This window comes from Acinetobacter rongchengensis (assembly GCF_003611475.1).
GTDB classification, from domain to species: Bacteria; Pseudomonadota; Gammaproteobacteria; order Pseudomonadales; family Moraxellaceae; genus Acinetobacter; species Acinetobacter rongchengensis.
Genome location: NZ_RAXT01000008.1, coordinates 1 through 110,618, shown reverse-complemented (window position 1 = coordinate 110,618; position 110,618 = coordinate 1). Strand labels below are relative to the sequence as shown.

At 38.2% G+C, this 110,618-nt stretch carries 96 protein-coding genes and 1 riboswitch; of the genes, 57 read left to right on the top strand and 39 right to left on the bottom strand.

Going from position 1 to position 110,618, the window contains the following annotated elements; translation table 11 throughout:
* Window positions 1-107 precede the first annotated feature (107 nt).
* From pncB to asd, 3 genes are all read left to right on the top strand, one after another.
* Entirely contained in the window at window positions 108-1,316 is a 1,209-nt protein-coding gene (pncB, locus tag D7V20_RS06630) for a nicotinate phosphoribosyltransferase (protein WP_120383524.1), read from the top strand.
* Between the two features lie 109 nt (window positions 1,317-1,425).
* Window positions 1,426-2,274, top strand: coding sequence for a sulfurtransferase (locus tag D7V20_RS06625; protein ID WP_120383523.1), 849 nt, complete (start codon window positions 1,426-1,428; stop codon window positions 2,272-2,274).
* Window positions 2,271-3,122 (top strand): archaetidylserine decarboxylase, encoded by an 852-nt coding sequence (gene asd, locus D7V20_RS06620; RefSeq protein ID WP_120383522.1) that lies wholly within the window; start codon window positions 2,271-2,273, stop codon window positions 3,120-3,122. Before D7V20_RS06625 ends, asd begins: the two co-directional genes overlap by 4 nt.
* A gap of 426 nt (window positions 3,123-3,548) precedes the next feature.
* On the opposite strand, the gene D7V20_RS06615 is transcribed toward asd, so the two are convergent.
* The 4 genes from D7V20_RS06615 to D7V20_RS06600 form a co-directional block, all read right to left on the bottom strand.
* Window positions 3,549-3,968, bottom strand: a complete 420-nt coding sequence (locus D7V20_RS06615; protein WP_120383521.1) for a 3'-5' exonuclease family protein — start codon at window positions 3,966-3,968, stop codon at window positions 3,549-3,551.
* 20 nt (window positions 3,969-3,988) lie between these two features.
* The gene (phoR, locus tag D7V20_RS06610; protein ID WP_120383520.1) at window positions 3,989-5,347 is read right to left on the bottom strand and encodes a phosphate regulon sensor histidine kinase PhoR; all 1,359 of its coding nucleotides are present in this window, start codon (window positions 5,345-5,347) and stop codon (window positions 3,989-3,991) included.
* A 27-nt stretch (window positions 5,348-5,374) separates the two neighbouring features.
* Entirely contained in the window at window positions 5,375-6,085 is a 711-nt protein-coding gene (gene phoB / locus D7V20_RS06605; RefSeq protein ID WP_120383519.1) for a phosphate regulon transcriptional regulator PhoB, read from the bottom strand.
* 243 nt (window positions 6,086-6,328) lie between these two features.
* Window positions 6,329-7,003 carry a TetR/AcrR family transcriptional regulator gene (locus tag D7V20_RS06600; protein ID WP_120383518.1) on the bottom strand — a complete coding sequence of 225 codons (675 nt, stop codon included), beginning with the start codon at window positions 7,001-7,003 and terminating at the stop codon, window positions 6,329-6,331.
* Between the two features lie 210 nt (window positions 7,004-7,213).
* Here D7V20_RS06600 and D7V20_RS06595 point away from each other — a divergent pair, with 210 nt between their 5' ends.
* A complete protein-coding gene (locus tag D7V20_RS06595; protein ID WP_120383517.1) occupies window positions 7,214-8,062 on the top strand; it encodes an SDR family NAD(P)-dependent oxidoreductase in 849 nt (282 codons plus the stop codon).
* A gap of 110 nt (window positions 8,063-8,172) precedes the next feature.
* Here D7V20_RS06595 and D7V20_RS06590 read toward each other — a convergent pair whose 3' ends face one another.
* From D7V20_RS06590 to D7V20_RS06555, 8 genes are all read right to left on the bottom strand, one after another.
* Window positions 8,173-9,540, bottom strand: a complete 1,368-nt coding sequence (locus D7V20_RS06590) for an MATE family efflux transporter (protein ID WP_120383516.1) — start codon at window positions 9,538-9,540, stop codon at window positions 8,173-8,175.
* A gap of 125 nt (window positions 9,541-9,665) precedes the next feature.
* The gene (locus tag D7V20_RS06585; protein WP_120383515.1) at window positions 9,666-10,823 is read right to left on the bottom strand and encodes a methionine aminotransferase; all 1,158 of its coding nucleotides are present in this window, start codon (window positions 10,821-10,823) and stop codon (window positions 9,666-9,668) included.
* Window positions 10,824-10,872: 49 nt separating this feature from the next.
* Entirely contained in the window at window positions 10,873-11,010 is a 138-nt protein-coding gene (locus tag D7V20_RS20100) for a hypothetical protein (protein ID WP_235831604.1), read from the bottom strand.
* Between the two features lie 307 nt (window positions 11,011-11,317).
* The gene (locus tag D7V20_RS06575; protein WP_120383514.1) at window positions 11,318-12,748 is read right to left on the bottom strand and encodes a DUF1254 domain-containing protein; all 1,431 of its coding nucleotides are present in this window, start codon (window positions 12,746-12,748) and stop codon (window positions 11,318-11,320) included.
* A 501-nt stretch (window positions 12,749-13,249) separates the two neighbouring features.
* A complete protein-coding gene (locus tag D7V20_RS06570) occupies window positions 13,250-14,557 on the bottom strand; it encodes a DUF445 domain-containing protein (RefSeq protein WP_120383513.1) in 1,308 nt (435 codons plus the stop codon).
* A 29-nt stretch (window positions 14,558-14,586) separates the two neighbouring features.
* Window positions 14,587-15,147, bottom strand: coding sequence for a CC0125/CC1285 family lipoprotein (locus tag D7V20_RS06565; protein WP_120383512.1), 561 nt, complete (start codon window positions 15,145-15,147; stop codon window positions 14,587-14,589).
* 394 nt (window positions 15,148-15,541) lie between these two features.
* Entirely contained in the window at window positions 15,542-16,225 is a 684-nt protein-coding gene (locus D7V20_RS06560) for an alpha/beta hydrolase (RefSeq protein ID WP_120383511.1), read from the bottom strand.
* A gap of 200 nt (window positions 16,226-16,425) precedes the next feature.
* Window positions 16,426-16,965 carry a DUF924 family protein gene (locus D7V20_RS06555; protein ID WP_120383510.1) on the bottom strand — a complete coding sequence of 180 codons (540 nt, stop codon included), beginning with the start codon at window positions 16,963-16,965 and terminating at the stop codon, window positions 16,426-16,428.
* Window positions 16,966-17,176: 211 nt separating this feature from the next.
* Here D7V20_RS06555 and gshA point away from each other — a divergent pair, with 211 nt between their 5' ends.
* On the top strand, window positions 17,177-18,754 hold the full coding sequence (gshA, locus tag D7V20_RS06550; RefSeq protein ID WP_120383509.1) for a glutamate--cysteine ligase: 1,578 nt from the start codon (window positions 17,177-17,179) through the stop codon (window positions 18,752-18,754).
* A gap of 28 nt (window positions 18,755-18,782) precedes the next feature.
* A complete protein-coding gene (locus tag D7V20_RS06545) occupies window positions 18,783-19,283 on the top strand; it encodes a disulfide bond formation protein B (protein ID WP_120383508.1) in 501 nt (166 codons plus the stop codon).
* 128 nt (window positions 19,284-19,411) lie between these two features.
* Here D7V20_RS06545 and D7V20_RS06540 read toward each other — a convergent pair whose 3' ends face one another.
* Entirely contained in the window at window positions 19,412-20,743 is a 1,332-nt protein-coding gene (locus tag D7V20_RS06540; protein ID WP_120383507.1) for a PGAP1-like alpha/beta domain-containing protein, read from the bottom strand.
* 242 nt (window positions 20,744-20,985) lie between these two features.
* Between D7V20_RS06540 and D7V20_RS06535 the strand changes: the two genes are divergently transcribed.
* The 8 genes from D7V20_RS06535 (at window position 20,986) to urtE (ending at window position 30,848) form a co-directional block, all read left to right on the top strand.
* Complete coding sequence (locus D7V20_RS06535; protein ID WP_120383506.1) at window positions 20,986-21,585, top strand: YqiA/YcfP family alpha/beta fold hydrolase; 600 nt, start codon at window positions 20,986-20,988, stop codon at window positions 21,583-21,585.
* A gap of 1 nt (window position 21,586) precedes the next feature.
* Entirely contained in the window at window positions 21,587-23,467 is a 1,881-nt protein-coding gene (gene parE, locus D7V20_RS06530; protein ID WP_120383505.1) for a DNA topoisomerase IV subunit B, read from the top strand.
* 280 nt (window positions 23,468-23,747) lie between these two features.
* Window positions 23,748-24,926: a hypothetical protein gene (locus D7V20_RS06525; protein WP_120383504.1), complete on the top strand. Its 1,179-nt coding sequence runs from the start codon at window positions 23,748-23,750 to the stop codon at window positions 24,924-24,926.
* Window positions 24,927-25,222: 296 nt separating this feature from the next.
* On the top strand, window positions 25,223-26,494 hold the full coding sequence (gene urtA / locus D7V20_RS06520; RefSeq protein ID WP_407923933.1) for an urea ABC transporter substrate-binding protein: 1,272 nt from the start codon (window positions 25,223-25,225) through the stop codon (window positions 26,492-26,494).
* Between the two features lie 141 nt (window positions 26,495-26,635).
* Window positions 26,636-28,228 (top strand): urea ABC transporter permease subunit UrtB, encoded by a 1,593-nt coding sequence (gene urtB, locus D7V20_RS06515; RefSeq protein WP_407923932.1) that lies wholly within the window; start codon window positions 26,636-26,638, stop codon window positions 28,226-28,228.
* A gap of 4 nt (window positions 28,229-28,232) precedes the next feature.
* On the top strand, window positions 28,233-29,303 hold the full coding sequence (gene urtC / locus D7V20_RS06510; RefSeq protein WP_120383501.1) for an urea ABC transporter permease subunit UrtC: 1,071 nt from the start codon (window positions 28,233-28,235) through the stop codon (window positions 29,301-29,303).
* Complete coding sequence (gene urtD / locus D7V20_RS06505) at window positions 29,303-30,139, top strand: urea ABC transporter ATP-binding protein UrtD (protein WP_120383500.1); 837 nt, start codon at window positions 29,303-29,305, stop codon at window positions 30,137-30,139. Before urtC ends, urtD begins: the two co-directional genes overlap by 1 nt.
* 10 nt (window positions 30,140-30,149) lie before the next feature.
* A complete protein-coding gene (gene urtE, locus D7V20_RS06500; protein ID WP_120383499.1) occupies window positions 30,150-30,848 on the top strand; it encodes an urea ABC transporter ATP-binding subunit UrtE in 699 nt (232 codons plus the stop codon).
* Between the two features lie 326 nt (window positions 30,849-31,174).
* On the opposite strand, the gene D7V20_RS06495 is transcribed toward urtE, so the two are convergent.
* The 3 genes from D7V20_RS06495 to D7V20_RS06485 all read right to left on the bottom strand — a co-directional run bounded on the left by D7V20_RS06495 (window position 31,175) and on the right by D7V20_RS06485 (window position 33,281).
* Window positions 31,175-31,915, bottom strand: a complete 741-nt coding sequence (locus tag D7V20_RS06495) for a hypothetical protein (protein WP_120383528.1) — start codon at window positions 31,913-31,915, stop codon at window positions 31,175-31,177.
* A 29-nt stretch (window positions 31,916-31,944) separates the two neighbouring features.
* The gene (locus D7V20_RS06490; RefSeq protein ID WP_120383498.1) at window positions 31,945-32,448 is read right to left on the bottom strand and encodes a GNAT family N-acetyltransferase; all 504 of its coding nucleotides are present in this window, start codon (window positions 32,446-32,448) and stop codon (window positions 31,945-31,947) included.
* Between the two features lie 110 nt (window positions 32,449-32,558).
* Entirely contained in the window at window positions 32,559-33,281 is a 723-nt protein-coding gene (locus D7V20_RS06485; protein ID WP_120383497.1) for an outer membrane protein OmpK, read from the bottom strand.
* Window positions 33,282-33,814: 533 nt separating this feature from the next.
* On the opposite strand from D7V20_RS06485, the gene D7V20_RS06480 reads away from it, so the two are divergent.
* From D7V20_RS06480 to D7V20_RS06465, 4 genes are all read left to right on the top strand, one after another.
* Window positions 33,815-34,165 carry an HPF/RaiA family ribosome-associated protein gene (locus D7V20_RS06480; protein WP_120383496.1) on the top strand — a complete coding sequence of 117 codons (351 nt, stop codon included), beginning with the start codon at window positions 33,815-33,817 and terminating at the stop codon, window positions 34,163-34,165.
* Window positions 34,166-34,353: 188 nt separating this feature from the next.
* Window positions 34,354-34,896, top strand: a complete 543-nt coding sequence (locus tag D7V20_RS06475) for an ankyrin repeat domain-containing protein (protein ID WP_120383495.1) — start codon at window positions 34,354-34,356, stop codon at window positions 34,894-34,896.
* A 15-nt stretch (window positions 34,897-34,911) separates the two neighbouring features.
* Complete coding sequence (locus tag D7V20_RS06470; protein ID WP_120383494.1) at window positions 34,912-35,679, top strand: transporter; 768 nt, start codon at window positions 34,912-34,914, stop codon at window positions 35,677-35,679.
* A 175-nt stretch (window positions 35,680-35,854) separates the two neighbouring features.
* Window positions 35,855-36,538: a glutathione S-transferase family protein gene (locus tag D7V20_RS06465; protein ID WP_120383493.1), complete on the top strand. Its 684-nt coding sequence runs from the start codon at window positions 35,855-35,857 to the stop codon at window positions 36,536-36,538.
* 28 nt (window positions 36,539-36,566) lie between these two features.
* Here the strand turns inward: D7V20_RS06465 and D7V20_RS20095 are convergent, their stop codons facing one another.
* From D7V20_RS20095 to D7V20_RS06450, 3 genes are all read right to left on the bottom strand, one after another.
* The gene (locus D7V20_RS20095) at window positions 36,567-37,154 is read right to left on the bottom strand and encodes a GGDEF domain-containing protein (protein WP_235831603.1); all 588 of its coding nucleotides are present in this window, start codon (window positions 37,152-37,154) and stop codon (window positions 36,567-36,569) included.
* A 976-nt stretch (window positions 37,155-38,130) separates the two neighbouring features.
* Window positions 38,131-38,733, bottom strand: a complete 603-nt coding sequence (locus tag D7V20_RS06455; protein ID WP_120383491.1) for a GGDEF domain-containing protein — start codon at window positions 38,731-38,733, stop codon at window positions 38,131-38,133.
* Window positions 38,734-39,149: 416 nt separating this feature from the next.
* On the bottom strand, window positions 39,150-40,064 hold the full coding sequence (locus tag D7V20_RS06450) for an alpha/beta hydrolase (protein ID WP_120383490.1): 915 nt from the start codon (window positions 40,062-40,064) through the stop codon (window positions 39,150-39,152).
* A 154-nt stretch (window positions 40,065-40,218) separates the two neighbouring features.
* Here D7V20_RS06450 and D7V20_RS06445 point away from each other — a divergent pair, with 154 nt between their 5' ends.
* Complete coding sequence (locus D7V20_RS06445; RefSeq protein ID WP_010112304.1) at window positions 40,219-40,650, top strand: DUF2147 domain-containing protein; 432 nt, start codon at window positions 40,219-40,221, stop codon at window positions 40,648-40,650.
* A gap of 70 nt (window positions 40,651-40,720) precedes the next feature.
* Here D7V20_RS06445 and D7V20_RS06440 read toward each other — a convergent pair whose 3' ends face one another.
* The gene (locus D7V20_RS06440; RefSeq protein WP_120383489.1) at window positions 40,721-41,068 is read right to left on the bottom strand and encodes a Spx/MgsR family RNA polymerase-binding regulatory protein; all 348 of its coding nucleotides are present in this window, start codon (window positions 41,066-41,068) and stop codon (window positions 40,721-40,723) included.
* A 477-nt stretch (window positions 41,069-41,545) separates the two neighbouring features.
* Window positions 41,546-42,364 carry an exodeoxyribonuclease III gene (locus D7V20_RS06435; protein WP_120383527.1) on the bottom strand — a complete coding sequence of 273 codons (819 nt, stop codon included), beginning with the start codon at window positions 42,362-42,364 and terminating at the stop codon, window positions 41,546-41,548.
* A gap of 41 nt (window positions 42,365-42,405) precedes the next feature.
* On the opposite strand from D7V20_RS06435, the gene pyrE reads away from it, so the two are divergent.
* Window positions 42,406-43,056 carry an orotate phosphoribosyltransferase gene (gene pyrE, locus D7V20_RS06430; protein ID WP_120383488.1) on the top strand — a complete coding sequence of 217 codons (651 nt, stop codon included), beginning with the start codon at window positions 42,406-42,408 and terminating at the stop codon, window positions 43,054-43,056.
* 76 nt (window positions 43,057-43,132) lie between these two features.
* Window positions 43,133-43,663, top strand: a complete 531-nt coding sequence (locus tag D7V20_RS06425) for a hypothetical protein (protein ID WP_120383487.1) — start codon at window positions 43,133-43,135, stop codon at window positions 43,661-43,663.
* An 8-nt stretch (window positions 43,664-43,671) separates the two neighbouring features.
* Here D7V20_RS06425 and D7V20_RS06420 read toward each other — a convergent pair whose 3' ends face one another.
* The 3 genes from D7V20_RS06420 to D7V20_RS06410 form a co-directional block, all read right to left on the bottom strand.
* Window positions 43,672-44,382, bottom strand: a complete 711-nt coding sequence (locus D7V20_RS06420) for a VanW family protein (RefSeq protein WP_120383486.1) — start codon at window positions 44,380-44,382, stop codon at window positions 43,672-43,674.
* A 27-nt stretch (window positions 44,383-44,409) separates the two neighbouring features.
* Window positions 44,410-45,102, bottom strand: coding sequence for a class I SAM-dependent DNA methyltransferase (locus D7V20_RS06415; RefSeq protein WP_120383485.1), 693 nt, complete (start codon window positions 45,100-45,102; stop codon window positions 44,410-44,412).
* A gap of 196 nt (window positions 45,103-45,298) precedes the next feature.
* The gene (locus D7V20_RS06410; RefSeq protein WP_120383484.1) at window positions 45,299-45,511 is read right to left on the bottom strand and encodes a DUF3565 domain-containing protein; all 213 of its coding nucleotides are present in this window, start codon (window positions 45,509-45,511) and stop codon (window positions 45,299-45,301) included.
* Between the two features lie 111 nt (window positions 45,512-45,622).
* Between D7V20_RS06410 and gshB the strand changes: the two genes are divergently transcribed.
* The 8 genes from gshB to lpxC all read left to right on the top strand — a co-directional run bounded on the left by gshB (window position 45,623) and on the right by lpxC (window position 55,013).
* Window positions 45,623-46,567, top strand: coding sequence for a glutathione synthase (gshB, locus tag D7V20_RS06405; RefSeq protein ID WP_120383483.1), 945 nt, complete (start codon window positions 45,623-45,625; stop codon window positions 46,565-46,567).
* Between the two features lie 308 nt (window positions 46,568-46,875).
* The gene (gene murG / locus D7V20_RS06400; protein WP_120383482.1) at window positions 46,876-47,973 is read left to right on the top strand and encodes an undecaprenyldiphospho-muramoylpentapeptide beta-N-acetylglucosaminyltransferase; all 1,098 of its coding nucleotides are present in this window, start codon (window positions 46,876-46,878) and stop codon (window positions 47,971-47,973) included.
* Window positions 47,974-47,986: 13 nt separating this feature from the next.
* A complete protein-coding gene (gene murC, locus D7V20_RS06395) occupies window positions 47,987-49,435 on the top strand; it encodes a UDP-N-acetylmuramate--L-alanine ligase (RefSeq protein WP_120383481.1) in 1,449 nt (482 codons plus the stop codon).
* A gap of 79 nt (window positions 49,436-49,514) precedes the next feature.
* On the top strand, window positions 49,515-50,444 hold the full coding sequence (locus tag D7V20_RS06390; RefSeq protein ID WP_120383480.1) for a D-alanine--D-alanine ligase: 930 nt from the start codon (window positions 49,515-49,517) through the stop codon (window positions 50,442-50,444).
* 4 nt (window positions 50,445-50,448) lie between these two features.
* Window positions 50,449-51,303, top strand: coding sequence for a cell division protein FtsQ/DivIB (locus D7V20_RS06385; RefSeq protein WP_120383479.1), 855 nt, complete (start codon window positions 50,449-50,451; stop codon window positions 51,301-51,303).
* Window positions 51,304-51,368: 65 nt separating this feature from the next.
* Entirely contained in the window at window positions 51,369-52,631 is a 1,263-nt protein-coding gene (ftsA, locus tag D7V20_RS06380; protein WP_120383526.1) for a cell division protein FtsA, read from the top strand.
* 163 nt (window positions 52,632-52,794) lie between these two features.
* Window positions 52,795-53,985 (top strand): cell division protein FtsZ, encoded by a 1,191-nt coding sequence (ftsZ, locus tag D7V20_RS06375; protein ID WP_120383478.1) that lies wholly within the window; start codon window positions 52,795-52,797, stop codon window positions 53,983-53,985.
* A gap of 125 nt (window positions 53,986-54,110) precedes the next feature.
* Window positions 54,111-55,013: a UDP-3-O-acyl-N-acetylglucosamine deacetylase gene (gene lpxC / locus D7V20_RS06370; RefSeq protein ID WP_120383477.1), complete on the top strand. Its 903-nt coding sequence runs from the start codon at window positions 54,111-54,113 to the stop codon at window positions 55,011-55,013.
* A gap of 97 nt (window positions 55,014-55,110) precedes the next feature.
* Here lpxC and D7V20_RS06365 read toward each other — a convergent pair whose 3' ends face one another.
* Complete coding sequence (locus D7V20_RS06365; protein WP_120383476.1) at window positions 55,111-55,560, bottom strand: DUF721 domain-containing protein; 450 nt, start codon at window positions 55,558-55,560, stop codon at window positions 55,111-55,113.
* Between the two features lie 106 nt (window positions 55,561-55,666).
* On the opposite strand from D7V20_RS06365, the gene D7V20_RS06360 reads away from it, so the two are divergent.
* From D7V20_RS06360 to D7V20_RS06350, 3 genes are all read left to right on the top strand, one after another.
* The gene (locus tag D7V20_RS06360) at window positions 55,667-56,368 is read left to right on the top strand and encodes a M23 family metallopeptidase (protein WP_120383475.1); all 702 of its coding nucleotides are present in this window, start codon (window positions 55,667-55,669) and stop codon (window positions 56,366-56,368) included.
* A gap of 275 nt (window positions 56,369-56,643) precedes the next feature.
* Window positions 56,644-59,343, top strand: coding sequence for a pyruvate dehydrogenase (acetyl-transferring), homodimeric type (gene aceE / locus D7V20_RS06355; protein ID WP_120383474.1), 2,700 nt, complete (start codon window positions 56,644-56,646; stop codon window positions 59,341-59,343).
* Between the two features lie 2 nt (window positions 59,344-59,345).
* Complete coding sequence (locus D7V20_RS06350) at window positions 59,346-61,325, top strand: 2-oxo acid dehydrogenase subunit E2 (RefSeq protein ID WP_120383473.1); 1,980 nt, start codon at window positions 59,346-59,348, stop codon at window positions 61,323-61,325.
* A 207-nt stretch (window positions 61,326-61,532) separates the two neighbouring features.
* Here the strand turns inward: D7V20_RS06350 and D7V20_RS06345 are convergent, their stop codons facing one another.
* Window positions 61,533-62,204, bottom strand: a complete 672-nt coding sequence (locus tag D7V20_RS06345) for a methyltransferase type 11 (RefSeq protein ID WP_120383472.1) — start codon at window positions 62,202-62,204, stop codon at window positions 61,533-61,535.
* A gap of 74 nt (window positions 62,205-62,278) precedes the next feature.
* Window positions 62,279-62,435, top strand: a riboswitch (yybP-ykoY riboswitch).
* 87 nt (window positions 62,436-62,522) lie between these two features.
* On the opposite strand from D7V20_RS06345, the gene D7V20_RS06340 reads away from it, so the two are divergent.
* The 7 genes from D7V20_RS06340 (at window position 62,523) to recJ (ending at window position 70,058) form a co-directional block, all read left to right on the top strand.
* Entirely contained in the window at window positions 62,523-63,101 is a 579-nt protein-coding gene (locus D7V20_RS06340; RefSeq protein ID WP_120383471.1) for a TMEM165/GDT1 family protein, read from the top strand.
* Window positions 63,102-63,298: 197 nt separating this feature from the next.
* On the top strand, window positions 63,299-64,096 hold the full coding sequence (locus tag D7V20_RS06335) for an oxygen-binding di-iron domain-containing protein (RefSeq protein ID WP_120383470.1): 798 nt from the start codon (window positions 63,299-63,301) through the stop codon (window positions 64,094-64,096).
* A 122-nt stretch (window positions 64,097-64,218) separates the two neighbouring features.
* Window positions 64,219-64,584, top strand: coding sequence for a YkgJ family cysteine cluster protein (locus D7V20_RS06330; protein ID WP_120383469.1), 366 nt, complete (start codon window positions 64,219-64,221; stop codon window positions 64,582-64,584).
* Between the two features lie 172 nt (window positions 64,585-64,756).
* Window positions 64,757-66,223: an IMP dehydrogenase gene (guaB, locus tag D7V20_RS06325; RefSeq protein ID WP_120383468.1), complete on the top strand. Its 1,467-nt coding sequence runs from the start codon at window positions 64,757-64,759 to the stop codon at window positions 66,221-66,223.
* Between the two features lie 118 nt (window positions 66,224-66,341).
* The gene (glmM, locus tag D7V20_RS06320) at window positions 66,342-67,676 is read left to right on the top strand and encodes a phosphoglucosamine mutase (protein ID WP_120383467.1); all 1,335 of its coding nucleotides are present in this window, start codon (window positions 66,342-66,344) and stop codon (window positions 67,674-67,676) included.
* 21 nt (window positions 67,677-67,697) lie between these two features.
* On the top strand, window positions 67,698-68,354 hold the full coding sequence (pdxH, locus tag D7V20_RS06315) for a pyridoxamine 5'-phosphate oxidase (protein WP_120383466.1): 657 nt from the start codon (window positions 67,698-67,700) through the stop codon (window positions 68,352-68,354).
* The gene (gene recJ / locus D7V20_RS06310) at window positions 68,355-70,058 is read left to right on the top strand and encodes a single-stranded-DNA-specific exonuclease RecJ (protein ID WP_120383465.1); all 1,704 of its coding nucleotides are present in this window, start codon (window positions 68,355-68,357) and stop codon (window positions 70,056-70,058) included.
* A gap of 70 nt (window positions 70,059-70,128) precedes the next feature.
* On the opposite strand, the gene D7V20_RS06305 is transcribed toward recJ, so the two are convergent.
* A complete protein-coding gene (locus D7V20_RS06305; protein WP_120383464.1) occupies window positions 70,129-70,899 on the bottom strand; it encodes a putative porin in 771 nt (256 codons plus the stop codon).
* Window positions 70,900-71,220: 321 nt separating this feature from the next.
* Entirely contained in the window at window positions 71,221-72,078 is an 858-nt protein-coding gene (locus D7V20_RS06300) for a putative porin (protein WP_120383463.1), read from the bottom strand.
* A gap of 185 nt (window positions 72,079-72,263) precedes the next feature.
* On the opposite strand from D7V20_RS06300, the gene prfB reads away from it, so the two are divergent.
* The 5 genes from prfB to D7V20_RS06275 all read left to right on the top strand — a co-directional run bounded on the left by prfB (window position 72,264) and on the right by D7V20_RS06275 (window position 77,507).
* Window positions 72,264-73,359 (top strand): peptide chain release factor 2 gene (gene prfB, locus D7V20_RS06295; protein ID WP_120383462.1). Its coding sequence is split into 2 segments (ribosomal slippage): window positions 72,264-72,335 and window positions 72,337-73,359, totalling 1,095 coding nucleotides; the frame shifts between segments, so codons are not numbered across the junction.
* A gap of 156 nt (window positions 73,360-73,515) precedes the next feature.
* The gene (locus D7V20_RS06290; RefSeq protein ID WP_120383461.1) at window positions 73,516-73,815 is read left to right on the top strand and encodes an ArsR/SmtB family transcription factor; all 300 of its coding nucleotides are present in this window, start codon (window positions 73,516-73,518) and stop codon (window positions 73,813-73,815) included.
* Between the two features lie 37 nt (window positions 73,816-73,852).
* The gene (locus D7V20_RS06285) at window positions 73,853-74,938 is read left to right on the top strand and encodes an alkene reductase (protein WP_120383460.1); all 1,086 of its coding nucleotides are present in this window, start codon (window positions 73,853-73,855) and stop codon (window positions 74,936-74,938) included.
* 292 nt (window positions 74,939-75,230) lie between these two features.
* Window positions 75,231-76,511 carry a 3-deoxy-D-manno-octulosonic acid transferase gene (locus tag D7V20_RS06280; RefSeq protein ID WP_120383459.1) on the top strand — a complete coding sequence of 427 codons (1,281 nt, stop codon included), beginning with the start codon at window positions 75,231-75,233 and terminating at the stop codon, window positions 76,509-76,511.
* A 282-nt stretch (window positions 76,512-76,793) separates the two neighbouring features.
* The gene (locus D7V20_RS06275; protein WP_120383458.1) at window positions 76,794-77,507 is read left to right on the top strand and encodes a 16S rRNA (uracil(1498)-N(3))-methyltransferase; all 714 of its coding nucleotides are present in this window, start codon (window positions 76,794-76,796) and stop codon (window positions 77,505-77,507) included.
* On the opposite strand, the gene D7V20_RS06270 is transcribed toward D7V20_RS06275, so the two are convergent.
* Window positions 77,490-78,461 (bottom strand): mechanosensitive ion channel family protein, encoded by a 972-nt coding sequence (locus tag D7V20_RS06270; RefSeq protein ID WP_120383457.1) that lies wholly within the window; start codon window positions 78,459-78,461, stop codon window positions 77,490-77,492. The two genes, D7V20_RS06275 and D7V20_RS06270, sit on opposite strands and share 18 nt — an antisense overlap.
* Window positions 78,462-78,961: 500 nt before the next feature.
* Between D7V20_RS06270 and acs the strand changes: the two genes are divergently transcribed.
* Window positions 78,962-80,905 (top strand): acetate--CoA ligase, encoded by a 1,944-nt coding sequence (gene acs, locus D7V20_RS06265; protein ID WP_120383456.1) that lies wholly within the window; start codon window positions 78,962-78,964, stop codon window positions 80,903-80,905.
* Window positions 80,906-80,995: 90 nt separating this feature from the next.
* Here acs and D7V20_RS06260 read toward each other — a convergent pair whose 3' ends face one another.
* The 3 genes from D7V20_RS06260 to msuE all read right to left on the bottom strand — a co-directional run bounded on the left by D7V20_RS06260 (window position 80,996) and on the right by msuE (window position 84,212).
* Window positions 80,996-82,033, bottom strand: coding sequence for a S66 family peptidase (locus D7V20_RS06260; protein WP_120383455.1), 1,038 nt, complete (start codon window positions 82,031-82,033; stop codon window positions 80,996-80,998).
* 275 nt (window positions 82,034-82,308) lie between these two features.
* The gene (gene sfnG, locus D7V20_RS06255; RefSeq protein ID WP_120383525.1) at window positions 82,309-83,415 is read right to left on the bottom strand and encodes a dimethylsulfone monooxygenase SfnG; all 1,107 of its coding nucleotides are present in this window, start codon (window positions 83,413-83,415) and stop codon (window positions 82,309-82,311) included.
* A 59-nt stretch (window positions 83,416-83,474) separates the two neighbouring features.
* Window positions 83,475-84,212 (bottom strand): FMN reductase, encoded by a 738-nt coding sequence (gene msuE / locus D7V20_RS06250; protein WP_120383454.1) that lies wholly within the window; start codon window positions 84,210-84,212, stop codon window positions 83,475-83,477.
* Between the two features lie 378 nt (window positions 84,213-84,590).
* On the opposite strand from msuE, the gene D7V20_RS06245 reads away from it, so the two are divergent.
* Window positions 84,591-85,244 (top strand): response regulator, encoded by a 654-nt coding sequence (locus D7V20_RS06245; protein ID WP_120383453.1) that lies wholly within the window; start codon window positions 84,591-84,593, stop codon window positions 85,242-85,244.
* A gap of 81 nt (window positions 85,245-85,325) precedes the next feature.
* On the opposite strand, the gene D7V20_RS06240 is transcribed toward D7V20_RS06245, so the two are convergent.
* Complete coding sequence (locus D7V20_RS06240) at window positions 85,326-86,093, bottom strand: hypothetical protein (RefSeq protein ID WP_120383452.1); 768 nt, start codon at window positions 86,091-86,093, stop codon at window positions 85,326-85,328.
* Window positions 86,094-86,508: 415 nt separating this feature from the next.
* Window positions 86,509-90,000, bottom strand: a complete 3,492-nt coding sequence (locus D7V20_RS06235) for a PAS domain-containing hybrid sensor histidine kinase/response regulator (protein ID WP_120383451.1) — start codon at window positions 89,998-90,000, stop codon at window positions 86,509-86,511.
* Between the two features lie 184 nt (window positions 90,001-90,184).
* Between D7V20_RS06235 and D7V20_RS06230 the strand changes: the two genes are divergently transcribed.
* The 4 genes from D7V20_RS06230 (at window position 90,185) to D7V20_RS06215 (ending at window position 95,297) form a co-directional block, all read left to right on the top strand.
* Window positions 90,185-90,520 carry a DUF485 domain-containing protein gene (locus tag D7V20_RS06230; protein ID WP_120383450.1) on the top strand — a complete coding sequence of 112 codons (336 nt, stop codon included), beginning with the start codon at window positions 90,185-90,187 and terminating at the stop codon, window positions 90,518-90,520.
* Window position 90,521: 1 nt separating this feature from the next.
* A complete protein-coding gene (locus tag D7V20_RS06225; protein ID WP_120383449.1) occupies window positions 90,522-92,237 on the top strand; it encodes a cation acetate symporter in 1,716 nt (571 codons plus the stop codon).
* Window positions 92,238-92,485: 248 nt separating this feature from the next.
* Complete coding sequence (locus tag D7V20_RS06220; protein WP_120383448.1) at window positions 92,486-93,166, top strand: ion channel; 681 nt, start codon at window positions 92,486-92,488, stop codon at window positions 93,164-93,166.
* A 163-nt stretch (window positions 93,167-93,329) separates the two neighbouring features.
* Window positions 93,330-95,297 (top strand): BCCT family transporter, encoded by a 1,968-nt coding sequence (locus D7V20_RS06215; protein ID WP_120383447.1) that lies wholly within the window; start codon window positions 93,330-93,332, stop codon window positions 95,295-95,297.
* A gap of 361 nt (window positions 95,298-95,658) precedes the next feature.
* Here D7V20_RS06215 and omp33-36 read toward each other — a convergent pair whose 3' ends face one another.
* A complete protein-coding gene (gene omp33-36, locus D7V20_RS06210; protein WP_120383446.1) occupies window positions 95,659-96,555 on the bottom strand; it encodes a porin Omp33-36 in 897 nt (298 codons plus the stop codon).
* Window positions 96,556-97,517: 962 nt separating this feature from the next.
* On the opposite strand from omp33-36, the gene blaOXA reads away from it, so the two are divergent.
* From blaOXA to D7V20_RS06195, 3 genes are all read left to right on the top strand, one after another.
* Window positions 97,518-98,288: a class D beta-lactamase gene (gene blaOXA / locus D7V20_RS06205; RefSeq protein WP_407923930.1), complete on the top strand. Its 771-nt coding sequence runs from the start codon at window positions 97,518-97,520 to the stop codon at window positions 98,286-98,288.
* 415 nt (window positions 98,289-98,703) lie between these two features.
* The gene (locus D7V20_RS06200; protein WP_120383444.1) at window positions 98,704-100,416 is read left to right on the top strand and encodes a GGDEF domain-containing protein; all 1,713 of its coding nucleotides are present in this window, start codon (window positions 98,704-98,706) and stop codon (window positions 100,414-100,416) included.
* A 57-nt stretch (window positions 100,417-100,473) separates the two neighbouring features.
* A complete protein-coding gene (locus D7V20_RS06195) occupies window positions 100,474-100,941 on the top strand; it encodes an HIT family protein (protein WP_120383443.1) in 468 nt (155 codons plus the stop codon).
* A gap of 51 nt (window positions 100,942-100,992) precedes the next feature.
* Here the strand turns inward: D7V20_RS06195 and D7V20_RS06190 are convergent, their stop codons facing one another.
* From D7V20_RS06190 to uvrA, 3 genes are all read right to left on the bottom strand, one after another.
* On the bottom strand, window positions 100,993-101,223 hold the full coding sequence (locus D7V20_RS06190) for an antitoxin (RefSeq protein ID WP_120383442.1): 231 nt from the start codon (window positions 101,221-101,223) through the stop codon (window positions 100,993-100,995).
* A gap of 204 nt (window positions 101,224-101,427) precedes the next feature.
* Window positions 101,428-102,270 (bottom strand): AbiJ-NTD4 domain-containing protein, encoded by an 843-nt coding sequence (locus D7V20_RS06185; RefSeq protein ID WP_120383441.1) that lies wholly within the window; start codon window positions 102,268-102,270, stop codon window positions 101,428-101,430.
* A gap of 190 nt (window positions 102,271-102,460) precedes the next feature.
* Entirely contained in the window at window positions 102,461-105,292 is a 2,832-nt protein-coding gene (gene uvrA, locus D7V20_RS06180; RefSeq protein WP_120383440.1) for an excinuclease ABC subunit UvrA, read from the bottom strand.
* Window positions 105,293-106,014: 722 nt separating this feature from the next.
* Between uvrA and D7V20_RS06175 the strand changes: the two genes are divergently transcribed.
* Complete coding sequence (locus tag D7V20_RS06175; protein WP_120383439.1) at window positions 106,015-106,770, top strand: hypothetical protein; 756 nt, start codon at window positions 106,015-106,017, stop codon at window positions 106,768-106,770.
* A gap of 99 nt (window positions 106,771-106,869) precedes the next feature.
* A complete protein-coding gene (locus D7V20_RS06170) occupies window positions 106,870-107,211 on the top strand; it encodes a GlpM family protein (protein ID WP_120383438.1) in 342 nt (113 codons plus the stop codon).
* A 140-nt stretch (window positions 107,212-107,351) separates the two neighbouring features.
* Here D7V20_RS06170 and D7V20_RS06165 read toward each other — a convergent pair whose 3' ends face one another.
* The gene (locus tag D7V20_RS06165) at window positions 107,352-107,984 is read right to left on the bottom strand and encodes an LOG family protein (protein ID WP_120383437.1); all 633 of its coding nucleotides are present in this window, start codon (window positions 107,982-107,984) and stop codon (window positions 107,352-107,354) included.
* A 354-nt stretch (window positions 107,985-108,338) separates the two neighbouring features.
* Here D7V20_RS06165 and D7V20_RS06160 point away from each other — a divergent pair, with 354 nt between their 5' ends.
* A complete protein-coding gene (locus D7V20_RS06160) occupies window positions 108,339-109,928 on the top strand; it encodes a TerC family protein (RefSeq protein WP_120383436.1) in 1,590 nt (529 codons plus the stop codon).
* 386 nt (window positions 109,929-110,314) lie between these two features.
* The coding region (locus D7V20_RS06155) for an HAD hydrolase-like protein (RefSeq protein WP_171407772.1) at window positions 110,315-110,618 on the top strand (304 nt) is incomplete at its 3' end.

Below are 110,618 nucleotides of genomic sequence, written 5' to 3'. Positions count from 1 at the left end.
ATTTTTTTGTTAAAAGGAGAAGAAAAAAGAATAAATGACGTTGGATGTTATGCAACAATGGATTCAGTTATTTATAGTGAATGAAGAACATTCCGAACGGATAGGCTATGCAACCCATAATTCAGTCTTTGCTTGATACCGATTTATATAAATTCACAATGTTACAAGTGGTTTTACACAAGTTTCCCCAAACGCATAGTGTCTACCATTTCAGATGTCGCAATTTAGACGATACAGCATATCCATTGACGGATATTTTGGATGATTTAAATGATCAACTTGATCAACTGTGTACTTTAAAATTTCAAGAAGATGAATTGACCTATTTACGTAGCTTACGTTTTATAAAAAGTGATTTTGTTGATTATTTAGAATTATTCCAACTGAAGCGCCGTTTTATCAAAGCTGGAATAGATGCAGAAGGTCGTTTGGACATTTGGGTTGAAGGACCAATGGTTCAGGCGATGATGTTTGAAATTTTTGTACTGGCAATTGTAAATGAGCTTTATTTTCAACGTATTCGTTCAGATGCTGTGCTGATCGAAGGTGAACGCCGTTTAAAAGCTAAAGTTGCATTATTGAAACAATATGAACAGGACTTAAAACCAAACGATCCACCATTATTGGTCTCAGATTTTGGTACTCGACGTCGTTACAGCCTCGATTGGCAACGTCATGTGATTCAAACTTTCCACCAAGCCGTACCCACAGTTTTCCGTGGCACCAGTAATGTTTTGTTGGCAAAAGAACTCAATATTTACCCAATCGGTACGATGGCACATGAGTTCTTACAAGCTTTTCAAGCACTTGATGTACGTTTGCGTGATTTTCAAAAATCTGCACTAGAGACTTGGGTACAAGAGTATCGTGGCGACTTAGGTATTGCACTAACAGATGTGGTAGGAATGGACGCATTCTTGCGTGATTTTGATTTATATTTCGCCAAACTCTTTGATGGATTGCGCCATGACAGTGGTGATCCGTACGAATGGGGCGATAAGGCTTATCAGCATTATCGTAAACTCAAAATTGATACGAAAACGAAGATGCTTACTTTTAGTGATGGTTTAGATTTAGAGCGTGCTTGGAGCCTGTATCAATACTTTAAAGATCGTTTCCAGGTCAGTTTCGGGATTGGCACCAATTTAACCAATGATATGGGGCAAAAGCCGTTGAATATCGTATTAAAACTGGTGGAATGTAATGGGCAGTCTGTGGCGAAGATTTCTGACAGCCCAGGAAAAACCATGACGGATAATGATACATTCTTGGCTTATTTACGTCAGGTCTTTGAAATTCCTGAACTTGCCGAATAACGGAAAATCCATAGCTGATTTTTTGCTAAAGGAAAGTAAAAAATCAGCATATGGGTAAAAAACACTGTGATAAGATCATTTTATACAGGTCTTAAATTAGAAAAATCGTATGACTGCAACAGACTTTAACTTTGGATTGCTCGTAGAAGCGGAGCAGATTGTGCCTTTTTTAGGGCATGAATCACTCAGAATCGTTGACCTGAGTCGTAGTTCAGTCTACGAACAATTGCATATCCCGCATGCAATACATCTGAAACCTCAGCTTTTGGTGCGTCAGGAAGAGCAAGCTTCGGGGTTGTTGCCTGATGAGGCTGGCTTGAATGCTTTGATCGAATACTTGAATATTTCGCCAAATCATCATGTCGTCGTTTATGACGATGAAGGTGGAGCATGGGCAGGGCGTTTGATTTGGAATTTACATTGTTTGGGTTTTAAAAATGTCAGCTTGTTGAATGGTGGTATTCATGCATGGCTCGGTGCAGGTTATCCTACCTCTTCCGAGGTTGAAGACCTTGCAAAAGTTGAGTCCTTGGTTCAAGTAAATTTAGACAATATCGAACAGTATCGGATTGAATATTCACAGCTATTAGAAAAAGTAAATCAGCAATCTACTCAACTTTGGGATTGCCGTACCGATGATGAATACACAGGTCAGCGTTTAGCAGCTAGACGCGGTGGTCACATTCCAAACGCCATTCATTTTGAATGGAGTAGTGCTATTAATCGTCAAAATCATTTAAAATTACATCCATTAGAGCGCACGCAACAACGTTTAGAACAATTAGGCTTTCAGCTCGATCAACCTGTAGTGGTATATTGTCAGTCACATCATCGCTCAGGGCTGGCTTATATTGTAGGTCGACTATTGGGTTGGAATATTCAAGCCTATGATGGTGCGTGGAGCGAGTGGGGCAATCGCCTCGATAGTCCAATTACTACTGGAGAATCACCTGCGTGAGTCTTACATCGAAGTTAAAAAAACAAATTTTTATTCAAGCGCAAAAAGTTGTTCCGCAGCAACAGCTAAGTCGTGTTGTTGGTAAGGTTGCAGCAAGTGAAAATCTCATTGTAAAAAATATCGCAATTCAAGCATTTAAAGCACAGTATGGGATTGATCTTTCAATCGCTGAGCAAACCGATGCACTTAAATATAAGTCATTTAATGAGTTTTTTACTCGTGCATTAAAAGATGGTGTTCGTGAAATTGATAGCGATCCAAACAGCATTGTTTCTCCAGCAGATGGCGCAATTTCTCAGCTCGGGAAAATTGAAAATGGTGATGTTTTTCAAGCCAAAGGTCAAAGTTTCTCAGTAGAAAAATTGATTGGTGATCCACAATTGGCAGAGCCATTTAAAAATGGTCAATTTGCTACGGTTTATTTATCGCCACGTGATTATCACCGTGTACATACTCCTTTTGCAGGAACGTTAACTGAAACGTTATATATTCCAGGTGAATTATTCTCTGTAAATCAAACGACTGCAGAAAATATACCGGGGTTATTTGCACGTAATGAACGTATGGTGTGCTTGTTTGATACTGAACTGGGTCGTATGGCAGTGGTTTTGGTCGGTGCAATGATCGTTGCGGGAATTGAAACTGTGGCAACGGGTAAAGTCAAACCAACAGGTCGTTTAGAGTTAAATCATCATGATTTAGTATTGGCAAAAGGTGATGAGCTCGGTCGTTTCTATCTGGGTTCAACAGCGGTTGTGTTATTTGAACAAGGTAAGATGAATTGGGATGCACAATTCAAAGCGAATTCGGTTGTCGTTATGGGTGAAGCTTTAGGGCATACGCTTTAATTCATTATTTATTGTTAAAGTATTAATTACTTAAAGCATTCTTCCTTGCGGAGGGTGCTTTTTTTCTAGCTAGAATGAATATTTAAAAAGCCATAGTATTCAAATAATACCAATCTTAAAAATTTACATAATATAAATAAAGTTATGAATTTGCGACGGAGTCTTACACCAAAAGTTATAATTAAGAGATAAGCCTTCGGCTAGACTTACTTTTTTTTCGCAAAAAGTAAGCAAAAGCATTGTCATCCGCTGAACTCGTTCACTACCATCACCTTGACGAATTGATCACAGAAACATTCCATATCAAAAGTAGTCTTGCCTCAAACAATAGCGGATGACGTTTCCGTGTATCCATTAATAATTTGAAGCAAAGAAAAAGCAGAGTTTGATTAAATTACCTTTTTAAGAAGATATATTAAGTAATATTTACTGAATGGTATAAGACAATTTTAAAGCTTGTGCATCGGCCAAGGCGTTGTGCGGTTGTTGCGATGCAACTTTTGCATTGCTTTCTTGCATCCAAAGTTGCATCTTCAAGGGTGGGAGGCTTAAACATCTTCCAGCAGAAACAATTAAGCAACGTGAAAATAGAGCAAAATCTTCTGGCCAATCGGCAATAATTTCAATGGCATCATATAGATTTAAGAATTTTTGTAGTTGCTTCTGAAACGCTTCTAAAGAAATAGGGGTTTGATTTAAAATAGGAATAACATGTTCAACGACCCAAGGAATAGGGTTTTGGCATGCTAAAACTTCATAGAAAGATTGATTATTTTCATCAACCAAAGCCAAAGAAATCAGTTCTCCACCAAAGCCATTAAACTCACAGTCTAAAAATAATCGCATCGATTTATCCTTGAAAATGATTAATCTGCAAAATCAAGACGTTCTTTAGGGAAGACAACTTTAAATGTAGAACCTTGATTTTCTTTGGAATCAATTTCTAAGTAAGCATTGTGTTGCATTAATACATGTTTGACGATGGCAAGTCCTAAACCTGTTCCACCCGTTTGACGGCTACGTGCGCTGTCAACTCGATAAAAACGTTCAGTGAGGCGAGGAATATGTTTTGGGTCAATACCAATCCCTGTATCTTCAACAGTGAAATAGCCATGCTCAGCATCATCATGCCAACCAATGGTCACAGTACCCCCTTTCGGAGTGTACTTGATGGCATTGGTGATTAAGTTACTAAAAGCACTGGCCAGCTCAGCATCTGAACCAATTAAATCGCAATGGCTGTCAATGTCTAAGTTTAAAGTATGCCCATAATCGACATTATAAGCTTGAGCATCATCAAACAATTGATTCATTAAATTTGGCATATCAATAATTTGGTTTTTAGCAATTTGTTTATTGCCTTCAAGTCTTGATAATAATAATAAATCGTTGACCAATGCATTCATGCGACGTGTTTGAGATTGCATTTGTTCAAAAGCACGTTTCCAACGTGGATTTAAATCCTCTTGGTCAGTAAAGGTTTCGATATAACCACTTAAAACGGTCAAAGGTGTTCTTAATTCATGTGAAATATTGTCTACAAAGTCTTTACGCATTTGCTCTAAGTTGTGCATACGTGTGACATCATAGGCAACCACTAAACGACTTTCACTGCCAAAACGAGTCAGTTTGATTTGAACATAATGTTCTTCATAAACCGATGATTTGATTTTTATACCATCGGGTGACTGGTCAATATTATTAAAATATTCAATAAAACTAGGCTGACGAATAATAGTTAAAATGTTGCGACCACGATCTAGGGGTTGAATACCAAGAAGCTTTTCCGCAGCAGGGTTCCACCATTCAATTTGATGTAATTCATCTGTTAATACAACAGCTTCAGCTAATGCAACTAAAGATGATTGTGCTCGATCGATTAAGCCAACCATCTCTGCTTGCACAACACGTTCTTGTCGTTGTGCCCGATACACATTAAACAGTAATGCGCCCCAAATTCCCTCTAAATTGGGTGGTGAATCATAAGGTCGATTCGAAATCCAATCATTCACAAGGTATAAAGAGTGTAATTGAAAGATAAAAAAGACAGCAAAAGCAATGGATATACAAATCCAAAAATACCCGATTCCTAAACCGATAAAGCCCCCAATAACCAATAAAAAAGCGAGTAAGCGTAAATCTTGTTTAGCAAAAGTCCATAAACTGCTGTAACGAAACTTTTGATGTTCGCGAGCGAGATCAGGGACAGGGTAGGGTTCATACATAAAAAATAATTTAACCTTGAAAAAGCGTTAGCCTAGAGCAACATCTGCACGCGTTGAAAAACGATAACCAGTTCCACGTACAGTTTGAACGTAACGGTCAGCACCATAAGGTTCTAGCACTTTACGTAAGCGACGGATATGTACGTCAATGGTACGGTCTTCGATATATACGTTACCCCCCCAAACTTGGTCAAGAAGTTGCGCACGTGTATAAGCACGTTCAGGATGGGTCATAAAAAATGCCAATAATCGGTATTCTGTAGGTCCCATCTCTAAAATATGATTACCAAAGCTGACACGTTGGCTGACAGGATCTAAAACTAATCCATTGGCATCAATGGTTTTTTCACCACTCAATGCATTGGCACGACGTAATACCGCTTTGATACGAGAAACCAATTCACGTGTAGAGAATGGTTTGGTCATGTAGTCATCTGCACCTGCGTCAAGACCTTGTACTTTATGGTCTTCTTCACCACGTGCAGTTAACATGATCACTGGAATTTCTGATAAATTTTCATCGCGTTTTAGACGGCGGCATAAATCTACACCACTGACGCCACCCGGCATCATCCAGTCTAATAAAATTAAAGAAGGTCGTTGATCGACGATCATTTGATGTGCTTGTTTTGCATCTTCAGCTTGTAAACACTGAAAACCTGCCATATCCAATGAGGTATGGATCATCTCTCGAATTGGAAGTTCGTCATCGACGATTAATATATAGTCATCTTTCACAACGCAATATCCTATGTATGAACGGTATACCGTTTTTTATTTATGACAGGCTTATTACAAAGATTAATTATGACAGTATCATTGCAAAAAAGGTATATGCACTCTTTTTTGCAAAAAAATATAAAAAATAATAATAAATTCAATGCATCATTTATAACGAATCAAGTCAAAAAAATTTCAAGATCAAAGCCAAGAGAGCTATTCACCTTCAAGTCATTATATTTTTGACCTTTTTTGATCATGTTATTTTTGTGCAAAAGTATTGATGAGCGCAATAAATACAACTTCACACGCTGTTACGATTTCTTCTAACGATTGTTTAAATCCACCCATCACCCAACGCACAGCAATTTGTGTTACATAACCATTTAAACCTGTTGCAACGAGTGAAATTTCGCGCTCACTGCGGTCAATATGAGGCAACATGAGCATGACAAAGGCATGAATCATACGATCAAAACGGCCCATGGTTTCTTGTATGGTGGCATGATTATGCAGTTCTTGCACCAGCATCGCATCGACATAGATAATCCGAGCAACACGTGGGTCATCCTTGAGCAATGTAAATAAAGCAGTGAGGCCTGAATGGATCATATTTTTAGGTTCAGGTGCTGCTTGCATAACACCTTCCATCACTGTTTTTTGTAATTTCTCGATCAGTTGTAGAAAGATGGTCTGAAAAAGCTCTTCACTCTTTTTAAATGATTCATAAAAATAACGTTCAGTTAGCTTCGCTTCAGTACAAATATCTTTTACGGTCACAGAGAAGAAACCATGGTTTCCATAGGCTTCGATTCCCGCTTCAATTAACTTTTCACGACGTGCAAGCTTCCTTTCACTCAGCGACATGCCTTTAAATTGGCGTTCATTGGCTGTTTTTTTTATTGATTTTTCTTCAATGATTTGCTGCTCAGTCATAGACGTTGATTACTCGTATGATATGTAGATTGTCCTAAGGTGACTTTATTTTAGCAATAAATGCTCTTGAAACCTATCTTAAGGACTTTGTATAAAAAAACATCTGTTAAATGATAATATAATATTTGACAACAATCATTGTCAAAATTATATTGGAGACCTGAGCTACACATCATGACAGTTGTGTGCGGGTTTAAAAAAGGATAGACAATGAAGAATTTTAAAAACAAAGTCGCTGCAATTACGGGTGCAGGCTCTGGCATGGGACAACAGTTGGCTGTTTTATTGGCAAAAGCAGGCTGTCATTTATCAATCAGTGATGTCAATGAAAAAGGTTTAGCAGAGACTGTTGAATTGGTTAAGCCTTATAACGTTCGTGTAACCAGCAAGAAAGTCAACGTTGCCAATGTCGAAGAAGTAAGAGCATGGGCCGCTGAAACTGAACAAAATCATGGTTCTGTAAATATGATTTTTAACAATGCTGGTGTGGCATTGGGTTCTACTGTTGAGGGTGCAACCTATGAAGAACTTGAATGGATTATGAATATTAACTTTTGGGGCGTGGTTTACGGTACCAAAGAATTTCTGCCGTACATTAAAAAAACAGGTGATGGGCACATCATCAACATTTCAAGTTTGTTTGGTTTAACTGCGCAACCTACGCAATCTGCTTATAATGCAACTAAATTTGCGGTACGGGGGTTCACTGAATCTTTACGCCAAGAATTAGACATGGAAAATTGTGGTGTATCAGCACTTTGTGTACATCCAGGGGGTATTCGTACCAATATTGCCAATGATGCACGTATGAGTGACAGCATTCGTTCATTGGGAATGAACCCAGATAAATCTGCAAAAGTATTTAATAAATTATTACGCATGCCTCCAGAAGAAGCTGCTCAGCAAATGCTTGATGCGGTACTGAAAGATAAACGTCGTTTATTGATTGGTAATGATGCGAAGACTTTAGATTTGATTCAACGTATCTTACCGACGGGCTATCAAAAGCTGACAGGTTTTGCGACAAAATTTAGTAAAAAATTAGAACCAAAAGCTTAATTTTAGAAATATTTGAACCTCCCCCACCTTTTTCAAAGATGAGGAGCGTGCTCCGCAAGGGGGGAGGATTTAAATATCAATAGCACAATGATTTATTCAGATTTTTACTTTTAAACTAAAACCTTAATGGTTTTTTTCTTCCATACAAATTGATAATACAGTCCTTGCATCAGACATAGACTAAAAAATGTTAACGCAAGCGCATACCAAATACCTTGTAAGCCAAACCAGTGACTAAATAAATAAGCACAAGGGATTTCAATAATCACAATGGCCAAGATATTGAGAATCAAAGGAACATTGACCGTACCACTGGCTCGCATGATCGATGCAAAAATTGCACTTGCCCCGAAAAATAAAATTGACCACAGTACGATAAATAATAATTGCTGCCCGAGTTCAATCACGGCTGGGTCTGTAATAAACAACGCCATTAAATATTTTGAAGCTAAGTAAGCCAAAATCACCAATCCACCTGTAATGGCAATATTGCTGAATAAAGCAGTTTTGGTCACTTTGGCGAGAAGTTCAGATTTTCCTGCGCCTATCGCTTGAGCAGCAAAAATAGACGCTGCAATCGCAATAGAAAGCGCAGGAAATTGAATATAATTCAGAACTTGATTCACTGCACCATAAGCCGCAGTTGCATGTGCGCCATATTGATTGACCAAACCAATAACCACCAGTCCTGCAACTGAATTGGTGACCATTTGGATTCCTGTCGGAATACCTAGTCTTAAAATAATTCGACTTAATTCAGGGTGATGATGAATATGACCGATCAAATTGGCATCAAGTTTAAGCACATGATTTTTCTTATTTAAATAAATATAAAGAAAAATTAAAACCCCCATAAAACCTAAAATACTGGCGATAGCGGGAGCAACAATCCCCATTTTTGGAAAACCGAAATATCCACCGATTAAAATAGGTGTGGTGATGACACCGATGATAATGGTTAAGCCTGATGCAATAAGCGGCGTGGTGCTGTCACCGACGCCACGCAAAATAGACGTATAAGTGATGTAAATGAACAAGAACGGGCTACCGAGTAACATCCATCTTACATAAGGTAAGGATAGATGCATGATTTTTGGATCTATTCCTAAAAGTAATAAAATCTGCTTTGAGAAAAATACGCCGACAAGGGCAATGATTGTTCCGCCAATCAACGTCATAAATAATAATGAGCCCACAATGGTGCGGACTTTTTCAACATTTTTTGCCCCCCAAGCTTGCCCGACCAATACGGTTGCACCTGAAGATAAACCAATCACAAATGCCAACAGCAAAAACAAGATTGGAAAAAAGACGGAAATAGCTGCAATTGCATTTACCCCCAGCATTTGCCCGACAAAAATTGTATTCACAGTACCCGATAGGTTTTGCAAGATATTGGTGACAATCAGTGGGCCTAGAAAGATTAAAAATGCTTTCCAAAACTGTGGGTGATCAATCAAACTTTGACGTGCTGGCATTTATATTTCTATTGTCCAATTTTTACATTTATTGCTTTTACGACAGTAGCATAGATCTTAGAAAAAGCCTGAGTATTTGAGTAACTTAAACGGGTTATTTTTGCAAGGATCACGGTTTAGGATCGTTATTCAATTTGATTTAAAATTTTACAAGCTTGCAGCAAAGTTTGTTCTGTTTTGGCAAAACAAAAACGAATTAAGCGTAAATTCTCAGGAGCTTGTTGATAGAAAACAGAAACAGGGATAGCCACAATTTTATGTTCTTCAGCCAAAAAATTACACATTTCAACATCATTTAAATCCGGGCGAATAAGGCTGTAATCTACATTTTGAAAGAATGTCCCTTGTGATGGAATAAAACGAAACTTTGAATGTTGAATTCCTGAAATAAACAAATCTCGTTTGTTTTGATAGAACTCAGATAAGCCTGCGATATGTTCAGGATGTTGCTGCATATAGGTGGCTAAAGCCATTTGCACAGGGGTGACACCACAAAAGTTGGCGAATTGGTACACCTGTCGAAAGACGCTCATAAGTGCAGGCGAAGCAATACAATAACCTGTTTTCCAGCCTGTGACATGAAAGGTTTTACCAAAAGAACCCACCACGAAACTACGATCTCTTAATTCTGGAAAGGATAGGGCTGAATAATGTTGTTTGTCGTCATAGATGAGGTGTTCATACACTTCATCGGACAAAACAACAATATTTTTATCTTGAATCAGTTCAATCAAATTGAGCCAATCTTGTTTTGACCAAATAGCACCTGTTGGATTATGCGGTGTATTGACAATGACCATACGGGTTTGATCCGTGATTGCAGATCTGACTTGATTCCAGTCGACACAAAACTCAGGTGCATTTAGTGGGATGTGAATCGCCTTTGCTCCAACCAATTGCACACTCGGCGCATAGCTGTCATAACTTGGGTCGAAAATAATCACTTCATCTCCTGCATGTAGCATTGCTTGTATTGCTGAAAAAATAGCAATAGTCGCACCTGCAGTGATGGTGATTTCGGTGATCGGGTCTAGTTTTAATTGATCTCGGTTTAAAAAAAGCTGTGCCAATTGTTCTCTTAACGGAACGAAGCCATCTCCAGCTGCATATTGATTATAGCCCGCTAAAGTCGCTTCGCTTAAAGCTTGCAGTAAATCAGGTGGAGCGGGAAAGTCTGGAAAACCCTGTGATAAATTTAATGCGTTTAAGCGTTGTGCCATCGCAGTCATAGTACTGAAAATAGTGACGCCTTGTGCAGGAAGTTTAGAGTGGATTTCGATCATGACCAGACGGATTATTTGAATAGATTAGACGCAGTTTAGCAGGTCATTTTTAACAGCAAAATAGGCGGCGGGAGTTGGTTGTAAAATGCGTTGGATCTTCCATGGCTGCAATGGTTTCAGGATTGGTTTGCCAAATCTCAAAAGGTAAAGTCTTTTCCTTAGCGACTTGGGAGAATAATAAATGGATTGCATCTGATACTGTTCAGCAGATTGTTGCGAGAACTTCTGTTGCTTAATATTTGCGTCAATGTGAGTGGCAATGAATGCATTGATTGCGTGTTTTTTAATTCATTTTATTGGCTGAACGTAACAGATCTACTCAATAAAATGCCGACTTATTTAAAGTCGGCATTTTATGTTTGTTATAACTGTTTAATTCTATAAATATATGATATTTAAATTAATATTTAATGTTAATCATATAATCGACATCAGTTAAATCACTAAAAATGCCCTTAAATATTAAGAGCATTTTAAAACTCAAAGTTATGAACTTATTTTTCTACTTTTTTCAGATCTGGAATCATCCAGTCACCTTTGCTTACTTTCTCTTGTGGAACATACATACGTAAGATGTAGAAGAAAGGTCCTTCTTTTGGTGTAGGCAACCAATTTGATACTTTATCTGCTGCCGGTTTTTCACTTTGGAAGTATAAATCTAGGCTACCGTCTTTATTGTATTTTAAACCTTCAGAACGATTTCCTAAGGTATAACGTTCAATTTCATTATGGAAAGGAAGACGTTGAGGAAGATTATACATCGTTACAGACCAAAAGCCTTCTTTATGGATTGGCGGTAAATTATCTGCATCAAAGTGAAGAACATATTGATCACCAGGCTTCGCATCGACCATGCTACGACCCTGATACATTGCTTCAGCAGGAGAATTACCGAAGATACCCACGCCAACGCCTGCATCACGATTGAGATAATTACGATTGAGCTCCTCTTCAGTACCCAATAAACCAATACTAGAAGATGCATTATTAACGGCTTGTTGAACTTGTGCTACACCTGCTTGTATTCCAGCCTGAATCTCTTTTTGATCTGCTTCAGAGAATTTAGAAAGATCAAATTTCTTACCCGATTCTAAACCAATCTTTTTAAAGCGTTCGAGCATTGCCAAGTCGCTTGGATTGTCTAAATGAATGTAAGGCATAATACGAGCGTAAACGTCTAATGTTTCAATCGAATAAAGCGCTTTCATTTTATCCGCTGGGATAAAAGGCGTCATATCCGATTTGCCTGCACTCGTTGCTGTAGCAGGTTGCTGGACAAATTTATTATATGGCGTAGTAATGATTTGATCTTGAATGGCATTGACCTTTTTGACATCTGCATCATCACCGACCAAAATACGACCTTGTAAGTAAACAAAATCAGTTTTTGAATGTACTACACGATCAAATTTGGTTTCGTCAATTTTCCCTTTATAGCTTGGACCGACATAAAGAATATTACCACCTTTGGATCCCGCTGTACGTGTACCATAGAAGTCAAGGTTATAATGGTCTAATGAGATTGATTGCATCACATAGTAGCGAGACTCTGGTGTAATTTTTGGAATACTGACCACCATTGGTTCACCACGCAAATCCAGCCAGTTACGACTATAGAGAATATCAATTGCAGGTGTAATCATTTGATCTTCAGGGGTATTACGAACTCTATAGTGACGGAACTTATTAAATTCACCGATATAGTTTGTTGATTTTTGATTAAAAACTTCATCACTTAAATACCAGTAAGCATACACAGGGCTGTAAGCATAGATATAAGCTTCTGTCGCAATTTCTTTTAAAGACTCTGTTTTTGTTTCAGTCTGTTTTGTTGCAGTTGTGGATTCTTTTTTGCTACACCCAGTGACGGCTGCGACAAAAAAGAGTAAAAACGAAAAATATAATATGACGCGCTTTATACTCATAAGAAGCTCCAATTTAGTTCTTAGATTAAACACTTAGTGTCAAGTTACTTGACATATAATGACTATAATTAATTGGTATTTATTAAGAGTATAGAATTAATTTTTTAAATAACAAGCTACATTTATAAATCAAAAAATGATCAATCAGTGATTTATTTTTAAAGTAAAATTTTTCTGAAATTTCACGCATAATTGAATGATCAGATCTATTGATATTTAAAAGTTTGTAAGCATTTCTTTTTATTGATTAACAGGGTTTGGTTGGGACATTGTTATCATTTGATGCAACAGAATGCCTCCATTCAGTGTTTAAAAACAAATTAAAAGCCTTAAGGTTTTAAGTGAAAGACACAGAAATAGAGGTAAATGCCGAGAACTAAGATTGAATAGAATTGCTAAAGTTTATAACTTTCAGTGGGTTAAGCCATAACTTATGAAAGAACGTATTCCTTATAGCTTCATCTATATTCATAAGTTAGGATGGGTTGAGCGGATTTAGATTCAAATCACAAAATCAATCACAGCACGAATCACACCCAGTGTTAGACCAATAAAAGCACCGACCACTACGCCATTTACACGAATCATGTGTAAATCACCGCCGACTTCATTCTCAATCTTGGCAATCATTTCAGTTGAATCCCACTCATGGATCCGCTGACTGATAAAACGAATGATTTTTTCACTGTATTGATCACTCAAATTGACCGCAATACCACTAATACGCTCATTCAATAAATCACGAACAGATTGATTTTGAATTAAGTTTTCACCAACTTGTTGGATTGCAACACGTAGGTTCATGGCAATGCCTGAATCTGCTTTCATCAAGTCTGACTTGATCGCATCGCATAGGATAACCACTGCACCTGTGATGAAGTTCAACACAGACGGGCTGTCTAAAAGTGCATTCTTGGTTTCATTTAAACGAATACTGGTTGTACTCTGATTATCAGAGAGTTGAACCATCACTTGGTGAGCCGCTTCTTCAATTTTTTGACGGATTGGATGTTCCTGATCAGCCAACATAGATTCAACTTTTTCAATCACAGAGTCAATGGTACGTTGCTCAACATCAATGCCAATCCAGCTTGCACCTTTGGCGAGACGAGAAACGCCAAGCTCTTTAAATAAGGTTTGAGTGAGTTCACGGGTTTTGTCTGGATGGGTCATCATCCATTCATGTGCTAAATCTAAGCCACGCTGCAATACGTCTTGGTGGAAATCATTTTCCAAAACTGCACGTAACATTTCACTGGCGAGATTGTTGATTCTCGTATTACGAACCCATTGCACACTGTTGCTTTGAATAAAACGTCCAATTTGCTCTTGTCCGACGAATTCAAATATTTTAGGTACAGTTTGTTGAATGACATCTACCACTTGACGGTTATTTTGTGGATTGGCAAGCCATTGACCTACAGCTAAACTGAGATCAGTTCTTTTTAAACTGGTTTCTACAACTTGTGGAGACAGAAAATTTTCCTGAACAAACTTCCCCATGGATTCAGCAATACGTGCTTTATTTCGAGGAATGATTTCTGTGTGATCACGTAAAAATTTGGGAATAGGAATTTTCCCAAAAGGGTTGCGGAATAGAACAGTAATTGCATACCAGTCAGCTAGGCCACCGACTACACCCGCCTCTGCACCGAGCATGAGGATATGAATGAACCATGCATATTCAGGCATTAGCTTGGCTGTGATGATGAGAATGATCCAAGCAACCACAGCAACAATTAAAGCAATCGTTGCAAAACGTTTACTGCGGTCTAAACTTGGGATTACGTGCTGTTCTATTTCGCCCATTCATATGCCTAAAAATGATTCTAAAATAACTATTGAGTTGATGTTACCGCAACAGGTTGGGGTTGAAGTACTTGTCCTGTCGGGCTAACACCGTATTTTTGTCCTAAAGATTGTAAAATCAGACGAGCGTCAAAGGCATCGCTAGGGGCTGATTTTTTATCTTTATAACATTCAATACTATAGGCTACTTGAATAGGATCAACAGTGACCACTTGTGGAATATCATAAAACGGGTCGTAGAATCCGCCTAAACGTCTATATCCATAACCATAAGGTGGATACATTGGGGTTGGATAAACCACGGCTTTACGTGGTGGTTGATTGCGATTACTTGGATCATCAAGAACTTTAAAAAATTGGAATCCATTCAATACTGCTGTTTGTGCAGATTTGAGTAGGGTAATTTCTTCGGCGGTTCCAAAACTCATATCATTTTTAGCACGAAAGCTCACACGATAACTGTGATCATTGAGTGGCACAGTTGAGTATTGTCCAAGCTGATCAAAGGTTTTGGGCTTGCTTGGTGAGATTGCACACCCCGTCATTGTGAGTACTGCCACCATAGTCAGACCGATGAGTGTTTTTTTCATATGTTGCTCCTTTCCACTCTTGTGCAGATGGACCAGTAATTTAATCTTCTATATTGCTTTAAAATGAGGGATTTATAGTGAATTTCAAGAAGATTTTTGTTAATTCATTCTATTGTAAAAGTAAAAAGATTTGGAACAGGTTGAGTTTAAATTGAGCAGAGATTTTCTTGGTATTGTATTGAAAAAAGTCAGTTGCTGAGAAGTATGAAGGGCAGCATAATCACAAAACTGATAGATAAAAATAAAATATTGTTTCAAGTGTTTTAATACAAAACTGGGAGCTTATTCCACTCCCAGTTTTGCGACATCTTTAATGATCAAACCAACAAGGATCAGACCAACTTTTTATTGACGCATATAGTTTGGAAGTCAATATGTAAATGGTCAGTCATAATTATAGCGATGATGCTGCCTGAAGAATAAAGTCAGCAATTTCTTTTGGTCTAGACGCAAGAGAAGCATGACTTGCATCAAGTTCAATGATTTCTTTTGCATTTAATCGTGCAGACATTTTGCGTTGATTTTCAGGAGCAATCATACGATCTTGAGTTGAAACTTGATACCAAGAAGGTTTGGTTTTCCACGCTGGTGTGGTGATGTTGTCACCAAAAGTGCTAGCAAGCGGTGCTTTTTGTGCAACAGCGAGTGCTATAGCTTCATCAGCGCCTAAATCTTGACAGAAACTTTCATGATATTTGTCTGCAACAACCCATAAGTAACCATCGCTGTCTGGTGCAAGATTCGCAGCCGCTTCAGGCAAATGTTGTTGAGTAATCATGCCTGGGCTTTCACCAGTATCTGGTGCAAATGCAGCGATATATACTAAGCCAACAACTTTATCGTTATTCCCCGCTTCTGTAATCACAGCACCGCCATATGAGTGACCCACCAATAACACAGAACCTTCGATTTGATTAATCATTTTATTGGTTCGTTCTACATCATCCGCTAGAGATGTTAAAGGAACCTCAACTGCTTTAACTTGATAATTTTGCTTAACTAATTGAGGGATCACATGTTGCCAGTGAAGGGAATTACCCCAGAATCCGTGAACGAGTACAATTGTAGGCTGTGCCATATTTCTTCTGTCCTTGTTGATATTGTTCACAAAGCATATCTAAGCAATTTGGGCTGATATATTATATTTTTGTAAATTCACATGAATAATCTACTTATAATAAATAGACAATTCATGTGATTGATATTTTTTAAGTTTTTATGATCAGATTTTTATCATAAGGATTAAAATTAAGACATTGAATATAAAATATTCATGGCTTAAAAATGACTATTTGGCTGTTTTAAAAATTCAATTTCTTCAGCTGTGGATTCACGTCCTAAAATAGTATTGCGATGAGGATATCGTCCAAAACGGTCGATAATCGCTTTGTGCTTTTTCTCAAAATCTAAGTTAATTGGATTAGCCAGTGCTTCAAATAAGATGAGAGCTTGCTCATGAATGAGTTTAGACTCGCTATGCATAAATGGCATATATAAAAAAGAGCGCTGCTCTGGACTGAGCTCTTGATCCAGTCCCAAAGCTACAGCCTCTTGCGCCAAAGCAAGTGCTAACGGATCTTGTGTAAAAGAAGCGATTTGATCCCGATAAATATTACGAGAAAACTGATCTAAAACAATAATTTCAGCCAGTCGACCTGCTGCATTTTCACGCCATGACCAAAGCTCACATTGACGTGCTTGTTCAAGGATCTTTGTAAATTGCTGATGTAATTTTTGATCAAAAGCATCACTTTTAGCAAACCAAAAGGGCTGAGTTTCAGGGTTGAACCAAAAATCGAGAATAGTTTGATAATTCATAATGTTTACAATTGATTAGTAAGATTTTTTCTATCAAAACACAAATTTAAAATATCTTGTAGCATGTATTTGTGATAAAAAATTACTGAAATAAGACGAATTATCAGCTCAAAAGTATTCTAGATATACATGTATATCGATAATTCACGTTATACTGCGCGCACCAAAAATATTTTATTTTAAAAAGTTCTTTAAGATAAGCGAGTAAGTAATGAGTCAACCCGAAGTGATTTCCCAATCTATTTTACCAAGTTGGGTGGATTCTACCTTATTCAAGGGGATGTTGCGTGGCATTGAGCGTGAAAGCTTGCGTATGCAAAGTAATGGCTTTTTATCCCAAGCAGATCATCCGCGTAGTTTAGGTTCAGCTTTAACGCATCCGCATATTACAACGGATTATTCTGAAGCGTTGATGGAATTTATTACACCACCTAAAGAGAGTATTCCAGAGGCGTTAAATTTTCTGACGGATATTCATGCTGTGGTACATGGTCATTTAGAAAATGATGAAAAATTATGGCCGTTATCAATGCCATGCATGTTAGATGATCAAGAAGAGAATATTCGTTTAGCACAATATGGCAGCTCTAATATCGGTAAATTCAAAACCTTATACCGTCATGGTTTAGGTATTCGTTATGGTCGTCGTATGCAGACCATTTCGGGTGTGCATTATAATGTGTCATTTCCAGATCATTTATTTGAACAATTACAGCAACATGAAACAGATGAAGCATTAAAAAAATTAAGTTTACAAGACTATCGTAGTCATCGTTATTTAGGATTGGTTCGTAATTTTATTCGTTTAACCCCATTGGTCATGTATTTGGTCGGTTCAAGTCCATCTGTTTGTAAATGTTTTATGACTGGGCGTGAACATCAGTTATTACCTTTGATCAAAGGAACGTTATTTTTACCTTATGCAACTGCATTGCGTATGGGGCGTTTTGGCTATCAAAATTCTGCACAAAAACAACTTGGTATTCACTATAACAACTTAGAAGGTTATGTTGCTGAGCTGCAAAAAGCAGTCAATACCCCTTATGCTCAGTTTAGCCGTTTGGGCCTAAATGATGAAAATGCTGAACCGATTCAAATCAATGATCATGTATTACAAATCGAAAATGAATACTACAGTCTCGTTCGCCCTAAGCAAGTACCGCAAGCAGGTGAAACACCATCTCAAGCTTTGGCAAATCGTGGTATTGGTTATGTGGAATTACGTGCAGTTGACGTGAATCCATATAGTGCAATTGGGATTAATGAAGACACTGCGGGTTTCTTGGAAGTTTTAGCGTTGTATTGTTTACTCAAAGACAGTCCTGAGCTTTTAGATGCTGAACAAGACGTGATTGAGCTGAATCAGGCTGAAGTGGTGAATCGTGGTCGTGCGCCAAATGCGAAAATTCAACAAGCAGGGCAGGAATATCCATTAAATGAATGGATTCAACAACATGTCACAGCGATGCAACCCTTGGCTGAGATTTTAAATCAAAGCTATGCAACGGATTTGTACAGTAAAGCATTACTTGAAATGCAAAAGCGTATTGATAATGTAGATGAAACGCTTTCTGCGCAAGTCATTGAAGATACCACGCAACAAGGTGGAACATGGAACTTTGGTAGTTTTATGGCAAACCAACATCTTGATTTTTACGAACAACATGTATTAAGTGCTGAGACTTTAGCGTATTTTGAGCAACTTGCGCAGACTTCACTGCAAAACCAACAGCAACTTGAGCAAGAAAAAGAAATCAGTTTTGATGAATATCTTGCTAAGTTTAGATAATCAAAGATAAAAATTTAGAGGAAATTCCATGCAATGGCGTAGTTATCGCTTCGTGAGTGGTTTTTTGTTTTTAGCAAGTGTAATTGGGATGGCATTTGCGTTGTATCTAGAGCATGTTCAGGGGCTTGAACCTTGTCCGTTATGTATTTTCCAACGGATTGGTTTAATTGGTCTAGGGACAATTTCACTGATTGCTTTTTTACACAGCCCTAAAAGTAATGCCTTTAAACGAATTTATGCATTTTTAGGATTGGTTGCAATTAGCTGGTCAGTTGGTGTGGCTGCACGTCATGTATGGTTGCAAAATCTACCTAAAGACCAAGTGCCAAGTTGTGGGCCGGGTTTAGATTACTGGGTTGATACCTTGCCTTTAAAAGCAGTATTTGAAAATGTTTTAAAAGGTTCTGGCGAATGTGCCATGGTCGATTGGACGTTCTTGGGACAGTCACTCCCTGTATGGTCATGTCTTTTCTTTGCTGTATTGGCATTGATTAGCCTTTGGCAATTATTTAGAAAATATCCAAAATAATCTGTTGTTTGTCCCGTCGAAAAAAAAGCCAGTATTCACTGGCTTTTTCTTATTCAGAATGTATCTAGTTTTGGACATGATCTGTATCAAAAACGCAAAACGGAACATGAAATCAGTTTTTAAAACGATTAAGTCTCTACAATACCTTGCATACTTTCTAATTTAATCAAATATTTTCGAATCTGTTCTTCCGCAATTTCATCATGGTGCGGATAGAACCACTTTGCAATTTGTTCAGCAACATCAGGATGATACTGAATATCAAAATGATTCAGGCCATAAAAAACAGCTTTATGTGATTCAGGTAATTTCAGTTGAAAGCGTGGATTTGGGTGTTCACCTAAAGCACTTTTTACACTCACCAAGTAATCACCAATCACTTTTAAAGTGCGATTCTTACGATTTTCAAATTCTAATGTGCCTGCAATTAAGAAGGTATTGATATGTGACGGTAAGGGTGCAGGTTTACGATTATCATCGACCAAACCAATGCGTGCATTATTATGTTCCCAATCGTCATCACGGACACTACCAAACCGCAAATCTAAAATTCCGTTGCTGCGAATATTCACCACATGACTGATAATTTTAACAATTGGGAAGTTACCAATTTTATCTTGGATTGCAAAGCCAAAACGTTCTAATACTGCGCCATGATGGGGTGAGCCGATACAGACCAGATTTTCCACCATATGGAACCATTGTTGCATATTCTGTTTGCCGTAGAACAATGCGCTACGACAAACCAAGCCACCCATACTGTGACCAATCAAATCGATACTGGTAATACGTGGGTTACGTTTAACTAAATCTTCTAACAGATTAGACAAAGAACGCCCATTGGCAGAGATTCTTCGTCCTGTGTTGTAATTAAAATACAACATGGTGTTGTTATCACGTTGCGCTAATAATTTTTCACCAATACCGCCATTACCACGATTGGTCCAATCTAAATGATTCATACACAAACCATGCGTAAAAATCACGACACGACCTGCTAAATCTCCTTGTTGTAACGCACCATAATGGTCATATAAAACAGGAGAAAGTGCTAATGGATTATGGGTCGCCAATAAATAATCACCCAGCACACCATTTAAAGCACTCACTAAAAATGTCATATGTGCTGTTAACTGTTTTTCGTGTAGGTTTGGGAAGCGTTCAATGGTCTTTCTTAGAATGGGTGCTAATAGGTGACTACCATAGTTTTGTAATGCGTTATAACCCAATTTATATAATTTATCGACCATGGGGCGTGATTGAAATCGCTTGGCTTTTTGCTTACTTAGACCAAAAATACTCAACAACATTTCACGTTGAATCGATAGGATAAAATCTTGAACAACACCACTTAAAGGCGTACTCACAAGTTGAGCTAAGCCTTCTAATACGTCTGCCTGACTAGGAGGAGAACGATCCCACTTACAGTATGTTTCGTGTAAAGGGGTTAAACTTGGCATTGTTATTTTCCTCATCCTGATTGATCATTTGTCAAAGCTTTATTTTTCGACAAGATCAATGTATAAATTCCTAGTCAATCGGCTTATGCTGTTCGTCCTGAACAATGTTTAAAATACTCTTGATTGTATTTAAGTTTTAATTTTTTTGTCTGACAATATGCAGTCATATACAAATTAAAACAAAATGTGACTTGTAACGCATAAATATAAATCAATTTTGACTTTAATCGCAATTTATCTATATGAATATTATTTATTTACATGGTTTTAAAAGTAGCGCTTTATCAATAAAAGGGCAATTACTAAATGACTATTGCCATTGTCATTCATCGCATCATGTTTATTTACCCGATTTAAATATGCAACCGCAACATGTTTTAGATAAAATTTCAAAATTAATTGAACAACTTGATGACGTTGCATTGGTTGGAAGTAGCCTCGGTGGCTTTTATGCGACACAGTTGGTCGCAAAGTATGGTATTCCCGCTGTTTTAATTAATCCTGCTGTGCGACCATGGCAGCTATTTCGAGATTTATTTGGAATTGAGCAAATTCCATATCAAGTCACTGAACAATGGACTTTAGATGATGCACAACTTGATCACTTAGAACATATAGCAGTACCGTTTGTGCAAGATGCAGACAAAATACTGGTATTACTCCAACAAGGTGATGAAGTTTTGGATTATCGTGAAGCGGAACAGTATTATAGTACCGCTCCACATACATCGTTGCTCATGACAGAAATGCATGGTAACCATGCCATGGAAGATTTTGCAGATAAAATACCGATGATTTTGGAGTTTTTATCCTACTCCGTAGCATATAAGGAAAAACATTAACGTGTCTCAATATACGGCTCAATCACTTGAAGTTTTATCGGGTTTAGATCCTGTTCGTCGGCGTCCAGGAATGTATACCGATACCACTCGCCCAAACCATTTGGCGCAAGAAGTTATTGATAATGCAGTCGATGAGGCACTTGCAGGACATGCCAATAAAATTACAGTCACGGTTTATAAAGATGGATCATTGTCTGTAGAAGATAATGGGCGTGGTATGCCAGTCGATATTCACCCTGAATATGGGCAAAGTGGTATCGAAATTATCCTGACCAAACTGCATGCAGGTGGTAAATTCAGTACAGATAACTACCAATTTTCAGGTGGTTTGCATGGTGTCGGGATTTCTGTGGTCAACGCATTATCGGATCGGGTAGAAGTTGAAGTTCAACGTCAGGGCAATCTGTATAAGATGGCGTTTGAACGTGGTGAACCCCTTGCACCTTTAGAGGTTTTAGAAGGTAAAGCACCAAAACGTGCCTCAGGAACAACCGTACGTTTTTGGCCAGAAGCTAAATATTTTGATTCACCTAAGTTTGCGCTTAAAGCATTAAAACATAACTTAAAAGCCAAGGCTGTTCTTGCTGCGGGCTTACAGATTAATTATATCGATCAAATTAATGATGAAAAAATAGAATGGCAGTTTGAAAATGGTCTAGTGGACTATTTGATGGATGAATTGGAAGATCGAGAAATTATTCCAGATCCTGCTTTTGTTGCAAGTGGTGATGCTGAACGTGCCAGTGCCGAATTTGCAATTTGTTGGAATGCAGAAGGCGGTGAGCAGATCCAAGAAAGTTATGTCAACTTGATTCCAACTGCGCAAGGTGGTACGCATGTGAACGGCTTACGTTCAGGTGTAACAGATGCATTGCGTGAGTTCTGCGAATTACGTAACTTGTTGCCACGTAATATGAAATTATCTGCAGAAGATGTTTGGGATGGTGTTAATTATATTCTGTCTCTTAAATTCCAAGAACCGCAGTTTTCAGGACAAACCAAAGAGCGTCTTTCTAGCCGAGAAGCGGCCAATATTGTATTAAATATTGCCAAAGATGCGTTTGCATTATGGTTGAACCAAAATTCTGATGTGGCCATGCAACTGGCTGAATTGGCGATTGCGAAAGCAGGGCGCCGTTTAAAAGCAGCCAAAAAAGTTGAACGTAAGAAAATCGTTTCGGGGCCTGCGCTACCGGGTAAATTAGCAGACTGTGTAGGGCATTCGCTTGATGAGTCTGAATTATTTATTGTCGAGGGTGATTCAGCGGGGGGATCTGCTAAACAGGCACGAGATAAAAATTTCCAAGCGATCATGCCGATTCGTGGGAAAATTCTCAATACTTGGGAAGTCTCTTCTGACGAAGTGCTTGCTTCACAAGAGGTTCATGATATTGCGATTGCGATTGGTGTAGACCCTGGCAGTGATGATCTGTCAGAGTTACGTTATGGCAAAGTATGTATTCTTGCCGATGCCGATTCGGATGGTCTACACATTGCAACCTTGCTATGTGCCTTGTTCGTTAAGCATTTCACAAACTTGGTCGAAGCAGGGCATTTATATGTTGCAATGCCACCTTTGTTCCGTATTGATGATGCTAAAGATGTGTATTACGCACTGGATGAAGATGAGTTAGAAGCTATCTTAAAGAAAGTCAAAAGTAAAAATCCGCAAATCACACGATTTAAAGGCTTGGGTGAGATGAATGCAAGCCAATTGCGTGAAACGACGATGGATCCAAATACCCGCCGTTTAGTTCAACTCGATTTGGATGATAGTCATTTTACAGCAGGGCTGTTGGATAAATTACTTGCCAAGAAACGTTCAGCTGACCGTAAACATTGGTTGGAGCAGAAAGGTAATTTGGCGGATTTAGCCGTTTAAATTTGAAAGATGAATCAAAGCTCGCAGATCGCGGGCTTTTTTTATGGTGCAGTCCTTGCAAATATTTTAAAAGTTTATTAACTTAATCATTAAGGTCGCCTACCGTACTTACGCATGAGTAGAAAAGGGATTTCTAAATTCAGTTTAAAATTTAAACTGTATAAAATTTTAATTTTCTTAAGTATCAATCCGTTTGGTTCTTAGTATTTAAACATGCGTTGCTAAAAGTCTAATGACACCAAAATCATTGTTATGATTAGGATTGAAAGATGAGAAAATTATGTCTATTCAAACATTCGCATATCAATTAGCGCAAAAGATTCAGAAAGAACATGGTATTAAAATCAGTCGTTCACATATCTATGAGTTGATTGCTTTAAATCAAGGTTATCGGTCTTATAATTCTTTTGTTGCTCAAAACCTTTTACTCGATTGTGAATATGATGTATCAGAAGAGTATCATGAGCATGAGTTATTAAATTTACTGACATTAGATATTTTAAAAAACCCACCAAAAACAGATTATGCAAATTATGATGATGACGCAATTCATTGGGATAATTATGAAAGCCGTGAACTATTGGAAAAAATAAAAATATTTATAGAAAGAGTTCAATTATTATTAAAACAAAAAATTTCTGAAGAAATGTATTTTCATATTGCAAAATTAGTAGTAAGAGAACTGTTGAGTCTGAATCTAAGTTATTTAAATTTCTCGTATTTTAGACAGAGAATTGCTTTTTTAAGCTTTCAAAATGGTTTAATTGATCCTGATTCATTGGATGATGAAATTTATAGTTTTGAAAATGCGGATAGCTCTAGTACGACTAGTTTTATAGATATAGAAGAAAACTTAGAGCAAATAGAGGATTACGCTAAAGAGCGCAATAATTTGGATGCTTATGCTGTTCTGGCAAGTTATTATCGCTATTTAGCAAATCAAATAGCTCCATATGGACGACAAGGTTCAACATTTGGAAGTACATGGGATAACCAAAAACAAAAATATGTTAAATCCCAAAAAACGACTGATAATATTAAGCAATATGAAGAATTAATAAAGCTTGCAAACTTTTATGAAGAGTTTATCAAGTTTGCCCCAGCAAATATTGCAGAGATTGATATGGATGCTGATGGAGAGACTGTCTATAAACAATTTCTTTATCTATGTAATCGTGGTGATTTAGATGCGATTGAAACTTTTCTATATCAGAAAATATTTAAAAATAGTGGAGAAGCTTGGGTTTATATTTATTTGGCACAATTATTAAATACAGATTTTACCAAAGATGATTTCAGAGCTTATAATGCCTATACAGGAGAAGAATATGATGATTATGGGCCTATGGAAATAGCAGGAAGGGAAGCAATCCAATATGCTATTCATCTAGAGCAATTGAATGACGAAAAAGATCAATTAGCTCGCAAAATTGCCCAAGATTTGTTCGAAAAAATTTAATTTGAGAATCCAATATTAAATCAAAGCTCGCAGATCGCGGGCTTTTTTATGGGCTGAACAAAATAGCTGAATCAAACAATAAAGGTGCAAAGCTTTGCTTACAAATGCACCAAATTATGACGAGTGAAGTTCTATTTTGTATGCAACGTTGTATACAAGATATGCGCTAAAATTAAATTAATGTGTGAAAATTAATATAAAACAATTATTTAAATCGTTGGCATGGAAATTGAATAACAAAGATATAAATAAGCACGCCTTGAAAGGTTCGGAGAAAAAAGATGTTCCAAAATAATATGATTTCAAAAGCACTACTTGCGACAACAATAATGGGAAGCATTGTATTAACTGCTTGTTCAAAACCTGCTGATAAAACGGAGTCTAAGCCAACCAATGAAACACAAGCGCCTGCTGCGAGTGGCGATACCATTAAAGTGGGTATTTTGCACTCGCTGTCAGGGACCATGGCGATTTCAGAAACATCATTGAAAGACACCGCATTGATGGCAATTAACGAGATTAATGCCAAGGGTGGTGTGATGGGTAAAAAGTTAGAGCCTGTGGTGGTCGACCCTGCGTCAGATTGGCCGTTATTTGCTGAAAAAACGCGTCAGCTGATTACCCAAGATAAAGTTGCAGTGATTTTTGGATGTTGGACATCTGTATCTCGTAAATCTGTACTGCCCGTGGTTGAAGAGTTGAATGGTCTGCTGTTTTATCCAGTGCAGTATGAAGGGCAAGAACAGTCTAAAAATATTTTCTACACAGGTGCAGCACCTAACCAACAAGCGATTCCTGCTGTGGAATATCTTATGAGTGATGAAGGAGGCAAGGCACAACGTTTTGTATTACTGGGTACGGACTATGTCTACCCTCGAACCACCAATAAAATTCTGCGTGCTTTCCTAAAGTCTAAAGGGATTGCCGATGCAGATATCATGGAAGAATATACGCCGTTTGGTCATAGCAATTATCAAACCATAGTCGGCAATATCAAAAAATTCTCAGCTGGGAAAAAAACAGCAGTTATTTCAACAATTAATGGGGATTCAAACGTACCTTTCTATCGTGAGCTAGGTAATCAAGGTATTAAAGCTTCAGACATTCCTGTCATGGCTTTCTCAGTTGGTGAAGAAGAATTACGCGGTATTGATACCAAACCTTTAGTTGGGCATTTAGCGTCATGGAATTATTTCATGTCTGTGAAAAATCCAGTCAATGCTGAATTCGTCAATAAAATGAAGCAGTATGCTGTGGAATACAAACTGCCAAATGCCAATAAAATGGTGACCAATGACCCAATGGAAGCAACCTATGTGGGGATCAATATGTGGAAGCAAGCCGTAGAAAAAGCGGGCAGCACAGATGTTGATAAAGTCCGTGAAGCAATGGCAGGTCAAACATTTAAAGCACCATCGGGTTATACCTTGACTATGGATGCGACCAATCATCACTTACATAAGCCAGTCATGATTGGACAAATTCGAGGTGATGGTCAATTTGATGTGGTTTACAAATCTCCACAACCGATCAAGGCTGAGCCTTGGAGCCCTTACATCCCTAAATAATAAATAAACATTGCAAAGCCTGCTCTACGCAACAGGCTTTGCAGTGGCTTTCAGCAAATTTAAACAAAAAAGGGGGCGTTACAGATGTTTCTTAAACTGAATTTTGCGGCACTTGTCTTGATCATATTCCAAACATTTTTCATGCAACAGATTTTTGCTGAATCTCCTCGTACAAATCAGCAATTGCCTGAGCAAACGGCAGTATCGGTCAATCTCAATGATGATGCGATTCAACAATTTGTACGAGCAGATTTTGCACAACGCCGAGTCATGTTAAATCAGTGGCCAGCCAGTATTGAAGAACTCGATAAACTGGTTGCTTATGTCGAAAATGATGAGTTGTATACAGATAGTTCGGGCAATACCTACATTATGAAAGGGGGGGATAAGCTATTTAATTACCCTCAAAATCAAAATATTACTGATTGGCCCGCGGATCTGAATCAGGTCACTTTAGTCAATACACTTCGTAAGGCATTGAATTTTGGACAGGCGAAAATAAAACTACAATCAGAGGATGCATCGCAACGTTTGGCTGCAATTGATATCTTAGAAAATAACTTAGATGAATTGGATATCAAAGTCGTCAATCAACTTTATCTTGATGAAAAAAATAATAAAGTAAAAGCCAGATTAGCGCAGTTAAAGGCACGTATTGATTTTAACAGCCCCGATGTATTAACAAAAATTCAAGCAGTTAAAATTTTGAAAGAATCAAATCGCCCAGATGTTTTAGCAATTGTGGATCAAGAATTACAACAACCCCATTTGAATTCAGAACTAAAAGTCGCTTTGGTCGATGCCAAAAGCAGTATTAAAACACGCCTACAAGCCAGTGAATGGGCAGGGCATGTATTTTCAGGGTTAAGTACAGCCAGTATCTTATTGCTCGCAGCATTGGGTTTAGCCATTACTTATGGGCTGCTTGGTGTGATTAACATGGCACATGGTGAGTTAATTATGATTGGCGCTTATGCCACCTATGTTGTGCAAGGTTTCTTTAAAACGCATTTGAGTGGGTATGTTGATTGGTATTTGATTGTTGCAATTCCTGTTGCATTTTTAGTGAGTGCTTTGATTGGCATGTTGATCGAACGGACTGTGATTCGTCCTTTATATGGTCGTCAATTGGAAACTTTATTGGCAACTTTTGGTGTCAGTCTAATTTTGATGCAATTGGTTCGGATGATTTTCGGTGCACAAAATGTTGAGGTTTCTAATATCTCGTGGCTTTCAGGTGGCATTTCAATTACGCCAAGCTTGATGTTGCCTTATAACCGTATTGCCATCATCGTCTTTACTGTAGCTGTGCTTTCACTGCTTATTTATCTGCTCAATAAAACTCGTTTTGGATTATTCGTTCGAGCGGTAACACAAAATCGTCAAATGGCACGGGCTGTTGGTATTCGTTCTGCACGCATCGACATGATGGCCTTTGGTTTGGGTTCAGGACTTGCGGGTTTAGCTGGTTGTGCTTTGGCTCAAGTGGGCAATGTCGGGCCTGATTTAGGACAGAATTATATTATCGATGCATTCCTTGTCGTGGTTGTTGGTGGCGTAGGTCAAGTATGGGGTGCAGTACTTGCTGCATTAGGTCTAGGGGTAAGTGGAACCATTCTTGAAATTGGAATGGGTGCGGTACTGGCTAAAATTATTCTCTTGGTTCTTGTGATTTTGTTTATTCAAAAACGTCCACAAGGTTTATTTGCCGTCAAAGGTCGTTTTGTGGAGTAAGCCAATGAAAATCACCTCATTACTTTCAGATAAACCCTATAGCGCCATGGCGATAGCCGTCTGTTTCGCTGTGATGTTGCTCTTGCCTTGGTTTCATCTTTTACCACAGGATTCTGCGTTACATCTTTCAGCGTATTGGGTAACCTTGATTGGGAAAATCATGTGTTTAGCTTTGGTTGCCTTGGCTTTAGATTTGGTTTGGGGCTATGCAGGCATCCTCAGTTTAGGGCATGGCTTATATTTTGCCTTGGGAGGGTATGCCTTTGGTATGTATTTAATGCGTGAGTCAGCAGGTGACCAATTACCCGATTTTATGCGGTTTTTAAGCTGGACTGAATTACCTTGGTATTGGGTTGGAACTGAGCACTTTGTTTGGGCTTTGGCACTGGTCGTTTTAGTACCAGGTGTGATCGCTTTTATTTTTGGATTCTTTGCATTTCGTTCCAAAATTAAAGGAGTCTATTTTTCTATTATCACGCAAGCCATGACCTTTGCTGCAGCTTTATTGTTCTTCCGTAATGAAACTGGTTTTGGTGGGAACAATGGCTTTACTGGTTTTAAAACGATTTTAGGCTTAGACATAACCTCAGCTTCTATGCGAGCAACATTGTGTTTTCTAACGGCACTCGCCTTATTACTTTGCTTTATGGGTTTACGGAGTTTAATGAATCGACCTTATGGACGAGTATTGGGAGCAATTCGTGACAGTGAAAATCGGTTGCAATATCTCGGTTATCGTACGCTGTGGTACAAGTTATCTGCATGGGTTTTATCGGCTGTTATCGCGGGTATTGCAGGCGCACTTTATGTACCACAAGCAGGGATTATCAATCCAAGTGAAATGAATCCTGTAAATTCAATTGAAATGGCAGTTTGGGTGGCGGCAGGTGGACGTGGTACTTTGATTGGCCCAATCCTAGGTGCAGGTTTAATCAATGCTGTTAAAACTTACTTTACGGTGGCTTATCCAGAAGCATGGTTATTGATCCTTGGTGCATTGTTTATTGTCGTAACTATTTTCCTTCCTAAAGGTGTGATCGGATTATTTGAGCGTTTTAAAAAGGAGGATCACTAATGTCAGCACTACTTTCAGATTTGGGTTTGAATGCTCCACATGGTGGGCAAATTGGTGAAGGTTATGGTCGACCAAAAGCAGAGGGTGCTGATTTCAGTCATGGTATTGCGCTGTATTTAGAGAAAGTCAGTGTTTGGTTTGATTCCTTTCGTGCATTAAATGATTTGTCTCTTTATATCGAAGAAGGTGAATTACGCTGCATCATTGGTCCCAATGGTGCAGGAAAAACTACGTTGATGGATGTGATCACGGGTAAAACACGGCCTACACAAGGTACCGCTTTTTTTGGACAAAATTATGATTTAGCCAAAATGAGTACAGAACAAATTGCAGAAGCAGGGATCGGCCGTAAATTTCAAAAACCGACGGTATTTGAAAATTTTACAGTGATGGAAAATTTGTTACTGGCTGCGCCAAAAGATAAAACGGTAAAAAAGAGCTTTTTCAGCAAACTTGCACCTGATGCACAATTGGCGTTGGATGAGTCCTTAGAACAAATCCGTTTACAGGAGTTTGTTCAAAAACCAGCAGGCTTATTGTCACATGGTCAAAAGCAATGGCTTGAAATAGGCATGCTGTTGATGCAACGTCCAAAGTTGATTTTATTGGATGAACCTGTTGCGGGCATGACGGATGCAGAAACAGAGCGTACAGCTGAATTGTGCTTAGAATTGAAAAAGAACCACACTTTGATCGTAGTGGAACACGATATGAGTTTTATCGACAGCATTAGTGAAAAAGTCACCGTGCTTGCACAAGGTGCAATTCTTGCCGAAGGCACACTGGCAGAAGTCCAAGCTAATGAAGATGTGATTGAAAAATATTTAGGCCGTTAAGGGGAACAGCATGTTAGAAGTTAAAGACGTCAATCAGTTTTATGGTGGCAGTCACATTCTACGTGATGTGACTTTGCAAGCGCCGATTGGGGAATGTTCTGTGATTTTAGGGCGAAATGGGGTCGGTAAGACCACTTTATTAAAATGTTTAATGGGGATTTTACCGATTAAATCAGGGCAAATTTTATTAGATGGCAAAGACATTTCCAAAATGAGCCCTGAACAACGCGTACGTGCGGGTTTGGCCTATGTACCACAAGGCCGTGATATTTTTTCAACATTGACGGTTGAGGAAAATATTTTGATTGGTATGGCAAAATTTTCAGGTGCAAAAACCCGAAAAGTACCTGAGCATTTATACCAAATCTTTCCTGTATTAGACGAAATGAAATATCGCCGTGGTGGTGACCTATCAGGCGGTCAGCAACAGCAATTGGCAATTGCACGTGCCTTAGCATCAGAGCCTAAAGTATTGATTTTAGATGAACCGACTGAGGGTATTCAGCCTTCTATTATTAAAGATATTGGTCGGGTAATTCGTAAATTGGCAGACCGTGGTGAAATGGCAATCGTCTTGGTTGAGCAATTTTATGATTTTGCAGAAGAACTAGCAGACAATTATACCGTCATGGCACGTGGCCAAGTCGTTGCTCAAGGATTAGGGATAGAAATGCCTGAGCAGGGGATTCGAGATTTAGTGGCGATTTGATTTTCAGCTTGAGTCCTTACTAACTTTCTTTTACAAAAGGGAAGGGGTTTTTAATAATATTCTGTAAAGCAAATTAATAGTTTGAATTGCCTCAATGATAATGAAAATTTTAAAACAATTTGCGTAGGCGTTTGTTACTTTGAAAGATGAGGAGGTATTGCTCCGTAAGGTAACCCAATCCTGTTGAACAAAGGGGATATTATCGCCCTTGCCCAACGGCGGCATCCATACAGCCTACCACGATAGTCATATCGTGGTAGGGTTAATAGATCAAAAAACAGTAGTGGCTTGATTTATATTAATAATATTGATTGGTCCCAATTCGATTATCGATTTTCCACTTTTTGATAGATACCATTTGCAGAAACATTGTGTCCAAAATATCCACAATCGGATAAGTTTTGCTTTTGATTGACGGAGACAAAATTTCCAACTTGAGCATTAAAACCAAAAGCTAAATCAATCGCACATTCTTGGGTTCTTGCTTTGTTATGATTGAGTGGCATGGTGGTTTCAAATTGACCTAGGTTAGGGCCATATATCAGACTACGAATGCCCATATAAACACCATTAAATTCAATGTTATATTTTTGATTATGCTTTTTTACGCTAATGTAGTTCCATGCGCCATAACCTGCATAATTGACGTATTCGCCTGATAAATCGGTTTGCTTTTTAGGTGTAGCTAATTGTTTTAAATTAAATTGACTGATTTCTGATTGAGTATTAATTTGAAACCAAGCCCTAGCCCATAAGGGTTTCGCTAATTTGGCATAAGTTAAACCAACATTATTATTGGCGATATCGACGTCTTTTTCTGAAATTTGAATACCACTTTCATCCTTTAGGCTTAAGCAAAATGCTGACCATGAGGCTTGATTTTGAAAAGGCTCTAAAGCCTTTTTATAATTTTTTTGCTGATAAAATTTTTGACCAGATTGACGGTATTGTTTGATTTTAGCACAGCCTTGTTGTAATTCTTGTTCATATGAAAATTCTGCATGGCTATGAGACGCCAGTAAAATGCCTGTTGCGAAAAATATTGTTTTGAGTAATGTTTGATTCATTTTGATCATCTCGAATTTTGTATCAGTATTTAATCAAAATTCAGTTGCATCAAGACCAAATCACGCCATTGTCCAAATTTTTGTCCGACTTGTGGCATATAGCCTGTTTGTTTAAAGCCGAGTTGGGTATGGAGATAAATTGAACCTGTGTTTTCATAGTCAATTGCTGCAACCATCACATGAATATGATGTTGTTTAGCATATTCAATCAGTTGAAGCATGAGGGCTTTACCTAAACCCTGTCGAGCAAACTTTGGATCTATATAAACAGAATGTTCGACAGTTTGTTTATAACCATTGATTTGTCTAAAACTAGAATAGTCTGCAAAGCCAGCAATAGCTTGGCTTGAAAGCTCTTCAGCGACCAAGATTGGAAATTGTTGCTGGGTTAAATCTACAAACCATTGTTGATAGTCTTCCAGTGTTTTGAGTTGACTATTCCATGTCGCCAAACCTGTTGATATTTCATGGTTGTAAATCTGCATAATATGTTCTAAATCGGATATTTGGGCAGGTCTTATTCTGAAATTCATGAAAGTAATCAAGTGAGAGTTTGAATGATTATTTTAAAAAGAATTATGTTTTGGAGCAATAAAAAAGCAAGGCAGAAGCCTTGCTTTTAAATGGGTGATGTCAATATCGTTTAGAAGTGATATTTAACTAGAGCACTGACGTTGTTCTCATCTTTATTTGGAACGCCGTATTTGTTATGCCATACAGAATGCTCAATACCTAAATAAAACTTAGTGCTTGGAGAAATGTGTTTACCAGCATTCCATTTCCATTGCGTTGTCCAGTTAAGCTCGCTTTTATGTGCAACTTCATCTTTTTCAGCAGTAGACCAATCAAGGAAACCATCTACAAGGAATTCTTCTGAAGCCAATTTAAATGGAATGCCATAAACAAACGTCATTTGATAATCGTCTTCTTGAATGTCGTTGTTTGCACGGTAGAAATTCAATTGCGCATATTGGAAATATGGAATTGCTAAATCAACACCAACACCATAAAGGTAGTTGTTCATGTCATCACCACCTTCCCAAGTGGTTGCAATCAGCACATCTTTAATTGGGCCCAATTCAAGTTTCTTACCTGAAACAGCACCTAAGCTTAGGCGTGGTGAAACTTCAAAGTAAGTATCTGATTGACCGTCACTATTGGTGCGGTCAGCAAATGCAAAGAAATCACCATATTGAAGCTTTGCAGCATATTCAAAAGTAATTGTTGATTGTTTCTCATCTGGTGTTAATTCATAGTTTTCACCATAAAGCCCAGTAATACTAAAATCTTGCCAAACTGGTGTAGCTTGAGCCAAAGTTGCAGTAGAAGCGATTGCGCAGATAGCAGCAATTTGTGTCAGTTTCATGAAAATCTCCCCCCCAAGAAAGCGCTTCAAGGATACAGATTCTTAAATAAAAATAAAGTGAAAATAAGATGAAAGATAAATAAATATGTAAAAATTGAGATAGAGAAACTTTCTCATTTAGAATTTCTAAGGAAAAATTTATTTTAAGTACGAATCAAAGCCAACAACAGGGGAGTGACCCATCGATTCTCGGTTAATTTTATAGGCAATATTATAGTGAAAATTAAATTAAAAAAATATATAAAAATCATAAAATTATATAACAAAGTAACAACTTGTCATTTTTCATATTGTTTTCATAAAAAATTCAAAAATACGCTTGCATATTTTTCAATATGGCCTGATATTGAATGTATAAGAACACGAATCTGCAGATAAAAAGGTGTTCATTTATTCAATTGAGGAGTGACAAGTTCCAATTCATTGAAGATGACCAGCTGTGTAAACAGCAAGCTTTAAACATGCGCAAAATTGAAACTTATTGATCATTTTGTGCAATAAATAAGATTCAGATAATGTGAGGATAATATTTTATGAACATTGAAATCCGTACAGATAAAAATATACAAAATAGTGAACGTTTGATTACATATGTGAGAGAAGAGTTAAATCAGGAATTTCAACGTCATAGTGAACGTATTACTCAGTTTTCGGTTCATTTAAGTGATGAAAATGGGGACAAAGGTGGTGATGATGATATCCGCTGTATGGTTGAAGCAAAAGCAGCCGGATTAAAGCCTGTGGTTGTTACGCATAAAGCAAAAAATATTGATTTGGCCTTACATGGCGCAATAGAGCGAGTAAAACGTAGTTTAGAACATGTATTTGAGAAAAAAGAGAATCCTCGAGGTGGTCAACCTGAAATTGTTGACGAGGAAGTTTAAGAAAAGAGCCCTGCGGGGCTTTTTTTATGTATATAGATTTTAGTCAGCGGTTACAAAAGGGTTTAACTTTGTCAGAAAATAACAATAAATGCCGTTTTGATCAAAAAATGAGGGGCAATTAATTTTTTCCAGTAATTTTGAAAATATTCGTCATAATGGGTAGATATGAATATAATAGAGTGATCAATATGTTATCAGCACAGCAACAAGTTTTTGTTCAGGCTTTGGAAGATTTAGATATTGCTCAAGTTCGACGTTTACTTGCAGATGGATTTGACCCAAACTTTATAGAGCCTGAAAAAGGTCCAGCAGTTTCGATTTGGTCTGATGGACTATTTAAATGGTGGGAAAAAGTTTGTGATGCTTATGAAGCAGGACAACCGCTTAGTGCTGAACAAAAAGTACAAGATTTGCAGCCACATTTGGAAATTTTAGATGAATTAATCAAAGCCAAAGCAAATTTTTATTTGTGGGATGCTGAAGAGTGTTACGGCCCTTTATGGGATGCGGCAAGTGCAGCTTGTACACCAGCCATTCAAAAGCTATTAGACTATAAAGTTGACCCAAATACCAAAGATGAAGAAGGAAAAACTATCTTATCTTCGATTAGTGATCTATTCTTTGATTGTGAATTTGATCAAATAGATTGGTCACAGGCTTTACCTGAAGAGAAAGAATCTTTAGAGTTACTACGTAGTCGCGGTGCGAAGATGTCTAAAGAATTAGCATAAATTTTGAGTCAGATTATGGCAATTTTAAAAACAGCAACTCTAGTCCTTGTTTCAAGCCTAAGTGTTAGTGCAATGGCTGCTGAGTTTTCCTTTGATCGTCCTGGAGAGGGCTTTGGTACAGGGATTACACCTGTAGGGCACTTAGCATGGGAACAAGGTCTACCAAGTGCAACTTATACTGAAACCACGATTGATGGTGCAAAGGCAAAAACAGTAACACTGAATGGTGATATGTTATTGCGTACAGGTTTGACGCCAAGTATGGAATTGCAATTGGGTTGGCAAGGTCCAGCTTGGACACAAACCAAGTACAAAGGCGATAAAGAAGATAACTCTGGTTTGGGTGATGTTTCTATCGGTATTAAAAAAGCCATTGATTTAAATGATGATAAATTGTCTATGGCAATCTTGGCTCAAGCGGTGATTGCAACGGGCAACGAAGGTTTCACAGCAGAAGATGATATCTATAGCATTGGAACAGCTTTGGATTATAAATATAACGATTTAGTGAATACTGGAATCGTAATGAACTATGCTGTGCAAGATGGTGATTGGTCTGTTACTGCTATTCCTACAGTGGGTTATAAAATTGCTGGTAATCTGTCCGGTTTTTCAGAGTTTGTTTACCATAAAGCTGAGAGTCAGGACTATGAATATGGTCTATCGTCTGGCTTGATCTATGCTTTAAATGATCGTACTCAGTTTGATGGTAGCATTGGCGTCGATTTGAGTGGCGAAGATCGCAGCTATAAAGCGGGCTTTGGTGTTTCATTTTTATTCTAAATCAATATAGTCATAAAAACTGAAGTCACAATACGCAAAAGGGTAGTCTAGCTACCCTTTTTTATTGCTAAAGGGATTCATTTTTCATCGAAAATAGGGGGATAAAAACGATTTAATAGGTCTAATATTGTTATTCTATGATAAAAATTGAGAAGAAATAAAAGGAGTTTATCTGATGTTAGACTTATTTATTGGCAATAAAAATTACTCAACGTGGTCTATGCGTCCTTGGCTCGTTTTAAAACATTTTGATATTCAATTCAAAGAACATTTGATTGCGTTTGATGATTTTCAGCCAGATAGTCTTTTTAAAAAAACGATATTAACAATCAATCCGACGGGAAAAGTTCCAGCGCTAAGAGATGGCGAGCTTTTAATTTGGGATTCTTTGGCAATTTGTGAATATTTAGCAGAAAAGTATCCCGAAAAACAACTATGGCCCAAGGATACAAAGCAAAGAGCACGTGCACGATGTATGAGTGCTGAAATGCATAGCAGTTTTACGGCGTTACGTAGCACATGTGGTATGAATCTTGATGCAGATTTAGCAGAAGTAGGGGCTAAGCTTTGGTCTGAAAATTCGCAACTGCAGCAAGATGTGAAACGGATTGAAACCTTATGGGCTGAACGACCGAGCCAAAATGGTTTTTTGTGTGGTGATGAGTTTAGTATCGTTGATGCTTTCTTCGCTCCCGTGGTCATGCGTTTTATTGGCTATGGCATTCCTGTATCAGCTGTGAATCAACACTATATACACAGCATATTGAACCTAGTTGCAGTGCAACAATGGATTGCAGAAGCGAAAGCAGAACATGTTTTTGTCGAATGTGAAGAACCATATCGAACTCAAAAAGCTTAAGTGCTCGTATAACAATGCGTTTACTCGATTAATGAAGATCTGTAAACGATTGAACTTGGTTTCTTCCGAGTTGTTTTGCATGATATAAAGCTTGATCGGCGAGATGAATAACTTTGTTTATATGGATTCCATATATAGAAATAGCGACACCAAAACTCGCAGTACATCGGATATTTTTATGTTCAACTGTTTCTAAAATTTCATTTTGAATGATTAAACGACAACGCTCGGCAATCTCATGTGCAACTGCCAATGATGTGTCAGGTAAAGCGATAATAAATTCTTCGCCTCCATATCGAGCAACAATATCCGTATGTCGTGTTTGAGAACACAGCAGACTTGCGACACGTTGTAGTACCTCATCTCCGAAATGATGACCATATTGATCGTTGATCATTTTAAAGTGATCGATATCCATGAGGATAATTGCATAACGGGATTGATTTTTTTGAATAGTATCCAGCGTTTCATTAAAAAAACGGCGATTATACAAATTGGTTAAGGGGTCTGTTTGGCTTAAATTCTTGATAAATGATTCTTGGTTACGCCATTGTGAAAGTAAAACCTCACATAAAATAAAACAGGTGATGAATATCGGCATAATGAAAAGAAACATACTCGAAATCCAGAAGAAATTGCGATCTGGATTATGATTTAACAAGTTCTGACTGAATAAGGGGGCATATGGAATGAGTTTATTGTATGTACAATATATAAGTGAAAAGTACACAAAAAGTGCTACAGTAAGCTGAAAATAAAAGGTTTTTCGATTGAATAAAATAAGCCCTAAACCTGAGATACAAACAAATGCAAAGATGGTTGCAGGGCTGTAAATACCGATTAAGAAACCGTCAAAGAGCATTACATTTACAAAAATGGCAATAACAATATGCGGTAAAACAGTTTCTGCCCATCGTTTTTTTTGGAAAAAATAGCACAAAATAATCAAGACAAACACGAGGCTAGCTGTGCAAATATTGAAATAAATTTGTGATTTGAGTAGAGAGAAGTTAACCCATTGCCAAAGCGTTGGATTTAAGAAAATGAATGATTTCCATCCAATCCATATAAAATGCACGCCTAAGGTTAGTATCAGAATCAGTATACATTTATGAACGTTGCTCCAATTCATAATGATGTTTGAATTAAATTGCTTTTGTAGCTTTGTGAGGAATTTATTCTTTTTTGTGCTGAAGAAGCTCATTTCTCTTTAATCCATTTAAAATTTGGAAAAGCGATAAAAAAATTTATTTTGAATTGATTAAGTAAATTTAATTATGGTGGTAGAAATATTATACAGATTGCTTCGACTCTGTATATAAAAGAAAGATTAATGACAATCGCGATAAAGGGTACGTGTTGTATTGCTTTTTGATAGAGCTATTTAATTCATTGTAAATCAAATAAAAAAGGCTAAATTAATTTCGATTCAAACGATCGGTGTATCATTTTTATAATTATAGATTTATTCAATATTTAACATAATTCTGTGCTGATTATTTGACATTGATTTTTTAAACTTATTTCAGAACATGACAGTACCCTAAAATAAGCCATTCAAATCTAAACTTATTTTAGGGCAATACTACGTATTATGATAATAGGTGAGTATTGGAATAAAAGCTAACCCCATTGGTTTTTGCAAGATATAAAGCTTGATCAGCCTGCTGAAGAACGTTATCGCTAATGGAGTCTTTTTCTGAAACAGATACACCACAACTGGCTTTCAATGAAACATTTTTGCGGTTTGCTTTTAGTGCATTTTTATTGATTAATTTGGTGAGTCGATCAGCAATACCAATCGCTTGATCCTGCGTTACATCACCAAGAATAATAATGAATTCAGACTCACTATAACGACCGACCAAATCTGTATCACGGATATGATGTGTTAATTGCTGCGCCGTTGAAAGCAAAGCTTTATCGGCAATCTTTTGGTTAAATTTTTCTTTTACTTGCTTCAAATTATCAATACTTAATAGAATAATACCAAAATTTGCCTCAGGTTGTGGATGTAACTCTTTGAGATAGTTATTAATCGCAAATTGATTGTATATACCCGTAACTGAATCTATTTCTAGGTGATTATCGAGTTGACTCTTACCCATTAATTTAGAAATAAACGACGTTTTCAATACTTGATTGAATAAAGAGTGAATCTTACGGCGTCTCTTTGAATAAACTTTATTTCGCATCTTTTTTCCACCCGGACACTCGATTTTTATTGTGTTACTTTATAAATGTAGCAATTAATTGGGTGGGTTTCAAATTAAAATTTTTGTAAAATATTGATAGATATATTCATTATAGTAAAAACTGTGATGAATTTTTCAATAAAAGTGGATAATTAATAGGTGCTGGTAAAACTAAATAATAGATTTAAAATATAATCATAATAGAAATAATTGATTATATTTAAATATGAATTCTTAAATATTTGATTGTAAATATAATTTCAATAAAAAATAAATCTATTGTTAAAATAAAATGACAGCTAACTATTTTGTTTAAGTTTTAATATATAAATGAATACTGATAGGGCGATATATAAATATATGATTTATATATCACAATTTTTGATTAAATATTATAACGAGGAGTTACTCAGTTATTAATCACGATCAAGGTGATGGGCAAATTCGGCAATATCTGCAAGTGAGCGTTTTGCTTCATCAAACCAAGGGCTAAACATTTGGAAGTTGTGCCACATACCCGTGTAAAGTTTATAAATTACTTTAACATGTGCAGCTTTGGCTTTTTCTTCAAAACGTTGTGCATCTGATAAAAGAATTTCTTTCGAACCAATTTGGACTAAAGTCGGTGGAAGTCCTTCAAAATCACCAAAAATAGGCGATAGTGGAGCTAAAGAGCGATCTAAATGTTTGGGAACATAGTGTTCAATGCCTATTTCAAGCGCTTCCATTGATAACAATGCATCATGTTTTTGATTATAACGCATTGATTCACCTGTCAGTGTCAAATCTAAAAAAGGTGACATTAAAATCAAACCGCTTGGAAGTTGTTGTTTATTTTCTTCTTTTATTCTTAAAACTAACGCCAATGCTAAATTTGCACCACATGAATCACCTGAAATAATAATGTCTTTAGGTAAAACACCCTGATCTAAAAGTTGTTGATAAACATCATAAATAGCATCTCCTGCTTCAGGAAAAGGGTTTTCTGGTGCAAGTGGATAGTCTAAATGTAAGACTTGCATTTGAGTTCTAGCTGCAACCTCAGATAAAAAAGCACGATGAGTATTTAAAGAGCCCACAAAAAAAGCGCCACCGTGGATATGTAAAATCATTTGTGTAGAGTGTGCTTGAGGTTTGATTTCTTCAGCACGAACGCCTGCGATCCGTAAATTCCGAATATGAACATCTTTGCGTTGTGGGAAAATACGAGAAAGTTGTTCTATGCTAAAACGCATGGTGCTTGGTGAAAGATTAAATCGGCTTGGATATTTGAAGCTCGCTTTCAGAATCGATTCTGTAAAATATTGTTTCAAGGCAGGATTAATCTTCATGTTTCTTCCATTTTTTTGAAATTTGATCATTATTTTTGTGGATTTACCAACAATTTTTACAAGGGTACACTATATAGTCACAGACAAAAATTGCTAATTGGCTGTGAGTTTTTAATACTATATAGTGTCATAAATGACTAGGGAAAACAAAACAATGAAAAAAATTGCTCTTGCACTAGGATTACTATCTGCAACAGTTTTTGCAAATGCTGCAGATCCATTAAATGGAACTGTGTGGAAAACAATTGACGATACAACGAAACAGCCTAAAGCAGTGGTGAAATTCACAGAACAGAAAAATGGAACGCTGAACGCAACCATTCAAAATGTATTAACTCCTGGCGAAGAAAACGCTTGTGTTAAATGTGAAGGGCCTTATCACAATAAGTCTTTAAAAGGCGTCACGATTGTGACTGGCTTGAAGAACGTTGGTGGTAAAAACTATGATAATGGTTCTATTCTAGATCCAAAAAATGGTAAGACTTATAAATTAAAAGCTGAGCTTGCTGGTAATCAGTTGAAATTACGTGGTTATATTGGTATTGCTGCGCTTGGTCGTAACCAAACTTGGGTTCGTGCCAACTAATTGCCTTGCGTTTAAACAAAAACCCGATCACGTGATCGGGTTTTTGTTTTTAAATGGATTATTTTATGAGTTATTTTAAAGCTTTGATTTTGTCTTCATCAAAACCTACTACAAATTGCCCCGCTTGATCGATCACTGGGCGTTTAATTAAGCTGCTGTGTGTGGTCAACGCTTTAATCAATTCTTCTTGGCTTGAAAGGGCAAGCTGCTGTTCTTGTTCGCTGAGTTTTTTCCAAGTTGTTCCTTTTTTATTTAAAAGAATATCTTGCGGAATCTGTTTTAACCAAACTTTGATTGTTTCAGCATCAATCCCTTGTTTTTTATAGTCATGAAACTCATAACTCAAACCCAGTTCAGTCAGTAGATCAAAAGCCTTTTTCATAGAGTTGCAGTTTTTGATTCCATAAATTTTAAGCATGTTTAAACCTAAGCATTTAATTATCTGATTTGACTGAAAGGATAGCAAAATTGCCAATGAAAAATGTATATGTTTGAGTAGTATATTTTAAGCAATCTAGCTTTTGTCATAAAGCTTTCATATTTTGAGTTTAAATTTGAAATAAATACACTAGAAGAAATAACTCAAGATATTGGAAATGAGTTTTTTAGAAAGGATAATTTAAAAAAGAGAAAGCCCGCATCAAATCATCCTGATTATGCGGGTCTCAGTACAACGTCCAATGTCACATCCTTGGAAAACAAATATAAAAATATTTATTTCCTTTCATCCTACGGCGTCCTATCCTTTTGCTGTCATCCTGACAATGTCCCTGTGCCGTGAAGCTATAATGCTCTTATTTGCATGAAGAGAATATAAGATAACACGACAAGTTTTGTGAGATTTTGACGCACATTGAGTTTACACTTGTAAACTCAATGTGCAGTTTTTTAATATTTATATCGTATAATCAATGATTACAGGAGCATGATCGCTATACCATTCATCTTTATACACCCATGCATTTACCGTACGCACTTTCCAATCAGGTGAACAAGCTTGGTAATCAATACGCCAACCCACATTTTTAGCGCGTGCTTGTCCACGATTTGACCACCAAGAATATAATTCAGCTTCTTTACGGACTTCACGGAATGTGTCGACATAACCTAAATCATCATAAATATGGTCTAACCATGCGCGTTCATGGGGTAAACAACCTGAAGACTTTTGATTGCCTGACCAGTTTTTGATATCGATGCGTTTATGCACAATGTTGTAGTCACCACAGACGATGATAGATTTATCTTCATCACGCCATTGTTTTAAAATTTTTGTATATTCTTCTAAAAAGTGATCTTTACGCGCTTGGGCTTCATCACCAGATGAACCCGAAGGCAAATACAAAGAGCAAATATATACAGGCTTGTTTAAACCTAGATCAAATTCAGCCGTAATAAAACGACCTTGTGAGTCTGCAAGTTCAAAACCTAAACCATTTTGCACAGATTTAAAAGGTAAGCGACTATAAATCGCAGTGCCTGCATAACCTGATTTTTCAGCAGGGAACAAATGGGTAAACCAACCTTCGGGTTTAAATTTGTCTGTCCATTGCTCATGGGTAATGCGACTTTCTTGGATGCAGATGACGTCTGCATCTGATTTTTCCATCCATTCAAGCAGTCCTTTAGTCACGGATGAACGCAGGCCGTTTACGTTGATTGAGACGACTCTTAAAATTTTTTGATCACTTGGATAGCTACTCTTTGGTATCATGTGCATTCATAACCTCAATGTATGAATTTTTGGAGCACCTCATGTCAACGCCAGCTCAGTTTAACCCGCAAGCTTTTATCGAACTCGCATTATCACGAGGTGTGCTTAAATTTGGTGAGTTTACTTTAAAATCAGGTCGTGTGAGTCCTTATTTTTTTAATGCAGGTTTACTTAACGATGGTGAAGCATTATCGCTTTTAGCTCAAGGTTATGCAGATAAACTCACACAATGTAACAATGTGGACGTGATTTTTGGTCCTGCGTATAAAGGGATTCCTTTTGTTGCAGCAACGGCTGTAGCATTGTCACAAGTACATGGTGTGAGTGTGCCTTGGGGCTTCAACCGTAAAGAAGCCAAAGATCATGGTGAAGGCGGTGTATTGGTCGGTGCTTCAGTTGAAGGCAAGAAAGTTTGGATCATTGATGATGTAATTACTGCGGGAACGGCCATTCGTGAAGTGGTGACTATTCTTAAAAATGCAGGCGCAACAATTGCAGGTGTATTGGTGGCTTTAGATCGTCAAGAAAAAGGTCAAAGTCAGTATTCAGCTATTCAAGAAGTTCAAAAAGAATTAGAAATTCCTGTGCATGCATTGATTACCATGAAAGATCTGATGAATTATTTAGATGCAAAAAATGAGCAAGAAGCACTAGCAAAAATGGAAGCTTACCGTGTGAAATATGGTGTATAAATTATAAAATTAGATAAAATAAGGAGCATATGCTCCTTATTTTTATGGCTCATTTAAGCATGGATATCGACCTTCAATGTTAATTTTAGTGATCATTATCGCTGTGATTGCCCTTGGTATCGTTTTTGCCAAGCATGTCGATCAACAGCGTTGGCAACGCTATCAATTTGAACGAGATATGTATTTTCGTCAGTATCCATTTCAATGGAAAGGTTTGGAACAATTTGAATTGGTTTTAAACATGAATACCCATGCACAAAAAAAATTGATCAATGAACTGATGTTAAGAGCATCTGAAACAGGGTATTTAAGAAAAGCACGTGTACAACGTGAGCCTGAATGTGTAAATCAGCAATATTCAATTAAAGTGATGATCCAAGATTTAACCATTGGATATTTAGAAAAAAGATATGCAGAACTATTGGGTGGCAATTTACGAAAAACGGATTTTGAAACAGGACGTCCGATCGAATTAAATGCTGAAATTATTGTTTTTGAAAAAGATGATATTGATTTAGGTTGTCGAGTCAGACTCGACTTACCACGTGATCCACGCACTGTGGATCGATATATCATTGAAAATAATAAACCAAATAAAGCCAAATAAGCTCAATATTATTCTAAATCGCTCGGCAATTGATATTTGTCCTTTGAGATATGTTTATGATCAGCATAGCTATTTACCGTTCGATAATGTTCGGCATCCTCAATCACAAAATCCAGTAAATAAGTTCGTGTCGGGCGTTTTGTCGAGAACAGCGCAAGTAATTGATTATTCTGTCTTAATATTTTAATTTGGATCGGAAACTCTAAAGTATTTTGAAACTGCAAATCTTTATAGCCATAAACAACACTCGCATCACTGCCTAATGGTGTAAATCGTTCATGTTCCTGATAAATATCAATAGAATGAGCATGTCTTTCGATAATCCTTAAACCTGTTTTTAATGCATTGATATAAAGCAAACAAGAAATTTGACAGATTCCACCACCAATGTCTTCTGTTAATTTGCCTTGAATTAAATTCCGTCCGACTTTATATCCATTTTTCTGTGTCGGTGCTTTCACAACATGCCAAAAAGAAAAGGTTTGATTGGGTTCAATCACTAAGCCATGCAGTGCTTGAATGGTTAAATCTATGTTATGGGCTTTATTGTCAAAATAACGATTTATCTTAATCTCTTGCTGTGTTGAAATTTGATATTGAGTTTGCCAAATTCGGTCATGTTGTAGAGCAAAATTGTGCTTAGAAAATAAATGTTCACGACAATATCTACGAATCAATTGGTAAAGTAATTTCCATGATTTAGGTAAATAGCGTTTCATATGCTTTCCTTTACAATTTTTATTGGCTTACTGTTTTTTTTCTAAAACGACGACTAAATAAGAAGCATATTCTTTAAAAAATGAACGACAAATAAAATTATCCAAACGTCTAAATATTGGACGTAATAGCTTGGGGATGCGATGAATTGGAAAAAATAAAAAGCCCTGACTTGCACGAATTTTCCATTGAGGAGTAATCATTTTTTCTATATCCGACAAGGTCATTTGGTTGGCTGCATGCCAATCTTTCTGCTGATGTTTTACTGTTTTTCGGCGTGTAGCAGATGGGAAATCAAAAATAAGTTTGCCGCCAAGTTTAAGTTTTAGGTGTGCTTGATCGAGAAAGTTTTGTGTGGTTTCAAGATCTTGATGCATGATGACGTGGAAACTATAAATCACGTCTAAGATATCATTTTCAATCGGAATATCAGTCAAACTTCCTTCTAAAAGTATTTTATGGGGATATTTTTGTGCAGCTATTTTCAACATTTCAGGACTGAAATCTACACCATAATCTGCGTGATCAAGTAAGCGACCTGTTCCACAACCGAGATCCATACATTTTGAGGCAGGGATATCTTTTAATACTTGAGAAAGGAATTTTCTTTCTTGTTGGTCTAAGTATTGTCCATAACTATTGTTAAAGCGGTTGTCATCGTAGTTTTGAGCGAGTTGGTTGTAATAGCTTTTAATCTCAGATTGATGATTTGAATTCGGCATAAAATCACTCATTTACTACTTAACTTCAGTTGTTTATTTTGTATAAAACGGTCATATGGTTTTTGCCAATACTTACAATATTGAAATCTTAGGTTTTTTAGATAAAGTACAATATATTTATTCTACAGTAGAAAATTCATTCTGTAGTTAATGTTTTGAGACTGGATGGTCGACCTTATTTTATATTTAAGCTACTTCATGTCTTATCATCTAAACTTTCTTCAAAACAATCACATGTCTTACAGTTCAACACCATTCCCAACTTTTCTTTGCGCCCTTGTTCAGTAAGTACCCACGGACGGTTCTGCCAAGGTGGTGTGTGACGGACATGTTGCGTATGGCCACATGCCAAATCAGCAACCCAATGTTGTTCATCATCCAAATGAAAGCCAATAATGATTTGTTGCATATCGGTATAACTTCTTCACAATAATTGCAAATAGTTTAGCGAAATTTAGAAAAAGAAAACCAGAATCTCCGCTATACTGCATACAATCCAAAATTTTATAAGAGCATCAATATGCGCGTACTTGTTGTGATGGATCCCATCGAAAATGTAAACCTTAAAAAAGATTCTACTATGGCGATGCTTTGGGCAGCTTCACGCCGTGGACATGAGCTAGGCTATGCATTGCAACAAGACTTATATATCGATCAAGGCAAAGCTTTTGGTTTGATTTCACCGTTAAAAGTATTTGAAGACTACAATCATTATTATGAGCTGGGTGAAAAAACCAAAGCGTCGCTCGCAGATTATGATGTGATCTTGATGCGTAAAGACCCGCCTTTCGATATGAATTTTGTCTATACCACTTATATTTTAGAACAAGCAGAACGTGAAGGTTCATGGATTATTAACAAACCACAAAGCCTACGTGACTGTAATGAAAAGCTTTTCGCAACACAATTTCCAGAATTACAAGTGCCAACACTGGTCACTTCACAACAAAGCCTGATTCGTGAGTTTTTGAAAGAACATGGCGATGTGATTGTGAAGCCTTTGGATGGTATGGGGGGAATGGGTATTTTCCGACTGTATCAAGATGGTGTAAATATTGGTTCAACCATTGAAATCTTAACTGAAAATGGTACGCAACCAATTATGGCACAGCGCTATATTCCTGAAATTGTGGATGGCGATAAACGTATTTTAATGGTCAATGGTGAACCTGTTGCTTATTGTTTAGCACGTATTCCTCAAAATGGTGAAGTTCGTGGTAATTTGGCGGCTGGTGGTCTAGGTGAAGCGCGTCCATTGACTGAGAATGATAAAGCGATTGCAGCAAAAGTTGGCCCATTCTTAAAAGAAAAGGGTTTGGTCTTTGTTGGTTTAGATGTAATTGGAAATTATGTCACTGAAATTAATGTGACCAGTCCGACCTGTATCCGTGAGATTGATGCACAGTTTGGTACGTCTATTGCAGATGATTTATTTGATGTTTTGGAAGCAGGAAAACCTGCTTGATTGAAATTTGAGAGGTTATTTAATACGTTGGAAATTATAAATTTCAATTAAAACAAGACCACGCCATTGCAAGGCGTGGTCTTGTTATCAAGGTGTTAAATGAGTAAGAAATATAAAAAATAACGAATAGTTAAACAATTTTTAGCAGATTAATGATAAAAGTAGTTTAAACTCTCAAAACAGTAGAAAAAAACAATGAAACGCTTGGTGAAAAAAAGTAAATAAACTTTTCCCCTATAGCTGTTTGTGATTACAATTGGTTTTTTAAATATTCGTTAACATTTATTTTTGAATTGAAGAATTAGACCGTGACCAAACCTCAACAAAGCACACCAAAACACGTCATGATGATGGCAGCAGGAACAGGTGGACATGTATTCCCAGCGCTTGCAGTTGCAAAAGAATTGCAACAACAAGGCTGTCAAGTGTCTTGGTTGGCAACACCAACGGGTATGGAAAATCGATTATTACAACAACACGATATCCCAATTTACCAAATTGATATTCAAGGTGTTCGCGGTAACGGTATTATTCGAAAGCTAGGTGCGCCGTTTAAAATTTTAAAAGCGACTTTTAGCGCAATGCGTTATATGAAACAACTCAAAGTCGATGCTGTTGCAGGCTTTGGTGGCTATGTTGCAGGACCAGGTGGCTTAGCTGCACGCTTATTGGGTATTCCCGTGATTATCCATGAGCAAAATGCCGTGGCTGGGTTTACCAATACACAACTTTCTCGCGTAGCAAAAATTGTGTGCGAAGCCTTTCCAAATACATTTCCTACAAGTGAAAAAATTGTGACGACGGGTAATCCTGTACGCGCAGAAATTACGGCAATTTATAATCCATCTTTTCGTTATAAAGAACGTGAAAATGTAGCAGAACCTTTGCATATACTTATCGTTGGTGGTTCTTTGGGTGCACAAGCGCTGAATGAGTGTGTGCCACAAGCTTTAAAACAGCTCAATGTACCATTGAAAGTGTTTCATCAGTGTGGGCAAAACAAGCAAGAAACAACCCAAGCTTTATATAGTGATGCACCTGAAACTTTACAGGTTGAAGTGCAGCCATTTATTGAAAATATGGCACAAGCTTATAGCAATGCAGATTTAATTATTTGCCGTGCAGGTGCGTTAACCGTCACTGAAGTGGCAACAGCAGGTGTAGCTGCGATTTTTGTTCCCTTGCCAAGCGCTGTGGACGATCATCAGACTGCCAATGCAAAATTTCTAGAGAAAACAGGCGCAGCGAAAATTTGTCCGCAAAGTAGCATGACGCCAGAGTCGTTAAAAGATTTATTAACCCCATTAATGAACCGTCAATTACTGATGGAAATGGCGGTAAAAGCTCGTCAACAAGCTCAACCAGACGCAACAGAGCGCGTGGTTGGTTTAATTCAAGATTTGTAAGTTAGAGTTGATTATGTCTCCAACAAGCCCAGCTGATAAAGCAAAAAGCCTGATTAAAATTCCTGAAATGCGTCGTATTAAACATATCCATTTTGTGGGTATCGGTGGCGCAGGGATGTGTGGTATCGCAGAAGTGTTGAAAAACCAAGGCTATAAAGTTTCGGGTTCAGACATTAAAGCATCTAAAACAACCGCAAAACTTGAAGAAAACGGGATTCGAGTATTTATCGGTCATGCCGCTGAAAATATTAAAGATGCAAACGTTTTAGTTGTTTCAACAGCGATTGACCCTGAAAACTTGGAAGTCAAAGCGGCGATTGAAAACCGTATTCCTGTGGTACGCCGTGCTGAAATGCTCGGTGAGCTTATGCGCTACCGTCATGGGATCGCTGTTGCGGGTACACATGGGAAAACCACTACAACAAGTTTAGTGACTTGTATGTTGGCAGAAGAAAATATGGATCCAACTTACGTAATTGGTGGGTTGTTGAACCGTACGGGTGTGAATGCTGCATTGGGTGCGAGTCGTTTTATTGTTGCAGAAGCGGATGAGTCTGATGCTTCATTCTTATACTTAGAGCCTATGGCTGCCATTGTGACCAATATTGATGCAGATCATATGGATACCTATGGCGGTAGTTTTGATGTTTTGAAAGATACTTTTGTTAAATTCTTACAGAAAATGCCGTTTTATGGTTTGGCGGTCGTTTGTGGTGATGATGCAAATATTCGTGAAATCATGCCACGTATTGGTCGTCCATTGGTGACTTACGGATTTAATGAAGATAACGATATTCGTGCTGTAGATATTGACCAAACAGGTATGCAATCAAGCTTTACCGTATTGCGTAAAGGTCGTGAACCACTACGTTTAACGATTAACCTGCCAGGTCTACATAATATTTTAAATGCATTGGCTGCAATTGGTATCGCGACAGATGAGGGTGTATCTGATGCTGCAATTGCACGTGCATTGGAAAGCTTTAGTGGTGTTGGACGCCGTTTCCAAGTTCAAGGTGAGTTTGAACTGGGGGAAGGTAATGTCAAGTTGGTAGATGATTATGGTCATCATCCAAAAGAAGTGGAAGCGACAATTAAAGCAGCACGTGCCAGCCACCCTGATCGCCGTTTGGTAATGCTGTTCCAACCGCATCGTTATAGCCGTACACGTGATTGTTTTGATGATTTTGTAGATGTGTTGTCACAAGTTGATCAATTATTATTGTTAGAGGTTTATGCTGCAGGTGAGAAACCGATTGTTGGAGCAGATAGCCGTTCATTAGCACGTAGTATTCGCTTGCGTGGAGAAGTTGAACCGATTTTGATTGATCCTGTAGAAGGTAATTTGCAGCACGTGATACAAAAAGTGTTACAAGCAAATGACTTGTTATTAACACAAGGTGCGGGTAACGTTGGAGCGATTTCGCTAGAATTAGCGCAGAACCAACTTTATTTAAAATAATGAATTCGGTTGAGCGCATAAATCATGAGCTTAATCTCGTAATTTGAATTGACTAACTTATAAGTTTAAGGATTTAAACGTGTCAAATGCTTCTAAATTCGGCAAAGTAGCGGTATTGCTTGGTGGTAAATCTGCTGAGCGTGAGGTGTCATTAGATAGTGGTAAAGCTGTACTAGAAGCATTATTACGTTCGGGGGTGAATGCTGAAGGCTTCGATCCGAAAGAGCGTAGTGTGACAGAACTTGTAAACTACGATCGTGCATTTATTGTTTTGCATGGCCGTGGTGGTGAAGATGGTCAAATTCAAGGCACATTGGAATGGATGAATGTGCCTTATACAGGTACGGGTGTGCAAGGTTCTGCGATTGGTATGGACAAAGTTAAAACCAAGCAAATTTGGCAAGGTTCTGATTTACCAACAGCACCGTATCGTATTATTAGTAAAGATTCAGATTTAACAGAAGTGATCGACAGTCTTGGTTTGCCTTTGATTATTAAACCTGTACACGAAGGCTCAAGTGTCGGTATGAGTAAGGTTGAAAAGGCTGAAGATCTTGTTGCAGCGATTGATAAAGCGACTGTGCATGATGCCGTTGTGATGGCTGAAAAATGGATTACAGGTCGTGAATATACGATTTCATTCCTCAATGGTCAGCCCTTACCTGTCATTCGTTTACAACCACCTGCAGATGTTGCTTTCTATGACTATGAAGCAAAATATAACCGTAATGACGTGGAATATGGTATTCCATGTGGTTTGAGTGAGTCTGAAGAGAAACGTCTACAAGCATTGTGTTTGCGTGCTTTTCAGGCTGTAGGTGCAAGTGGTTGGGGGCGTATCGATGCAATGCTTGATGAGCAAGGTCAATTTTGGCTATTGGAAGTGAACACTGTTCCGGGTATGACCAGTCATTCCCTCGTGCCAAAAGCAGCGAAAGCCGTGGGTTATAGCTTTGATGAATTGTGTGTTGCTATTCTAGAGCAAACTTTAACGGAACAAGCACACTAAGTTTATGGCTCAACTTCCTGCTTCAATGCGCCGTAAACGTGCTGCGATTACATCGATTCATGATAAACCTCCTACACGTAAGGATAAGCTTCTGAACGTGGGGAGTTGGTTGCTCATGTTGGTTGCTGTTGTTGTATTACTTGCAGGAATATATGGATTTTATAAAGTTGTTACCGATGCAAGAGTTGCAACCTTAGAAGTAGTTGGAACAAATTCAACGGCAGAAACCCAATTGATGTCACAACATTTAGCACCTGTTGTGAAGGCGAATTATTTTACTTCGGATTTAGAGCAAATTCGAGATAAAGCACTTGAAGTATCATGGGTGGACCGTGTTGTGGTATCACGGGCATGGCCAAATGGAATTCGAGTACGTGTTATGCCACGTCATGCGATTGCTCGTTGGGGAACAGGGCGATTATTAAGTGATGCTGGAGATGTCTATACAGAAGCGACGGCGAAAAATCATTCAAATTTGCCATTGCTCCACGGACCGCTCAGCCAATCCAAAGTCATGATGCGTCGCTATAATGAAATTAATCAATTATTTCACCCAGTTAATATACGTTTAAAAGAGTTATATCTCACTGAACGAATGACTTGGTTTATGCAGTTTGATTCAGGTCTACGTGTTATTGTCGATCAAGATCAGACGATGAGTAAGCTTCAACGCTTAAGTCATTTAGCACAAACAGACCTCAAGCCGATTTGGTCAAATATTTCTGCAATTGATTTGCGTTACCGAAATGGTTTAGCAATTCAGTGGAGAAATTCAGTTTCACCAAAAATTGTGAATGGTCAATTTGTTGTAACGAGTAATGACATAGGCGTTGCAGGTGGGATGACTGCGAAGCCATAATAGTGGGCTTGGAAAAAGAGGCATTAAGCCAAAACATAAACAATCAAGATAATGGTAGTGATGTGATGAATGAAGCTGTTCCCTCAGTTGTTGCAATTGACATTGGGACACATAAAGTTTCAGTACTGATTGGAAAAGTACATGCCCCTGATCATATTCAGGTTATTGGCATGGCTAGTGCGCGCAATAAGGGAATGAATAAAGGCAAAATTGTTAGCCTTGATAAAGTGACAAATGCAATTAAACAAGCCGTTCAAGAAGCTGAAGATATGGCAGAATGTCGTATACATTCGGCATGGGTTTCGATTCCGAGTACTGAATTACAAAGCCATTATGCAATCGGTCGTACTCCAATTTCGAATGCTGAACATACGATTACGACAACGGAAGTGGTTCGTGCTTTAGAGCTTGCCAAGGCCAGTCATATGACTGCCGACCATTATTTAGCAAGTGCTGTACCATTGGGTTTTGAGCTAGATGATTCACCTGAATGGGTACAGAATCCAATTAATTTGTCTGCAAACAGTATGACTGCGCATTATCAATTGATGATGATGCCAATTAGCACGATGCAGAACTTAGACCGTGCTATGAAAGGCGCCAATATTTCTGTAGAAAAAATGGTGGTGTCATGTCTAGCGACGGCTGAAGCAAGTCTGTTGAAAGATGAAAAAGAGTATGGTGTTTGCCTGGTTGATATTGGTGCAGGTACAACCAATATTGCTGTATATATAGAAGGACATCTTGTTCTCGCGCATACGATTCAGCGTGGCGGTGAAAATGTAACACGAGATATTGCATCTGTGCTGCAAACCACCACAGAGGAAGCGGAGCGCATTAAGCTTTTGCATGGTTGTGTCGATATTCATCAAGTTAAACCTGATCATATGATTCAGTTTGAGGCAATTGACGGCCCACAAACCATTAGTCGTATTGAGCTATCTGAAATTATTATTGCACGCCATGAAGAAATTTTAACGATGGTACGTCACGAGTTAGAGCAACGTGGTGCATTACAAAGTTTGTATCATGGTGTTGTATTGACTGGTGATGTTTGTCAAATTGAAGGTATGGTGACCTTGGCTCGTCGTATACTTGGTGTTTCTGCACATTTAGGCAATCCACCGCTGCAAGTTGTTGCCGATGATCAGCACTTACCATCATTACGTCGTTCGATGTATGCTACAGCAGCAGGATTATTATTATTCAGTCAAAGCGATATGCAAGAGGCTGTTGAAGAACCAGAAGTTGCAGGCCGTCGATCATTTGCTGATCGAGTTGTAAGTGGTTGGAATGCCTTAAATAACAAATTAAAGGGTATTTTTTAGGTGTAATTCTTTGGGGAATATTGTTAGGAAGTTGTAAGCTAGCCGTTCTACGCTTGACAAGCTCCGCAATGAACAGCATCCTAAAAGCAATTTTTATTATTGAAGATCAAGGCAGTATACGGGCTTAAAGTGACTGCCAAATATATTAGGAAATTTATAGGTCATGGCTTCATTTGAATTTTTAGACGATGAACAAACCGATAACAACGGTCAAGCCCGTTTTACAGTGTTTGGTGTTGGTGGTGGTGGTGGTAATGCCGTACAACACATGGTGCAATCTGATATCAAAGGTGTGAAATTTGTTTGTGCAAATACGGATAAGCAAGCGCTTGATCGTATGAATGCACCCTTCAAAATGCAATTGGGTGAGCAAAGTACGCGCGGTTTGGGTGCGGGTGCAAATCCAGATGTAGGTCAAATTGCTGCTGAAGAAAGTCGTGAGCAAATTCGTCAACACCTTGAAGGTGCGGATATGGTATTTGTAACCGCGGGTATGGGCGGTGGTACAGGTACGGGTGCTGCGCCCGTTGTTGCTGAAATTGCTCAAGAAATGGGTATTCTTACCGTTGGTGTGGTAACAACACCATTTAACTTTGAAGGTCGTCGTCGTCAACGTTCGGCTGAAAAAGGCATTGAAGCTTTAGAACAACATGTAGATTCTTTAATTATCATTCCAAATCAGCGTTTGCTCAGTGTTTACGGTGACATCTCTATGCAAGATGCTTACCGTAAAGCCGATGATGTATTATTGAACGCAGTACGAAGCATTTTTGATTTAGTGGTACGTCCAGGTCACATTAACCTTGACTTCGCAGATTTAAAAACGGCAATGAGTACACGTGGCTATGCCATGATGGGTGAAGGCAAAAGCAGTGGCCCTGATCGTGCTGAAGAAGCTGCACGTTTGGCGATTCGTAGCCCTCTATTGGACAATGTCAACATTATGAATGCCAAAGGGGTGTTAATTAACATCACTGGTGGTGCAGATGTCACTTTACGTGAAACAGAAGTGATTACAGATGTTGTGAACCAAATTGTTGACCTTGAAGAAGGTGAAGTATTCTTTGGTACAGTATTTGACCCAGATGCACGTGATGAAATTCGTGTGACTGTGATTGCAACAGGTTTAACACGTAATGCAACAGATGCAAATGATGCTAAACGTAGAACGCATGTGAGCAATACAAGTGCGCATTTCCAACAAGCTGCACAAAATACTGTTGTCGATGAGGATGATATTCCTGCGATCAATAAGCGCCAAGAAGGTATAACTCCAGCTGCTGCACCAAGCACTGGCGCACGTTCTACGCCAATGAGTATTCAAGATTATTTGAAAAATCAACAACGTAAATAACTGATAATTCTTAAAAAGAAGAAATATCATCAAAAAAGGTAGTGAGATTCATTACCTTTTTTGTTTTTTATCAATGGCTAAATGTGCTAACGTATAGCAGATTTAAGAATGAAGACCTAACCAGCATGTTGAAACAACGTACCCTGAAGCGAGTCGTTAAAGCGAGTGGCATCGGACTACATAGCGGACAAAAAGTCATGATTAACTTTTTACCGCATGTGGCGGATGGGGGTATTGTTTTTCGTCGTATAGATTTAAATCCACCTGTGGATATTCCAGCGGATGCGATGCTAATCCAAGAAGCATTCATGTGTTCAAATTTGGTCAATCAAGAAACCAAAGTCGGAACCATTGAGCATGTGACCAGTGCGATTGCTGGTTTGGGGATTGATAACCTCATTATAGAAGTGTCTGCCTCAGAAATCCCGATCATGGATGGCAGTGCAGGGCCGTTTATTTACTTACTCATGCAAGGTGAGTTGGTTGAACAGGATGCACCGAAGAAATTTATTCGTATTTTAAAGCCTGTTGAAGCGTTGATTGACGATAAACGTGCAGTTTTTTCACCACATGATGGGTTTCAAATTAATTTCACCATTGATTTTGATCATCCTGCATTTGCTAAAGAATACCAGTCTGCAACCATTGATTTTTCTACAGAAACTTTTGTTTATGAAGTTAGTGGTGCGCGTACCTTTGGTTTTATGAAGGATTTAGATTATCTCAAAGCCAATAATTTAGCCTTAGGTGCAAGTTTAGATAATGCCGTGGGTTTGGATGATACAGGTGTGGTGAATGAGGAAGGACTCCGCTTTGCCGATGAGTTTGTACGGCATAAAATTTTAGATGCAGTAGGTGACTTATATTTATTAGGACACCAAATTATTGCAAAATTTGATGGTTACAAATCTGGCCATGCACTGAATAATCAACTTTTACGCAATGTGAAAAATGATCCAAGTAGCTACGAAATTGTAACATTTGATGACGAGAAATTGTGTCCGATTCATTTTGTGAATGTGATATAAGTCATTGTCTTTTAGGAGCTATGTTATATTGTAACAAATAAAAATGTGATGAAACGCTTATTTTTATGGGGCTTAATTATAAATACAGCTATTTTGTTTACTTTTTATTGCTTGCCAAACGTAGTAAAGCTTGGCTAAGCTTAGGGTCGGTCACAAAACTAGCAGCATTTTGTAACATTTCAGAGGTTGCTGGTTCGATGCTTTTTGCAGTTTTATTGGATTGTTGGTTTTTTCCGATATTATTGTTTGGAGTACGTAAACGCAGTTGTAATTTCTGTAAGTCACGTAACTCGTTTATTTGTGATAATTGAGAAATATACTGTTTTTGAAGATAACCGAGTTGACTAATCATGGCTTGATTTTCACCGGTAATGGTCAAAATACCGTATTGATAACAGACAACTTGCCATACTTCAGGTTGAGGTAAGAGCGGTTGAATTAATTTAGTAAGTTTTTGCCATTCGGTTACTTGCTTTGTAAGAAACGATAAGTTTCCTGTTTTTATGTGCTGTCTTGTTGGTTGAAAGACGTTTTTTGGTTCAGACATACATTGTTCCTACATGACCATGTCTTATCTTAAGCGCTCATTTCGGTTGATATCAAGGATGAGATCACACAAGAAACTTGATTAAGAGCAGTTTAAGAGGTTTTTTATGCATACGCGACGTATTTTATTAGCTTTTACTTTGGCAGCCTCTGCTGCTTCGGTTGCATTCGCAGATTTGGTACAAGTTGATTCAAGTTATTCTCAAACACCTGATCGTTTAGAACAATTATCAAAAACATTATCTCAAGGTTCTTATAGCCATCCAGATGATCTTGATCTTCCTGCAAGTGCAAAAGTAAATATTACTTTGCGTAGTCAGGACAAGCCAATTGAACTGAATAATGCAACGATTGCTAAGAAATACGGTTCGAGCACGGCTTCAACCAATCGCTATTCAGCAAATTCTCCATATTCGTGGTTAGTGACGCATCCGCTTCCAGATATGAAGCGTGTAAGCTCTGATTTTGGTGGTCGTACTATGGGTGGTCGTGCAGAACACCATTCAGGTTTAGATCTTTCAGCGCCGAGCGGTACGCCTATTTATGCAACTGGCCCTGGTATTGTTACCAAATCAGGTTGGGGCACAGGTTATGGTCAATATGTTGAAATTAACCACGGGAATGGTTATATCACACGTTATGCGCATGCTTCACGTTTAATTGCACGTGTGGGTGATCAAGTGAAAGCAGGTGAGCATATTGCCAATGTAGGTTGTACGGGTCGTTGTACGGGTCCTCATTTACACTATGAAGTTGTAAAAGATGGTCAGCGTAAAAATCCAAGTTCGTACTTGGCAATGTTGCCTTAAGTCCTTATTCGGCATTTGAGTGTAGATAGCACTAAATCTAAAACATCTGTCGCAATGAATTGGATTGAGTATTTACATTATCATCAAATAAAATTCTGTTTGTATAAAAAACCGCCTAAATTGGCGGTTTTTTGTTGTTTCATGTAACGTTTGGTCAATGACTATTTAGTTGCTAAATAATAGTGACAATCCACATTCAGCTGTAACGATAACTTAACAAGCCTAAAACATGATACATATAACATATAGAAAACAGTTCATGGAGTAAGTGGCAAATGGCGTATTATGGTGATAGCGACGCTCAAGAAACCAAAGAGTGGCAAGATGCCTTTGATTCAGTGTTACAGCACATGGGAACTGAGCGTGCTGCTTTTTTATTAGAAAAACTATATCAACAAGCAATCTCAAAACATGTTCCTATTCAGCGTTTAAATACACCTTACTTAAATACGATTACGGTTGAAGAATCTCCTGCGATGCCAGGCGATCAAGATATGGAACGTCGTATTCGTGCATTGATTCGTTGGAATGCTCTAGCAATGGTGCTCCGTGCCAATAAAACAGGTGATGATTTAGGTGGTCACTTGGCAAGTTTTGCATCTTCGGCAACGTTATATGATGTTGGTTTCAACCATTTCTTCCGTGCCAATAGTGATAACTTTGGCGGTGATATGATTTATTACCAAGGACATTGTGCGCCTGGTATTTATGCACGTTCGTATTTGGAAGGGCGTTTAACTGAAGATCAACTTAACAATTTTCGTCGTGAAGTCGGTGGTCAAGGGCTTTCGAGCTACCCGCATCCTTATTTGATGCCTGATTATTGGCAGTTCCCAACAGTATCGATGGGTCTTGGTCCGATTATGTCTATTTATCAAGCGCATATTCAAAAGTACCTGACCAATCGTGGCTTAATCAAAGATGAAAATCGCAAAATTTGGGCTTATCTCGGTGATGGTGAGATGGATGAGCCAGAAAGTTTAGGTGCGATTTCTCTTGCAGGTCGTGAAAAGTTAGACAATCTGATTTGGGTTGTGAACTGTAACTTGCAACGTTTAGATGGTCCAGTGCGTGGTAATGGTAAAATTATCCAAGAGCTTGAATCATTGTTCCGTGGTGCAGGTTGGCGTGTGATTAAAGTGGTATGGGGACGTCATTGGGATCCATTATTGGACAAAGACACCTCTGGCGCTTTGAAAGCGCGTATGGATGAAGCATTAGATGGTGATTTCCAGCGTTATCAAGTGAAAGGTGGTGCATATACACGTGAGCACTTCTTTGGCAAATATCCTGAAGCTGAAGAGTTAGTCAAAACGTTAAGTGATGAAGATATTGATAACTTGAACCGTGGTGGTCACGATCCATACAAAGTTTATGCTGCTTATGCTGCTGCAATGACCAGTAATGGTCAGCCTACAGTGATCTTGGCGAAAACAGTAAAAGGCTACGGTTTATCAGATGAAATTGAAGCGGTAAATAAGACACACCAAATCAAAAAAATGCATTTGGAGTCGTTAAAGTATTTCCGTAATCGTTTTAACCTTCCATTCACCGATGATGAGTTGGAAGAACTTCCTTTTTATCGCCCAAGTGAAAATTCACCTGAATTAAAATATTTAAAAGCACGTCGTGAAGCATTAGGTGGTTATTTACCTGCTCGCCGTAAAGACAGCGTGGCTTTAGAAATTCCAGAATTATCAATTTTTGATAGCGTTCTCAAAGGCAGTGGTGGTAAAGAACAATCTACCACGATGGTGATGGTACGTTTAATCGCTGCTTTACTCAAAGATAAAGCTATTAAAGACCGTGTTGTACCCATTGTTCCTGATGAAGCTCGAACTTTTGGTTTAGAAGGTATGTTCCGTCAGTTGGGTATTTATGCTGCGCATGGACAGAACTATACTCCTGAAGACCAAGAACAGTTGATGAACTATCGTGAAGCAAAAGATGGTCATATGCTGAATGAAGGGATCAATGAAGCAGGTGCGATGAGTGCTTGGGCTGCATTGGGTACCAGTTATTCAACCAATAACTTGCCAATGATTCCGATGTATATGTATTACTCTATGTTCGGTTTCCAACGTATTGGTGATCTTGCATGGGCTGCAGGTGATGCTCAAGCTCAAGGTTTCTTGTTCGGTGCAACAGCAGGCCGTACGACACTGAATGGTGAAGGTCTACAACATCAGGATGGCCATTCTCATATTTTAGCCAATACCATTCCAAACTGTATCTCTTATGATCCTTGTTTTGGTTATGAGTTAGCGGTGATCATTCATGATGGTTTAGAGCGTATGTATGTGAACCAAGAGCGTGTGTTCTATTACTTGACGTTAATGAATGAAAACTATGATCAACCTGCTTTACCTCAAGATGCGATTGAGGGGATTAAGCGTGGTATGTATCTATTTGAAAAAGATGATAAAGCGACTGTTCAGTTGCTTGGTTCTGGTGTGATTTTGCGTGAAGTGATTAAAGCTGCACAGATTTTACGTGATGAATACCAAATCCACGCAAATGTTTGGAGTGTAACAAGCTTCAATGAGTTGGCTCGTGATGGTATGGCGGTTGAAGAATTTAATCGTTTACACCCATTGGAAGATGGTAAAGAGTCTTGGGTATCTCAGCAATTACGCGATACCAATGGTATTGTGGTTTCTGCAACAGATCATATGCGCGCTTATAGTGAACAGATCCGTGCTTATCTCCCAGACAACCGTCCTTATGTGACTTTGGGTACAGATGGTTATGGTCGTTCAGATACTCGTGCAAACTTACGTAGCTATTTTGGTGTGGATGCTGCGCATATCGTTGTCGCAACATTGAAAAAGTTAGCAGACGAAGGCGAAGTGGATGCACGTTTGGTGAAAGATGCGATCTCTACATTTGAACTTGATGTTGATCGCCCTGTCGCGTGGTTACCACAAGCTCATCCAACGACACAAGAAGTTGCGGCTTATACTGAGGAGAAATAATCATGCAAATTAAGACTCCTGATATTGGTGTAGATAAAGCCACGGTTGCAGAAATTTTAGTGAAAGTTGGCGATACGATTGCAGTCGATGACAGTATCGTTTTACTTGAGTCGGATAAAGCCTCTGTTGAAGTGCCAAGCACTTCAGCAGGCGTGGTCAAAAGTATTGCAGTTTCAGAAGGTGATGAGGTTTCAGAAGGTGCAGTGTTGATTGAAGTTGAGTCGGCGGATGCATCTGCTTCTGCTCAACCCGATGTAAAAGCTGAACCTGTTGCTGAGGCTAAACCACAAGCAAAACCTGAAGTTCAAACTACAGTTACAGCCTCTGCGCCAGCGACTTCGAGTTCAACTCAAATTGTCGATGTTAAAGTTCCAGATATTGGCGTTGAAAAAGCTTTAGTGGGTGAAATCTTAGTTAAAGTTGGCGATGAAATTGCAGTGGATGACAGCATCGTTGTGGTTGAGTCAGATAAAGCAACGGTAGAAGTTCCAAGTGTCGTTGCAGGTACAGTTGAAAGTGTTGTCGTGAAAGAAGGCGATAGCGTTCAAGAAGGTGTGGTTTTAATTACGGTTAAAACTGCAGGTTCTGTAACGACAGCTCCATCGGCACCAACGACGACCTCTAATCCTGTAGCGGCAGCTGAACCAGCAAGAACTGCACCAGCGCCACAAGCAACTCAGTCTGGTCCAGTTGAAATTGCTGTACCTGATTTAGGTGTGGACAAGGCCAATGTTTCTGAGATCTTAGTCAGCGTGGGTGATCGTGTTGAAAAAGATCAAAGCTTAGTTGTTGTTGAGTCTGATAAAGCTTCTGTAGAAGTACCAAGTACAGTGTCAGGTACAATCAAAGCGATTCATGTTGGTGAAAATCAAGAAGTGAAACAAGGCATGCCATTGGTCACGATTGATGGCATTGCTGATGTACAGCCTTCTGAACAAGCCCAAGAGAAAGCAGCTGCGCAACCTGTTAAAGCTGAGTCAAAACCTGTAGCTCAGGCTGAAACCGTTGTTGAGCCAAAAGCTCATGTTGCAGATTCATCAGACAAGTTAAGCAAAGAACAGCAAGCTGAAAATGCCAAAGTTTATGCAGGTCCTGCTGTGCGTAAACTTGCACGTGAGCTTGGTGTTTTACTTGCACAGGTTGAATCTTCTGGACCACACCAACGTATAATTAAAGAAGATGTGTTTGCTTATGTGAAAGCACGTTTAACGGCACCGCAAAAAACTGCGCCAGTTGTTGCAGCGGCAGTTGCGTCAGGTTTACCTGCATTACCAGACTTCAGTGCATTTGGTGGTGGTGAAATTGCGGCGATGACACGCTTACAGCAAGTGTCTGTTCCACAGTTGTCTTTAAATAACTTTATTCCACAAGTGACTCAGTTTGATCTTGCGGACATTACAGAACTAGAAGCTTGGCGTGGTGAGTTAAAAGGTAAGTTTAAGCAAGAAGGTATTAGCTTAACGATCCTTGCTTTTATTGCCAAAGCAGTTGCGTTTTTGTTGAAAGAAGAACCGTATTTTGCAGGTCATTTGGCGGATGATCAAAAAGGTGTTTTGTTGCGTAATGAAATCCATATGGGAATTGCAGTTGCGACACCAGATGGACTCACGGTTCCTGTATTGCGTAATCCAGACCAAAAATCAATTAAGCAAATTGCCATTGAACTGGGTGAATTAAGTAAAAAAGCACGTGATAAGAAACTTTCTCCGAAAGACTTACAAGGTGCAAACTTTACCATTACCAGTTTAGGTTCAATTGGTGGTACGGCATTTACACCGTTGGTGAATTGGCCTCAAGTGGCAATTTTAGGTATTTCACCAGCAACGATGCAACCTGTTTGGAATGGTTCAGGTTTTGATCCTAAGCTCATGTTGCCATTGTCATTGTCTTATGATCATCGAGTGATTAATGGTGCGGATGCGGCTCGCTTCACCAATAAACTGACAAAACTTTTAGCAGATATTCGTAATATTTTGCTTTAAGTGATTCGCTAGAACTAATGACCTCGCTTCGGGGTAATGTTGATCAGTTAAGTTTTTTAAATTCTCAATAGTTCCCCTCTTTTCCTTGCGCCATATATGGCTCAGGGTTAGGGGGGGATTATTAAATGAGAAATTTAAATTACTCTTAACCGACTGGCATTATTGCTTTGGCGAGGTTTTTTTATTGCTTATTTTTTAGAAATGACTTCATAAAAAATCTTCTAAGGCCTTAGTTTTATTATATAAGGCTAAAGCTGAATCTGGATTCAAATTCCAAATTTGTGGTGGATGGCGTGTAGGATAAACAGTTTGCCATTGTGTTGTTTTGAGTTGTTCAAATGCTTTAAAACTTTTTAAAAATAAAGCCCAAAGATGTGCGTAATCTAGGTTTGGATGAGTGTTTGATTGAGCATAACCATGGGTTTTCCCATGAAGAGATTTAAAATCAAAGCCAATTAAAACAATATTCTTTGGTTGAAATAGATGTGCAATAGATAAGGCTTGTAGGCCACAATTATTTCCATAGACATGGTTGCTTGATCTAAAAAGTTGATCTTGATTGGCGTGATGAATAAATTGCATATGTGTGACCATTTCAGGATAAGCTCGGGTATTTCCTAAACCGCATCCTGTTATAAAATGCCCCTTGAACTGTATTTCTAATGATGATTGATATTTTTCCCACCAACTGTAATCGCTATGATGGGTAATTTGTGCATTTGGAAATAGTTCAAAAGCTTGGTTGCAACAGATAATCAAATGTTTAGACGTATCTAATCCGCTTAAATCTAGGGTTTTTATAGACGGTCCACCACCAATAATGAAAATTGTATTTATAAACTTATGGTGTTGAATATATTGATGAAAGTTTTGGTTCATAGACACATAGTTATAAAGTTAGAATGATTTTTTTGATAAAAAGGTGAAAAAAGTTTCAATGCATTGTAAACTAGAAGCACTTCATTGGGGAGTAGCCGCTATTTACAATCTTTGGATAAGTGAATAGGTGATGGTCAACATAATTGTTCAACAGAACATGGCCATCATAGCAAAGAACCAATTTAGCTGATTTACTTAGTCAGTTATTTTTTGTTGGCAAGACCTTTGATTTATCACTCCACATCGGATAGGTGACTATCCATAAGGCTAGCGGGAGGGGTAAGTCATCGGTAAATATTGCTAGCCAGAGACTAAGATATGTTAAATGCTTTCCTCATCTCTTTAGTGGTTGTTGCCTTATCTGAAATGGGCGACAAAACCCAACTTCTCGCATTGCTTCTAGCTGCAAAATTTAGAAAACCTATTCCAATTCTCTTCGCAATTTTATTAGCAACCTTAGTCAATCATGGTGTATCTGCCATATTAGGGCAATGGATCACTACTGTTCTCAGCCCTACCGTTCTATTATGGATCGTTTCGCTCGGCTTTATTGCAATGGCAGGTTGGATGTTGATTCCAGATGAGTTAGATGACGAGTCTGAAAGTATCAATAAGTGGCAGAAATATGGTGTATTTGGGGCAACCTTTGTGTTGTTCTTTCTTGCTGAAATTGGAGATAAGACGCAAATTGCTACCGTTGCTTTAGCAGCTCGATTTGACAGTGTTGGTTGGGTCACTGTAGGTACGACATTGGGTATTATGCTTGTGAATGCACCTGCGGTATTTATTGGTAATAAATTGGCAGATAAATTACCCATCTCACTGATTCACAAAATTGGCGCAGCGATTTTCTTTTTGATCGGTGTTGCGGCATTGGTGCAACATTATTTTCTATAAAACCAGTCTCAATTTTGACTTTTAGTGAACCCAACGTATTGTTGGGTTTTTTATTAATGAGTGAAAAATTTATTTAAAAATCACGAAAATAATTACTAAACTTCGGTTGTATATTTATTGTCAGTTTGGATAAAACCTTATATCTTGTATGGGAATAATTAAAGATTTATTTTAAAAGATTTTTTTGGGGTTTTGTTATGGCTTTAGATCGTACCACGTCACAAGTATTGTTTGATAATGGGACACATAAATGCATCAGTTTTACCAGTTTAGTTAAAGGGGAAGGCGTACAAGCCAATCAATTTTTAATTCTCAATAATGAACGTGCAGCAGTTTTAGATCCAGGAGGAGATTTAACCTATGTACCATTGACGATGGAATTGAATAAATACACGCGACTACAAAACTTAGATTATGTGATGGCGTCGCATCAAGATCCTGACATTATCACGTCTATGCCGCGTTGGTTGGTATATACAGATGCAAAAGTTGTTGCCTCAAAATTATGGGCACGTTTTTTACCGCATTTAAACTCCGCTTTTATGAGTGATCGTATGAAAGGGGGATGGCTAGAGCGATTAATTGAATTGCCTGACCAAGGCGGGGTGATTCCGTTAGGCGAAACACGGATTATTGTGGTTCCTGCTCATTTTTTACATTCAGTGGGTAATTTCCAATTCTACGATCCAATTTCAAAGATCTTATTTTCAGGTGATATGGGGGCATCGATTGTGGATGATGCTTCTACACCGATTGAGAATTTTGCTTTGCATATTCCAACAATGCGTGGTTTTCATCAGCGTTATATGTGTAGCAATCGCATTATTCGCTTATGGGTCAAAATGGTTCGCCAAATGGATATTGATATGATCGTGCCACAGCATGGTAAACCATTTGTGGGTAAAGAGATGATTCATCAGTTTTTGGATTGGATTGAAAATTTACAATGTGGCGTCGATTTGATGGATGAATCCGTGTTCACTTGTCCTGAATAAACGCAATAAAATGTTGCTTTAAATTCGACATATTTTTTAATTGTACTCGACTAAAATCTACTGCAAATCTCCTCTATTTAGTTAAAATGGAGGAGGCTTTTGACTTCGAGAATTTTAAAAAAATGTTGTCTCAAATTTCTGCACAGGATGCGTGCTTAACCTGTGGTGCATGTTGCGCTTTTTTTCGAGTTTCCTTTTATTGGGCTGAAGGTGAAGTCATGCCTTCTGACTATGTAGAACCCTTAACCGCAGTTTATTCTTGTATGAAAGGCACCAATCAGCAACAACCGCGTTGTATTGCATTAGACGGGATTGTTGGGCAACAGGTTAGTTGCAGTATGTATGAATCACGCAGTTCATCATGCAAAGAGGTACAAGCAGGTGATAGCCAATGCGCAAAGGCACGACATGCACATGGACTGATTCCTTTGATCGATGTAGACATAATACAGCCCAGTAATAATGAGAATTTTGATCAAGTTTGCTAATCCATGGTTTGATTTTAAAAACGATAAATTGAGTATTAAAAGGCGGAGGGGAGCTTTCGCTTTTTAGTTTTTATAACTTTGTATAATGATTTACGATTATTTCTACAATAAAAATGAAATTTACCTCTAAATTTGTTTATAATAGCGCACGGAAATTACCAGTGAGACTGTTATGTTGACCATCGTTCAAGAAGCGCTAACCTTCGATGATGTCTTATTACTCCCTGCCTACTCTACTATTCTCCCAAAAGATGTCTCTTTAAAGACACGCCTGACTCGTGGCATAAATTTGAATATCCCAATGGTTTCAGCAGCAATGGATACTGTGACAGAGTCACGTATGGCAATTGCGATGGCACAAAATGGTGGTATTGGTATTCTTCATAAAAACATGGATATTTCTGCGCAAGCTGCGGAAGTTCGCCGTGTGAAAAAATTTGAAGCAGGTATGGTGAAAGATCCAATTACCGTGACGCCTGAAACAACGATTCGTGAATTGATCGCAATCACGCAAGCCAACAACATCAGTGGCGTGCCAGTTGTGAAAGACGGTAAAGTTGTTGGGATCGTGACAGGTCGTGATACACGTTTTGTAACCAACTTGGAACAACCTGTAAGCAATATCATGACTGGACAAGATCGTCTTGTAACAGTGCATGAAAATGAATCTAAAGAACATATTCAAGCATTATTGCAAAAACACCGTATTGAAAAAGTACTGGTGGTTGATGATCAAAATGCTTTAAAAGGTTTGATTACGGTTACTGATTTCCGTAAAGCAGAATCTTATCCAAACAGCTGTAAAGATGATTTAGGTCGTTTACGTGTTGGTGCCGCTGTAGGGACTGGCGCAGAAACACCGAGTCGTGTTGAAGCATTGGTTGAAGCTGGTGTCGATGCGATTGTTGTAGATACAGCACATGGTCACTCAGCAGGTGTGATTGAGCGTGTACGTTGGGTGAAAGCCAACTATCCACAAGTTCAAGTGATTGGCGGTAATATTGCAACTGGTGATGCAGCTTTAGCATTATTGGATGCTGGTGCAGATGCAGTAAAAGTGGGTATTGGCCCAGGTTCAATCTGTACAACACGTATCGTTGCAGGTATTGGTATGCCTCAGATTTCTGCGATTGACAGTGTTGCGAATGCATTAAAAGACCAAATCCCGTTAATCGCAGATGGTGGTATCCGCTTCTCTGGTGATATGGCCAAGGCGATTGGTGCAGGTGCAAGCACGATTATGGTGGGTTCACTCATGGCGGGTACAGAAGAAGCGCCAGGCGAAGTTGAATTTTTCCAAGGCCGTTACTACAAAGCATATCGTGGTATGGGTTCATTGGGTGCGATGGCGGGTGCAACAGGTTCTGCAGATCGTTATTTCCAAGACTCTAAAGCGGGTGCTGAGAAACTCGTTCCAGAGGGAATTGAAGGTCGTGTCCCTTACAAAGGCCCAATGGGCAATATCGTACATCAGATGATGGGCGGCTTACGTTCATCCATGGGTTATACGGGTTCTGCGACGATTGAAGATTTACGTCAAAACGCAAAATTTGTAAAAATCACTGCTGCAGGTATGCAAGAGTCGCATGTGCATGATGTAACGATTACAAAAGAAGCGCCGAACTATCGTGTAGGCTAATCTTTAGTAATTTTTTTATTGAAAAAAGCCGTCAATTTATGACGGCTTTTTTATTTTGGTGTAAAGTGATGCAATTGAAAAATTGATTGTTATACAACACATAATAAATGGGTAAAAAATGAGTTATTTTGGAACAGATGGTATTCGTGGACAATTTGGACAGCTCCCAATTACCCCTGAATTTGCACTTAAATTAGGCTTTGCTGCAGGAAAAGTATTAAAACAAATTAGCCCAAAATCTAAGCCGATTGTGGTTTTGGGTAAAGATACGCGACTATCGGGATATATCTTAGAAGCAGCTTTACAAGCAGGCTTAAATGCCGCGGGTGTCTATGTACATCTGTTAGGACCTTTGCCTACACCTGCAATCGCACATTTAACTCGTGCATTGCATGCCAACTTGGGTATTGTGATTTCAGCATCGCACAACCCATATTTTGATAATGGTATTAAATTCTTTTCAGATGAGGGAAAAAAACTACCTGATTTAATTCAAGAAGCGATTAATAAAGAACTTGAAAAAGAAATCGTGATTGAAGATAACGCAAACTTAGGTAAGAGTGTACGTGTTAAAGATGCCAATGGTCGTTATATCGAATTCTGTAAATCGACATTCCCATACCATTATAATTTACGTCATTTAAAAATTGTGGTGGATTGTGCGAATGGTGCAGCGTATAGCGTAGGACCTGCCGTATTCCGTGAATTGGGGGCAAAAGTCATCGCACTTTACAATGAGCCCGATGGTTTAAATATCAATAAAGATTGTGGTTCGACTCATCCTGAATGCTTACAAAAAGCCGTGGTTGAACATCAAGCTGACCTTGGTATTGCTTTTGATGGCGATGCTGACCGTGTGGTTTTGGTTGACCGTTATGGTAAGTTGGTCGATGGTGATCATATTCTTTATATTCTTGCGACTCAGGCAAGCGCTAAGCCAACAGGAATTGTGGGCACAGTGATGAGTAATATGGCGCTTGAATTGGCACTGGAAAAGGCGGGTGTGCCTTTTGTACGTGCCAATGTAGGCGATCGTTATGTGCTTCAGAATTTGGAAGAAAATAATTGGGCAGTGGGTGGTGAGCCATCTGGGCATATCTTGACTTTAGACAAGAGCACGACAGGTGATGCGATTATTGCAGCATTACAAGTGTTGACCGTAATGGTTGAGCAAAATAAGTCTTTAGATGAATTGGTTGCAGATTTTAAAGTTTTTCCAAATGTATTGGTCAATGTTCGACTTGAACAGATGATTGACCCATTTGCAATTCCTGCGTTGGTGAGTGAATTTAATCAGGTTGAAGAAAAACTCAAAGGTCGTGGTCGTATCCTGATTCGTAAATCAGGTACAGAGCCAGTGATTCGTGTTATGGTTGAAGGTGATAATCTGCAAGAAGTCACTGGATTCGCAAATCATTTAGCAGATTCTGTACGCCAGCATGCCAATGCTTAGTCTTTAAAAAAGGTAAGGTTTATGAACGATGTGATTAAAGATTTGAGTGAGTTAAGACTGACTTATCAAAAGGGTGAACTGCATGAGGAACAGGTGGATGCACAGCCACATGAGCAATTTCTCAATTGGTTCAATCTGGCTTTAGAAGCAAAGTTACATGAACCTTATGCCATGTCATTGGCGACAGCAAATGCACAAGGTCGTCCGCATGTACGCACGGTTCTATTACGTGGAGCAACAGAAGCAGGTTATGATTTTTATACCAATTATGACAGCCAAAAGGGTTTAGATTTAGCTGAAAACCCTTATGCCGAATTATTGTTCTATTGGCCTGAGCTTGAGCGTCAAATCCGTGTTGCTGGACATGTAGTGAAAATTTCTGATGAAGAATCAATAGATTATTATCATAAACGACCGCGTGACAGCCAAATTGCGGCACATATCAGTACACCACAAAGTGGCGTAATTGAAAGCCGTGAGTTGTTGCAACAACGCTTTCAAGCACTGCATGATCAAGTGGATGAGCAGCAAGAATTAGCTAAGCCTGAGTTTTGGGGTGGCTATCGTTTAGAACCAGATTACTATGAGTTTTGGCAAGGACGTCCAAATCGCTTACATGACCGTTTGAGTTATGAACGTGTTGACCATGTGTGGAAACTGCAACGCCTGATGCCATAAATGCAAAATATTCAAATCAAACAAAGACCATTTCTAACACGCCCTGAACAGTTTCAGGGCGTGTCTCCCTTTATTGCTGAAATTTTGGCACGTCGTGGTGTGCAATCTGAGCAAGAGCTTGATTTAAAATTAAAATATTTACTTGCACCAAAAATGAAAGGTTTGGATCAAGCCATCCAAATCATTGACCAAGCGATTGATGAACATAAAAAAATCGTCATTGTTGGGGATTATGATGCAGATGGTGCAACCAGTACTTCACTGATGATTTTGGCGCTGCGAGAGATGGGTGCCAATGTACACTATTTAGTACCCGATCGTTTTAAGTATGGTTATGGCTTAACTCTCAAAATTGCAGATTTAGCCTTTGAGCGTTATCAACCAGATTTACTGATTACTGTGGATAATGGTATTTCCAGCCATGCAGGTGTTGAGCAAGCTCAAGCGCATGGCATACAAGTGATTATTACTGATCATCATTTAACCACTAAAGAAACGCCCAAAGCCGAAGCTGTAGTCAACCCAAATCAATTAGGTTGTACATTTCCAAGTAAAGCTTTGGCAGGTGTTGGGGTTGCTTTTTATGTACTGGCAAACTTAAGTAGCCATCGTGGTAAATTAGGGAAATTGACTGCAAAAATGCCACAGTATTTAGATTTGGTGGCATTAGGAACCTATGCCGATGTTGCGAGTCTAGATTATAACAATCGGATTTTGGTTGATGCGGGAGTGAAACGTATTCAGCAGAACCAATGCCGTGCAGGGATTAGTGCATTATTGGACATAGCAGGGCGTGATCCAGCAGAACTGAAAGCTTCTGATTTAGGTTTTGTATTAGGCCCTCGGATCAATGCTGCTGGGCGTATGGAAACCATGGATATTGGAATCGAATGTCTTTTGGCGGCAGATATGCAAACGGCTTATGCGCTGGCTCGACAGTTGAATGATTTGAATCTAGAGCGTCGTCAAGTTGAATCTCAAATGAAACAAGAGGCATTGCTTGCACTTGAGGGATTGCAACTTGATCAGGACAATTTGCCTGCTGCATTGGTGATGTTTGAAGAACATTGGCATCAAGGCGTGATTGGGATTGTCGCAGGACGATTAAAGGAACAGTTTCACCGTCCAAGTATTATCTTTGCAGCAGACAAAGACGGTATTCATATCAAAGGTTCAGCGCGTTCAATCGATGGGATTCATATTCGAGACAGTATTGAAAAAGTTGCTGAGCAGTATCCGCATTTGGTTAGTCATTTTGGTGGGCATGCAGCTGCAGCAGGTTTAACCATTCAAAAACAACATTTTGAGGAATTTAAACAGATATTTACTCAACTGATTGCACAATCGGAAGATGAATTGTTTCAAGCCACTTTATGGACAGATGGTGAATTACCGAGTCAGGCATTTCAAATTCAAACGGTTGATACTATTGAAGCTTTAGGACCGTGGGGACAAAAATTTCCTTCGCCTGTGTTTGAAGGGCAATTTCAAATCTTGGATTATCGTTGGCTAAAAGAGGTACATCTCAAATTAAAATTGGCTTTGGAGAATGGTCAATCTGTGGATGCGATTGCTTTTAATGCATTGAATAAATTTAATTTTGATCCTATGCAAAAGACTGTTCGTATTGTTTATGAGTTAGATAAAAATCAGTTTAATGGTAATGTGAGTTTGCAATTAAGGATGCTGCATTTAGAGCATTAACAATGAATGATAAATAACGAAATTGAATAAAAAACCGCTCAGATTGAGCGGTTTTTTAGAACTTTGTGAATTAGAAGCGATAACCAGCACGTACACCATAAGTGTTGTAGTCATCACCGAAACCAACACGACCTTCAAGGCTGACTTGTTGATTGAAGAATTTCTTCGCAGAAATACCAAATTCATCACGTTCAGTTAAATCGTTGTTATAGTAATCTGCACCAACACTTAAAGTTTTATCTAAATACAAGTCTGTACGTACTTTGTATTCATCTAAATCACCGAAAGCGCCATAAGCTTCAAAGTTGGCATCGTATTGACCGACTTTGGTTACATATTTGGCACGTACTGTTGGGTCTGCGCCATCATCACCATCTTTTTCATCATAACCTGTGACACCTAAAGCAAGTAATAAGCCTGGCGCCGGTAAATAACCGACTTCTGCGCCGTATGTTGTAACTTTAGCATCGACAGAGGTGTTATCCACTTCGAGCTCGTTACGGGCTACACGACCACTCACGTAAAAATCACTGTTAGGGATATAGTATTCAAGACCTGCACCATATTGTGTATCTTTGATGCCATCGTTATCTGCATATTCCACATTGGCTTTTACATTACTGGCACGATCAAGGAAAGCGGCTTCATTCAGTGGTGAATTACGAATTTGAACAGGGTTAAAGTAATAAGTGCCATCTACACCGAAATTATGGGTTGCGTCATAATCGTCCCAATCAGCATAGGTATAAGAACCGCCCACTTCTGCTTGATAGGCATGTGCTGCAGTACCTGTCATTGCGATAGTAGATAGAAGTGCTGATGCAATTGCTAACTTTTTCATGGATTCTTCCCCCATTTGGATTTGGAAATGATTAGGCTAAAAAGTTTTTTAAATCTTTTGTTACATCTTGAGTCTAGTTTGAATAAAAAACTCGTCAACATTAGCAACGTAACAGAATTGTAATTATTAGAGGTTTATGTAATTTTTTATAATTAACTTGTTGATAAATATTAAAAATAATCTATGTTTAATTTTATTAAAACTGTGTAGATAGTGTGGAGAATGATAGTAGTTAAGTGAATAATAAATATATTTTGTAATAAAAAAGGTATTTTTAAGAAAATACCTTTTTAGAAGTTATGCTATTTAAGTGTCAAAAAATTAGAAACGTAATGTTCCATTGACATTAAATGCTTGTACATCGTCGCCAAAACCAACAGCACCACCGACTGCAAACATGTCGTTTAAGAAATATTTGCTACGAATTGAAAAATAATCGATATCGTCATCGCCATTGTCTTCAAAGTTATAAGCCGCACCCAAGCTAAAAGCTTTATTGAAATAGTAATCTCCGCCTACAGTGATATTATCTTCATCACCAAATGCACCATCAGCTTCGAGATTGATATATTGGTCAGCATTACCCACTGGGAAGACGTATTTCGCTTTCAGTGCAACAGCATTATCTTCATCGTCTTCATCATCGCCGTTATAACCGTCTACACCAGCAGCAATCAATAAATTGCTCATCGGCATGTAGCCGACTAAAGCACGATAATTGGTACGATCATATTCATCTTTATTGTAGTCAGAGCCATAAGAGAATTGCTCTTTCTGTTGATATTTTTCATGATTCATTCCAATGTCAGCATTGAAATAGAATTGCTGATAAAAATATTCTACACCGACGACAAAATTATGATTTTGAAACTCATCTTTTTGAGTTCCGGTCAATCCCGTTTGGTCTGTGATGCTGTAACGATCACTTTTAAGCTGTGTGTAATCGTATGCCCCATAAACATTGCTGGCATGGTTTAAAAAAGCCCCTTCATTTAAAGGCCCTTTACTGGATGGTACGGGCTCGAAATAAAATGTACCGAGTAAATTAAGTCGGTTGTCAGAATCGGTATAGTCATCATCGTGATTTGTATAAGTATAGCCTGCATCAATTTGTGCAATGTAGGCAAAACTAGAACTGGTCATTGCTGTTAAAAGCAAGGCAAGAAAAGAACGTTTCATAGAATCCTCTTGGAAGGGTTGTTGTTGTCTATTGTTTAATATTTTTTCTAAATAATGTGCTATTGTTCACAAAAAATACAGTTCGGTCAAATGTTTTGTTAAATAAAAATGCAATATCTCAACTTTTTCTGCACTGTGGTAGAATATTGCCGAATTAAAAGACGTCAAATGTGAGATTAAAACTCGTGGAAATTAATCCTTATTTAAACCAGCTAAAAGACTTAAATGACCGTGGTCTAACACTACGGGGGTATCTTTGACTACGATCTGAAGAAAGAGCGTTTAGAAGAGGTTCTCCGCGAGTTAGAAGACCCTGCCATTTGGAATGACCAAAGTCGTGCACAGGCAATGGCAAAAGAAAAGGGCGAGCTTGAAAATGTGATCAATGTTTTAGAAGGCTTAGCCAATCAACTTGAAGATGCCAAAGCAATGCTTGATTTGGCAGTTGAAGCTGATGATGAAAGTTTGCTCGCAGATGTACAAGCTGAACTTGATTCAAGTGAAGAAGAATTAGCAAAACTTGAATTCCGTCGTATGTTTAGTAACCCGATGGATCCCAACCCATGCTATGTCGAAATTCAAGCCGGTTCAGGTGGTACAGAAGCACAAGATTGGGCTTCAATGTTGCTGCGTATGTATATGCGCTGGATTGAACGTCATGGTTTCAAAGCTGAATTGATGGAAGAGTCAGATGGTGATGTCGCAGGCATTAAATCTGCGACCATTCGTGTAGAAGGTGAGTATGCTTATGGTTGGTTACGTACAGAATCAGGTGTACATCGCCTTGTTCGTAAGTCACCATTTGACTCAGGTAACCGCCGTCATACCTCTTTCTCTGCTGTATTTGTTTCACCAGAAGTAGATGACAACATTGAAATTGATATCAATCCTGCGGATGTACGTACCGATACTTATCGTGCATCTGGTGCAGGTGGTCAGCACATCAACAAAACCGATTCAGCAGTGCGTTTAACGCATGCACCAACAGGTATTGTGGTGGCTTGTCAGAACCAGCGTTCACAACATGCGAACCGTGACCATGCTTGGAAGCAGTTACGTGCAAAACTCTATGAATTAGAAATGCAAAAACGTAATGATGCGGCCAAAGCACTTGAAGACAGTAAGTCTGATATTGGTTGGGGCAGTCAAATTCGCTCATATGTTTTGGATGACTCTCGCATCAAAGACTTACGTACCAGTGTAGAAAGTTCAAATACAGGTGCTGTATTGGACGGTGACTTAGATAAGTTTATTGAAGCAAGCTTAAAACAAGGCCTATAAGCCTTAAGTTTGTAAATTAAATACTGAACAAAAGCAAAGCTTTAACAGTAAATTGTATTAATATCTAAAATATTCGATATAATAATCGAAAAAATACGATATAGTAATATTCAAGATGCTGAACAGAGCTTTGCACTTTTATTGAATGTGTCTAAGATGGATATTGATTTAATTTTTAAAGCATTGGCAAATCCGACTCGACGACAAATACTAGAGTGGCTGAAAAATCCACAACAGTTTTTATCGGAAGAGCAATGCGGTGGCTTTAATCGTGGTGTCTGTGCAGGGAATATCGAAAAACTCGGTAATGTCTCTCAGTCAACGATGTCTAATCATTTATCTGTATTACAACAGGCAGGTTTAATTCAGGCAGAAAAATATGGTCAATGGTCATATTTTTCTCGCAATGAAGCTTTAATTCAGCAATATATTGATTATCTAAAAAACTCGCTTTGATTCCTTAAATCATGGAAAAGCAAGTGATGAGGCAAATATGGCTGAACTCAATTCTCCCTTGGTACTTGGTGATTTAAAACTTAAAAATCGTGTAGTGATGGCGCCTTTAACACGTAGTCGTGCAACCGACGATCGTGTTCCAACAGCAATGATGGCTGAATACTATGCGCAACGTGCCAGTGCAGGTTTAATTATTTCTGAAGCGACTGTGGTTTCTGAAGAAGCCAATGGTTATTTAAATACACCGGGACTGTTTAGCGATGCACAAGTTGAGGGGTGGAAAGACGTCACTCAAGCAGTGCATGAAAAACAAGGCTTAATCGTCGCACAGTTATGGCATGTCGGTCGTGTTTCACACCCTGATTTACTTGGCGGAGAAACCCCTGTTTCTGCAAGTGCTGTTCAACAAGCTGGTCATGTGAGTTTACTTCGTCCTAAACGTGAATATGTGGTACCTCGCCCATTAGAAATCACTGAAATTCATCAGATTACTCAACAGTTTAAACAAGCTGCGATTAACGCTAAATTGGCGGGATTTGATGGTGTAGAACTGCATGCTGCCAATGGTTATTTAATCGATCAATTCTTACAAAGTTCAACCAATCAGCGTGAAGATAAGTATGGTGGTTCAGTTGAAAACCGTGCACGTTTTCTGCTTGAAGTGGTTGATGCATTGATCGAAGTTTGGGGTGCAGGGCGCGTTGGTGTCCATTTGGCACCACGTGGTGATGAGCATGATATGGGTGATGCTGATCCACGTGAAACCTTTGGTTATGTTTTGGAAGAATTAGGTAAACGTAAAATTGCTTTCTTCTTTACCCGTGAATATTTAGCAGATGACAGCATTAGTGACTATATGAAAGCTCGCTCTGGTGGTGTACCTTATATTGCCAATATGCGTTTAAGCCGTGAAGAGGCGATTAATCTATTGGCTACGGGTCATGCAGATGCAGTGTCTTTTGGTAAGGCTTATATTGCCAATCCTGATTTGTTTGAGCGTTTAGTTGCTGATGCACCTTTAAATGAATTGGTGTTTGAAAATATGATCGGTTCGCAGACAGCGGAAGGCTATATCGATTATCCAACTTTGGCGGAAACATCTGAAAGTGAGCTATCTGCTTAATATTTAATATTCCATTTTACTGTTTTGATTGAATATTTTTCTGTGATGTAAAAGCTGTATTTGTTTAAGAATGAATACAGCTTTATTTTTTGATGGACTGATTTTAAAAGTATTGCGAAGCAATCAGATGAGAACGGCTAGATATCGATATGGGTTGAATTATTAAGAAACAGTGTGGTTGTTTTGAGTACGGCAAAAATCATTCAATATGATTTATTCACAACATTATTCATTAACAACTGAATACAGCTCTGTTATATTTGCCGATTGAATTCATTTTGGGGCATTTTGTTTGGCTACTCCTTTTTGGTATAACGCAGCGCTTGCAATCGTCAAACCTTTGTATAAATGGCGGATAAAAAAACGTGCGCAGAATATGCAGCAATATCAACAAGAATGCCTAGAACGCTTTGGCCCATTTCAAACACCTAAGAATATACAAACCATTTGGTTCCATTGTGTTTCTTTTGGTGAAACCAATGCAGCACAGCCGCTGATTGAGCATTATTTAAAATTAGGTCATCGTGTTCTCGTTACCAATACCACCAAGACTGGGCAAGCACGTTCCAAATCCCTCTTTCTCAAAGCACCTTATGAGGCATTGTTTCAAGCGGTCTATTTACCTGCGGATCAGCATGATTTAATTGCAGATTTTTATCAAAAATATCAACCTAAGTTGTTGATATTGGTTGAAACTGAGCTTTGGCCAAATTTAATAGATCAAGCCAAAAAACTCAATGTGCCATGTCTTTTGGTCAATGCACGTCTTTCAGAGAAATCAGCCAAAGGTTATGCAAAAGTACCAAGTTTGACACGTCCAATGTTGCAAAATTTAGATCGGTTATTGGCACAAGATTTAGCGACGCAACAACGTTTTATCGACCTTGGGATTGAAGGTAATCGTACAGAAGTGGTGGGTAGTATTAAGTTTGATATTGCTGCACCTGAGCAATTTATTCAAACTGCTGAACAGTTAAAACAAGCTTGGCATTTAAGTTCACGTAAAATTATCACCATTGCCAGTACTCATTCTCCAGAAGAAGAAAAGTTATTAACTAGCTTAAAGCCTTATTTAGATCAGCATCCAGATAGGCTCTGTATTGTTGTCCCTCGTCACCCTGAACGCTTTGATGAAGTATTTCATGTTGCACAAAGTTTGAATTTAAATACTCAAAGACGTAGTTTAAACCAATCGATTCAATCAGATACTCAAGTTTATTTGGCAGATAGTATGGGGGAAATGTGGCTTTGGTATGCGCTTAGCCAAGCCTGTTTTGTCGGTGGTTCATTAAATGAACCGGGTGGCGGGCATAATATTTTAGAACCGATGGTTTTAGATGTGCCAACCATTATTGGCCCAAATTATTTTAATTTCCAAGTCATTGTTGATGAGTTTTTACAAGCGGATGCTGTAAAGGTTGGATCAACCGCAGATGAGGTTGCTGAGTTATTGGTGCGTTGTTTGCAAGATGCAACTTTTGCACAGCAGTTGAGTCAGCATGCAATTGAAGTTTTGAATCGCAATAAGGGTTCTGTGCAGAAGCATATCGCTGTGATTGATGGGTATTTATAATTTCGTATGTGATTTTATAAGATTAAATATAAAGCAATGATAAATTTAATTGATTAACACAGCCACAATTTATATTGAAGTGTTTTAAGTTATTTGTGTAGGCAATGTCTTACTTTTCAGAGATGAAAAGTAACAAAAATCCTTTGTTGGACAAAGGGGATATCCTTATCGTCCTTGTCCAACGGCGACATCCATGTCGCCTAACGCGATAGCACGTTCATCAAAATTTCTAACTTCATTCGCCTATTTATTGTACATAAAACAGGAATATAAAATTTTCTTATGAATATTGTCTTGCTCGATTCACGTCAAACCTTATCCGAAATTTGGACGATTAGTGCCAAAAGACCAATCGAGCATTTAAAAACCCATGTTGATATTCAAGTGGGCGATACACTTAGAGTCGGTATTCGTGATGGAAAACGTTATCTCACCGAAATTATTAGCATTACAGAAAACTCTATCCAAATCAAACCGATTCAAGAAGAGCTTGTTCCTAAAAAGCTACCTGTAACCTTAGTGGTGGCATTGCCTCGCCCCAAGGTTTTACGTCGTTTAGTGATGGATGCTATAACTTTGGGTGTGGATAAGTTAATTCTTATCCACAGTTATCGAGTCGATAAAAGTTATTGGCAAACGCCTTTTTTGCAACAGCTTGATCATTATGTCACTTTAGGTTTAGAGCAGGCAGGCGATACAATCGCGCCTAAAATTGAGCTGTATAAACGCTTTAAACCGTTTACCGAAGACATTCTTCCAGCTTTAATTACAGCACAATCGCCAGCTTATGTAGCGCACCCTTATGTTGAACAAAAAATGCCTTCTGCGATTGATCATCCGTGTACGATTATGATTGGACCAGAAGGCGGCTTTATTCCTTATGAGGTTGATTTACTTATTAAAAACGGCTGCCAAGCTGTGAGCTTAGGCAACCGTATTATTCGTACTGAAACCGTGATTCCTTATGTGCTTGGACGGTTATTTAGCGCGGGCTGATTCTTCTTCAGCACTTTCACCACGATAAATTTTAACTTCTTGTACAGGATAAGGAATTGACACATTATTTTCAGCAAATGAATGCACAACCATCTCTTGAATTTTGCTGATTGACGCAGACGTTGAAGTTTCAGTGGTATTGACCCACCATTGCACTTTTAAATTCACTGAGAAATCGGCTAAAGCAGTGACATTCACGCTAAAACCCGGTTGGCTGAGAATGCTACTATCTTTATCGAGTAGTTCTAAAATAATATTTTTCGCTTTTTGCACATCATCTTCATAGCCTATGCCGACGATAAACTCACAACGACGACGTTGATAAGCAGTATTGACAGTCACTGCGCTGGTATAAACCGTTGCATTTGGAATCACTATACGACGGCCATCAGGTGAGCGTAGGAATGTTGCTCGAATTTGAATGTCTTCAACCGTGCCTTCCATATTATTGACAATGATGTCATCGCCAATTTTGAAGGGTTCGCCTAGAAGAATCAGCACACCTGAAAGCATATTTTGGAAAATATCTTTGAATGCAAAACCGATAGCGACGGAGCCAATCCCTAAAGCACTCATCAACTGACCTGGCGTAAAACCAGGGATCGCGATAACCATTGCAATCAGAAAACCAAAAAAGATAATAAAACTACTGCCGACACGGTTTAACACCAAAACCAAATTTTGACGAGTATATGAGCGGTTTTCTAATGTTTTACGGATAAAGAATTTAAATACTTTAGACAATAACCAAAAGATCAGCAATACAACCAGAGCAATGCAGAAATAAGGAACACGTTCCCAAAACCCATCCATAATTTTGTCGATGGTGGTATAAGCATCGTTATATTTTGCAGTATGTTCAATGACTGTTTTGGCAGTTTTCTCACCTGCAGTATGGAGCAACTGAGTCGTATCTTGAGCGACTTCACTTAGTTTATTTGCTTCTTCAGCCACAGCAATATCCAATGAAATGATTTGCGTATTTTGCCTGAAATTTTAAAGAAGTTAAGCTTTGTTTACAGATTTTCTTAGTCTAGATATAAAATGATAAAACTCGCCTATCTAATCTCCAGTAGGATCTAGATAAGATGGATAAATCAAAATAAAAAAATTATAAATAGAGGGACTTACAAGAATATTGGCAATTCTTAAGTTTGTGTGGTGCGCTAAGCCAGTTTGAAGCATTCAGTAAGAAAATGTTTTTTTCTGAAAAAAGTCATAGGCACTTTCTTGTAGTCATTATAAGATCAAAAAAACGGCATAAATATTGAAAAATCGGATGTTTTTGCAAATGACTCAATAGATTATGACAGCAAAAGTGAACTTTGCGTCTACGACCAAAGCACAATTGTGATACAAAATGCGCTATCGTAATACTGCGTACATGCAAGTAATAAAATCAATAACGTAGGCATATATCTCGTGATGAGATAGCAAATCAAGGAAGTAGAACTATGAATGAAATTTATCCAGTTCCTGAACAATTTGTAAAAACAGCAAGGACCAATGAACAAGAGTACTTTGAGCGTTACCAACAGTCAGTCGATGATCCAGATGCGTTTTGGGCGGAAGCTGCACAAAAGTTGGAGTGGATTAAACCATTCACTCAAGTCAAAAATACAAACTATGACAAAGACAACTTTAAAATAGAATGGTTCGCAGATGGTGAGCTCAATGTCAGTGCCAACTGTTTAGATCGTCATTTAAAAGAACATCCACTCAAACCTGCAATTATTTGGGAAGGTGATCATCCATCACGACACAAGATCATTTCATTTGAAGAATTACATGATGAAGTTTGCCGTTTTGCCAATGTTTTGAAAAAGAATGGAATTGGAAAAGGTGATCGCGTTATTTTGTATATGCCAATGATTCCAGAAGCAGCAATCGCAATGTTGGCATGTACACGTATAGGCGCTGTGCATTGTGTGGTTTTTGGGGGATTTTCACCAGATTCTTTGGCAAGCAGAATAGATGACAGCCAAGCGAAGTTGGTGATTACTGCGGATCAGGGGATGCGTGGTGGAAAAACCATTCCACTCAAAGAAAATGTGGATGCGGCTTTGGCACTTGATGGAACCTCTTCTGTTGAGAAAATGATTGTAGTACACCGTACAGGGTATCCAATTACGATGAAAGATGGTCGTGATTTGTGGTACCACATGGAAATCATGACGGTGACTGACATTTGTCCACCTGAAGCGATGAATGCGGAAGATCCATTATTCATTCTCTATACATCAGGCTCTACAGGTAAGCCAAAAGGGGTTTTACATACCACAGGCGGTTATTTGACTTATGTCAATACAACATTCCGAGAAGTATTTGATATTAAACAAAATGATGTGTTCTGGTGTACGGCAGATGTCGGTTGGATCACAGGACATTCCTATGTTCTGTATGGGCCATTATCAAATGGTACAACAACGGTGATGTCTGAAGGTATTCCGCAGTATCCAACATGGGCACGTACAGGGCATATTGTTGATAAACATAATGTGACTATTCTCTATACTGCACCAACAGCAATTCGCGCGATGATGCGAGAAGGTGATGCTTTTGTGCGAGAAAGTGACCGCAGTAGTTTGCGTTTATTGGGTTCAGTGGGTGAGCCGATTAACCCTGAAGCGTGGAATTGGTACTATACCGTGGTGGGTGAAAGTCGTTGTCCAATTGTAGATACATGGTGGCAAACGGAAACTGGCGGTATTCTTATTTCCCCATTGCCAGGTGCAACACCTTTGAAACCGGGTTCGGCAACCCGTCCATTCTTTGGTATTCAGCCTGCTTTAGTCGATGCTGATGGTAAAGAGTTGGACGGTGTTGCAGAAGGAAATCTAATTATTAAAGATTCTTGGCCGGGGCAAATGCGTACCATTTGGGGAGATCCTGAGCGGTTTATTGAAGCTTATTTTTCGACTTATCCGGGAACGTATTTTACAGGTGATGGTGCACGACGAGATAAAGATGGATATTACTGGATTACAGGACGTGTAGATGATGTTCTGAATGTTTCAGGGCACCGTTTAGGTACGGCTGAGATTGAAAGTGCTTTGGTCGCCCATGAGAAAGTTGCTGAATCTGCTGTGGTCGGTATGCCGCATGAGATTAAAGGACAAGGTATCGCTGCTTATGTCACTTTACAAGCGGGTGAGGCTGAAACTGAAGAGTTGCGTAAGGAATTAGTCGCTTGGGTGCGTAAAGTACTCGGTCCTGTTGCTACACCTGATGCAATCTATTGGGCACCTGCTTTACCGAAAACCCGTTCAGGGAAAATCATGCGTCGTATTTTAAGAAAGATTGCGGCAGCTGAATTGGACAGCTTAGGCGATACGTCTACATTGGCAGATCCAAGTGTGGTAGATCAACTGATTGCTGAAGTTAAAGCAAATAGCTAAGCCAATGCATTGAATGATCGAGTTAAAACCCAATCAAATTTGATTGGGTTTTGCATAAGTGAAAAACAGTTGGTTTTTTGTGCATAAAGTTTATAAATATTGCGAAATCGTACTGCCATTTTCATTAAAGAAAACATGTGCAAGAGCGCCATTCACTAAGGATAATTGTGGAGCAACATGGCCGATATCCACATCATACAAAATAGGTATAGCGAGATCACTTAACACTGAATGAATAGCATCAAAAGCGTTTTGTTGAGTCGAATGAGCAACTTGTTGTTCCATATTTCTGCCTATAAGTAGGCCAGAAATGTGATTAAACCAGCCATGCATTTTCAGACTGAGTAGGGCTCTGGTAAGTTCACAAGGTTTTAATTCTGAACTTTCAAAATACAGAATGACGCCATCTTTTGCATGCTGTTGATAAAATTGGGGAAGATTGGCAAATTGGGTTCCAGCCAGTCTTGAAATCGTTTCTAAACATCCACCAATTAAACGACCTTTAAAATCTATAGCAGTGCTTTTACCATCTAGACGTTTCCATTGTGTAGGTTCTGTGAGATTCAAACCTGCTTTTGGATTAGCGATCCAATCACTGTGATCTTTTTGATAAAACGATGAAGATTGTTGGGTGATCACCATTTCTCTATCGCTGGTTAGGACTTCCCATATTTTCTGCGTCATTGGATCTAGTAGTTCAGCAGCAAGTTCCATTAAGTTTGGCCCATGTAAAGTCGCCCAACCTGAAAGGGTTGTTATGGGGACATGTAAAGTACTGAGGTCAGAAAATCCTGAAAACCATTTTGGTTCAAGTTTGGCGAGTTCAGCAAAGTTAATGAGTGTTAGTAATTCCATGGCCAATTCACCACCCCATGGTGGCAAAATGGCTTTGATCTCTGGATTGGTCAGAAAGTTTTTTAATTCTTCTGCACGTAATATTTTATCGGCACTTTTATTTTTATATACCGTACGCAAGCAATGTCCTTCGATAACTCGGAAGCCTCTTGCTTCAAGCATTTTGATGACAAGATCTAAACGAGGGTGTAATGAGGGTGGAACACCCGTGGATGGTGCTGTGATCGCAATTAAATCACCTGCAACTAACTTGGAAGGGAAACGTATATGCATATTTTCTTTTCAACCTTTTTCATTTTAATGTTTTCAAGCAGTTCTTCATCAAGAACGATTAGAAAGGATTGATCGAGTAGCTCCGAGTAATCAATACAATAAAAATTAGAAAGTTAAGCGCTCTATTCTAAGTTTAAGATAAACCAAAGAAAGATGTAAAAACCAGCAGTTTAATTATGTTGAAATCTTCAAAAAAAAAATCCCTCAAGCCGAGTCTAGAGGGAAAGTTCCAAAGCATTTTAATTATTTATTGTTGTTTTGGTTGATGTCATAGATTAAGCAGATTTAGCGGTTATTGGGTTCTGCTGAGCCGCTTCTAATTCACGGACCAAAGGCAATACTTTTTCACCAAAATATTCAACTTCTTCAATAAAATGTAAAAAACCTGAAAGGATTAAATCTACACCGACATTTTTTAATTCAACAATACGTTCAGCGATTTGTAAGGGAGTGCCAATCAAATTGGTTTTAAAGCCATCGTTATATTGCACCAAGTCTTCAAATGTCGATTTTGCCCAGTTGCCTTCACCTTCTTTAGATGCGGCGCCTGCTTCACGTGTTGCATCACCAAAAGCATTGACCGCTTCTACATTTGCACCATCAATAATGGCTTGTAACACCTGTTGGGCTTCTTGTTCTGTATCACGGGCGATAATGAATGCATTGACACCAATTTTTACAGTATGACCATTGGCTGTGGCTTTCTCACGGATGTCATCGATCTGTTTTTTGAGTTCATCAGGCGTATTGCCATTGGTGAAGTACCAGTCCGAAACACGAGAGGCCATATCTCGTGCGGCACGAGAGCTACCACCCTGAAATATCTCAATATGTGGTTTTTGAATAGGTTTTGGTTTTAAGGTGTAATCTTTAAATTGATAATATTTTCCATCAAAGCTGTAATTGTCTGTTGTCCAAATCCCTTTTAAGGTGCGAATAAATTCTTCTGAACGGACATATCGTTCATCGTGCTCAGGCCACGGCTCACCAATGGCATCAAATTCACCACGAAACCAACCACTGACCACGTTAATTGCAACTCGACCCTGAGTTAAATAGTCAATCGTCGCCAATTGCTTCGCAGCCAGTGCAGGTTTCCACGGACCAGGCAGGATTGCAGCGATGACTTTTAATTTTTCAGTCTTTGCCAAAAGTGCATGACTAAAACTCACCGATTCATGCTGATTTTCAGCACCATAACCCGCTGTAAAACGGATTTGAGTGAGTGCATATTCAAAACCATTATTTTCGGCAGTTTGTGCTAAACGCATATTATAGTCATAGCTCCAATCTGTACGTTGTTCGACATGACTCACGACTAAACCACCGCTGACATTGGGAACCCAATATGCAAATTTAATTGCTTCATCGTTTTCTGTTATTTGATATTGCGACATACTCAAATCCTCTATTTTTATTCTGAATTTATGACCAGTTGCCACTAGGCAACCTGAGACTGTGGCGTTTTGACTTTGCCATGTAAGCGACTTTCAGCAGCATCTAAGCTAGGTACCGCTGCAGAAGGAAGGACTTCATCTTGTTCAATCTGTTTGTTAATACCTAAGTTTTGATTGGCTTGTTCAGTTTTGGCTTTTACAACTTCAGCACGAAGTCCTTTAGCAGGTGCCCATTCTAAAATGGGTAAAGCACGTGCAACAGCTAAAGTAATACGGTCTTGAATATGTTCACTTTTAATGGTGTATTCAGGCGTGAAGTCACGATCGGTTGCATAAACGCCAATCGGTAAAGTCTGTGCTTGGAAGAAGCTAAATAACGGACGCAATTGATGCTCTAGAACCAAGGCATGGCGGTCACTACCACCAGAAGCCGCAAGCAGTACAGGAACATCAACCAAGGCTGTTTGTTCAACAAAGTCAAAGAAATGCTTAAATAGTCCTGTAAATGAAGCACGATACACAGGTGTGCCTACGATGAGGGCATCTGCCGCCTCAACTGCAGCTAAATCGTCTTGCACACGTTGTGGAAGTTGATTGCGGTAAATTGCTCCTCCCAAAAGCTGTCCAATTTCACTGAATTTAATAAAATGCACATGGATTGGCGTGGCTTGACCAAGCTCATCAATAATCGCTTGAACCAGACTTTCTGTTTTGGATGGATGATTTAAACCGCCTGAAACAGCAACGATATTCAATGGTTTTTGTTGTGTGAAAATAGACATATTGGCAACCTAATCAAGTTAATCTCGGAATACCATTTATTAATCTACATTCAAGGATATGCTGTAAAATAAGCAAAAACAGATTGGTTATCAGTTTTTTATATAAATCAAAATGAGATGAAATAATGGGGATATAAATGTTTTAAGTATTTGAAGCTAAAATATATTATTAAATTAAATAAGTAATTCATTTTTATATCTTTATTTTATATTAAAAAATGATATTTAAATCTTAAATTGAATAAAAAACTTAAAAAGTTTATGGAATTTTAATTAAAGCAAACAAAATATTCTAAAAATCGTTAATATTAACGTATCCTAAATAGCAATAGTGCGGTTAGAATGAAAGAACTGTGCTAGAGATCTCTCGCTTCGCTTATGAATATTTTAATCGTTGATGATCATCCACTGTTTCGCCATGCATTAATTCAGGCGGTTCGTTATAGTTTGCCACAGGCTCAAATTAGTGAAACTGCGGCTGTAAATGAATTTTATGAACGCTTGGAAAATGGTCCAGAACCAGACCTCGTCTTATTGGATTTAAATCTGCCAGGTGCATCAGGTTTTTCTGCATTGGTACATGTTCGTGCGCAATATCCTTCGCTGCCCATTATTGTGGTTTCAGCGCATGAAGATGCGTCGATTATTCAGCGTGCGATTGCACATGGTGCAATGGGCTATATCCCTAAATCAGCACATCCAAGTCATATTGGTGAAGCGATTCGTCAAGTTTTAGATGGTGATATTTGGTTACCACCGAATTTGCCGACTGCCAATATGAATTTTGATCCACGTGCTGCGGATGAAACGGCTTTGGCAGAACGTATTCAATCACTGACACCACAACAATTCCGTGTATTGATGATGGTTGCAGAAGGTTTGCTCAATAAACAGATTGCATACGAGTTAGAAGTTTCCGAAGCGACCATCAAAGCACATGTGACGGCAATTTTCCGTAAACTTGGCGTACAAAATCGTACTCAAGCGGTATTGGCGATCAATGCCTTAAATATTGAAGAAAAGAAAGTTTAATTTTTAAATCTAAAAATTCAGTGACATAAAAGACCGCCATCAAAATGGCGGTCTTTTTTTCTAGTACGCTTTTATTGAGTGTTAAGCCAAACAATCTTGTTTAGACACAAGATCAGGGCAACCCAATGGGTTTAATGCACATTTTAAGTCATCAATTTGGTCTTGGGTGACATAACCTTTTGATTTTAAATAATCTGCAACACGGTCATCACGCAAACTTAAAAAAGCTGCATCATATACGCCTAAATCTACAAATAAAGCTGCAGTTTCTAAGCTGTTGAAACGATCTAGGAACACATCATTGCCATACATCAAAAAGATATGATCATAGTCTGCTTGCGGATTTACTCCTAAACGATGTGCCAAGGTTGTTGGTGATGTTTTAATGAAGAGTAAGTCAGATAGTTCATCAAACTGTGTCATGTCTAGTGTGTCTTGACCAGATTTTACTTTACCTAACCATGCTTTAAACACCAGTACAGCCCCACCACGCAGCAACATACTCCACATTTGATGACGGACTTCGTTGTTTAAGCAATCACACTCATCTTCTAAGCGTTGTACAAATTTTTCTTCTTGTTGTGCTAACTTGTCAAAAAGCCCTAAACCTTGTGGATGAAATGCAGCTGGTGCAAAGACATCAAATTTTAATTCATCAAACACTTGCAGTGCCAAAGGAACAGCACTTTGATAAATGGTATTTAAAGCTTGTAGTTGAGCATCTTGTAATTTGGTTTGTTTGAAAATATCTTGCCAATCGATCATAGGGAGCATTGCATTTGCACCATATTGGCGATGGAATTGTTGAGTTTGATGAATGCCATGTGGAACAGATTCTGAAATATTCATGATTTAAATCCTATTAAAAATTGATGACGCATCAACATTGCATCCCTGCACATCAAAGCGTGGTTTTATGTTGTTTCAATTCTTGAATTATTTAAGATGCAATATGAATACGACTAAAGTTGTATGCGTGGTAAAATAGATATTTTTATTTATATAAATCAATTAATTGTAAATTTGTAACCAAGTATACAAGTGTATAGTTACTATTTTGATCTTCTTTGCCATAGAAAACCGACTTTTGAAATTTTTAGTCAATCATTTTCTTAAATTCAGAGTGCTTTTTGAATACTTTTGCATAGTGTAGGAAAAAAATTGCTATTTCACTTAAAAAAAACCTCCATAAAAAGTTTTTATAGAGGTTGTAAATGTTTCAAAACATTATATAAATTTGTATCTGCTAAAAATTTACTCGGATTTACTTAGAAATTTTTAAACCTGATAACCAAGCACGTAATGATGCAGGTTTAAGTGGTTTTTTCAGCAGAACAATATTGAGCTCTTTTACACGTTGCGGCAATTCAGGATCTGAGTCAGCAGTAATCAGTGCCATAGGTACATTTTCCTGACGATGATTGATCATAAAGTCTAAACCTGCTTTTCCATCATTTAAGTGCTGATCAACCAGCCACACTTGAATATTTTCTTGCTGAATAATTTCAAAGGCTTGCTCAGGTTCAGTGGCTTTAAAGACCTGATAGCCCCATTTCGTGAGCAGTGTTGCCATGCCTTCTAAAATGGTTTCATCATTGTCCAAACACAAAATTTTATAAGCTTTGGTTTTGAGCGGTACAGCTTGTACAGGTGTACTTACGATTTTAGGTGCTTCAACGATAGGCACTTCAATCATGAAGCAGGAACCTTTACCCAGTTCAGAATAAACATGAACAGGATAATCCAATAAGCTGGTCATGCGTTGAACAATCGCCAAGCCAAGCCCCAAACCTTGTTCACCCCAAGGCGAGGTATGCCCACAACGTTCAAACTCTTGAAACAGTTTAATCCGTTGCTCTTCGGCAATTCCTGGTCCAGTATCCCACACGCCTATACGGATGTGGTCTGGACGAGTTGCATGACGCAAAACTCCGACAATAACGCGACCACGTGCAGTATAGCGTAAGGCATTGCTAACAAAGTTTTGAATAATACGACGAATCCATTGTGGATCTGTATCGATCCAAAATTGAGCATCATGCACATGCAATTGGATATCTCGTTGTGCTGCAATTGATTTAAATTGTAATTCCAAATCACTCAATAAGTCGTGTAAAGGATACGCTTGGCGCTTTGGTTGGATTGAACCGCCTTCTAAACGCGCAATATCCAATAGTGCAGAAAGCATACTCTCTGCACCATATAGTGCACGATCAAGTTGTTGTAGTGTTTTACGATCTTCATCTGATTGAACACTTTGTTCCAAGGCTGTACTGAATAAACGTGCAGCATGCATAGGCTGTAATAAATCGTGACTTGCCGCAGCAATAAAGCGGCTTTTCGACATATTGGCTTTGTCTGCCTGTTCACGTGCCAGTTGCTGTTCAGTCAAGGCATTAGCAAGCTGTTGAGTACGATCCGACACTCGTGCTTCAAGGATGGCTTCATTTTCACGGAATGCCGTAATATCTGCAAAAGTCGTAACAAAACCACCACCTTCAATGGGGTTGCCGCGCATTTGAATCACTCGACCGTCTTTACGAATACGCTCAAACTCGTGCGCGCTACCCACTTTCATCCAGTGAATCCGTTTACGCACATGTTCTTCAACAGAACCTGGACCACATTCACCACGTTCAGCGTTATAACGAATTAAGTCTGCGATTGGACAACCGACATAAACTAAGTCTTTAGGATAATCAAAAAGTTTTAGATATTGATTATTCCATGCAACCAAACACATATTTTCATCAACCACGCTGACCCCCTGAGTCATGTGGTCAATCATGGTCATAATCAGGTTTTGGTTAAAACGTTGCCATTGTGACGCTTGGTCGAGAATATTAGCGACTTGTCCTAAAGCCAAACCGTTATTGACCATTGCCGTGGTGAGTAAGGTCCGTGCAGAGGCTGCACCAATAGTTCCAGCCAAATATTGTTCTGTAAATCGCCACCACATGCCATTGGCACTGCTATTTTCATTCATCACCACATTGTTCATGGTGCAAAATTGTCGAAATGCATGGGTGGTTGGCCCTTCACCTGTAATGCGTTTTGCCAGTGCAATCAGATCGCCTACTTTGAGTTTGGCTACATCATGGTGTAAATAATTAATATCTGTCGATGTACTTTGTGCAGGTAAAGGCTTTGTTTCATAGTAGAAGAAACTTTCAGCTTGGATTTGTTCCGCGATACTTGGTCGGTAAATCCGAGAAACCCAAATATAAAGCATGATATTTAAACCTAATGCCCATATCACGCCATGAGTGAGTGGTGCAAAAGATTCAAAACCTAATAAGGCTTCGGGTCTGAGCCATTCAATTCCAAGTGGGCCATACATCAAAAATTCATGGGAGAATTGACCATATTCGAGAGGTAAACTGCGTAAAATAGTGGGCAGTAACAGCGTGTAGGTCCAAACAATATAACCGACCACTAAACCTGCATAGACCCCCTGACGACTACCACCACGCCAATATAAACCTCCTATTAAGGCAGGTGAAAATTGTGCAACAGCACTAAATGCTAACAAACCAAAAGTCGATAACTGGTCGATATCATTAAAGAAATGGAAGAATAAAAAGCCCAGTAACATGACGGCTAAGATACACACTCGACGTGTAAATTTCAGCACCTGAGGTAAACGTTTATCGTGCCGAGATAACAGTCTAAATTTCCATAGAGCAGGCATGATCAAGTCATTACTGAGCATGATCGATAACGCAACTGATGAAACCAGTAACATCCCTGTTGAAGCTGAAAAACCGCCAAGAAAGGCGAGAAGGGACAGCCAATTTTGGTTATAACTGATCGGTAATGATAAAACTGCAACATCTGGAATGGTTAAATATTTGGGTGCAGCATGCAAAGCCCAACTGGCAATGGGAATAATGGCGATAATGGTTAAAATCAAATAGGCTGCAAACCAACGTCGTGCGCCACGAATATGTTTTTCATCGCGTAACTCAACCACTGCGACATGGAACTGTCGTGGTAAACAAATAATGGCAAGTGCGGCCAAAAGTGTTTGAATCCAAAAAGTATCAGGTACACCGAACAATTGAACTTCATGGAATGTTTTTTGTACATCGTGTGAAATTTGAATAATATTTTTAGGATGATCAAAAATAAAGAAAAATGCGACACAGAGTAAGGCAAATAATTTCACAAAAGATTCAAATGCCACAGCGAGCATCAAACCGCCATGTTGCTCAGTATTGGCAATTTGTCGTGTGCCAAAGATCATCGCTAAAATGGCGAGAACAGCAGTTAATGCCAGCACACCATTGGTTGTGGTCGATAGTACTTGAGTGTTGTGATCAAGCATGACCGTTGCACTCAGTGCAATGGCACGGAGTTGCAAGGCAAGATAGGGAATGATGGCAACAACAGCAAGGATGGTCACTAAAGAGGCTAGTGTTCCGCTTTTACCATAGCGAGCAGCAACAAAGTCGGCAATTGATGAAATTGCATGATGCTGACGCACTCGTCCTAAACGTCGCCAAATATCATAGCCAAGCCAAACGAATAATAAGGGGCCTAAATAAATCGGAAGAAAAATAATTCCTTCACGGACTGCGGCACCAGTTGCTCCATAAAATGTCCAAGATGAGCAATAAACCCCTAATGTTAGACTAAAGAGAAGCATTCTTCCGCGTGTACCTAATCGACTTGCATGCTTTTCCCCAAAGAAGGCGCAAACGAAGAGAATTAAGATGTAAAGGGCCAAAACCCCTATAATTAACCAACTATTCATAAGAACGAGCGTATAAAGATCTGGCTCTATCATAACGCATCAAGTAACTGACTCATTCATTTTGATCAAAATTTAACGACCAAAGTCTAAGTTACGAGAACCCTACAACATTGTTACTTTTAGCCTTGTAAAAAATGATTAAAAAAGCAACCAGCGTTCTGGTCGCTTATCAAGGAGAATGGTTATGGATGAGAGACAGGTAGATGCGATTCTACGCAATCCAAAATTCAAAGAAATGGTTGCTAAGAAAAGTAAATTAAGCTGGACACTAACTGCAATAATGTTGTTTGTTTATGTTGGATTTATGCTTTTAGTTGGCTATAACAAAGAATTTTTATTAACAACAGTTTCTGCAGGTGGTGTGACCACTTGGGGGATTCCTTTAGGTTTAGGGATTATTGTTCTTTCTTTCGTGTTATGTGGTGTGTATTCATACATAGCTAACAATACATTGGATCAATTGACAGAAGATGCAATGGCAGAAGTCGAAGCGATCGCACATGAAAAAGGACTGCACTAAGATGAAATGGAACTCTTTAAAAACTAAAGCAGCTCTAGCGTCTACTGCGCTGCTATCTACACTTGCTCAAGCAGGGCCAGATTTAGGTGCGGCAGAGCAACAAGCAACCAACTGGCATGCGATTATCATGTTTGCCATCTTTGTTGGTTTAACATTATTTATCACCAAGTGGGCAGCAAAACAAACCACGAGTACTCAGGACTTTTATACTGCTGGTGGTGGTATTTCAGGTTTCCAAAATGGTTTAGCGATTGCGGGTGACTATATGTCAGCAGCATCGTTCCTCGGTATTTCTGCAATGGTGTTTAGCTCAGGCTTCGATGGCTTGCTTTATTCACTTGGTTTCATGGTTGGTTGGCCAATCGTATTATTCTTGGTTGCTGAACGTTTACGTAACTTAGGTAAATATAACTTATCAGACGTGGTTTCATTCCGCTTGGAAGAAAAACCAGTACGTACACTTGCAGCAATCAGTTCACTGGTTGTGGTTGCTTTCTATCTGATTGCACAGATGGTTGGTGCAGGTCAGTTAATCAAATTATTATTTGGTTTGAACTATAACATCGCCGTTGTGATTGTCGGCCTTCTAATGATGGCTTACGTTATGTTTGGTGGTATGTTAGCGACCACTTGGGTACAGATCATCAAAGCAGTGATGTTGCTTTCAGGTGCGACATTCATGGCGTTCATGGTGATGCATTCAGTTGGCTATAGCTTCTCTGAAATGTTCAAGCAGTCTATTGATGTTTTTGCCAAAGTACATGAGATTAGCGTTGAAGAAGCAAGTCATATCATGGGCCCAGGTAAATTAGCTGCCAATCCATTAGATGCATTATCTTTAGGTCTTGCGTTGATGTTCGGTACAGCAGGTTTACCACATATTCTTATGCGTTTCTTCACAGTAAAAGATGCGAAAGAAGCACGTAAATCAGTGGTTGTTGCAACAGGTTTCATCGGTTACTTCTACTTATTAACCTTCATTATTGGTTTCGGTGCGATCCTTTTCGTATCAAACAACCCACAATTTATCGATGTTGCTAAAATGGCAGTGACTGGCAAGTTAGAACTTGTTGGTGGTAATAACATGGCTGCAGTTCACTTGTCTGATGCTGTTGGCGGTGATTTGTTCATGGGCTTCATTTCTGCAGTTGCATTCGCGACAATTCTTGCGGTTGTTGCAGGTTTGACATTGTCAGGTGCTTCAGCAATTTCGCATGACTTGTATGCAAACGTATTTAAGAAAGGTCAAACGACGCCTGAATCTGAATTACGTATGTCTAAGATTGCAACTTTAGGTTTAGCTATTTTTGCAATGATCTTGGGTATCTTGTTCGAAAAGCAAAACGTTGCATTCATGGTTGGTTTAGCGTTCTCTGTTGCTGCATGTGCAAACTTCCCAGTCCTTGTACTTTCAATGTTCTGGAAAGGTTTAACGACTCGTGGTGCAGTGATTGGTGGTCTAGTTGGTCTATTAACAGCAGTCACTTTAATTATCTTATCAAAAGCCGTTTGGGTAGATACATTAAAAATCTCTGATACACCAGTTAACCCGTTCAATGGTCCTGCGATCTTCGCTATGCCACTTGCATTCCTTTGCTGCTGGTTCTTCTCTGTGACTGATAAATCAGCACGTGCTGAAGCTGAGCGCAAAGCATTTGATGCACAATATGTTCGTTCACAAACAGGTATTGGTATCTCTGGTGCTTCAGATCACTAATTGAAATATCACAATATCAACCCCTAAAAGCACCTCTTCGGAGGTGTTTTTTTATGCATGTAGGTTAGTCATAAGTGTTGAATGGAAAGGCGTTGAGAAATTTATTCGGGTATTTATTATAGATGCTCGTGTATGAGCATCGACTAAGTTATTCATTATTTTGATCACCAACCATATTTAAAATGATTCATGTCGCTTGCCAAATGTGTTAGCTTCTTAAACGATAAAAACAAACAGAATCTAGAAATATGCGTTCAGTGATCGAATTTTGGAAAGGCTTTAAATTACTACCCTCAGCATGGCTACTGCTGGTGCAATTGTTTATCTTAATCTTATCTGTCTATATCAACGACAGTATAAGCTATCAAATTTTCACATGGTTATTGGGGGTCTTGGCCTTATTAATTATTGCCAAAGTGATTCGCCAAACCCCAACATATACGGTGTTAGGTTTAACCTTTGTGACAGGTGCTTTTTTATTATCTTTTTTAATGTTAATTGGATTTCATTCAATTACGTTACAGGTCTTTACGCACTGCTTTGAAGCGGCAGCTTATTTTTGTGCAGCTTATGGTTTGATCCGTTATATGTTTGCAGATCGTTATCTAACCAAAGATGAGCTGTTTGCTGCGGGTGCCGTTTTTACATTAATTTCATGGGGATTTGCTTTTCTATACAGCATTTGCCAATTACTTGTTCCGCAAAGCTTCCAAAATCCCAATCATGTTGCTGATTATCAAACATGGTTAGATCTTCTATTCCTAAGTTTCAGTTTGCAATCTGCAACAGGGTTGTCAGATTTAATGCCTGTTGCACCTGCGGCACGAGTGATTGCGATGCTACAAATGTTTTGTGGTGTAATGTATTTTGCGTTGATTGTCTCGCGACTAGTCGCATTGCAATATATAAAAATTCGACCTAAAGAATAGTGTTGCAATCTTGTTACACTTACTAAACTGCTGAAAATTGTCATCTAAATTATAATAGACCCGAACCCAATTGTTGTTCTACAGGGTTCGTCTTTTTTCACTTTTGTGAATGCCTTTTCGACTTTAACAAGTCTGTCCGTTGAATATAAAAACTGGGGGAAATATGCCTTCCAAAAAAACAACTTGGTTTGCGAATGCCAATCCAAATGTTTTCTTAAGTACTGTTGGAATTATTGCACTTTTTCTAGCAATTGTTATTTTTGCGCCGAATGCGTTTGAGCTGATCACTCAGCAAATGAACCAGTGGATTACCACATCATTTAGTTGGTTTTATGTATTATCAGTCGCTGTGTTTCTGATTGTCTTGGTTGTGATCGCTTTATCTGATATGGGTAAGATCAAACTTGGTCCTGATCATAGTCAACCTGAATATAGTAATGCGTCATGGTTTGCGATGCTCTTTACCGCGGGTATGGGAATCGGGTTAATGTTTTTCGGGGTGGCTGAACCCGTTATGCATTATGTAAATCCGCCTACAGGTGATCCACAAACCATTCAATCTGCTCAACAAGCGATGCGGATTACCTTTTTTCACTGGGGGCTGCATGCTTGGGCAATTTATGCCATCGTCGGTTTGACTTTGGCTTATTTTACGTTTCGTTATCACTTACCACTCAAAGTTCGTTCGGGCTTATACCCAATTATTGGTCAACGCATTTATGGCCCTATTGGCGATGCTGTTGATACCTTTGCCACGATTGGTACGGTTTTCGGTGTGGCCACGACTTTAGGCTTTGGTGTAACTCAAATTAATTCAGGCTTAAATTATTTATTTGGCTGGGAAAATAGTATTTCTAGTCAAATTTTATTGATTATTTTTGTCAGTATTTTAGCATCGTTATCGGTTTTTCTAGGTTTAGATAAAGGCATTAAACGCCTTTCTGAGCTCAACTTGATATTGGCATTGTTACTATTGGGTTTTGTATTCTTAGCCAGTTCAAGTATTTATATTCTGCAAGCCACCATTCAAAGTGCTGGGCAATATATTTCCAATCTTTTCACAATGACCTTTAATTTATATGCCTATCAATCAAATGGTTGGATTGGTGGTTGGACGATCATGTATTGGGCATGGTGGATTTCTTGGTCACCATTTGTGGGTATGTTTATCGCTCGAGTTTCTAAAGGGCGTACGATTCGTGAGTTTATTGTTGGTGTGTTACTTATTCCTACAGGTTTTACCCTGATTTGGATGGGTTTCATGGGCAATGCCGCATTATTCAGTATCCTTGAACAAGGGCAAGTCGGGCTAATCGACGCAGTACAAAAAGATTCATCAGTTGCATTATTTGAGTTTTTAACTCATTTACCATTTGCAACTATTTCCAGCCTGATTGCGACAGTTTTGGTGATTCTATTTTTTGTCACATCTGCTGACTCTGGTGCTTTGGTTGCAGATTATTTAACCGCTAAAACTGAACACTCACCGATATGGCAACGTTTGTTTTGGACAGCATTAATGGCTGTATTATCCATCATTCTTTTGATGGTCGGTGGTTTGGGCGCACTGCAATCCGCTACGATGATGAGTGCTTTACCATTTACACTGATCATGTTGTTATTGTGTTGGGGATTACTCAAAGCTTTACGCTTAGATGTGACCAAAATGCAGGCTTTGCAAGAAGCAAGGATCACACCGCGAGCTGTGCAAAATCCACGCAGTTGGCAACAGCGTTTAGGCTTGATCATGCATTACCCACATAGTTTGGTCGAAGTGCAGCACTATATTCAACATGATGTGATTCAAGCTTTTGAAAGTGTACGTTTTGAATTTAAACGCCGTAATTTGAATGTCCTCATTAACCCTGTAGAAGATGGTGTTCAATTGAGTGTAGATCACCATGATGAGTTTAATTTTATTTACAAAGTGATTGCCCGAAAAACGGTGGCACCTAGTTTTATGATAAATGAGCAACATCAAGTGAGTGATGATTTTTATCAAGCAGAAGTCTTTTTAAAAGAGGGTGGGCAGAATTACGATGTCATGGAGTGGACACAGGAAGACTTACTACAGGATATTATCGATCAATACGAACGTCATTTATATTTCTTAAATATCGTGAGAAATTAAATTCATTTTATAGAATATTCAATCTTCAAAAGTACAGTATCTCTTCTTTGCTTTTGGTGATTGAATAATTTGAGGCGCTCTATCCATCTGCAAGCGATGCATTCTTTCTAATTAATGATTTCATTTCAGCAGTCAGGTCAAGAAATAAGATTGATTAAATACGGGAATATTTTTTTTAAATATATTTTAAATGTTCATGTATGAAATGTATTTTTTGAGATGAGCATAAAAAAAGCCCCAACTGAATTCAGTTGGGGCTTTTTTATCAATCTATTGTAAATATAAAACTATTGATGATCTCAATCGAGTTTTATAGTGTTCAAAAAGATTGATAACAAATTTTTCTTCAATTTCTAATCGCTTAGAAACGGAATTTAGCATTTACGCCAACAGTTTGCGTATCGCCAGCAAAATCAACAGCTTCGCCTTTATTTGCTTGGTAGTTCGCATTTACATAGCTTGCGCCTACAGCAATTGCAGGTGTGATGAAGTAGTTTACATTTGCACCCCAAGCTGAATCAGGTGTACCTTCGTAGCTAGAAGCAGCATAAGAAGCACCAACGCTTAGTTTAGGATTTAAATACAAATCTGTTTTCAATTGGTATGCAGTAGCATCACCATAGATAATGCCAGATTCAAAACCAACAGCCATGTTTGTACCATCGATACCACCAACGTATTTAGTACGTGCAGTGATCGCATCTTGGTCTTCGCCAATCGTTACAGCTTCAGCAGTTGCTTTAGCAACGCCGTTACCCATAACGTTGAATGCATCAATAGCAGCTTGGTCAGCAGCACTTGTATAACCAACAGCAACTAAGAAGTTGTTTGTTGCTAAAGCACCAACTTCTAATGCATAACGATCGCCTTGATCATCAGAAGCATTGTCGTTCTTGCTGTCAAGGATAGTATGGCTATAAGAAGCACTAGCGTATACAGGTACGTATGGTGTAGGAAGGTAAGCTTCTGCTTTTGCACCGTAGTTATGTGCAATAACGTCGATACCATTTGAACCTAATTCACCGTAGTTATACGCTAAAGATAGGTTAGATGCTTGGTTTAAGAACGCCGCTTCAGCCAATGGACCTTTTGAAGAGTCAACATCTTTGAAGTAGAAAGTACCTTGAAGACCACCAGTAAAGTCTTTGTCATTTACAGTCGTATCGATGTACTCTGATTGACCTTGAACTTCGAATTGGTATGCTTGAGCGCCGGTCATGGCTAATAATAGAGCAGTGGCTAAACCGAGTTTTTTCATAATCTTTTCCAAGAGGATAAATTGGTGAAACACACGGCATTGTATTGTAACAAAATATTAAGTCAATGATGTTTAAGGACATTGAAGACTTGAGAAATACTCAGAAAAATTGTGGTTGAAAAATAGGCATTCGAATCATTTAAAGTCAACCCATAAAAAAATGAATCATAACAACTAAATAAAATCGTTCTAAAATACATTTTGTTAAAAAATGATGACAAAAAATAAAATTTTAAGATTGGTTTTATTGTTGTTTTTGTGTTTATTAATTGGTATTAACAATTGAGGCTGTTATTTAATGATCATTATTTATGATGCTTTCGCCTATTTTAGGCACAATAAGTGAGTTATTCTATATAAAAATACAAAAATGATAATTAAATCTAAATAATATAAAATCTCGATAATTCATTCGGTATTTATTTGTTTAATCATCTTTACAATGTTAGATATATTTCACATAATTGATCAAGAAAGTTCACTGGTTTAAAAGAATTTTCTCCCAGTTTTAAAGTTTATATGCTCAACTTTCCCCAAAGTTGAGTTTTTTTTGTCTAAAAATTGATACTTAATAGATAAATAAAAGCAAAATAATCATTTTGAATGTCATGTTTTGAATATATTTAGAATTTTTATGATGCTAATAATTGTATGATTTTTATCATAAAAAAATCCCAAATTTTATTCAAATTTGGGATTTTTCGCCAAAACCTGAGGAAGATTTAGCTATTTTTGCTGATAAATAAAACTAAATCGCCCTAATTGAGTGCATTTTGCATCATAATGATGCAAAAGTAAATGTGGAATGATATACAATTTAAAAAAATACAAAATATCGAATTAATATTTGAGAGTAAGATAAGAATATAAGTCCTTATTCATCAGAGTAACTTACTGTAATGAAACCTAGAATTCAGCTATATATCTGCACGCTACTAACGAGCCTGATGTTTTCAGGTTGTATGTATGATTCAAAATCTAGTCATGTAAGTCCTCTCTCTGATCGGCAACAACAAATTCCTTTATTATTTAATCAAGCTCATACTCAAGCAGTCTTTGTCACTTATGATGGTTCGCAATTAAAAAGCTATGGCAATGATTTAAACAGAGCAAAAACCCAATATATTCCAGCATCGACATTTAAAATGCTGAATGCGCTGATTGGTTTGCAGTATCAAAAAGCAACTCATACAGAAGTTTTTAAATGGCAGGGTGAAAAGCGTTTATTCCCGACATGGGAAAAAGATATGACTTTGGCAGAGGCGATGCAAGCTTCGGCAGTTCCCGTATATCAAGAGCTTGCAAGGCGTATTGGCTTGGATTTGATGCAGAAAGAAGTTAAAAGACTGCATTTTGGCAATGCTCAAATCGGGGCACAAGTCGACAACTTTTGGCTTGTTGGGCCATTAAAGATTACACCTGAGCAAGAAGCACGATTTGCTTACCAATTGGCGATGAAACAATTGGCTTTTGATCCAGTCGTACAACAACAAGTCAAACAGATGTTGTATATCGAAAGCCGTGGTGACACCAAACTCTATGCCAAAAGTGGTTGGGGGATGGACGTTGAACCGCAAGTGGGTTGGTATACAGGTTGGGTGGAACAGCCTAATGGAACAGTGACTGCTTTTGCTTTAAATATGCAAATGCATTCAGGCGATGATCCTGCTCAAAGAAAACAACTGACATTAGATATATTGGATAAATTAGGATTGTTCTATTATCTAAGATAGATTTAAAATTAAAAAAATGCCCAGTTTATTGGGGGTTAACTGGGCATAAAAAGGTGTGTATTTTCAAATAGTGATATTTCGTTTGTATCTCTATTTGTTTTTCCATTCTATGTACATTCTACTTATATGTAAAATGTTAATTTCTTATATTTGTTATCTGAAAAAACGATTCTAATTTGAAACACTAAATAAGTGGATGAAAGCAGGCTTTTTTTTTAAGTTTAGTGTGAAAATTTAGAAAAAATATTATGGTTTGAATGTATATTTTTCATTCAATTGTTGGTTGGGTCATCAAGTGAATAGTCATTCTTTTTAATTTTAAAAATTTTAGTCAACATCTGTCTAAATATCTTGTAAGATTAAGGTGATAAGTTTTTTGTTGATCAAAAATACAGCTTCCAATGGAACCGTGAAGATGGAGCAGAAATTACGTTCAGAACAGATTAGCGCACGCCTGCTCATTTTCATGTTCGTTATTATTTTGTCTGTGTTATTAATTGCTATTCCTCAAATTGTTCAAAGTTATCAAGAATACGTGAAATTACATCGATCATTGGTCGATATTCAGAATTTGCGTATATTTGCCGAAACATCGAATAAAATATCTCGTGAAAGGGCACCTTCTAATAAAGCCATGGCAAGTAGTAGGGAAGAATTGCCAATCCGAATCAAAGAATTAAAAGAGTATCGTGAGGGGGTGAATAAGCAGATAGATTTAACTGTGCACACTTTGCAGCAAGCAGGTTTTCCTGCATTGGCAAAACAAGTTGATGTGCAACTCAGAAATGATTTAAATTTTGCACGTAAACAGGTGGATAGCTATATTGCCACACCAAAAGATGCACGTAAATCCATAGTCATGGATCACGCTATTCGTGATATGTTCCATGCTTGGGATGGTTGTAGAGCTATATTGCAACAACTCATTATTGACTCAAAACAAAAAAATAGTGAAGTGACGGACTATGCTTCTATTGTCCTGATTTTAGCGGATTTGCGAGACCAAGCTGGTCGGGTAGCGTCTAATATTATGGCGCCTTTGAGCTTTGCAGAACCTATTCCAGAGTTTAATAAAATTCGTTCATTACAAACACAGGAACAAGTGAAATATTTATGGCGATTAATGGATACCATACAGCCAGAATCATTGAAAACAACAAAATATCTTGAATTACATGAACAAGTAAAACTTCGTTTTATTGATCAAGCACTTCCGATCGTCAATCAACTCATACTACAAAGTGAAAATAAGCAAGCTTATTCATTAAATGCCAATCAAGTTACTGATGCAATGGTGGATAAATTTACTTCAATTATCGATTTACAAGCTTATTTACTGGAAATGCATAGTTTAGAAGCTCAGCGACAAATGCAGTCAGCACAACACCAGTTCTTTCTTATTTTGCTTATTTCTATTTTATTGCTCACTGTCGCATTTTTTACCATGCTGTATACACGGAGAAAATTATTTGAGCCTTTAATTCAGGCTCAACATATGATTGAAGAATTATTTCAAATCTATGAGCGTGATCAAGCTGATATTGTCGTTTCGCAAAATAAAGAAGCATATAATTTAACCGATGCGATTGATAAGTTAAAAGAAATGTTGAGACAAAGAGATATTCTTGAGTTTCAGTTAAAAAATATTGCCAATACAGACAGTTTAAGTGGTGTTTCTAATCGTTTGGGATTAGAAGCTTATCTCAAAAATGCACAAGCCAAGCCCAATCAGTTTCAAAAACTCAGTTTAATTATTGTCGATATTGATAATTTTAAGCGTGTGAATGATCAATTTGGACATATTTTAGGTGATTTGGTTATTGTTGAAATTGCGCAATGTTTAAAGGCTAATATTTCTCAAACAGATTTAATTGTGCGTTTTGGTGGTGATGAGTTCTTAATTTTAATTGCTAATTCTGAACGCAATTGGATTTTACAAATTGCAGAAAGCATTTTGGCCGATGTTTCTCGGTTACAGATTGCTTTGCCTGCATCATCTGAAAAATTAAAAGTTTCTGTCAGCATTGGGGTGGCGACAGGAGCTGAGAATTGGGAAGCTTTGTTTAGTCGCGCTGATGCTTCTTTATTCAAAGCAAAAACGCAGGGTAGAAATAAAGTTGTCGGATGACAGCTAATTTATATGGTTTGAGTAATTAGAATTTTTTCTATTGGTATAGGATAAAAAATGAGTGAGTCTTGTATATTTTGCAAAATTATAAAAAATGAATTGCCACACCATCTGATTGATAGTAATGATAATTTTATGGCATTCCTCACCATATTTCCCAATACTTTAGGCGCAACTGTGGTGATTCCGAAACAGCATTATTCAAGTTATGCATTTGATTTGGACGATGATGTATTGAGCGATTTGGTTTTGTATTCAAAGAAAGTTGCCAAAAAATTAGATAGCTTTTTTGACGATGTTGGGCGCACTGCGATGGTGTTTGAAGGTTTTGGTGTAGATCATGTGCATGCCAAATTATTTCCCATGCATGGTACTAAACAAGTACATGAAAATTGGCAAGCTGTGAACTCGAATGTTGATAAATATTTTGAGCAGTACGAGGGTTATATTTCTTCGCATGATTTTCAGCGAGCGGATGATGAAGCGTTGGCGAAGTTGGCTGAAAGGATTAGAGAGGCTGAATAATTTGGTTTCAACTGAGAAATTTGTATTTGTTTTTTAAGGGCTGTACTTAAATTATTTGAAATCCTCACGGACTTGTTCACCTTGATCAGCTCGTTCAAGTTGAAATCCAGTTTCAAACTCATTCACTGCTTCTAACATAATGTCCCAAGGATTTTCGATAGGCATTAGTAACACACCACGGCCAAAACTTTTAATCGCGACTTCAATGTCATTAAAACGAAAAGCTTTAGGCAATCTAATAACTTGTTTTTGACTTGTTTGAAAAATTTTAGTGATTTTCATTTCTACTCTCTTATTTTAGTGTAGATCACCATATTATTAAATAATTTTTAAAATGCAATTTGTTGTAAAGGTGGGGGAGGCATTTTTTAGATGTTGATGATTTATTGAATGGAACTCTTAGTAACCGATGTTACGTCTTTAAAATGATAAGAGTAACTGAATAATTTTAGGTTAATAAGGAGTAAGTCGTTTTACCCCTAAGTATTATTTTGTTTTCTCAATCAAATAATTAATGAAATTGGTACATGCTACTAACATGAATTTGGCATCGATATAACTTAAATTAGATTCTTCGAGCATAGCATGGCGGATACCATCAGCATCTGATGTATAACCATAAAGTTGACTTAAACTTTTCTTTAGAGCTTCATGTAATCCATATTTATTTTCAATGATTTTTAAAGCTTGACCTAACGTAGTTTTCTCATCTTGAGTTACGATTTTGCAAATGGATTCAACAGCACTAATCGATTCTTTAATTGAGTTTCGATAGTCAGGATTTTGACGATCTGACATCAATTTTAATGATTGATTTAGATGTTGTTGTACGCCTGAATATGGATTTGTATTTTGTAAAGCTTCCTCAATGGATTTTATTTCTTGCTCTGAAGTGATTTCTGTGACTTTATTGTTGATAATTCGATAAGCTGAATTTTCTATTTGTAGGCAATCATTGAGAAGAGTATTAAATGAGTCCTTATCATCTTGAAAAGGAAAGTATTCAATGCAAGCCTCAATAAAATCATAAATTTCATACCATTGGTATTTTTTGAAAAATAGAGTATCGATATCATCAATAGTAGCTTCTATAGAATAAGGAATTTGGTCAATTCTTTTCTTGAAAAAACTATGAAATAGTAATTGAAAAAAAGATTCTAAATTACTTCCAATAATAGGACGACTTCGGGCACCAAAATGGTAAGAGTACTTGTTAAAAATACATACTATAATCGTATTCCACAAAGCATTTTTTAAATCCATATTTATTGAGTTCTTCTGAATTATTTCACGAATAGGCTTATAGCCATTTCTTTCTGAAAAGCGCATTTTATCCCCTAATAAATTCAATTTTACTCATGATTTTTAATCTCCCCTAACCCTGAGCCATATATGGCGCAAGGAAAAGAGGGGGAACAATTGAGAATCTAAAATTGTTTTAGATTCCTTGCGCAGCAGTGTTGCTCATCCCTCTTTTTTAAAGGTGAGGATATGCTCCGCAAGGGGAGGATTAATCGTATTACTTCAACAACGGCTTCAAAAACTTTGCCGTATGCGAAATTTTAGATTTCACCACATGCTCAGGTGTGCCTTCCGCAATAATCATTCCGCCACCTGCACCCCCTTCAGGGCCCAAATCAATCACCCAGTCCGCAGTCTTGATCACATCCAAATTATGCTCAATGACTACAATGGTATTGCCCTTATTGCGTAGCTCATGCAGGATATCTAAAAGTTTTGCAATATCGTGGAAATGTAGACCTGTGGTTGGCTCATCCAAAATGTACAGCGTTTTACCCGTATCACGTTTGGCCAATTCACGTGCCAATTTCACACGCTGTGCTTCACCACCAGATAGTGTCGTTGCAGACTGACCTAAACGAATATAGCCTAAACCGACTTGATTCAAGGTTTCTAAACGACGGTGAATCACAGGAATCGCATCAAAGAAATGCATAGCATCTTCAACTGTCATATTTAGCACATCAGAAATATTCTTACCCTTATAACCCACTTCTAAAGTTTCACGGTTATAACGTTCACCATGACATGCATCGCATGGGACATACATATCAGGTAAAAAGTGCATCGCGACTTTGATCATGCCGTCACCTTCACAGGCTTCACAACGACCACCTTTCACGTTAAATGAGAAACGTCCCGCAGCATAACCACGTGCTTTGGCTTCAGGTGTTTGCGCAAATAATTCACGAATCGGGGTAAATAAACCCGTATAAGTGGCAGGGTTAGAGCGAGGTGTACGCCCAATCGGACTTTGGTCAATATCAACCACTTTATCAAGGAATTGTAGACCATCAATTGAGTCAAACTTTTCAGCAGTTAAAGTGGTTGCACCATTCAACTGTGTAGCAGCCAAAGGCAATAGAGTACGGTTAATCAGTGTTGATTTTCCAGAACCCGAGACACCCGTAACACAGGTCATCACACCTAAAGGAATGACCAAATCTACATTTTGTAGGTTATGACCCGCAGCACCCATGAGTTTAATTTGTTCTTCAGGTTTTGGTGGTTCAGTACGCTTTTTCGGGACTTCGATTTTCAGTTTGCCTGATAAATACTGACCCGTAAGTGACTCATTATTGGCAAGGATTTCATCATATGTCCCTTCAGCAATCACATGACCACCATGAATACCTGCACCCGGGCCAATATCGATAATATGATCTGCTGCACGAATCGCATCTTCATCATGTTCAACGACTAAAACAGTATTACCCAAATCACGTAAACGAACTAAGGTATCAAGCAAGCGATCATTATCACGTTGATGCAGACCAATCGATGGTTCATCAAGTACATACATCACACCCATCAAGCCTGCACCGATTTGCGAAGCCAAACGAATACGTTGTGCTTCACCACCAGACAAGGTTTCGGCTGAACGAGAAAGACTTAAATAATTCAAACCAACAGAAACTAAGAAATGTAAACGCTCACGAATTTCTTTAAAAATCTTATCGGCGATTTCACCTTTTGCACCATCAAGATTTAAATCTTGATAATAACTTTCTGCATCACCAATCGACATTTTGGTAATTTGGGCAATGGTTTTGTCTTTAACCCGAACATGACGTGAAATTTCATTCAGACGAGATCCACCGCAGGCATCACAAGCCGCATTAGACAAATACTGTGCCAAATCGTCACGGACATAATTTGACTCTGTTTCACGATAACGACGCTCTAAATGTGGCAAAATCCCTTCAAAAGGTTGTACACGATTATGCTTACGACCACGTTCATCGATATAACTTAAATCAACTTTTTCTTTGCCTGTACCGTATAGAAATTTTTTCTTGGTATCTGCGTCCAATTCATTCCAAGGTGTGTCTAAAGAAAAGCCGAAGTGCTCAGCTACCTTTTGAATCATGCTGTAATAATATGGACGTTGTCTGTCCCAACCTCGGATTGCACCTTGGCTAATCGATACATCAGGACTTGGAATCAATTTTTCAGCGCTAAAATGACTGCGTGTTCCTAAACCATCACAGACAGGGCAGGCACCAAAAGGATTATTGAATGAAAATAGACGAGGCTCTAATTCTGCAACTGCACGGTCACATTGAGGACAAGAATGTTTTGCTGAAAAAACACGCTCAGGATGTTCACCGTTCATCCAAGATAAAATAGCAATATCACCACCTAAGCGCAGTGCAGTCTCAAAAGATTCTGCAATACGATTACCTAAATCATCACGGACTTTAAAGCGATCGACCACCACTTCAATGGTGTGTTTTTTCTTTTTATCCAATTCAGGTGGTGTATCAATATCAATCACTTCGCCATCGACACGTGCACGTACAAAACCTTGACTCTGTAATTGTTCAAATAGATTACTGTACTCACCTTTACGCTCACGTACGACAGGGGCGAGTAACATGAGTGCAGTCCCTTCTTCAAGGGATTTAACGGCATCGACCATTTCAGAAATCGTTTGCGCGACCATCGGCAAATCATGCTCAGGGCAATACGGTGTACCCACACGTGCATAAAGTAAACGTAGATAATCGTAAATTTCTGTGATGGTTCCCACGGTTGAGCGTGGATTATGGCTTGTTGACTTCTGTTCGATTGCAATTGCAGGACTTAAACCTTCAATCGAATCAACTTCGGGTTTTTCCATTTGTGATAGGAACTGACGTGCATAGGCCGACAAAGATTCTACATAACGACGTTGACCTTCTGCATATAAAGTATCGAAAGCCAGTGACGACTTTCCTGAGCCTGATAGTCCCGTAATTACCACAAACTTGTCGCGTGGAATATCGAGTGACACGTTTTTTAAATTATGGGTTCGTGCGCCTCGAATACGGATATGGCTTTGGCTCATAAAACTTTCTCGAAATTGTACAAATTATGGGGGTATATGATAGCGCTTTAATTTTGTTCAAGCTGTAAAAAATATTTTTTTCGCGACAATTTGTGTCTCTTCAATGACGAAAAACACATGACTCTAATGATCATTGATTATAACAATTTGTTAATTAAAGTTTTATTTAAAATTTAAACAATTTTACCTGTTGATATTTTCTCCTTTCTTTTAATGAATGAGAACAAACATTTATTCATTAAAATAGACAGCACCAAGTTATCCGTTCGAGTAGAGCTAAGGTCTTCAGGGATGATGATCAATACTTATTACTTTTAACACTCCACGAGGGGTTTTAGATATTTGAGTGCATTTTCTATCAATTTTATGACGCATATATTGACTTAAATTGAAAATAAAATACTTAAAAATAGGGATATACAACTTTTCAGTAATCATCAATAGTAAGTCTATTAGATTAAATTACTGTTAGAAACTCTAATTAAATTAGTCTATTGCATCTTGGATTATGTAAATTTATTCATAGATATGAAGTGAATTGATTCGCCTGTTAAATATAAATATTGGCTCCTTGAGCAATGTTGTTGTATTGTCAAAAATTTTTTTTAGAGGTTTCAATTCATTATTCATGTAAAAAAGCATAATCGTTAGACAATTTTGTTGTGATACAGGGTGTTAGTTGTGTAAAATATGTCAATAAAATCACATTTGTGGGGTGGGAAATGGATATACGGAAAATCATTGTGGTGATTTGTTGTACATTTTCTAGCTATGTGCTGGCTGATGAAACCTCACAAGTCGTATTTCAACAAATTCTAAAAATAAAACCTGAGCAACGTTACGAAGTTGTTTTGGATAATGTCCAAGCGAGCGACCAAATTTGGACAGCAGTGTATTTGATTGGGAAGCAGAATTACCCAGGGCCGACTTCTAAAGTTGATTTCTTAATTGAAAATCAAGGTTTATTAAACAAAGCCAATGCCAGTGAGCATACGATTAGCAAACAATTGGTCGCAGAAGATTTACCTGAGACACATTATTATTCACTTAACCAATTTAAACAATTAAGACAATTTATTGAAAAAGAAACAGAACAAAAAATTGAAGATCCAATTTTGGAAGATGAAGACACGATTCGTATTTATAGCCAAGTGAATGATTGGATTCCTGAGTACAATAGTTATGAAGCGACTAAAGTAAAAATAGCTGTTCAGAATCCGATTGATTTTAATATTGTTGCGGCTTATGTCTTGGTAGGTAAAGGTGAAAAACCTGCGCAATTGAATGAGTTAGATTTTAATCGGGTTCTGATTACAGACCATACAAACTCAGTCAAACCGATGATTTCTGAAAGTACCTACCGCTCAGATATGAGTATGACCCGTTCCAATTTAAAACTGATTTGGGCTTTGGGTATTGCATTTGTATTTGCTTGTTTTGCATTTATCTATCGTAATAAACTGCGTCATCGTTTTTAATGATTACCGTTTAAATTGCAGTAAGTTTCGATTGAATTTGATTTTAATTTTTTAGAGTTGGCGTAAACTCTGTTACTTCTACCAGTACAGAGTTTGTGAATGCTGTCGTTATTTTTGAAATGTGTTTTAGGTGCTGCGGTTGTTTTACTGATTTCAATACTTTCAAAAAGTAAGGCATTTTACATCGCAGGTTTGGTGCCTTTATTTCCTACTTTTGCTTTAATTGCCCATGTTATTGTTGCACAAGAAAGAGGTGCTGAGGCCTTAAAACAAACAGCATTATTTGGTTTATGGTCTTTAATTCCTTATTTTATTTATTTGCTATTGGTGTATTTGTTAGCAACAAAACTCTCTATATGGTCTTGTTTAAGTGTTGCAACAGCGTGTTGGGGTGTTGCAGCAGCAGCTTTGATTTATGGTTGGCAAATGTTTCAACATTAACTGACAGTCGATCATTGGCGTGAACGCATTTAGAAAAAATCGAATGTAGTGATCTTTGATAATGATAAAATATTGATTTAGAAATAAAAAAGCCCTTTTTATAAGGGCATTCTAAGCAAAAAAATAGAATTCAAAAATACTTATGCAATAAACTGTTTCGGGGAAGCTAAGTTTTTAATTGCATTGATAATTTGATCTGCATGGTTACAGACAATCAGCTTGGCACGATGTTGTGGAGGTAAAAAACCTTCTGCTACAGCGTGATCAAGTTGTGCAATCATCGCGTCATAAAAACCATTAACGTTATAAAGCATCATCGGTTTTTGATGCTGATTTAATTGCCCCCATGTCGCAACTTCTAAAATTTCTTCGAAAGTACCTAGACCACCTGGCAATGCGACAAAAGCACTGGCACGTTCTGCCATCATGGCTTTACGTTCATGCATGGTTTGTACAATGTGAAGTTCAGTCAATGTGTTATGGGCAATTTCATAGTCCAACATAAACTCAGGAATAACACCGACCACTTCGCCACCGTACTCAGTCACGGTATCAGCGACTTGTCCCATTAAACCAATACTTGCGCCACCATAGACGATACCAAAACCTTGCTCTGCAAGACTTCGTGCAAGATGAATCGCTTTTTCTTTATAAATGGGTTTATTGCCAAATCGTGAACCACAATAAAGCGCGATGAGGGTCTGTGTTGTTTTTTGAGTAGGTTGGTTGAGTTCAATAGATTCATTCATCATTACAGGCAATACACTATTCATAAATTATTTTTTCACCTTAACTTATCATGTTCTTTTATTTGACACTACTCTAAGGTTGATCTAAGACAACAATATGACAATAGCAGGTCATTACAGTTTAAATATGCAAATTTTTGTATCGTTTCAGCTTCCGTTCGGTCATATAAATCAACATAAAAAAGATGAATTTTTTATTTGAATTGCCTATACTGAACGCTTGTTTATCAACAAATGAATCAACATGGGTAGTGGTTGTAGTCGCTTAGAACGTGCTCAATTTTTCGACATAATAAAAGTACAAAATCTGCTGAAGTCCAACTTCACATCTTCTATTTTTAAAGCAAAAACAGAATTAAATGCAATGGAGTTAGATCAATGATACTCGAATGGATGTCTGATCCATCTGCATGGGTTGGTCTTGCGACTTTGGTCATTTTAGAAATTGTTTTAGGCATAGATAACCTCGTATTTATTGCCATTCTTGCGGAAAAATTACCGCCTGAGCAGCGTAATAAAGCACGTATTATCGGGCTTCTCTTAGCATTGTGTATGCGGATGGTGTTATTGGCATCCATCGCATGGGTGATTACCCTCACGCAGCCGTTATTTTATATCATTGACCATGCATTTTCTGGGCGTGACCTTATATTACTGTTTGGTGGAGTATTCTTATTGTTCAAAGGGACAATGGAACTTCGTGAACAATTAGAAGGGCAAGGGCCGATCAAAGAAGAAAATCCAGTACATGCTGCATTTTGGATGGTGATTGTTCAAATTGTAGTTTTAGATGCAGTTTTCTCCTTAGATAGTGTTATCACCGCTGTGGGTATGGTGAAGCAACTTTCCGTGATGATGATTGCTGTCGTGATTGCTGTCGCTGTAATGTTATGGGCTTCTAAGCCGCTCATGGAATTTGTGAATAAGCATCCGACCATTGTAATTTTATGCTTATGTTTCTTGATGATGATTGGTTTCTCTCTCATTGTAGAAGGCTTTGGTTATCATATTCCAAAAGGCTATTTATACGCTGCGATTGGTTTCTCCGTCATGATTGAGTTCTTTAACCAAACCATGCGTAAAAACCAAGAAAAGACCGTGACTACAACCGATTTGCGCTTCCGCACAGCCTCTGCTGTGATGAGAATGTTAGGCGGTAAAAGTCTGAGTGCAACAGATAGTCAAAACCATAAACCAGACAATGTTCTTGCAACTCAAGCATTGGCAGATGAGATGTTTGACCCTGAAAATGGCGTCTATCATAGTGTTATGGTTCAGGGGGTTTTAGGCCTATCAGAGCGTCCTGTGAAGTCCGTTATGACACCAAGACCTGAGCTGGAATGGATTGATTTAGATGATGATGCTGTTTCGATCAAAGAACATTTAATGGCAATGACGCATTCTCGCTTAATTGTTGCACGAGGTGAATTAGACAATATTGCAGGTGTGGTTCTGACCCATAAGGTTTTGAATGACTATATTGAAACAGGCATTTTAGATTTTGAAAAGCATTTGCGTGAACCTGTGATTGTGCATGAAAACGCGCAAGTACTCATGGTGATGGAACAGCTTCGTCAAGCACCGCTACAAATGGCGATTGTCTTAAATGAATATGGTTCAATTGAAGGGATTGCCACACCTATTGATGTATTGGAAGCGATTGCTGGTGAATTCCCTGATGAGGATGAACTTGAAGCAGCCGCAGAAAGTCTAGAAGATGGTTCACTTATTCTTGAAGGTTCAACCGATATTCGCCATGTTTCATTATTATTAGGGCGTGATTTGGTCGATGATTCTGAACAATATTCAACATTATCGGGTTATATTCTGTTCCATTTAGGTCATTTACCTGAAAATGGTCAAAAACTCCAAGCCGATGGTTATGAGTTTGAAGTGGTCACGATGGATGGTCATAAAATTGAAAAAGTACATATTGTCGAAATAAAAAAATTTGATGATAAAGAATAATTTTTACTGGATCAGCGCATTAAAACCTGTCAAATGACAGGTTTTTTTATAGGTTTTAAAACCTAATTTTGATTTATTTTCATACTTCACCTCACCGATATTTATTTCAATGAGCTATACCTGATTGCAGTTTAAATAAAGAAATGTCTCCAGTTTAATGTTCTCGGTAACATGATTTTGATTCGATCTAAATGTGTAATAGGTCTCAATATTCTGCCAATAATTACAGTTCAGTTACATAACAACATTCATTTGATACAAATAAGAGTTAAAAAGATTCTTTTGTGCTTAATATTTAATCAAAATTGTTTCATAAGTTAACATTTCGTAATTTAGTTTTATTTTTGTATAGGCTTATGCCAAACATTAATAACATAGGATTTTCAATGCTCAAGTTTAAAAACAATATTGTTCATGGTGCAATTTTTGATATGGATGGCACAATGTTTGATACCGAACGATTGCGTTTTCAAACACTCAAACAAGCATCGAAAGAGCTGATTGGGGTTGAGTTTTCAGACGCTTATCTTATGGCTTGTTTGGGGCTAAGTGCAACGAGTGCGCTTAAACTGGCACAGCAAGAATATGCAGAAGACATTCCATATACCGAGATTCGAAAACGTGCAGATGCGCTTGAATTAGACGCTGTGCGTCAGTTTGGTGTACCCATTAAAAAAGGTCTATTAAGAG

Coding starts and splice junctions, on each gene's coding strand:
- pncB (WP_120383524.1), top strand. CDS start 108: ATGCAACCCATAATTCAGTCTTTGCTTGATACCGATTTATATAAATTC.
- D7V20_RS06625 (WP_120383523.1), top strand. CDS start 1,426: ATGACTGCAACAGACTTTAACTTTGGATTGCTCGTAGAAGCGGAGCAG.
- D7V20_RS06615 (WP_120383521.1), bottom strand. CDS start 3,968: ATGCGATTATTTTTAGACTGTGAGTTTAATGGCTTTGGTGGAGAACTG.
- phoR (WP_120383520.1), bottom strand. CDS start 5,347: ATGTATGAACCCTACCCTGTCCCTGATCTCGCTCGCGAACATCAAAAG.
- D7V20_RS06600 (WP_120383518.1), bottom strand. CDS start 7,003: ATGACTGAGCAGCAAATCATTGAAGAAAAATCAATAAAAAAAACAGCC.
- D7V20_RS06595 (WP_120383517.1), top strand. CDS start 7,214: ATGAAGAATTTTAAAAACAAAGTCGCTGCAATTACGGGTGCAGGCTCT.
- D7V20_RS06590 (WP_120383516.1), bottom strand. CDS start 9,540: ATGCCAGCACGTCAAAGTTTGATTGATCACCCACAGTTTTGGAAAGCA.
- D7V20_RS06585 (WP_120383515.1), bottom strand. CDS start 10,823: ATGATCGAAATCCACTCTAAACTTCCTGCACAAGGCGTCACTATTTTC.
- D7V20_RS06575 (WP_120383514.1), bottom strand. CDS start 12,748: ATGAGTATAAAGCGCGTCATATTATATTTTTCGTTTTTACTCTTTTTT.
- D7V20_RS06570 (WP_120383513.1), bottom strand. CDS start 14,557: ATGGGCGAAATAGAACAGCACGTAATCCCAAGTTTAGACCGCAGTAAA.
- D7V20_RS06565 (WP_120383512.1), bottom strand. CDS start 15,147: ATGAAAAAAACACTCATCGGTCTGACTATGGTGGCAGTACTCACAATG.
- D7V20_RS06560 (WP_120383511.1), bottom strand. CDS start 16,225: ATGGCACAGCCTACAATTGTACTCGTTCACGGATTCTGGGGTAATTCC.
- D7V20_RS06555 (WP_120383510.1), bottom strand. CDS start 16,965: ATGAATTATCAAACTATTCTCGATTTTTGGTTCAACCCTGAAACTCAG.
- gshA (WP_120383509.1), top strand. CDS start 17,177: ATGAGTCAACCCGAAGTGATTTCCCAATCTATTTTACCAAGTTGGGTG.
- D7V20_RS06545 (WP_120383508.1), top strand. CDS start 18,783: ATGCAATGGCGTAGTTATCGCTTCGTGAGTGGTTTTTTGTTTTTAGCA.
- D7V20_RS06540 (WP_120383507.1), bottom strand. CDS start 20,743: ATGCCAAGTTTAACCCCTTTACACGAAACATACTGTAAGTGGGATCGT.
- D7V20_RS06535 (WP_120383506.1), top strand. CDS start 20,986: ATGAATATTATTTATTTACATGGTTTTAAAAGTAGCGCTTTATCAATA.
- D7V20_RS06525 (WP_120383504.1), top strand. CDS start 23,748: ATGTCTATTCAAACATTCGCATATCAATTAGCGCAAAAGATTCAGAAA.
- urtA (WP_407923933.1), top strand. CDS start 25,223: ATGATTTCAAAAGCACTACTTGCGACAACAATAATGGGAAGCATTGTA.
- urtB (WP_407923932.1), top strand. CDS start 26,636: ATGCAACAGATTTTTGCTGAATCTCCTCGTACAAATCAGCAATTGCCT.
- urtC (WP_120383501.1), top strand. CDS start 28,233: ATGAAAATCACCTCATTACTTTCAGATAAACCCTATAGCGCCATGGCG.
- urtD (WP_120383500.1), top strand. CDS start 29,303: ATGTCAGCACTACTTTCAGATTTGGGTTTGAATGCTCCACATGGTGGG.
- urtE (WP_120383499.1), top strand. CDS start 30,150: ATGTTAGAAGTTAAAGACGTCAATCAGTTTTATGGTGGCAGTCACATT.
- D7V20_RS06495 (WP_120383528.1), bottom strand. CDS start 31,915: ATGAATCAAACATTACTCAAAACAATATTTTTCGCAACAGGCATTTTA.
- D7V20_RS06490 (WP_120383498.1), bottom strand. CDS start 32,448: ATGAATTTCAGAATAAGACCTGCCCAAATATCCGATTTAGAACATATT.
- D7V20_RS06485 (WP_120383497.1), bottom strand. CDS start 33,281: ATGAAACTGACACAAATTGCTGCTATCTGCGCAATCGCTTCTACTGCA.
- D7V20_RS06480 (WP_120383496.1), top strand. CDS start 33,815: ATGAACATTGAAATCCGTACAGATAAAAATATACAAAATAGTGAACGT.
- D7V20_RS06475 (WP_120383495.1), top strand. CDS start 34,354: ATGTTATCAGCACAGCAACAAGTTTTTGTTCAGGCTTTGGAAGATTTA.
- D7V20_RS06470 (WP_120383494.1), top strand. CDS start 34,912: ATGGCAATTTTAAAAACAGCAACTCTAGTCCTTGTTTCAAGCCTAAGT.
- D7V20_RS06465 (WP_120383493.1), top strand. CDS start 35,855: ATGTTAGACTTATTTATTGGCAATAAAAATTACTCAACGTGGTCTATG.
- D7V20_RS20095 (WP_235831603.1), bottom strand. CDS start 37,154: ATGTTTCTTTTCATTATGCCGATATTCATCACCTGTTTTATTTTATGT.
- D7V20_RS06455 (WP_120383491.1), bottom strand. CDS start 38,733: ATGCGAAATAAAGTTTATTCAAAGAGACGCCGTAAGATTCACTCTTTA.
- D7V20_RS06450 (WP_120383490.1), bottom strand. CDS start 40,064: ATGAAGATTAATCCTGCCTTGAAACAATATTTTACAGAATCGATTCTG.
- D7V20_RS06445 (WP_010112304.1), top strand. CDS start 40,219: ATGAAAAAAATTGCTCTTGCACTAGGATTACTATCTGCAACAGTTTTT.
- D7V20_RS06440 (WP_120383489.1), bottom strand. CDS start 41,068: ATGCTTAAAATTTATGGAATCAAAAACTGCAACTCTATGAAAAAGGCT.
- D7V20_RS06435 (WP_120383527.1), bottom strand. CDS start 42,364: ATGATACCAAAGAGTAGCTATCCAAGTGATCAAAAAATTTTAAGAGTC.
- pyrE (WP_120383488.1), top strand. CDS start 42,406: ATGTCAACGCCAGCTCAGTTTAACCCGCAAGCTTTTATCGAACTCGCA.
- D7V20_RS06425 (WP_120383487.1), top strand. CDS start 43,133: ATGTTAATTTTAGTGATCATTATCGCTGTGATTGCCCTTGGTATCGTT.
- D7V20_RS06420 (WP_120383486.1), bottom strand. CDS start 44,382: ATGAAACGCTATTTACCTAAATCATGGAAATTACTTTACCAATTGATT.
- D7V20_RS06415 (WP_120383485.1), bottom strand. CDS start 45,102: ATGCCGAATTCAAATCATCAATCTGAGATTAAAAGCTATTACAACCAA.
- D7V20_RS06410 (WP_120383484.1), bottom strand. CDS start 45,511: ATGCAACAAATCATTATTGGCTTTCATTTGGATGATGAACAACATTGG.
- gshB (WP_120383483.1), top strand. CDS start 45,623: ATGCGCGTACTTGTTGTGATGGATCCCATCGAAAATGTAAACCTTAAA.
- murC (WP_120383481.1), top strand. CDS start 47,987: ATGTCTCCAACAAGCCCAGCTGATAAAGCAAAAAGCCTGATTAAAATT.
- D7V20_RS06385 (WP_120383479.1), top strand. CDS start 50,449: ATGGCTCAACTTCCTGCTTCAATGCGCCGTAAACGTGCTGCGATTACA.
- ftsA (WP_120383526.1), top strand. CDS start 51,369: ATGAATGAAGCTGTTCCCTCAGTTGTTGCAATTGACATTGGGACACAT.
- ftsZ (WP_120383478.1), top strand. CDS start 52,795: ATGGCTTCATTTGAATTTTTAGACGATGAACAAACCGATAACAACGGT.
- lpxC (WP_120383477.1), top strand. CDS start 54,111: ATGTTGAAACAACGTACCCTGAAGCGAGTCGTTAAAGCGAGTGGCATC.
- D7V20_RS06365 (WP_120383476.1), bottom strand. CDS start 55,560: ATGTCTGAACCAAAAAACGTCTTTCAACCAACAAGACAGCACATAAAA.
- D7V20_RS06360 (WP_120383475.1), top strand. CDS start 55,667: ATGCATACGCGACGTATTTTATTAGCTTTTACTTTGGCAGCCTCTGCT.
- aceE (WP_120383474.1), top strand. CDS start 56,644: ATGGCGTATTATGGTGATAGCGACGCTCAAGAAACCAAAGAGTGGCAA.
- D7V20_RS06350 (WP_120383473.1), top strand. CDS start 59,346: ATGCAAATTAAGACTCCTGATATTGGTGTAGATAAAGCCACGGTTGCA.
- D7V20_RS06345 (WP_120383472.1), bottom strand. CDS start 62,204: ATGAACCAAAACTTTCATCAATATATTCAACACCATAAGTTTATAAAT.
- D7V20_RS06340 (WP_120383471.1), top strand. CDS start 62,523: ATGTTAAATGCTTTCCTCATCTCTTTAGTGGTTGTTGCCTTATCTGAA.
- D7V20_RS06335 (WP_120383470.1), top strand. CDS start 63,299: ATGGCTTTAGATCGTACCACGTCACAAGTATTGTTTGATAATGGGACA.
- D7V20_RS06330 (WP_120383469.1), top strand. CDS start 64,219: ATGTTGTCTCAAATTTCTGCACAGGATGCGTGCTTAACCTGTGGTGCA.
- guaB (WP_120383468.1), top strand. CDS start 64,757: ATGTTGACCATCGTTCAAGAAGCGCTAACCTTCGATGATGTCTTATTA.
- glmM (WP_120383467.1), top strand. CDS start 66,342: ATGAGTTATTTTGGAACAGATGGTATTCGTGGACAATTTGGACAGCTC.
- pdxH (WP_120383466.1), top strand. CDS start 67,698: ATGAACGATGTGATTAAAGATTTGAGTGAGTTAAGACTGACTTATCAA.
- recJ (WP_120383465.1), top strand. CDS start 68,355: ATGCAAAATATTCAAATCAAACAAAGACCATTTCTAACACGCCCTGAA.
- D7V20_RS06305 (WP_120383464.1), bottom strand. CDS start 70,899: ATGAAAAAGTTAGCAATTGCATCAGCACTTCTATCTACTATCGCAATG.
- D7V20_RS06300 (WP_120383463.1), bottom strand. CDS start 72,078: ATGAAACGTTCTTTTCTTGCCTTGCTTTTAACAGCAATGACCAGTTCT.
- D7V20_RS06290 (WP_120383461.1), top strand. CDS start 73,516: ATGGATATTGATTTAATTTTTAAAGCATTGGCAAATCCGACTCGACGA.
- D7V20_RS06285 (WP_120383460.1), top strand. CDS start 73,853: ATGGCTGAACTCAATTCTCCCTTGGTACTTGGTGATTTAAAACTTAAA.
- D7V20_RS06275 (WP_120383458.1), top strand. CDS start 76,794: ATGAATATTGTCTTGCTCGATTCACGTCAAACCTTATCCGAAATTTGG.
- acs (WP_120383456.1), top strand. CDS start 78,962: ATGAATGAAATTTATCCAGTTCCTGAACAATTTGTAAAAACAGCAAGG.
- D7V20_RS06260 (WP_120383455.1), bottom strand. CDS start 82,033: ATGCATATACGTTTCCCTTCCAAGTTAGTTGCAGGTGATTTAATTGCG.
- msuE (WP_120383454.1), bottom strand. CDS start 84,212: ATGTCTATTTTCACACAACAAAAACCATTGAATATCGTTGCTGTTTCA.
- D7V20_RS06245 (WP_120383453.1), top strand. CDS start 84,591: ATGAATATTTTAATCGTTGATGATCATCCACTGTTTCGCCATGCATTA.
- D7V20_RS06240 (WP_120383452.1), bottom strand. CDS start 86,093: ATGAATATTTCAGAATCTGTTCCACATGGCATTCATCAAACTCAACAA.
- D7V20_RS06235 (WP_120383451.1), bottom strand. CDS start 90,000: ATGAATAGTTGGTTAATTATAGGGGTTTTGGCCCTTTACATCTTAATT.
- D7V20_RS06230 (WP_120383450.1), top strand. CDS start 90,185: ATGGATGAGAGACAGGTAGATGCGATTCTACGCAATCCAAAATTCAAA.
- D7V20_RS06225 (WP_120383449.1), top strand. CDS start 90,522: ATGAAATGGAACTCTTTAAAAACTAAAGCAGCTCTAGCGTCTACTGCG.
- D7V20_RS06220 (WP_120383448.1), top strand. CDS start 92,486: ATGCGTTCAGTGATCGAATTTTGGAAAGGCTTTAAATTACTACCCTCA.
- D7V20_RS06215 (WP_120383447.1), top strand. CDS start 93,330: ATGCCTTCCAAAAAAACAACTTGGTTTGCGAATGCCAATCCAAATGTT.
- omp33-36 (WP_120383446.1), bottom strand. CDS start 96,555: ATGAAAAAACTCGGTTTAGCCACTGCTCTATTATTAGCCATGACCGGC.
- blaOXA (WP_407923930.1), top strand. CDS start 97,518: ATGTATGATTCAAAATCTAGTCATGTAAGTCCTCTCTCTGATCGGCAA.
- D7V20_RS06200 (WP_120383444.1), top strand. CDS start 98,704: ATGGAGCAGAAATTACGTTCAGAACAGATTAGCGCACGCCTGCTCATT.
- D7V20_RS06195 (WP_120383443.1), top strand. CDS start 100,474: ATGAGTGAGTCTTGTATATTTTGCAAAATTATAAAAAATGAATTGCCA.
- D7V20_RS06190 (WP_120383442.1), bottom strand. CDS start 101,223: ATGAAAATCACTAAAATTTTTCAAACAAGTCAAAAACAAGTTATTAGA.
- D7V20_RS06185 (WP_120383441.1), bottom strand. CDS start 102,270: ATGCGCTTTTCAGAAAGAAATGGCTATAAGCCTATTCGTGAAATAATT.
- uvrA (WP_120383440.1), bottom strand. CDS start 105,292: ATGAGCCAAAGCCATATCCGTATTCGAGGCGCACGAACCCATAATTTA.
- D7V20_RS06175 (WP_120383439.1), top strand. CDS start 106,015: ATGGATATACGGAAAATCATTGTGGTGATTTGTTGTACATTTTCTAGC.
- D7V20_RS06170 (WP_120383438.1), top strand. CDS start 106,870: ATGCTGTCGTTATTTTTGAAATGTGTTTTAGGTGCTGCGGTTGTTTTA.
- D7V20_RS06165 (WP_120383437.1), bottom strand. CDS start 107,984: ATGAATAGTGTATTGCCTGTAATGATGAATGAATCTATTGAACTCAAC.
- D7V20_RS06160 (WP_120383436.1), top strand. CDS start 108,339: ATGATACTCGAATGGATGTCTGATCCATCTGCATGGGTTGGTCTTGCG.